Below are 112,098 nucleotides of genomic sequence, written 5' to 3' on the forward strand. Positions count from 1 at the left end.
TCCGCAATTTTCGGGTATATGGTTGGCTCACCAATCAGGCTGATCGCAACCTGGTTCGGTTCGTAGGCTTCTCTGAGCTTTTTTTTGTTCACGCCCTCGGTACCGTGAAAACCACTCAGAAGCCTTTGCTGGGCTTTAATCGATTCTTCGAAAATATATTCGGGCTCATCCCAGTTTTCGAATGGTGGCATCAGGTTGAGAGGTCTCCAGCAGTGGATGCATGAGAAGTTGCATATCAGTGCAGGAGACATCTGCAAACACCTGTGGCTTGCTATCCCGTAAAATTTCTGCTTGTAACAGTAACCCTGATCTTTCAGGGATTTTTTGAGCCACAGGCATGTTTTCACTGCAGAGTGTTTGCCCACAATCTGGTAACCCTTCAGCTCCTCTAAGCTTTTCACCATTCGTCTTCACTAATTTAATGGGGTTAAAATAATTTGCTTACCGAGAGTATGGTGAAATGAATGATTACCCCAAGCATTATTGAAACGCCAGCGTTTTTTGTTCTGGAATACACAAGCGCGATGAAAATCAGGGCGATTGTGTTGGTCAGGTATTTGCTCACGTCTGGCTCTGTGCTGAAGAAAGAGGTTACAAACAGTGCAGAGATTATTGCCACAGAGGAACCTGACAGATATTTTTCTGCAGACTCAATATTGATCCGGTCGGACAGGTAAAATGGCAGAACTCTCGCAAGATACGTCCCCAGAGCCACTGCAATGATTGCGATCAGCCTCTCCATTTCAGCACCTCTCCTGCTTTTGCCGTCAGCAGCGGTGTCAGAATACCTGCCCCAATAACTGCCAGGGACGATAGCCCTGAAAGAAGGAAAATTACTGCAATCATCCCGCCTACAATGGCGGAAACATGGTGTCTTTTGATGCTGGGGAGTAGAAGGACGAAGAATAGTGCGGTTATCGAGAACACGAGTGAGGGATAAAGGGGCGTGGATATCAGAAGGTTGCCGAAGTATATGCCAGCCAGTGTTCCAAAAACCCATGCTGAGTATGCACCGATTTCCAGGCCATGTATGAATTTCTCTGTTGCTCTTGTTGACACAGTGGTGGCGAAAACTTCGTCCGTTAGCCCGAAAGCCGTGAGGTAGGGTTTTTCTGGTTTCACCGTTCTATGCACTATCGTGCTGTAGACGAGGTGCCTCAGGTTGAGAAACACCGGCACTATAACTGATTCCGGGAATGAAGCTGCAGATATCAGGGCAAACTGACTGGCTCCGGCGAAAATCAGTAAGGAACACAGAAAAGTTTCGAGTTCTGTAAGCCCAGCCGTTCTGGCAAGAACACCGAATGTAACCGAGACCGGAAAGTAGCCGAGGATGATGGGTGTGCTGAAAGCAAGCCCTTTTCTGAAATCCATACGGTTGGATGGGCTTTGGGTTATAAATATTAATGGAATGAGAGGTGGGCGCGCCTCCGGTCGACCCTTCTGGCTGGGAGGTTATTTTCGCCCCTCCCCTCCTCTCCGCACCCCCAGGAGCGCCGAACGTCCGGAGTTAGCCTGCTCCCTTCCGGGCCTGAGCCGGTCCCTCCGGCAAACATGGCGGACATCCCCTCCGGGAAGCCCAACCATGACCGCCGGCCCCCTGGGACGGAGACTCTGCAGGGCGGGGCGACTTTACCCCCCAGCCTTCCAGGCCTTCCGTCGGCTTCGGCCCCCGCGTAACGGCGGTTTCGGGTTACAGGGGACGCCGAACCCCCCGGCCTAGCCCACCGTATTAGTGTATGCTGTCAGGGTATAAAACATTAATCAATGGATCAACCTCTTGAGAGTATGAGTTCGGTCAGAACTCTCCCCTCTTCGGTCAGGTGGATTCTGCCCTCACGAAATTCTATGCAGCTACCCTTTGTCAGAATATCCAGGTGATATTTCAGGAGTTTCTCTTCCACTCCAAGTTTATCCGCAAGCTCGTGGACACGTCTGCTTCCGCCATAAAGTTCTGCCAGAATTTTCCTTCTGATCGGGTTGTTTATTGCCATTTTGAATCTTCTTCTCAATTCTTCGGCCTTTTCGGGGTCTTCCGATTTCGTCCACTCTTCAAACTTCACGGGTGTATCTTGTTTTTCACCATTCTAATCTTTTCCCCTAATATCTTAGTATGATACAAAATTTTTTATACTCAATACTGCATAATATTAATCGTGGCGAGATATTATGAATTGAAGGAACTGGAGACGAAGGCACCGAAGCTGTTCGGGATTCCGACAGGGACGAAACTCGATGACATGTTTTACAGGATTGAGCGGGAGGGAGACAGGTACGTCAGAAAACCTCTCGGAGGGATACCCCACCTTGCCGTTATGAATATCACCGGTGTACCCGATACAGGCAAGAGTGTTTTTGCGGAGCAGTTTGCCGTAACTCAGGCAAATAACGGCTACCGGGTTCTCTTTGTTACTGTTGAAAGTCCGGCGAACTTCCTCTACACTGCCCTGAAACAGAAGGCCGAGGCGATGGGTGCGGATTTCTCCAGGGTGGAGGAGAACATTGTGGTTATTGACGCTGCTGAAAGCGATGAGCTCCGGGAAAATGTGAGGGCTCTCATAGATACGATGGCGTATGCCATCAGGGAGAAAAAGACGTCGAATGTTATTATTGACAGCATTACCGGCCTGTATGAACATAAAGAGGTGATGGCCAGGCAGATTGTGCGTCAGGTTTTCAACTTTCTCAAAAAGTTCAGGCAAACAGGAATTCTGGTCTCGCAGAAGAGAAGCGCTCAGGCGAGTGAAAGTGCTGAAGCTGCAGGAGGTCTGGCAGTTGCGCATATTGTCGATGGCACAATAGTTCTTGACAAGAAGCTCATCGAGACGAGATGGGATGTCAATCTCTACGGTTTACCTCTTGGAGAGGTTCTGAGGACCGTGAGGATTGATGGTTGCAGATTGACCGCTCACGACAGCAAGACGTGGGTTTTTGAAATCACCGAGACCGGGCTGGTGAACATCATTTCCCCTCTGAGCGATTACGTGGAATCGAAAATCAGGTGAAGTATTGTCAGGGGGAGGTGGTGGGGTATGGAGATTATTGCAAGGCCCAAGGGTGGAAATGTGGACAGAATGGCGGAAAAGGTCTTCATGAAGAGCATAGAGATTCTTGGGGGGCTGAAAAAGCTCGTTGAATACCGGAATCTTACGTGGCTGCCTTCACTGGCAGAGGCGGCATACGTCATCGTTCTCAGGAATGAGGCTCTCAAAACCTACTCCGAAATTGCAAGGGAACTCGGGATCACTGAGGCGACCGCAAAGAACATAGCGACTGCCGATGAGATGAAGGTTCTGGAATATGTAAGAGGAGGGCTTGAGGAAAGGCCGAAAGAACACGTGGCCGGAGGTATCGCAAAGCTTGCATACAAGGCTTTGAAGGAGTCCGGGGAACTGGACGTGGATGAAGTTTCGCTGAACGATGAGATGACTGAGATTCTGGAGATCGCATGGGCGGTTCAGGTGCTTTCCAAGATTAAGGGTCTCGATTTCCCTGCTGGGAAGGAGCAGCTTGGCGAAAGGCTTGCCGGAATACTGGTGAAGGTGAGGGGTGGAGAGTACAGGATAGAAGAGCTGCTGGAGAGAATTGATTATCCGGTAAATGGCCCTTCAGAGCTGTTACACAAGCTGAAAATGGCTGCATCCTCCTGATTTGCCTTTCACGAAGATGTACGTCAATATTTTTCCAAATTCTGACTTTCGAATTTTTTTCAGATGGAACGTTCTCAGCCATCTGTCCCGGTATCTTCGGGATCTTATCTCATTATGATAATAGAAACATTTTTATAGGTGGACAACAATAAGACATTGTCCGACAAATGGAGACTAATGTTGCATCTTTGTCACCCATTGGGTGGCGGCGGTCTCCGGCGGGAGGACTGTAGTCCTCCCCAATTTCACCTGTAAGGGGCGAAGAGTGATGAGAAAAATATCTATCCGTGTCACGGACCAGCAGTACGAATTTATCGAACAGCTTGTTGCAAGTGGGGATTACGCTAATACAAGTGAAGTCATCAGAGAAGCTCTCAGGCTTTTTATGAAGGTTAAGCGGAAAGAAATGAAGGAAGTTTTTGGTGACGAAATTAGGTGGAGAGGGGAGAATGTATGAAGTCGTTTATTAGAGATGCTCAGGAATATTATAGAAAGGAAATGGAAAGCAAGAGACAGAACTTCTCGATTGAGGAGTTTGGAACACCAAACATAGTTGTCGTGGGCTGTGGTGGAAGTGGAAATAACACCGTGAACAGGTTGAAGAATATAGGCGTGGATGGAGTTACGACGATTGCAATCAATACTGACAGACAGCATCTTGAGATGATAAAGGCGGATAAAAAGATCCTGATAGGGAGAAGCCTTACGAAGGGTCTTGGGGCAGGAGGCTATCCTGAAATCGGAAGGAAAGCAGCGGAACTTGCGAGAGGTGTGCTTGAAGACCTGCTCAGAGATGCACACCTTGTTTTTGTCTGTGCAGGTCTTGGCGGTGGAACCGGAACTGGCTCCGCTCCTGTCGTTGCAGAGATTGCAAAGAAGCAGGGTGCGATAGTTATCGGAATGGTTCAGATGCCGTTCAGCGTTGAAAGGGCGAGAATAGAGAAAGCAAGGGAGGGACTTGAGGAGCTGAAGAAGCACACTGACACGGTTATTGTGCTGGATAACAACAAGCTCCTCGAGTATGTGCCAAACCTGCCCATAGAACAGGCCTTCAGCGTTATGGACCAGATAGTTGCCGAGACGATAAAGGGCATTGTCGATACGATTACCAAGCCGTCTCTTATGAACATCGACTATGCCGATGTCAGGGCAATCATGGGGCATGGCGGTGTGGCAGTGATGCTTGTTGGTGAAGCAAAGTCCCAGAACAAGGCTCAGGAAGTCGTCAGAGACTGCCTGTCTCATCCGCTTCTCGAGGTCGACTACAGGGGTGCGACGGGCGCGTTAATCCACATAACTGGTGGACCCGACCTCTCGATAAAGGAGGCAGAGGAGATAGTCAGGGACCTTACGTTCGAGATTTCAGACAGTGCAATGGTCATCTGGGGCGCGAGGATTGACAGGGAATTCGAGGGCATTGTCAGGGTTACGGCGATAATGACCGGAGTGAACCCTGAAAAAGCTTTCGCGGCCAAGGAGGAGGGATTTCTACCTTTTTCCGGAAACGGTAGGAAAAAGGGCAGTGGATATGTTAAATCCCACAGCACATCAGAACCGCACCCGGTCCCGTCAATGGTTGCAAAGAACTTTGGTGGTATTGACGTTCTCTGACCTTTCAATAAACAATTTTTAAAATTTTTATTTCAGTTTTTGTCCATTTTTCTTTATGATTGTCGAAATGTCTGTTGTGCCGGTGGGTGCTGGCGAATCTGTCAGCAGGTATGTTGCAGAGGTCTTGAAAATCATCCGCAGCAGGAATCTGAAATATGAACTCTCCTCCATGGGGACTTCTGTAGAGCTGGATAACTATCACGAACTTGGAGAACTCCTGCAGGAAATAAATGACAGACTGGTGGAGATGGGTGTGGGAAGGGTTTACATGGTGATAAAAATCGACAGCAGGGTGAAGGGGGGCAGCATAGAGCAGAAAAAAGAATCCGTCATGGACAAGCTATGATATCTCCGAGATCTCTGTGTACATGTCTTCAAGCACTTCAAGGTATTCAGCAACCCCTTTCTCAATTTCGTCCATCTTTTTCTCCAGCAGCCTCGTTCTGCTTTCAGATACGAACTTTCCGTAGTTCTTCATGAGGTACTCGAAAACCTTCCTTCCCGTCTCTGTCGGAATCAGTTTTCCGCCACGTTCGATCACGTATTTTCTCAGAAACAGCTTTTCGATGATTGTAGCATAGGTTGAGGGCCTTCCAATCCCCCTTTCTTTCATGAGGGATATTATGTCAGACTGGGTGTAAAGTGGAGCCTTCGGAACCTTCAGCAGCTTTGCTTTAACTTTATGCTTTCCTTCTGGCAGCTCTTTTCTGACCCACACAGACCTGTAAAGCTCAAATGCTCTCCCTCTGGCGTTTACGACTCTTTCCTCATTAAATTCCTTCAAATCCGCGATTATTCTGTATCTGACCACTTCCACCTCGTAATTCTCACACTGGCTGGCCATGAATCTCCTGAAAATCAGGTCGTAGAGTGAAAGGTGTCTCCAGGTGATGTTTTCTGCCTGAATGACACCTTCCTGAATAAGCCTCTGCACATCGTATCTGTCTAATGGTCGTGTGGGTCTGATACACTCATGCGCTCCCTCAGCCTCCCACCTTCTCCCGGCAAAGTCCTCTCCAAGGTATTCTTCAGCTATTTTCAATCCGACCTCGCTCACCGAGGTGGAATCCGTTCTGTGATAGGTTATAAGGCCACTCTCGAAAAGTTCCTGGGCCAGTCTCATGGTTTCTCCTGCTGGAATCTTCAGTATGTTGCTGGCGTCCCTCAGCATGGTGTCCGTGGTGTATGGGGGCAGAGGTGTCCTGCTCTCGACTTTCCTTTCCAGAACCTCTATTTCCAGCTCAAGGGTATCGCTTTCAACATCTTCAAGGTAAAGACCGAGTGATTCGATGAATGCAACTTTTCTTTTCTCACGACTCTCGTTGAACCTCTCGATTATCCATCCCAGCACAGGAGTCTGGGCTCTGCCTGCTGAGAGGTTTCTGTTTTTGAACACCTCCCAAAGCTTCTGACTCAGAACAAAACCGATCCATCTGTCCTCGATTCTCCTTACGATCTGAGCCTTGACAAGATTCTGGTCAATATCTCTCAGCTCGTTCAGTGCTTTCAGGATCGCCCTCCTCGTAACCTCATGAAATTCGGCCCTTTTTATCTCCCCGCAGCCCTTCAGAAGATTTGCAATATCCCATGCGATTTTTTCACCTTCAGAATCGGGGTCTGTTCCTATTATGACATGTCCAGCCTGTTTTGCAAGCCTCCTCAGAAATTCTATCCTTCTTTTCGAGTCATCGACATTCTTACCTCCGCATTTGGGGCAGTCGTCTCTCTCCTCCGTGAACTGATAACCGCAATCGCGGCACTTTTTTATCGACGAGTATATCGGTCTGAATACGTTTTCTTCGACCTCAACCCCGTGGAATGCTCTGTTTGTTATCAGGTCCGTGATATGTCCCAGGCTTGCGGTGATCAGCAGCACACGTTCTGCGGTTGGCACCTCATATACTATCGATACTCCGCTGCCATAGCTGAAGGCCTTGATGCTGGGCTGGCCGAAAAACCGGGCTATCTGTCTCGCTTTGGTGGGACTCTCCACTATGAACAGGGTTGGTTTAATAAGGTCCTGCATTTCGTGACGTTTCAGAAATTTCCGTCTTGACTCGTTTATTTCCTTAATCAGGGTATCGAAGTCAACATCCTCGAATTTCCTGAATTCCACATCGTAGTATCTGGCTCTCTCGATAAACGCGTTCCTGACAGGCTCATCATCTTCAAGCAAAAAGCTGGCACCTTTTGTGATGCCTCCAGCGAACAGTCTTGATGCTCTCCCCGATCCCTGTATGTATGTTCTTACGTCCGGGAATATTATTTCGTTCTCCCTGATGACAACATCCTTTCCGCATTTGTCTCCCCTTTGCAGAATCTCCCTGAGTACTGACCTGAGCTGATTAATCTGGTCCTCTCTCAGGGAATTTAGATATGGAAGGTATTTTTTCACCCTTTCGTCATCTCTGAAAATCAGGGCGAGAGTTCTGAGCATGGTGTGGCTCAGACTGTCCAGGTCCTCGAATTTCACCCTGAAAACTGGTGCCTTAACGAAAACAACGAATCTTATTTTTTCTGGAAGGTCCAGACCTCTGACGAGCGTTCCGTAATAGTATGCAGTTCCAACGATGTGGTCTATCTCACCTCTCTCAAACCTCTCATAGTCCCTTTTGCTCTTGGCACTTACGATTCCTATTCTGAACTCTTCTCTCAGTGATTCGTAAATTTTTTCCGCCTCTTCTGTGCTGCGGGCGTAGATCACACCACCGCTACCCATCCTCCTGAGGACTTTCCTGAGAGTGTCGATATCTGAGCTTTCGATCACCACATCCTCGATGTTTCTTACCGAATGTGTTGTTGTTCCGACATCAAAATTGAGCAGTTCCCTAAACAGCCTTATCTTCTGCCCTTTCTTTGCCGTGGCGGTTGAAACCATCAGCACTCCTCTTGCTGTGCCTTTCCAGCCATCTTTCGTCCTTGCAAATCCGAGGAGCTGGAGGATTCTGTCCACGTTTTTCGATGCTTTCAGAACGGCATCAACATCGTCAACAAAGATGAAGTCAAACGTGTTTTTTATTTCTCCAAAATTCTTTGAGAGGAATGCAGTGGTTGTTATGAGGACCTGATAGTCTTCACTTCTCAGGATCTCGAAAAAGCTTTCTTTCTCACTTTTTTTCATTTTGCCATGGTAGTGGCATACGGTTATCTCCGAACGCCTGTTGAAACCAACCCCAATTCCGACCTTTTCCGAGATCTGGGATATCTTTTCAACCGTCTGATCCACGAGCAGGGTGGTTGGGAAAATCAGATAGGATTTTTTTCCCTTCCGGGCGAGAAATAGTGCCATTGCTATGCCGAAGGATGTCTTTCCGACTCCTGTCGGAGCAACGGCAGCAAAGCTTTCATTCTGAAACACCCTTCTGGCCCAGAATATCTGTATGCTTCTCGGCTCTCCTATTGCCTTTTTAAAAAACTGGATGAATTCAGAGGTTACTTCATCAGTGTGATGCAGGCAGAGGGCTTTGTTCTCCCTCAGACAGATGTTGCCCTCAATTTCTTTTTCGAAGAGGGAAGAATTGCACACGCTGCAGAGGTTTTCATATCTTGTAAAAATCATGAATTTTGGTTGTGCGGGGTTGTTTTAAAGGTTTCCGTACCGGTATGGTTTTTACAGGTGGCAGCATCTGCGCTCCTTGGACTTATGGGTGTGGTGCGGTTGCATAGACGATGTAACCAACCTGCTTCTGTGAAAAAATCAAAATCGATAAATAATTTCACGTAACGTTAACATCATGATAAATGGGGATGAATATGTCAGGCGAATAAAAGGTTATTCAAGGGACATATATGTCAGGGGTGAGAGGGCTGGTTTCGACCACCCCAACGTGGAGCCGGTTTTAAAGGCGATCTCCGTAACTTATGATCTGGCCAAGGAAAAGGGCTACCACACACACTCGGAACTTGTCAACAGGGAGGTCAATATTCTGAACACCTACTGCAGAACTCCCGATGACCTGATCAAGAGGTACGATTTTCAGAGGGAGCTGAGCATGAGACTTGCAACGTGCAATTACAGGTGTCCGGGGGCTGATGCGATAAATGCGTTTGCATCGGTTCTGGAAGGTGAGGAGAGAAATCGGTTTCTTGTCCTGCTGAGAGAAATTCAGGAGAATGATTACGCATGCACATCTGCCCTCACGGATCCAAAGGGGAACAGGAGCAGAAGACCTTCAGAGCAGAGGGAGATGTATGTCAGGGTTGTTGAGGAACGAGATGACGGAATAATTGTTGAGGGTGCAAAAATACATCAGAGTGGTGCTTTTGCAGCCGATGTGAACTTTTTCCTGCCGGGACAGACCTTCAGGGAAGGCGAGGAAGAGTTTGCCGTAGCATTCGCCCTCAAACCGGAGGACAGGGGTGTGAAGTACATTCTTCAGAACACGGGGATGCAGGCCAAACAGAGGGACGGGGGAGAATTCGAGTATGGAAATCCGTATGGAGACAGGATTACATGCACTGTTGTCCTCGACAGGGTTTTTGTTCCTTGGGAGAGGGTTTTCATCTATAAGGACCTGAAAAAAGTCAGGGAGCTGCTCACTGCATTTGCAAACTCTCACAGGTGTGCTGGGGCAGCGTGCAAGGCGGGATTTGTGGACTCGATGACAGGTGCAGCGAGCCTCATGATTCGGGCAAATGGTCTCGAGAATGTCCAGGCTCTCAGATCAAAACTTGGTGAGATGTCGGCTGCTTCTGAAGGGGCATACGCAGTTGCTGTTGGCGCTGCGGTGAAGGGGGCTGAGAAAAATGGGGTCTGGCTGCCGGATGCGATCATGGCCAATGCCGGGAAGGTTATAGGTGTTGAGGGCTTTACAAAGGTTATGAGGCATCTTGCTGACATTGCAGGAGGGATTCCCGGAACTGCACCATCTGAATTCGATTTGAGGAGCGAAGAAATAGGCAGATATGTGGAGAAATATGTCAGAGGTGCGGAAGATTTCAGTGCGGAGGACAGGCTGAGGCTGATAAAGTTCATTGAATTCTGGCTTACAAGCTCTCATTACATAGGTGCATTGCATGGTGGAGGCAGCGTCTCGGCGTCGGTGATTTTTCTGCAGTACATGAGCGATTTCAGCTCAAAGGAGGATGCCGTGAGAAAAGCGATAAATCTAAAATCCTGACCTCAATTTTCTTTCTGTTGAGGGTGCTGGTTTCTGGTGGGGGTGTAGCGGGAAGCACATCGGCCATAAATATTGGGGAAAAAGCAGATGTAACGATTGTTGAGGCCAAATTAGCACCAGGCTTTCCTGTTAAGTGCGGTGGGCTGATAAGTGAGGACTGTTACAGAGCATACTCAGAATATGTGGATGTCAGAAAAGCCCTGCTGAACCACATTAAAGGAGCGTTCTTTTTCTCTCCCACGGGAAAACATCTTGAGCTTTACGGAAGCTCGGGAGCAGTGGTTATTGAACGGAAAATCTTTGATCAGCTTCTTTTGCGGGAGGCCTCAAACTTCTCCGAGGTGATTGTTAAATCAAAAGTCGATGCGGTCGGAGATGGAAAGGCGAGGATAATCACGCCGGAGGGTGAGAGATTCGTAGAATTCGATGTTGTGATTGGCGCCGATGGGGCTGAAAGCAGGGTTGCGAGAGATCTGGGCTTCAGAAGACCTGAATTCTTTGTGGCCAAGCAGTATCTCATGGAGTTTGAGGTTCTTGATGAAAACATGGTGGAGCTGTATTTTGGGAAAAGCTATTCTGATGGGTTTTTTGCGTATGCGATTCCTCTGGAAGGTGACCTGGCGAGGGTGGGCGTGGTTTCGAGAAGCAACCCTGAGGGGTATCTCAGGGCGCTACTGGAAAAACATCCTGACGTGTCTCGAAGAAGAAAGGGTGGCATTCTTGAGGTTAATGCCGGGGCGATTCCGGCAGGGCTGGCGGAGTTTGTTAGGGCTAATGCGGTTTTGATAGGCGACTCGGCAGGAATGGTGAAGCCGTACACGGGTGGGGGACTGTATTACCTGCTGAGAGCATCTGAAATTCTCGGGGAGGTCTTCCCTGATCTGCAGGCATTCAGGAAATCATATCTGGATGAGCTCGGGAAGGAGTACAGGACTGGGGAGAGCATTCAGAAACTTTACGGGATTCTTGACGATTCCGAGTATGATTTTCTCATTGAAATTGGAAGGGATGTTGATTTCTCGGCAATACACATGGATTCTCCGTCTTCTCTACTCCGGCTGATCCCTTCTGCCCTGAAGGTGATAAGGAGACCCACTCTGATCAAAAAAATAGCGGGTTCGTTCCTTTAGATTTCTGCTGTGCCAAATTCCCGTGGGAGAATGACTGATCTGTCAGACTCCGTTAAAAAAAGAAAATGTTTTAACCGCATTATTATCTATTAATTTCGGTGATATTATGGTGAAGGTTGGAGTTCTGAAAATGGGTGCAATTGGCACGGCTCTCCTTGTGGAGTATCTTCTTGACGAGAGAGCAGATAGGGGAGATATCGAGGTTAGGGTAGTTACAAGCGGTGCAAAAATGCAGCCTGAAGAGGCTGTTGTTGCTGAAAAACTCAGGGAATTTGACCCGGACGTTGTTATAGTAATATCTCCGAATGCGGCACTTCCCGGACCAAAGGCAGCGAGGGAAGCATTCGAAGGAAAACCCGTGATAGTCATCAGCGACGCACCTGCAAAGAAGGCGAAAGAGGAGTTTGAGGAGAAGGGCTTTGGCTATATTCTCATCAACGCTGATTCGATGATCGGTGCGAGAAGGGAGTTCCTTGATCCAACAGAAATGGCTCTGTTCAACTCTGACGTGGTGAAGGTTCTTGCGGCAACCGGAGCTTTCAGGATCGTCCAGGAGGAGCTTGACAGGGTTATTGAGGCGATCAAGAAGGGCGAGACTCCTGAGCTGCCAAAAATGGTGATCACCGCCCAGAAGGCAGTCAAAGCCGGAAACTTCCAGAACCCGTACGCCAAGGCCAAGGCCATGGCAGCGTACTTCATTGCCGAGAAGGTTGCAGACATCGATGTTAAGGGATGCTTCATCGAGAGAGACCCCGAGAAGTACATACCTCTCGTTGCATCCGCCCATGAGATGATGAGGGTTGCGGCTTTGCTTGCCGACCAGGCAAGAGAGATTGAGAAGTGCAACGATACGGTTTACAGAACACCACACTCAAAAGAGGGAGAAATACTTAAAAAGTTTGAACTCATGGGAAAACCTGAATGAGAAGGAGAGCAATTTTATTAGTATCTCTATTTATTTTTACAATTTTAGTTATTTCTGTGGTTGCATACCACATCAAGCTGATGGAGGGGGATGAGGTCTCGTTTGTTGATGCGATTTACTGGACCATAACCACGATGACGACCGTGGGTTATGGCGACATCGTGATGAAAACACCCACAGGGAAAATATTTTCGATCTTTGTTCAGATTTACGGAATCGCCTTCCTTTTCGGCATAGCTTTTCCCTACATAGTCGTGCCATGGGCCGAAAGGAAATTTCTTCTGAAACTCCCTGAAAAAGCTGAACTCGAGAGACATGTTGCGGTTTTCGGGTTTACCAAACTCACACCGTTCCTTGTGGAAGAGCTTGAAAAAATGGGGATTGACTACATTATCGTTGAGGATTCAAGAGAGAAGGCCATACAGGCCATAGAGAACGGCTACAGTGTGGTGCATTCACAGATGGATAATGTGGTCGAAACTGCAAACCTGGAGAAGGCAATGGCAATCGTCATAATGTGGGAGGAGGTGGAAAAAAGCATAGACGTGCTGATAACCGTAAAGGACATGAGCGTTCAGAAACTTGCGGTGGTTTCAGACCCACGTTACGCAAAATATCTCCATTACGCGGGGGTTGATAAGGTCATAACACCCAAGAGTGTTGCCGGAGTTCACATCGCCAACATTCTCACGGAGAAGCAGAGGGGAGTGCTGAATATAAGAAAAATTCTGGCAAACCACGGAATCACCGAAATAATGCTCCCAAAGAAATCCAGACTGGCTGGATCAACCGTCGAAACTCTTCAGAGCAGATACAATGTGAAAATAATAGCGGTTTGCAGAGAGGGGCGCCTCGTATTCAGGCCAGACAGGAACTACAGGATTGGTGAGGGGAGCATAATCCTTGCGTTTGGGGAAGACAGGGACCTTTACAGCCTGCTGAGGGATGCGTCATGAAGGTTCTCCTGATCGGTTTCGGAGACGTTGGAAGGGCTGTTGCCCGGATTCTGCTGTCGAGGAATATCGAGGTTACGGCTGTGGACGTATCTGAAACGAGAATGGATGGTGTGAACTTCATCAAGACAGATGCATTATCCGAGGAACTTTACGAATTTGTTGATCTCGACGAATATTCTGCGGCGATTATTGCTCTGCCAAATGATGTTGATGCTCTGCTCTGCATAATGATGATCAAAAAGAAAAAAGAGGACCTGCTGATTTTTGCGAGATGCAATAACCCCTCCTACAGGGAAAAGATGAGCATTGCCGGGGCAGATTATGTGGTAGATATATCCACGATCACGTCTCAGATGATCCTCTCGACGATTTTCAGGGAAGAGGCAGAGAAGAGGCTCCTCTATGAGAACATCCATGTGAGGACCTACACTGTTTCCGAGAACTCCCCTCTGGTGGGGAGGAGAGTGGAGGATTTTGACGACGTTTTGATACTGGGCATGGAGAAAGACGGAGCCGTCAGGCATGAGGGGGTTATTGAACCCGGATCGAAGATAGCGGTGGTCGGGGAGATTGAGGTTCTGAAGGCGTTTGAAGAAAGGTTTATGACTTAGACACTATTATCTTTCCTCCTTCAAGCCTTCCGATCTTTGCGTAACCCTCTATGACTATTCTGTTGGCCTTCACGAACCCAATAACGCTTCCTTCCCTTATTATGACCGAATCGCCTTTGACGAATTTACCCCTGCACTTTGGAAAAATCAGAACGTTCCCCTCAGCAACAATCTCGTTGAACTCGGTTTTTGGCCCGATAATCGCTTTTTCGCACAGTATTGATCCCCCAACAAAGTTCCTTCCGGCAAGTTTTACCTCACTGGCCTCTATATTGCCCCAGAAACTGGACAGGATTCCTGCAAAAACGGTTCCATCAAATCTGAGGTGCCTGTCAACTATCGAGTCCTTTCCCACTATCAGAGTTTTTCCATCCCTGCTGAGCCTGTATTTCTTCATTTTCTTACCCCCTGTCTCACGTCCACCGCCACTCCTCTCTGGAATTCCAGCATTTCAAAAGCAGAAAGAACGGCTTTCCCTGTGGCAAGCAGGATGTCGCTCTCATCGACCACGATAACCTCGTCGTTGGCCCTTATGGTGCTATCAACATCAACCACATGCTTTGCAAAGACGTTTTTGCCTGCTGCAATGAACTCTGCAACCCTGCTATCAACCACAACCCGCAGCTGCGGATAAGGGAGCAAGTCCTTCAACCTCCTTGCACCCTCTATGCTTATGGAGAGCCAGCCACTTTCGGGTTTGATTGTGGCTATTCTCCTGCCGTCATCCGTAATCTGCCTGATCTTCCCGGTTTTTCTGGATACTATGAACTGGCATGATTCCGGAAAAAGCGCCTTTCCGGCACCTCTCCCGAACTGATAATCTGCCAGGACCCTTACGGTCTTGAGGTATCTATCTTCCATATCTCCTCTCCCTCTTCTGGTATTCTCTCAGAATTCTCAAAAAGTCAATGTATCTTAAGTTTTTCCAGTCAACATCATAAAACATGTGCTCGCTGTATATGCTCTGCCATATCAGAAAATCGTCAAGCTCGAAATTGGCTCTGAGTATAAGGTCGGGTTCAGACTTCACTCTCAATCTTTTTTCGATCTCCCTTTCATCTATTGCGTCTGGCATGACCTTTCCTTTCAGGACATCTTCAGCAAGCTCCTTTGCAATCTGAACAAGCTCCCTCCTTCCACTGAGTGCGTTCAGAAATACCCTGACCCTGCCTTCACCGCTTTTTTCAAGAGTCGTGTTTTCTGTAACGATACACGCCCGGCAGGGGATTCTGTATGCCAGTTTTTTCAGGTCTTCAAAACTTGCGTTCCCGTTTATGGCGAACGTAATTTCCCGGACATCAAAGCTGTCACACCACCTGATAAAACTTCGGACACCGTTAAAACCTTCGTTTATTTCCCTGAATGAGGTGATGACCATAATGTGAGCTGGAACTTTTTTTCCCCTGACCTCTTTTTCGAGTTTTCTGATGTAGAGCCTGTAAATGAGTTCGATCATTTGGATACCTTTTTATTCAAACGCAAATAAAAATGTTCCCGATGGATATAGCACTGGCGCTCCTGGCATACCTGTATCCGAAACTGGATGTGGTGGGAATTACCGGACTGGCAATCGCACTTCTGATTTACCGGGCCTCGAAGATTCGCAAAATTGAACTCAGAGGTAACTTTGAAGAGGACTCTTTTTTCGCCATTCTGCTTTTCATGTTTCTGACCTTATCCGTTCACTTCAACCTCATACCTGCCTACACTGCTGTGCCTGCGATTTTTGTGTCATCACTGAGAGTTAGAATGCCCTACTACCTTTCAATCCCGGTTTACTTTGCAATGTCCACAGTCTTTCTGAGTTACTTCCCCAATCCCTGGAATTTTACCCTTATTTTGCTGATCTCTCTCACAGTTTCACTCGCCACAACCCTGATAATGCATGCTGCGGAGAACACCTCCTATTCGATCCCCCTGATACTCACGAATCTTTCTGTGCTGATAGCTTTTGAGATATACCGGATAGATGTCAGTGAAGTTGAGCTGATTACCGGATTTCTGCTCGCTTTCGTTCTCAGCATGATCGCCTACCGGGCCGGTGTTGCGGATGAGACAGGACTCATGGCAGCCACAATTACTGGGATGCTCATCATCGTCTCTGCAAGCCTGAAATTCTTTGTCATTCTCCTCCTCTTCTATGCTGTTGGGTCTGCAGCAACCAAATACCGGTACAAAGAAAAAGAACGTCTCGGAATAGGTGAACCAGCAGGTGGAGCGAGAGGATATGTGAATGTTTTTGCCAACAGCTTTCCGGCACTGTTTTTCTCCCTGAATTATGGCTACATGGACGAACGTGTGTTTGCCCTCGCATTTACCGCGAGCCTCGCAACTGCTCTTGGAGACACAATGGCCAGTGAAATAGGCAAGATGGCTGAAAGAGTGTACCTCATCACGACGTTTGAAAGAATAACACCGGGAGAAAGCGGCGGGGTCTCGGTTAGGGGTGAAATTGCTGCTCTCACAGGCGCCGCTCTGATCTCCCTTTCTGCCTCACTTCTCGGAATCCTCACTTTTCAGGAGGCCCTGATTTCCATGGTAGCGGGATTTGTCGGGGTTCATGTGGATAGCGTTCTCGGAGCAACCTTAGAGAAAAAAGGTATGTTGAACAATGCAGGTGTTAACCTTTTCGCCACACTCTCCGCAGGATTGCTGTGCCTGCTAACAGTGCTGTAACCGCAGCGGCGCCTTCAAATCCGGGCAGGCTGAATATTTTTTCTATCTGTCTTTCCACTATGGTTGGGACTTCTGGCGTTATTTTCATTTCTGGATGCCTGTAATTGACTTCAACGAGCTCAACGCTCTCCTTGCCGCCTATCGCCACCAGAGTCTTCGCTATTCTTTCCGAGAGCTTGTAGTAGTACAGCTTCCACACACCATCTGATGTCTCTCCAAACTCGTAATATGCATAGGGGAGCATTGGTATTGTGTATTTCTCGGCAATGCCTATTGCGTTTTCCACAGAACTTTTTGAGGTGTTTATTTTCTCGTTAAGGTCCTTATCGCTGTTTATGGCGAGAACCTCAATGGATATTGCGGATTTGACCATGCTGTCTATGGCTGCAAAAACCGTTCCGGCGTAGTAGCCGTTGTTGTACAGCTCTTCAGCGAGTTTTAAACTCTCGTCGGCTGAGCTATCGCCGTACAGGAGCGACTGCACTCCTCCTATTTCCCCGGCATAGACAAACAGGGATTCCGCCATGCTCAGGTAGAAATCAGCCCTCCTCTTGATCTCGTCGGGGTTCATCTGCGTATCCTCCTTGATTTCCGGCAGGAGAGACATCCAGACCTTCGCACTTTCCACTCTCTCCTTTGCAAGTGCGAGATTCACGATGGCGTCGTCCCAGTTGCTGGCAGTGGTCGCTTTTTCGAGGTAATTCTCAGCCTTTGCAAGTCTTTCCTGTGCTGCACCAACTATCTGGAATGATGCGAGACCCATTTCATAGGACTCAGCGACCCTCTTGGTGGATTCTATCTCGTCCCTGATGACCTTCTCCTCCACACTGAACGATGAATCGTCCTTTATCCTGGATCTGTATATCTCCTCCCTCATGAGTATCTTGGCAGTGAAGTAGGTGCTTGTTGATGAGTAGTAATAGCCCTCGCTGTAATACTCTTCACCCTTTTTGAGCCTCTCGTCAATGGATTTTTTAGTTTCAGAGTCTGCAACTTTTTCAAATTCCTTGTACAGGTCCATTGCGTCTTTTTTCATCCTTTCGGCGAGGATTTTCATCAGGTCAGCGTATTTCTCGGTTTCGAGCTTGCCCTCCTCGTGCTTCAGCTCCACCCCTGCGTAGTATTTCAGTGCCTCGGTGATGTTCTCTATCTCAACAACTTTAACACCAAGGCTCTGTCCATATTTTACAAGGTCCACGGTTTTTGTTTCCGTGTTGACAATTATGAACGGCCCTTTCTGGGCTTTTTCTGTTTCAAGGACCTTCTCGTATCTCTGACCCTTGGGGATAAGAAATATTTTGGCTCCGTTTTCTGCAGCAGCCTCCAGCTTGTATTTTATCCCTCCAACCGGACCTATGCTTCCGTCCGGGTATATCATTCCGGTCATGTAGACATCTTTTCTGAGGGTCAGGTTTTCGAGAGCGGCAATTGTGGCGATTGTCATCACGGCTCCTGCTGAGGGCCCGCCCACGATGGTGGACTTTGCTTCAATTGTGTAGAAAAAGTCATGTTTCAGAAAATCGTTTCCTGTCAGATCGCAGGCAGTCAGAGCGGCAAGCTGTGCGCTGCCCTGCATGTCTATCTCGGTAAATGGAGAAACCGACACAAAAACTCTCCCTGTTCCGGGGGTGACTATCACGGAGATGTCTATGGTCGCACCCTTGTTCTCACCACTTACGACTGCAACTGCCTTTATCTGCTTTTCAGTATAGTTTGCAAACTGTGCATTGGCGTACGGGGCTAACAGAATCAGAATGAGGAAAAAAGACAGAATATTTTTGACTTTCATGTTTATTAAGTAACAAGATATCGATTTAATAACTTTTTGACTCCCACGCTGTTTTGCTTTCTGACACAGTACCTTCACCTGCTGATTTCCACTTTGGATTTGTTTTGGGTTAAACGCTGCGTACCCGGCTGCATGCCTGAACAACCTTGGGTGTGGAGACTCCGGAAATTACTAAATATGATGTGCTGAATAACTGTAATATGAAGTCTCAAACAGCCCGGCAAACACGTTGCTGTTTGGGCTCTGAAAAATGAGGTGATGATGTGAACAAATCGTATCTGGTTTTTGTGTTCTCGCTGCTTGCCGGCGTTTTGGTTGTCGCCGTGTTAAGCGGATGTTCTGACCAGAACTCTGGTATAACCCCGTCTGACCGGGTGGGTGGGAATTTTGCAGGTGGCATAAAAGACATATCAAAAGTTGCGCCTGCCAACCTGACTGAAGGCGTTATTTCATACACAAACCTGAAGCAGATTAGAGAGGATGCAGGTATGCAGAAGGAATACGCCATGCTGGTTGAGGGACTCCGTGTTTTCAATTTGACATTCTCTGTAAATCCTGAGGACATCGATTCATACGTCCGGGGCATAGGCTGGGGAGCAATCACTGGAAGTTTCGACATCGAAGGTGTTCGAAACGCTCTGAACAATCTCGAATTCAGCCAGGGCGAGTACAGGGGCGTGGAATTCTGGACACCCCAGTCAAATGACAAGGGTGCAGTTGCAGTTGTGGGGAACATGCTGATTTTTGGAGAAAAGGATGTGATTATGGGGATAATCGATAACATGAAGGGAGCGAAATCATCCCTGTACGATGACAGCGAGTCTGTGAGGGCGGTGGTTGATGATTTGCCCGATGGCTTCATCATGCGTCTTGTCCCCACTGCAGGACTCTATTATGAGGGTGTGGAGGCAATTGGCGCCAGCGTGGTGAAGGACAATGCTGGCACTCTCAAGCTGATTGGAGTTTTCAGGTTCAACAGCTCAACATACGCCGAGAAGGTTGGGCCTGAGATCGAGACGAACTTCCAGAAGTCTCCGTATTACAGTGACGTGAGTGTCGTTCAGTCGGGAGATATGGTGAAGGTTGTTGCGGAAATTGATGCCGGAAACGCTACAGAATTCGTGGTGAGAATGGGGTACTGACCTTTTAATTTTTGTAATTCTGTAAATTCATATTTATTCTGGACATTTCGGCCGGGGTTTGCTGTGTCCTCTGGGCGTGGATGACCGCACCGGATGTACTGTCTTTTCCCGAAATTATTTCCCACTTCAACAAACCCCCATGTGAAACTTGACGAGAAAGCGATAAAATGGATTATCAGAGAGAAAGAGAAGGGTACACCGACAAAGGAGATAGCAGAGATCGAAAACATAACACCAAGAAGAGTAAATCAGATCTACAAGCAATACAAAGATACTGGAGAAATACCAAAGCCAAAGAAACCAGGTAGACCTAAAAAAGAACTATCAGAAGAAGAAATAGAAGCCATAAAAGAAGCCTATGAAGAGTACAGGTGTAATGCAGTAGTTCTCCAAACAATCTTAAAGGAAAGAGGTTACAGAATAAGCAAGAACAAAATACACGAAGTGTTGAGAATGAACGGCTATGCTAAGGAGGAGAAGAACAAGAAAAAGCGTAAAAAGTGGATAAGGTATGAGAGAAAGCACTCTATGGAATTATGGCATGCAGACTGGTTTTTCTATAACGGGAAGTGGATAATTGCTTATCTGGACGATGCTTCCCGTCTGATTACTGGTTACGGAGTATTTGATAAAGCAACATCTGAGAATGCCATAAAAGTGCTAAAAGAAGCCATGGATGATTATGGCAGGCCGGAATCAATCCTGACGGATAGAGGTACTCAGTTCTACGCATCTGCAGGGGAGAAGAAGGCTAAAGGAGTATCTAAATTTGAGAAATTCCTTGCAGAGAATGAAATTAAGCATATTGTGGGTAGGGTGAATCACCCACAAACGAATGGAAAGATAGAGAGGTTCTATGGAACGCTGGAAGCTAAAATCAAGTATTTCGATACAGTAGATGAATTCATGGAGTGGTACAATCACAAAAGACCCCACATGAGTCTCAACTTAGATGAACTGGAGACTCCCTATAAAGCATTTTTGAGAAAGTTGACTCCTGAGAGAATATTGAGTTATTCGTGGAGGTGGTTTGATGGTGGGAAATGATTTTAGGAAACTACAGTATCGGCTCATTTAAAAAAGTTAAAATAATCGATTAGAAAATCATTATTAATCATTGAATTAATGAGCATAAAGCTTTTTAAATTAAACAGGACAACCCATGGAACATGGAGATTCCTGAAAAATGCCAGGATTGCATGATATGCTACAGAAAGAAGAGGGATAGATGAATGGAACTGCTTGAGATAGCGGAATCATACGGGATTCTTATTTTCAGACGGAGGTTCGGGTCGAGATTCAGACCTCACTTATCTGTGAGAGTCAGGGAGCTTAACGTAGATTTTCATGTGGACAGCTCACCCGGCAGGGGGTACAACATCATAACTCATGCGCACACGGATCATTACGGTAACAGGAACATGAAAAATTTCAAGGCAATTGCATCTGTCGAGACATCCAGGATTCTGAATGCAACCGAGAATCAGCCTTTCAGGGGAATAGTTCATAATGTTGGCGAAAAGCTCAGTCTCTCCGGCGTCACCATTGAGACGTATCCCACACATCACATGCACGGCTCATCTGCCTATTATTTCAGAGAAAATAATCTGCTCATAACAGGTGATGTGAAGGACTACTCAAATCTACCCCGGTGTGATGTGCTCATCACCGAGGCCACTTACGGTCATCCGGTCCACGTCTTCAACGATGAACTTGACAGGGTTATTGAGGTGGCCGAACAGGGTTACGAGCTTGGAGTATACCCAATAGGAAAGGCTCAGAGGATTGCAAGTCTTCTCTCAAAAAATGGTATTGGCTTTCAGGCGTCAGAAAAAATTGAGAAAATCTGTAAGGTGCTCGGAATAGAGTTTGAGCCGGGAGATTCCAGGCTGGTCTCGCCGAAAGAGGTGAAAAACGGCTTTGTTCTGTCTGCTCAGAGGTTCTACAGGAGGAGAATCGTAGTTAGCGACCATGTCGATTATGAGGGAATCATTGATATGGTCAATCACTGCGATCCGGAATACGTGATCTTCTATCACGGCAATCCGACAAATCAGCTCATAGAGGAGCTTGAAAGCGATGGGAGAAAGGTTCTGACGCTCAGGGACATCAATGTTTCTCTGAGCTGAATCCCATTGCTTTAACTGTTATGTACAGAAACGGAGTATCCAGCAGAGCAATTATCAGTTTCAGGACATACTGCCCTGCAATGAGTTCCAGCACCGGAGCCACTCCGTAGAATGCTATGGTGATGAAGATTGCAGTATCGATAAACTGTGAAATTGCTGTTGAAACGTTGTTTCTTATCCAGAGATGCCTTCTGCCAGTTTTCTGCCGGATGTAGTGGAACACATACACGTCATTCGTCTGGCTTATCACAAATGCGATCAGAGATGCGAGAACGATCCTCGGTGCGAGATTGAAGACTGCGTTAAACGAGTCGATAAATTCAGGGGGCATGAACGGGGCGGGGCTCCACAGCAATACCACCGAGATTACAATGAGGTAGATTATGTTGGCGATGAAGCCAGTTGCCACAGCCTTACCTGCAACGCCCTTTCCGTAGATTTCACTCAGAAAGTCTGTCAGCAAGAAAGTGACGCTGTACACAATCACACCAGCGGGAGCAATAATCCCTCCAACGGAGATCAGCTTCACCGCCACGATGTTGGCGATCACACTTAAAACGGCATAGACACCTATTATAATTTCGACACCAATTTTCTTCGCCGAAATCATGACGATTGCTGTTGTCGCCAGCATCAGTGCAGCCCACACAACGAACTCGTGCATCAGCATTGGTTGCACGCTCGCAACGTTCTGATTAAATAATTAACTGACTCAGGGTATTATCTCGGTTGTGTTGTTGTATTTCGGGTAATTCAGGTCTTCAAGCTCGATTATGCCCCTCTCTGCAAGTGATAATGCCTTGTTCCTTATGAGTTCCATCTCCCTGATCAGGTGAATCGTAGCATCGCAGAGAAGTCTGAAACCTCTGTCACCCCACAGCCTCTCTCTGTTAGTGAAGAGACATCTGCCACCGCATACACTGTAGTATCTGCAGGAAGGACATGGCTCCACAGGTTCGACAGTTCTTGCAATTCCTGTGTATATGTCTCCGGCATGGTTCCAGCTCAGGTCTGCTGCTATGGGACAGGCGACGATTCTTCCGTCGGTTGTGATGGCGAAGCTCTCAGTCCCGCTTCCGCATGGTGGTTTAGGCGAATCATTGAAGATCAAGGCTTTGAGCACTCCCAGGAACGGTACGATTCCCGGAACCACTCCCTTTTCAAGCTCCCGCATGAAGAACTCCGACAGTCTGGAGATTCCGCTCTTGTAGGCCTCTAACCATCTGCTGAAATCATCCCATATTCCTTCGGCACTCCACACAGCGTCTATCTGCCAGTGAACATGAGTGAAAATGCCGAGATTCAGCAGGTGTATCACGTCTCTGTAAATGTCTGTTTTCTGCGATGCGACCATTCTCGCTATGAGCTCGCCATTGAAATATCCTGAAATTTTTCTGGCGTTTTCCAGCACCTTCGTGTAAACCCCACCTCTGTAGAAGTCTGTAACTTCCCTGACACCGTCCACTGAAACCAGGATCGTGGAAAATCTCTCGATGTACTCCTTTTCGAGTCTGTTCAGAAGAAGACCATTGGTCTGGATTATGAAGTGTCTGGCCTCAACCTCGTCCATCAGTTTTTTCATGAGACCCATTTCAAGCAGTGGTTCTCCACCATAGAAAGCAATTGAAGGGTCGTTCATGGAGTTCAGGAAGTCTATGAGGTCTTCCGGATCATAGGTTATCTTTCTGGGCATCACGTTTTCGTCTATGCTGCCACCACAGTAAATGCAGTTCAGGTTGCACCTGCCCGTTAACATCACTATGAAGAGCATCGATTAAATCACATTGCCCAGGATTTTTAAATTCCCCAGGTTGTAAACCCCGTCTTCTATGGCATACACCTCTATCTCTTCAGGTCTGAAACCGCCAAGTATGGGTGACAGGAAATTGCCCTCCAGAATGTTTGAACCTGTGAAAAACTTTGAGAAACTCGGCAGCACCCAGACCTCTCTTTCATCATTGCTGCAGCGAAGAAAACATGGAAAACTGTATGTCGCTCCGGAATGCCGTATTTTTATGGATGGGTGTTCATGACCCATTATGATTCTGCGGGCAGGCGAATCGTTGTGACCATGAACCACTGTGTATTCTCCAATCTGGGCATCATCTTCAAGAGCAATGCCGTATCCTGAAAGAATTGTCTGAAGGTAGTTGTCATGGTTGCCCCTGACGACTCTCAGGTCAACAACCTCTCTGAGGTTTTCGACAAACCTCCGCACATCAGCCCACTCTCCAGGAATGTTTCTGCCAAATTCGTTCTTGAGGTCTCCAGCTATAATCAGCTCTCTGAGCCTGTGTTCTTCGATGAGGCTGTAGATTTCTTGAAGAATTTCGTCAATCTGAATCGATGGGATCGCTACCCCTTTCTCCTCAAGAACTCCCTCGATTCCGAGATGCAGGTCAGCGATAATACCTGTCTTTCGGAAGATTATCGCCCTCCTTTCGGACAGCACCAGATTGTCGAGCTTGAGCACGGAATAACCGGTGCGGCAGGGTTAAAAAATATGTATGTGGATTAGAAATCTGCCATAACAGTATATCTGTAAAGCTCATCCTCGTGGTACTCCATTGCCCTTGCGATTACCTGCTCTATGTAGTTCATGTACTGAATGCGTGCAAGGTGATATAACTGTCTTGTCCGTACTGCGAAAGTAATAGCATCTTTCAAATAAGTATAAAATTTATATTTTTGGAACCATTTGATGAAATTGGATGCTTTTCTGGTGAGAAAATTAAGAAAAAGTTATATTCGCCGCACGTTTCTCTCAATGCTGAGGTGATGTGAAATGCCAGCAGTAGTTGATGCTGAACTGTGTACCGCATGCGGAACGTGCGTGGATGAGTGCCCTGTAGGCGCTATTGAGCTGAACGATGTTGCGGAGATAAATGCAGACCTCTGCACGGAATGCGGGACATGTGTTGATGCATGTCCGAATGGTGCAATAAGCCTTCAGTAATTTCTAAAACTTTTTTATTTTTTGCCACAAGTTTTTTAATTTAGTCCCTGTTAATTTGTGAAGAGGGGTTAACATGGGGTTGATGGCCAGTTTAAGACTGAAATTCAAAAGCATGTTCAAGTGGTTCTTCAAGAAGGACAAAATGAGGATAGGAATATACGGTCCACCAAATGCCGGTAAAACAACCCTGGCCAACAGGATTCTCAGGGACTGGACAGGCGATGTTATGGGCTCTGAGAGCAATGTTCCTCATGAGACAAGAAGGGCAAAGCTGAGGGAGGGTGTTAAGATAGAGGTTGATGGAAAGAGCCTGACACTTGACATCATAGACACTCCTGGAATCGCCACGAAAATTGATTTCCACGAGTTTCTGAAATACGGCATGAGTGAGGAAGAGGCAAGAAGGAGAGCTAAGGAGGCCACTGAGGGTGTCATAGAGGCCATTAAATGGCTTGATGACCTTGATGGGGTTCTGCTGGTTATGGATTCTGCCGAGGACCCCTACACCCAGGTCAATGTAACGATTGTCGGCAACATCGAGGCCAGAGGTCTGCCGTTACTTATCGTTGCCAACAAGATAGATCTGCCCAATGCTTCTCCCGCAAGGATCAAGGCAGCCTTCCCGCAGCACACCGTCGTTCCCATATCTGCTCTGAAGGGCCTGAATATCGACACACTGTATCGAGTAATGGCAGAAAAATTCGGGTGATGGATATGGAAGGTATTCAGCTCAGTCTCATCTCGAGAGAAAAGCTTGAAAAAATGGCTTCAATGGAAAAGCTGAGAATGATACTTGACAATGTTAAAGAGGGCAAAATCGTGGTTCTTGAATCCGGTCTGACTCCTGAAGAGGAGGCGAAGCTAATCGAAATGACCATGCTCGAAATCGATCACGAAAATTTTGTTGGCATAGAGGTTGAGAGCTACCCGCCAAAGGAATCCTTTTTCTCAAAGCTGCTGGGCAGGAAGCCTGGAAGACTGACACTGATAGGCCCGGCAAACAGGGTGAAGACCCTCTCGAAACAGGAGGACCTGATCACAGCACTGGTTCAGCTTGGTGATGGGTGATGCCCCACCGATGCACCGAATGCGGAAAGGAGTATCCTGATGGCGATACAAGAATCCTGCAGGGATGTGAGTGTGGCAATAACAAGTTTCTCTACATTCCGAAGTCAAAGGGCAGGGAAATTGAGGAGATTAAGGAACAGTTTGAGAGAATAGAGAGTGTGAGGATAATTGCCCCGGGGATGTATGAACTGAACATCGAGAAGCTGATGGAGGGCGGAGAGGTCATAATTGCTCTGCAGGAAGACGGCAAGTACGCAATCCACCTGCCCTCTCTTCTCAAGAAGAAAAAGAAGGACTAAGGTTTTTCTTCAATTTCTATACCTATTGCATTGAGAAACCTTTTTCTTATTGCCTGGGTAACAAGCTTTGCGAGAGTTTCCTTATCGCTGACATCTCCGAATATGCCAAGCGGTATTTTTCCACCCGCAGCATGTGCGTGTCCACCTGCACCGCCAACATCCTTGAATGCATTCTTGAGAACCTCCCCGATATTGATTCTGACATCGGCGTTCCTTGCCGAGAGATAAACGGCATCCTTCATGACTCCGAATACGAGAACCGTGTTTATCCCCTCAAGCCTGAGGAGGAAGTCTGCGGCCTGTGGTAGTGTGTCCCTGTCGTTTATGAATCCAGCAAAGGAAAGGAGGAATGAGGAGTATATCTCCCTGTTCTTTATGGCTGTTGCAAGAACGTCGAGCGTTTCAGTAGACAGGGCTGGACCCTCCATTTTTTCGAGCAGCTCCCTGTCAACAAAGGGATACAGATAAGCTGAAGCGAGAAAATCATTTGTCCTTGCGTTTTTTCTGAAGCCCTCGGTTTCTGACTCAATTCCGAAGAAAAGCGATGTGGCAAGGGTTTTGGTTGGAACGATCTTGAGGTCCTGAAGGTAAAGCGCAAGGATTGTTGCGGTGGCGCCAACGTCATTCCTCATGTCAACAAATTCTGCCTCAACGTTTTCGGCGGGGTGATGGTCGATTACTATTGCTATTTCAAGGTCCCCTGGAATGGAATTATTGATACCCGGTCCGGAGGAATCCACTATTGCGAACTTTGAATATGATGACAGGTCAGCCTCTCCGGCTCTGATCATGGGTATTCCCAGGAGATTTACCATCGCCTTGTTCTGCTGGTGCTGGATTTCTCCGTAGTAAAGTATGTCTGCCTCAATTCCAAAGTGCTTTGCGATCTCCCTCAGCGCCAGAGCCGAGGAGATTGAGTCCGGATCAGGGTTGTCGTGTGTGAATATTCCCAGTTTTCCGTCGGTCTCCTGTATCACCGACCTGAGTTTTTTGAGTTTTCTCAGGGACTCTGCCTTTTTAAGACCACCAACGAGTGTGCTTTTCATGCTCTCTATTGGGGTTATGACGAGGTCAACCCCCGCCTCTTCAAGCTCCTCTTTTGATTTTAAATTGGACGCTCTTGAAACTATCAGAACCTCCCCGTTTTCCTTCCTAACTCTTTCGGCAACAATCCTGTTGGTCTCGTCCTTGGATGTCAGGATTAAAACTCCGGTAACCTTTCTGAAATCTATTTTGTTCAGAACCTCATCACTCTCTATGTCGCCGACAATTGCATCGATCTCCTCATCCTTGAGGACCTCAACTTTTTCAGGATTCACATCAACTGCAAGAATTTTTTTTCCCGAGGATATCAGGTCTTTGACAATGGCTGTGCCAAGTGCACCGCACCCGAGAATTACATAGTCGTAATTACCATTTACTTCTTCAGGCATCGGAGTATGATTAACTCAGAGCTATTTAAAATTTCCCAGAACTGGGCCGGACATTTAAAAAGGGTCGGATTGTCCGGAACAGTCTCGCTTTTTTTGCATTCCTTTCCGGTTTCACAAAACTTATATACAACAATGCACATTATCATCATTAGGTGATTGATGATGGTGAAGATTATTCATGCCCAGACCGTCTTACCAGAGGATGTGCTTGAAGAGTTGAAAAGGAAGACTGGTGAGCTTGCAACGAAAGATGCCCTTGCAAAGGCTGTTGAACATTACCTGATGTGTCCGTACACGCACGAAGAGCCTATCGGGAAGAGGCTTGAGGAAGTCATCAAAAAGAAAAGAAAGTGAGACTCATTCCTTATTTTTAAAATCTCCGCGGGCTGAACTCCTTCAGATTGGGGTTATCTCCCTTGACTATCAGCCTTGCAAGTTCTCTTCCAAGTGCTGGGGCGACTATCATTCCTGTGTGCTTGCCCAGGCCATTCGCCTGAACGAATCCATCCACTTCGGTAAATCCAACCACCGGCAGACCGTCTTTACCCTCGTCGTACACTCCAGCCCACTGTCTCAGCATTGCAAGGCCTTTGAGCATCGGAATGAGCTGTGTTGCCCTTTTAGCATATCTCGCTGCAAACTCGAGGGTGCTATCGGTGCTGATCTCCTGCACCTCTCTGCCGGTTATCCCACCGACTATCTCTCCCCTCGCTGACTGGCTCAGGTAAACTCCGTATGTTATATCATAGATGTACGGGTCCAGATAGGGTTTGATGCTCTCGGTTACGCAAATCTCCTCTTTCAGGATTTTGTTCTCAAGCTTTACACCGGCCTTCTCACTTACCTTATTGCTCCATGCACCTGCAGCATTCACCACGACATCTGCTTTGTGGAACTCTCCTCCTGCTCTGACGCCCCTGACTCCACCCTCAATGACGATTTCATCCACAGCGGTCTGATCCTTTATCTCCACACCGTTTTCTCTGCAACCCCTGGCAAGGCCCCATATCACAGGCCAGGGAAATATAACGCCCGATTCACTGCAGTAGGATGCCAGAACTATTGAGTCCGGGTTGAAGTCAGGTACAAGCTCTTTAACTTCTGAAGGCTCAACTATCTTTGATTTAACTCCGAGCTCATTCTGAATTCTTACGTCCTTCTTAAGCTTTTCAGCATCCGCATCACTTGCTGCGACCTTTACATACCCGTCTTTTCTGAAAAGGAAGTTGAAATCCACTTCAGCTGGCAGCTTATCGTAAAGCTCAAGGCTTTTCAGAGCGAAGGGTATCAGTTCTTTCTTGTCAATCATCGGCGTGATTCCACCGGAATTCCTCCCGCTTGCACCGTAGAGAAGGTACTTCTGCTCGAAAACTGTAACCTCGGCACCAAGCTTGGAAAGGTAGTATGCAGTTGATAGTCCCATCACACCAGCGCCGATAATCGCCACCTTCATTCTGATTCACCACCTTCCGACAGGACGTACAGCGGGACAGGGTTCACGGGTGGCCTCTGAGTGGTTACACCGATCTCTTCAGGACTTTTTCCTGTTTTCTGTGAGAGTATCCTTATGATGTGCATGAGGCAGCCCTTACCCTGACAGGCTCCGGTGGTGGCACCGGTGTATCTCTTCAGGCTTTCGAGGTTATCATATCCTTCTTCAATGGCGTGAATAATTTCCTCCTCAGTCAGATCCTCACATCTGCAAACAATCTTTCTTTCCTTGACCATGTTTTTCACCTCTTTCTGACCGCTCTAACTTCATAAATAAGATCCTTATTCATTTCAATGGTTACAAGCTGTGTTCTGTCATTTCTTTCGGGATTCAGTGCCCAGGTAACCGTGCCTTCTCCAACTTCTTCGCCCTTTCTGTTGTACAGCTTCACTCTGTCACCCTTCTGCAGCCAGGGAAGGAACTCGTACTGAATTGTGACATACCCCTTGCCGTCCTTTATCTGAAGCATGAAAATGGCAAGTCCCGGACAGACTCTTATGCACGCCATGCATCCCGTGCATTTCTCATAATCGAGCTTTGGAGGATCGTTTATGTTGTCCATCTGAATTGCATCGAATCTGCATGATTCGTAGCAGGGTGAACACGGGATCGGCTGAACACATTCAATGTATGCAACAGGCTTACCGGATGTCAGTCTCTCTTCCGGGGGAAATGGTGGGAGATCCTCTCTTTCAAGATATCCTCTTTCGAGATAGTTGCTCATAACGACACCTCCTTTTCAAGGGTGCATTTTTCAAGTCCGTGACAGATTCTTTCACCGAACGGACCTGCTCTGAATGCTTCAATATCCTTCACCGCCTCTTCAAGCTCTTTCTTTACGTCCTCCCCTCCGTAACCAAGGGACATCGCAGCATGCAGGCCCGCAATCCTGCCCTCCATGATGGCAGCAGTGGCTTCCTCTATACCGGCAACATCTCCCGCAACGTAGATTCCCTCAACACTGGTTTCGTTGTATCTTGTTCTCAGGGGTACAAGCCCTCCAAGCTCTGGAACAAACTTCATCTGGGCCTTCACGTGATACAGAAGTTCGTGGGCCGGAGATAGGCCAACTGCGACACATATGAAGTCCACATCGAACTTCTTCTCTGTTCCCGGGACGGGTTGCCACCTGTCGTCGAGCTGTGCTACCACTGCACCCTCAACTTTCTTGTTTCCAACCGCCCTCACTATCGTGTGCCTGGTGTAAATCGGCACCCCAAGCCTTCTCACCTTTGCAGCATGGACAAAGTACCCTCCAACTCTCGGCATCGCCTCGACTATTGCCGCAACATCCACCCCTGCCTGAAGAAGCTGGTATGTGAGAATTAGACCGACGTTTCCGGAACCAATAATGAGGCCCCTTTCACCCGGTTTTATTCCGTAAACGTTCATGAGTGTCTGGACACCGCCAGCGCCATACACTCCGGGCAGATCATTGTTCTCGAAAATAAGCGTTCTTTCGTAAGCTCCCGTAGCTATAACGATTTTCTTTGCCTTTATTCTCAGCAGTTTTCTGTCCTTTTCCACAGCCGCAACTTCGTTACCATACACGCCGAAAACCTTGGTTTCCTTTCTGACCTCCACGTTGTCGTAGCTCAGCAACTCCTCTTCAAGAATCTTGGCAATCTTTATGCCTCTCGTCCCGGCTCTTTCCTTAGCGCTGCCGAAGAACCTGTGGGTCTGTTTAACAAGCTGGCCCCCTAAGAATGGATTCTCATCCATTACGATTACTCTGGCACCGTATTTTCCGGCATGAATGGCGGCACTCATTCCACCGGGACCACCGCCTATGACTGCCACATCTGTTTCGATTACTTCATACTCTGCGTCAACGTCCGGAACAGACTTGGGTGGGTTTCCAAAACCCGCAAGCTTTCTCATCTGCTTGGTTGCAAGCTCTCTGAGCTTGGCGGATCTGTTAAACTTCTTGTAATGGGACCCATGGGGAAATACTGTATCTATAATCTTGTCGAAAATTGCGAGAGCATCATTCTCGGCATCCGGAATGCTGTTCTGGGTTCTTATCTGCATGCCGTCCTTAACGTAAATCTTGCAGGTTCTGACGTTCGGCACGCCGTTAACTTCCATCATGCACTGGGAACATTTTCCGATAGCGCAGAAGAATCCCCTCGGCCTGTGAAATCTGAAGGATCTGCTGAAAACCCTTACACCGGCGGCGTAAAGAGCGGCAGCGACCGATTCACCTTCATATGCTTTTACCGGTTTTCCGTTGAAATAGATTGTAACCTCCTTTCCCCTCTTAAAATCAACAATCGGGTGGGATTCGAGCCTCATTGTTTCACCTCACGTAAAATTATGACTTTTCGAGAACTGTTCTATATTTAACCTTTCCGAAAAAAGGTTTTTAGAGTCTGATCAATTTTCCAGGAAAAATCATTTAGTTGACCGGGTACAGAGCCAGGTCACGCCTCGGTTTCAAAACAATCGGCTGAAAACCTGCGGTCATATTAACTACGGTAATATTGACTGAGATAATAATTCGATAGGTTTATATAATACAGATTTCACCTCTCAGCGTGAAAACAGTCGATGAAATCAATCAGAAAATTGTTGAGGGTTCTGCAAGCGTTGTAACAGCAATTGAAATGAAAGAGATCGTTCAGGAACTTGGGCCAGAAAAAGCTGCAAAGGAAGTAGATGTGGTAACCACGGGAACATTCGGGGCAATGTGTTCTTCCGGAGTTTTCTTCAATTTCGGACATTCAGACCCTCCGATAAAAATGCAGAAAGTCTGGCTGAACGACGTTGAAGCCTACACCGGTGTTGCCGCTGTTGATGCATACCTCGGAGTTACCCAGCTTTCAGAGACTCTCGGGATGGAATATGGCGGTGGCCACGTTATTGAGGATCTGCTTAGGGGTAAGGAAGTTGAGCTGAGAGCAACAGCTTACGGCACCGACTGCTATCCGAGAAAGGAAATTGTAACCGAGATAAGCCTTGAGGATGTTAACCAGGCAATCATGGTCAACCCGAGAAACGCCTATCAGAGATACAGGGCGGCCACAAACTCTTCGGAGAGGATTCTCAGGACTTACATGGGTACGCTGCTTCCTGATTTTGGTAACGTTACCTATGCCGGCGTTGGTGAGCTTTCCCCCATGAACAACGATCCGGAATACAGGACAATAGGTGTTGGCACGAGAATATTCCTCGGCGGTGCTAAGGGATACGTTACCGGCGAGGGGACGCAGCATGCACCTCCTTTCGGAACGCTTATGGTGCAGGGCAACCTGAAAGAGATGAGCGCCGAGTACATGAGGGCCGCCACATTTCCCGGCTATGGAACAACACTTTTTGTCGGCATGGGCATCCCGATACCGATCCTTGATGCGGATATGGCAAAAGCCACAGCAATACGTGATGAGGATATTGAAACCGTAATAATCGACTTTGGAGTTCCAAGAAGAGACAGACCTGTAATCAGAAAGGTAACCTACGCAGAGCTCAGGAGTGGAAAGGTTGAGATAAACGGGGAAGAAGTGAGGGTTTCGCCACTGTCAAGCTACCACATGGCGAGAAAGATTGCAGAAGAGCTGAAACTGATGATTGAAAAGGGAGAATTCCTGCTTTCATTGCCTGTGGAAAGGATACCGACAAAGGAAGTTTTCAAGCCAATGAGACAGAAAGAGATAAAGGTGGTCAAAAACGTGATGAGCACTCCCGCAATAACAGTGACTCCCGACACTTCAATAGCCGATGCCTCGAAAACACTCATTGAAAAGGGTATCAATCACCTTCCTGTCGTTGACTCATCCGGTAAGCTTGCGGGGATTGTTACAAGCTGGGATATCGCTAAAGCCGTTGCAGTGGGAAAATCGGGGCGTGTGGAGGAGATAATGACCAAGAAGGTAATCACGGCATCACCTGACGAGCCAGTGGAGGTTGCTGCCAGAAAAATGGAGTCGAAGAGAATTTCAGCACTGCCGGTGGTTGATGCCAGGGGCAGGGTCATAGGTATTGTCAGCAGCGAGGACCTCAGCAAGCTGCTTGCGAGGTGATTGTGATGATGCTCGAGTTAATCTATGATTCTGCGGCTGTAAAGGAGCCAGTACTTGTTCAGGTGGCTCTCGAAGAAAAGGTGCTGATGAACATCATTGAAGCTGAAGTTGGAGCAAGGGAGGGCAGGATAGTTATCGAGATTGATGATGCACTTGCTGAGAACATCATTTCGAGGTTTGAGGAACGGGGGGTTGAGGTTCGCAGACTTGTCAGAGGTATTGAAAAGAGCGACGCATGCGTCGATTGCGGAGCATGCATAAGTGTCTGCCCGGTCAATGTGTTTTACAAGGATTCGGATGAGAGAGTCATTGCAGAGTCAGAAAAATGCGTGAGATGCAGGATATGCATAGGCGTATGCCCGCTAAAGGCTCTGAGTCTTCCAGAATGAATTACAGGCGATATCGTTTCAGGTTCAAGCAGACCATTACAACGATACTGGCAAGGGACGACGAAACGTACAGAAAAGCAGTAACGGGTATGATGTATGCGAGAGAGAAAATTGAGGAATACATCGCTCTGAATCCCATTTTTTTAACGTCTCTCGAACCTCTCGAATGTCATGGGGACGTCGTGGAGAGGATGTGTGCCGCCTCGAGGATAGCGGGAGTTGGACCAATGGCGGCGGTTGCGGCGACAGTTGCCTGGTATGGTGTTGAACGGGCAAATTCTGACCTTATTGTGATAGACAATGGCGGAGACATAGTTATTAAAAATGACGAGAGCATCACTATTGGCATCTATGCGGGAAACAGGACGTCCGTGGGATTTGAGATTGAGGGTAACGGGAAACTGAAGTCAGTATGCACGTCAAGCGGTAAAATTGGGCCGTCGATAAGCTTTGGGTTTGCTGATGCTGCAACCATCTTTTCCGACAATCCTGCGTTGGCTGATGCCTTTGCAACCGCACTTGGAAACCGGATAAAGGAAGACCACGGGAAAGAGGAGATAACTGAAGTTCTTGAAGAATTCTGGGAACATGCAAAAAAATACGTGGATGGCGCTCTGGTAATAAAGGATAATGTCCTTGCATACGTTGGAGAAATTCCAGAACTGAAAACGGTAAAAATAGAACCCGATCTGATCACCAGGGGGTAATCAGATGTATTTCTGGAGAATTTCGACAAGCTCTTTTCTTCTGAATGGTTTTCCCAGAACCTCGTTGGCACCTGCATCCACAAGCTCTTCCTTTCTCTGTTCCGCGTAGGCCGTGAGTGCCACAATAATAACCTGAGAATCGATTTTTCTGATCTCCTTTATGGCCTCCACCCCGTTAACAACGGGCATCATCAAGTCCATTATGACAAAATCCGGCCTGAATACCTTGAATTTCTCAAGAGCCTCTCGCCCATCCCTTGCAGTTATTATTTTGAACCTACCGGAAAGCATTATTGTGAGAATCCCTCTGATGGCATTTTCGTCATCAACTACAAGCACCGACTTCATCCGTTCACCTTTTCAGTACGATTTTAATATTTCCTGTCCCTGATAAGTATTTTTGTTTTGCTGTTGAAATATCTTGTGCAGTTTGATATGGGTAAAATGTGTATGTTGAGGGAAAAACTTATAATCTGTTGTTAAGAAAACACGGATCAGTAACAACAATTAATTAAGGAGGTGGTTGGTTGCACATACCGGATGGGTTTCTGACACTGAACCTCGCACTGACGATGTGGGCGCTGACCATAGCCGTGCTGGGGTATTCAATCAAGAAGGTGAGGGAAAATGGAGTGAACACAGCTATGCTTGGAGTGATTTCAGCAGGAATTTTTGCGGCCCAGATGCTAAACTGGCCAATTCCCGGTGGAACCTCGGCACACTTTGTGGGAGGTGCGCTGGCCGGAATTCTTCTTGGGCCGTATGCGGGAAGCATAGCAATGGCCTCGGTTCTGATAATTCAGGCTCTGATTTACGGAGACGGCGGTCTGATTGCACTTGGAGCAAATCTCTGGAATATGGCGGTCGTTAATGTTTTTGTGGGCTACTACCTGTACAGACTTCTGTCGAACACCAACAGAAATCTTGCTGCATTCGTGGCCGGATGGCTCGGCATAACTCTGGCCGCAGCTTTTGCCGGAATCGAACTCGGTCTGTCGTCGGATTTTAAGTACAACATCTTCATCACGACATCTGCCATGGGGTTGTGGCACGGCGTTCTGGGCATAATTGAGGGAATAATCACAGCAGGGATAGTCTCATACGTGCATTCAAGCAGATCAGACCTTGGAACTGAGACGAAGGTCAGCAAGAAGGCGTTGACGGTCATTGCGTTGATGATACTCGTATCGCCAGTGTTTGCATATCTCGCCGAGCTTGTGAACTATTCGGAACCCCTCGAAAATGTTGCACATCAGCTCGGAATTGAGGAGAACCAGGAATACAGCGGCATCCTTCCGGACTACACTGTGCCGGGACTGAATGATTACCTCGGAACACTGATTTCGGGGCTGGTCGGAGTGAGTATATTTATATCTCTGGCGATGATGAGAAGACATGCATCTGCTGATTGAGAAAACACTCAAGCATGCAGCAGAATACTTTCAAAATTTTTTCATACATGAATACACAAGGAAGAGCTACCTTCACGAAGTCCATCCTGCTGTAAAGCTTGCCGGGACTGCCGTATTAATCCTCCTCTCGATAACAACCTTTGATCCGAAAAAGCTGATGCTTACAATAGTCGCCATAATGCTGCTTGCATTTAACACCGGACTTAGCCTAAAGGAGCTGGTAAAGAGGAGTTATCTCTTCACAGTGTTCTCGTTTGTAATCGTACTTCCTGTATCGATCAGCGAACAGGATTTCCACTATGCCGTAATTTTTCCGCTGAGGGTGTTCTCCGCAATCCTTGCAATTCAGATGCTGATCATGACAACAAAGCTGAACGAAATCGTTTATGCAATGAAGAGGCTGAAGCTTCCTGACATGCTTTCCGACACGATCTGGCTGACGTACAGATACACCACGGTGATGTTCAGAGATTTGCTGAACATAATGCTTGCAAGGGAGGCGAGGAGACTGACGAAGAGCAACCACTCAGAAGTGCTGAAAAGAGGGGGAGAGATGCTCGGACTGTACTTCCTGAGGAGTTTTGAAAAAGCCGAAAAGATAGAAATGGCCATGAGAGTGAGGGGAAAACATGTGTCATTTACAAAAAGATATGATCCGGGTTACTTCTACCTTGCGTATCTTGCCGGGGTGAGTGCATGGTGGCTGATGCTGTGATTGAAGCGAGGGATGTATCCTACACATATCCGGACGGGACCCTGGGATTCAACAGACTCTCTCTGACTATAAAAAGGGGAGAGAGAGTGGCAGTGCTCGGTCCGAACGGGTGTGGGAAGTCAACGCTGCTGATGGTCCTTTCAGGTTTGCTGAAGCCGGACACGGGAAAGGTCCTCTTTGAGGGCAGAGACATATTTGAGGAGATGGAGACCCTCAGAAGAAAAATCGGATTTGTGTTCCAGGATCCCGATATTTTCCTTTTCAATCCTTCGGTCAGCGACGAGCTGAGCTATGCACTCTATCAGCTTGAACTTGATGAGGACGAGATAAGAAAAAGAATCGATGAGTTTGCGGGTATCTTTGATCTCGAAAAGATTATGGAAAAACCTCCTTTCAGACTGAGTGGTGGAGAGAAAAAGAGGGTGGAGATAGCGAGCGTTCTGATATACCGGCCTGAAATTCTTTTCCTGGATGAACCGACAGCCAACGTCGATGGGAAGACGAGGAGGAAAATGATAGAGATTCTTAAAAATTATGAAGGCACAATGATATTTTCAACCCACGAAATCGATCTCGTAGAAAGACTTGCAGAAAGAGTTGTGATAATGGATCTGGGAAAGAAGATAGTTTACGATGGCACAAGGGATATTCTCGGAGATTCAGTCTTTCTGGAGGAAATAGGGATACTCTGACTTCATGAATTCTCTGAGGAACGATGTTGCAAAACACCCCTTGGGCAGGAAAAACTCGAATATCAGTTTTGATTCACTGATGTCTATTTTCAGGTTCTCAAAGTCGAACGGGATCTCTGCAACCCTGTATGCGCCTCTGGATGAAAATTCCGGGTATTCGCCCCTGAAGTCTTCAAGCCTCACACCCTCGCTTTCGAGCAATTCTGCAAGTTTCTCCCCATGCCACCCCTCAGGCCGGGTTTCATACCCTGGAAGGGGAAGTGATAGGAAGGCGAACCCATTCTGCAGCAGGAAACTCACCCTCCTGATGTTGAACTCAGTAACCCTCGAAAACTCCTCTCTGTTCAGAACGAATCCATTCTCATTTTTCCGGTAATCTGCCCAGTCTCCGGTCTCCACCTCTCTAAGGCTTCCGAACTCTTCGATTCTGCTGGAAAGGAGATGGTTGAAGAGGTAGGACTGGTATGCGTGAACGAACATGAGCTTGAGGTTTTTCGGCAGGGATAGCAGTGCTTTAAGTTCACTGCCTGTTTCAATCAGCTTTTGGAGAAGTGATCGTTCATATACGAGGAATTTCGGCATCTCTCTGATTCCCACAGTTGGATCTCTTTCATTCCAGAGAGTCTCTCTTATTTTTCTCAGATCGTCCTCCTCAAGCTCTGATGGTTTCGCCACATAGGTCCAGAAAGCCTCCTCGTAATCCCTTTTGATGATGTGCCTTCCGACCTCGTGAGTGATGAGTCTCATGGTTCCGAATCTCTGAAGGCCAAAGAAGTTCGGAATTCCCTTGCTCTGCAGCTCTTCTTTTATTTCTTCTATGCTGCTGGTGCTGTCCACATCGTCGATAACTATTCTGAACTCGTTTCCCGTAAGGTCCCCAAGTTTTACGGGCCTGTCAGAATATCCAACGATTTCCACATCTGCATCTTTTATTTTCAGGCCCGATAGCCTTTCTACAATTTTTTCATCGGGTTTTGAGATGGAAAAATACTGCACGGTAAGGGCCTTTTTGTCCTTGGTTCCGGCGAATTCTATCCTCCTCCTGCTTATGTGAAGAATGTTGGACAGCACTCTCGCAAAATTCAGGGTATCCCAGTTTTTCTTCCTGACCTTTATGATCAGGTATCTGCCGTTCTCCCTGGTTTTTATGTTTACAATTTCCCTTACCTCAAAATTCTCTTCCCGCTCCTTTATCTTTCCTCCAGTGCCGGGAAGAGAAGTGATGTAACCCCTGATGCCTGCCAGTTCTTCAATCCTCTCCAAAGAAAGCGTCGAGCGTGACATGTTTCACTCCTTCCTTTTTCTTCCCCTGTTTTTTAACATCTTCGTCAACCTTGTCCGTTTCCTTTGTTTCTGTCTCGTCAATTTCGGTTTTGCTTTCACCTTCATCCTGCAAACTCCTCAGATCGTATTTTTCGTCCTGCCCTCCAAATCCGGAAAGGAAGGTCTCGTCTTCAACCCTGTGGAGTCTGTGTTCGACAACAAACCGATGTATTTCCTCTGCTTTCTTTCCATCTGTCATGAATTCCAGCTCCTCTTTCGAGAAATCGTAAAATGCCGCAATGTATGCACATCTCTCAACATCGAGTGTTTTGAGGAGGGCTTTGAGGAACGGATACACTTCAACGGCCTTCCTGGCGGACATGTGTGAGTACTTCCCTATCTTTTTCAAAATCTTTCTGTACGTCTCTCTTTTGGACTTGGTGTATGCAAGCTTCTTGAAAATTGATGGCGGGCGGTAGCGGGTGAACCCCCTTTTCGCCTCAGGCTTAACGTTCTGCACACCCGTGGTCATGAGGTATGTTGCGTATTTCCAGAGCCTGTAGAACTGTCTCCTTCTGACCCTGCCGAGAAATACGTCAGCATGGGCCAGAACTCTGTACCCCCTGTACAGCTGCTCGTCCTCATATTCGAGGGGCATGTTCTCCTCAACCCATACTATCAGGTCTTCTGGGCTCTGGTCCAGAAGCATCGCATCTCCGTGTGCGGGGAGTTTTGTCTTGAAAATCTTCTGGAGAACCTTGAACACATCGGTTTCCTGGGTTCTTTTTGCGATGACCACGTCTTCAGGTCTCAGCACCTTTTTATCCTCTGCAATTGCCTGAAGGTCGTTTACCGCAGCTCTAAGGTCTCCTCCAGCATTTTCGGCAATAAGTGTCAAAACCTCCCTGTCGCATTTCACACCTTCCTGCTCGCAGATCCTTTCCAGAATTTTAGCAATCTGGTTTTTGTTCAGCCTCCTGAAGTTGATCATGACAACGTTTTTTCTCAGATCCTGTGACAGTGCGTAGGGATCGTTTGCGATGAGTATTATCGGCTGGGGAGGGGTTTTCCTGATAATTCTCAGCAGTGCGGATTCGCCACCAAAATCCTCCTTCCTGTGTATGTTGTCGACCTCATCCAGGATGATGAGCTTTAATTTACCTCTTTTTGAGCTAAGAAACTCGCCCTCGTCGCTGATGGTTTCATTAAACGCACTCTCTCCGACAATTCTCGAGATGATGTTCCAGCTCCTCTGATCACTTGCATTCAGTTCCACGGCTTCCCATCCCATCGTATTTGCAAGGGCCAGCGCCAAGGATGTCTTTCCGACTCCAGGTGGTCCTGCAAGGAGGAGAGGTTTCTGTTTTACTCCTTCTTTCCACCTTTCAGCCCAGGTGAGAACGTTTTTAATCACGGTTTTGTCTGCAACAACGTCTTCGATGGTTTTAGGTCTGTATTTCTCAACCCACAACATTCATTCAAAATAGCTGCGGGGGATATAATAAGGGTTTGGTCTTTCCGTAAAAACTCCGGAAAATTTATATGATATTTGAGCAATTGTTCAAATATGGAAAAGAAAGCTCCCGTATGTGAGGGTGGAAAAACCGGAGAATACCTGGACAGGGTGGTTTCGTCCCTCCCGTCGGATGACATGGTGGTTGAACTTGCTGAATTCCTTGAAGCTTTCGCTGATTCCACGAGAATTAAGATTCTGATTGCTCTTTCAAAACACGAACTGTGCACGTGTGACCTGTCTGCCATAACTGGACTTTCAGTTTCGGCAGTTTCTCACCAGCTGAGGGTTTTGAGGGATAAAAAACTCGTGAAGTATCGCAGAGGGGGGAGGAACGTGTATTACAGCTTGGATGATGAGCATGTTGCGGACATTCTGAGAATAGCCATAGAGCATGTTGCAGAGGGCATGGAGGTGAGTCCTTGAAGAAATACAGGCTCAAGAATCTGGACTGCGCAAGCTGTGCTGCCAAGATCGAAGAGGAGCTGAAAAAAGAGGGATTCGATTACGTGATGGTGAACTTTGCCACGAAAGAAATGACAGTGGATGGTGATGGGGAGAAGGCAAAGGAGATCGTCAAAAGGGTCGAGCCGGACATCGAAATTGTGGATGTTGGCGAGCACCAGCACGATGATGGTGAAAATGCTCTGAACCGGCTCTACTTCATAGTCCCGTCTCTCGTGCTTTTCGGTATCGGAATCGTGCTCAGGTATTACTACAATCTGGACAACAACTTTGTTTTCGGAATATTCGTGGTCAGCTACCTGCTGGTTGGCTGGAAGATCCTCAGAAATGCCGCTGTCAACTCTATCCGGGGTAACGTTTTTGACGAGAACTTTCTCATAGCCATAGCCACCCTCGGAGCATTTGCCATCAGGGAGTACCCCGAGGCTGTTGGCGTGATGCTGTTCTATGTGGTCGGTGAATTCTTCCAGGACCTTGCAGTGAACAGGTCGAGACGTTCCATAAAGTCCCTGCTCGCCCTGAAGGCAGAATATGCTAACCTGGTTAAAGGCGCTGGAGTAATCCAGGTAAAGCCTGAGGACCTCAGGGCGGGGGATGTGATTCTCATAAAACCCGGGGAGAGAGTGCCTGTTGACGGCGTTGTCCTGGAAGGCGAATCAACAGTGGACACGTCAGCACTGACTGGAGAGAGTATTCCGAGGGGTGTAAAGGCCGGGGACGAAATTCTTTCAGGGATGCTGAATCTCAGCGGTGTTCTCAAGGTAAGGGTTACCAAAGAGCTTCGAGAATCCACGATATCGAGGGTTCTGGAGCTTGTTGAAAACGCATCAGCCAGGAAGGCAAAGACTGAAAAGTTCATCACAAGATTTGCCAGGTATTACACCCCGGCGGTTGTGGGACTTGCGGTGCTTATAGCCGTAATCCCGCCGCTCGTCTTCGGGGAACCATTTTCCAAATGGATCTACAGGGCTCTTGTTTTGCTTGTGATCTCGTGCCCCTGTGCTCTCGTCCTGTCCATACCTCTCGGATACTTTGGAGGCATTGGCAGAGCTGCCAAGGACGGAATACTTGTCAAGGGTTCAAACTTCCTGGATGCCCTGAGCAGATCCACGATAGTCGCCTTCGACAAAACCGGAACACTGACCAAGGGTGTGTTCAGGGTTACGAGAATTGAGACCAGAAACGGATTTACGGAGGAGGAGATTATCCGGTTTGCAGCTCTTGCGGAGGCACATTCGAATCATCCAATTGCAAGGGCAATAATTGAAGCGTTCGGTAAAGAGATCAATGAAGCTGAGATAGTGGAATATGAGGAGATTGCAGGGCATGGTGTGAGAGCAAGAATTGACGGCACTGAGGTGATGGTTGGAAATGACAGACTTCTCCACAGGTTCAGCGTTGAACACGACACATGCCGGGTTGACGGGACCGTTGCACACGTGATTGTAAACGGGACCTATGCAGGATATCTGGTCATCTCGGACGAGGTAAAGGAAGATGCGGCACATGCTGTCCGGGAACTCAAACAGCTGGGAGTCAGAAGTGTGGTGATGGTTACCGGGGACAGCAAGGAAGTTGCGGCTGAAGTTGCCAGAGAGATAGGTCTGGACGGGTATTATGCAGAACTTCTGCCGGAGGACAAGGTGAAGGTGATTGAAGAGCTTGAGAAACAGAAGGCACCTGATGACAGGATTGTTTTCGTCGGTGATGGCATAAACGATGCGCCAGTGCTTGCGAGAGCCGATGTGGGTGTTGCGATGGGAGCACTGGGCAGTGATGCTGCCATAGAAACGGCTGACGTCGTCATAATGGACGATAAGCCGTCGAAACTTCCCAGAGGCATCCGAATCGCAAGGAAGACAAGGAAGATAGTATGGCAGAACATTGTTCTCGCTCTCGGCGTGAAGCTGGCATTCATCGGTCTGGGAATTGCCGGGAGTGCAACGATGTGGGAGGCGGTGTTTGCGGACGTTGGCGTAGCCCTCATAGCGGTCCTGAACGCGATGAGAATTCTGAGGTGATGGGATGCCGTGCCTCCGGCGTCCCTTTGTTTTTTCCCAACATCCCGGACGGGGTGAAAAAGAATGAGCTGGCTTTTTGTGATTCTCCTTGTTCTCTGGCTGGTGCTGGATGGGTATGTGTTTTCCGAGATAAAGAAAATTTACGGGAAGGGAGAAACTCTGCCCACCAATCTCTCCATCGCAGTGTGGGCATCATACATACTTCACTTCGTTCTGATACTGTGGGCCTCTTTAGAGGGGCTCTGGACAGTGCCCATTAACGCAGCGGCTGCCCTGGCTGGGGGTTTTGTGGTCACCGCCACAGGGTTCACAGTTTTGCTCCTCGGTGTGAGGGAGTTCCGCTCATTTAAGAGGGTGTCCGGACTGGACACATCAAGGCTCGTCACCACCGGCATATACCGCTACAGCAGGAACCCCCAGAATCTGGGGATGTTCCTGATATTCCTGGGAGTATCGCTTGCGGGCAGATCCCTCCTCGCGCTTCTGCTCACGGCGGCGTTTGCCATCGGGTTCCATAAATACGTGGTGGAGCTTGAGGAGCCATACCTTGAGCGCGTGTTTGGAGAGGAGTACAGGAGGTATAAGGAGAGAACCCCGAGGTATTTTGGACCTCCGAAAGCTGGAAACAACTCATAAATATCTCCTGAAGTGGAGAAAACAATGCTATGCGAGTTCTTAGGTAAATTTTTTCATTCATTTTTCATTATGTTTTTTGCATCTGTTTGCATTAACTGCGTTAATTTTATAAGTTTACAATAGTTGTAACAAACATGCCCTATGAATTTGATTACTCAGAATTCAAAAGAAAGAAGCTTGAGGATAAGGACGAGGCATATGACTACTACTGCAAGTGTGATTATGAGGGAATCTTGGAGCTTTACACAGATGAAGAGCTTAGAGAGCATTCGAACTTCCTGAAAGTTCTTGGAAACCCTCTGAGGCTTCAGATACTGAAGATTTTATCACATGTCGACATGTGTGTCTGTGCAATTTCGGAAATTCTCGGCCAGCAGCAAACGCTCGTCAGCCATCACCTGAGCAAGCTGAAGTCCGCAAGGATAGTTGAGGAAAGGCAGAACGGGAAGTACAGAATATACTCAATCAAGGACAAAAGAGTAAAACAGATACTCGCAGTGCTTGCTGATGGAAGCTAACGAATACTTCTGCCCCAGATGCAGACGGCTCAAAAGCAGATGTGTATGTGCCAGAAAGAGTACAAGACAGCGAAATCTTGAGATATTTGATGAAATCTGCAGGGATGATGAATTAAAACCCCTTTTTAACACTGACTGTGAGGTAGTTCTTTTCAGAAGATTTTCCGGGAATCATCGCCCAGATGTGGAACTGGACAGACTCGATATTTCAGAAAATCTGAAAAAAGCTCTTCAACTCAGGGGAATTGAGAAACTTTTCAGATTTCAGTACGAAGCAATTGGAAGGATACTGGCTGGCGGGGATGTGATAATCACTGCCCCCACCGGAACCGGAAAAACAGAGGCGTTTCTGATCCCGCTCATTGAAAGAATTGCCAGCGATGGTGGCAAGGCCATGGTGATTTACCCGACCAAGGCACTCATCAGGGATCAGCTCGGGAAGGCGAGATACTATGCGGAATCGATGAATCTCAGCGTTGCAGATTTCCACGGAGACTCGGACAGGGTGAGCAGGAGGCTTGTTTTGAGCGGCGATGCAGATGTAATCCTGACCAATCCGGACATGATTGACTACCATATGAGAAACACCCCCTCATTCCGGAGGTTTGTCGAGCGTGTCAGAATTATTGTTTTCGACGAACTGCACAGCTATTCTGGCTATTTCGGGTCCAACATATACTGGCTTGTGAGAAGAATAGAGCGGTTCTGCAAGCCCCAGATAATTGCAAGTTCGGCAACCATAGACAATCCCGGTGAGTTCGGAAAAATCCTTTTCGAGAGAGATTTCGAGGTAGTTTCTGAGAACGTGAGAACCGGTGAGCTGAATTTCATAATGTTTTACGGCAACTTTTACAGAACTGTTGTGGAGATTCTGAGGAGGCTGAAGGACAGGAAGGTGCTTATATTTGGCAACAGCTATAAAAGTGTTGAGACTCTCGCATGGATTCTTGAAAGAGAGGGGCTGAGGGCATACGTTCACAAATCTGGGTTGCCTGCTGACCTGAAAAAGAGAATAGAAATGGACTTCAGAAACGGCAGGATAAAGGTTCTGGTGTCAACCTCGACGCTCGAGCTCGGGATAGATATCGGTGATGTTGATGTTGTGATCAGCGAACCCGTCCCCTTTTCGAACTTCCTGCAGAGAATCGGGAGGGCCGGTAGAGGGAGGAAAGGTACAGGAATACTGATACTCAGGGAAGAGGATACGATATCCAACTACTACAGAAAAAATCCTGAGGAATATTTCAGGGAAAAGGCACTGTGTTATGCTGAACGGGACAACGAGCTGGTTAAGGAACATCACATACTTTCAATGGCTATGGAAATGCCCCTCACGAGGGATGAAATCGATGATCCGATTGTTGACAGAATGGTGGAAAGCGGGTTGCTCATCGATGGGGGCGGTTTTCTTTTCTCAGGCGGTGTGAAACGTGACTTCAGTCTCAGGGGTGCTGGAAAGTCTGTGAAGATATACCATGGAGAGAGATTCATTGGAGAACGAGTTCTTCCCGTTGCCGTTAAGGAGCTTCACCCTGGTGGTGTCTTCATACACAACATGAGGAAATACCGGGTTCTCGAGCTGAATCTGGAAAAACTTGAGGCGCATGTGGAGGAGTTTGGCGATGTGCTAATCACGACTCCCCTGTATTCAGCCACCCCTCGACTCATACGGGTTCTCGAGAGCATTTCTGAGCCAATCGATGCTCATTACTGTGATCTTGAGGTTACGATATTCGTAACCGGCTACATTTTGAAGAATCCATACGACGATAGCAAAAAGACCGTCAGGTACCTTGAGAAACCGGTTAGCTATTCCTTCAGAACAAAAGGTTTCCTCTTTGCTGCACCATTCCCGGAAAAAATGGATTATGAGGACTATTATGCGGGCTCTTTTCACGCACTTGAGCATGTGCTTATAGATGCAAGTGATGCAATAACAGGCGGAGGAAGCAGCAATCTCGGCGGGGTCTCCACACCGGATGGTTTTATTTTTGTCTATGATGCGAGCGAAGGTGGTAATGGTGTGAGCAAGCTGCTGTTTTCGAGACTTGAGAGGGCACTGGAGATCTCCCTCAACGTACTTGAAAACTGTGAATGTGGCAGGGAGGATGGATGTCCGAAATGCACGTACAGCTATCAGTGCGGCAACAATAACCAGCCGCTTAACAGGTTCGGAGCCATAGACGCAATCAGAAAAGTTTTTTCTGGAGTTAAGAGAAAGCCTGACATTTCTGTTTTTGAGGAAGTCAGGGACTTTGTTTACTACCCCTGAATCGAAAAATTAAAAATAGAGAGTTTACTGCTCCTCTTCTTCGGGTCCGAAAGCGGACTCGTACACAAGCTCAATCACGTCCATCACTGCCATCCTGTCGTCCAGTTTCTCCATTTTAACCCCGTCTTCGAGCATTATCATGCAGAACGGGCATGCGACGGCGAGAACATCTGCTCCCGTGTCCCCTGCCTCTCTTGCCCTTATGTTGTTGGGCCTGTCATCTCCCGGATACTCTCTTACGAGGTTTCCACCTCCTCCACCGCAGCAGAATGCTCTGTCTCTGTTCCTTTCCATTTCGACAAGTTCAATTCCCGGAATTGCCTTCAGAATCTCCCTTGGCAGTTCATACATGCCGTTGTATCTTCCGAGGTAGCAAGGGTCGTGGAACGTAACCCGTCTGTTCACTGGATGCTTCAGCTTAAGCCTGCCATCCTTTATGGCATCGTATATTATTTCGAGAATGAACTTCGCCTCCACGTTTTCATATTCGTTCCTGAATGTGTTGTAGCAGTGCGGTGATGTGGCAAAGAGTTTCTCAACACCGTATTTCTCAAATGCTGCCACATTCTCTTCCTTTAGCACCTGGAAAAGACCCTCCTCACCGACTCTCCTCACGTCGTTTCCACAGCAACCCTCTTCCCTTCCGAGTATGGCGTAGCTGACCCCTATCTCGTTGAGTATCCTCACAAGTTTCTTCGCAACAATCTTGTTCCTGTTGTCGAAGGCGTGTCCGCAGCCAACCCACCAGAGCCACTCGAACTCAGAATCCTTGGTCCTCGGAACATCGAGGTCCTTGGCCCATGCGTCTCTCTTGTATTTCGCCTCTCCCCACGGGTTCTTCTGCTTCTGGACGTTTGTCAGGAAATCTCTGATGTCGGGCGGTGCCTCTCCGCTTTCTACAATGCCTCTCCTCATCTCGCCGATAATTTCCATCTGCTCGATGTAAATCGGACACATCTCCATGCAGGCCCTGCATGTTGTGCACGCCCATACCGCCTCCATGTCGAGAACATTATCGAGAAGCAGAACATCTTCTTTCTTGGGCCTGCCGAGCATGTCGAAGTTTTCGTTTAGCGTCTTTCTGAGATTCTGCATCAGGAACATTGGGGAGAGTGTGGTGCCGGAGTTAGAGGCAGGACACATGTCCTGACATCTCCCGCACCTCATGCATGCCAGGCTTGAGAGGATGTCTCTCCACTGCAGGTCCCCTGGCTCTATTGCCCCCAAGTATTCCTCGTCTTCAACAGTTCTTGCGGCAGCGCCCCTTTCACTTCTGGTCAGAATGTTGAGCGGTGCAGCAATAACGTGTGCGAGCTTTGTATACGGTATGAGGGCTATGAAGAGCAGGGCGAGCAGTGAGTGCACACTCCAGAGCGTTCTGTACAGTCCCAGGTCATAGGGAAGGAGCTTTGCTATTGCCTCTCCAATAATTGCAGTGTAGGCAGGTGTACCGCTTGCAATTCTTATGGCCTCAACAGCAAATCCCAGAACTGTTATCGTGAGCAGGAGCAGAAGTACAGCACCATCATCCTTTGCGTAGGGCCAGGCCTTTGAAAATCTGCTCGGTTTTGTGGAATATCTGTTCACAACGGCTATGATCAACCCGAGCAGGAGAGCAAGACCTGCAAGGTCCATCAGCGCTTCGTGAATGAGGTAGAACGTCCCCCTGAAGAATGACGAGTTGATATCTGCTGCTACGGTCAGAATGAGCGTCCCGATTGTGAGCACTATGAAACCCCAAAGTATCAGGATGTGCATCAGACCCATCTGGGATTCTCTGAAGTACAGTCTGACAAACAGGAATCCGTCTCTTATTGTGTACCAGATCCTTTTTCCGAGATTGTCGAGTCTGTCCTCATCGTTTCTGGCGATTTTGAGTATCCTGTACCATCTGTATACTCCTGCCAGGAAGATCAGCGTTGCAATCAGAAACAGTGCATAATGGACGTAATAAGGCAGTGATTTCCCGATTCCCCAGAGCAGTTCTCTTGTTGGAGCCTCCAAAACAATCACCTCCAGCCGATTCACCAAACCAGAAATTTACTGAATGGTGTTTGAACAAATATTAATAATTTTCTCTTTAAATCTGGTTTGGAGGCAGGAAAAGGGAATATTTTTAAAAAAGGCAGAATTTGTAAGGATTTTTAATAAAAAATTATTCCTCAACAAGAACAGCGTTTATAACGCCATCCTGGCCGGGTCTGCTGGTGATTACTGCTTTGCCCACTGATGTCTCTATTACCGCTCCCTTTGTAAGCACGTTCCTTCTGGCGAAGTGTATGTGGGCCTTGTTTTCCAGAACCCTCTTTATCTCTGCCTTGACGACCTTTTTCTCTGCGGGGATGTAAACATTTGCGTATCTGTCCTTGTATATTCTTATCTTGCAGTTACCTCCTCTGACCCTTATCTTCTTGATCTTCCTCTCTCCGATCAGCGCTTCAACATATTCTCTTCCAAGCTCATACTTCCTCTTTTTCCTGAACCTCTTGTACAGCTTTCCCGTGTATTTCCTCTTACTTCTACCCTGAAAGATCACAGTGACACCTCCTGATGCTCTGGATAGGCAGGTCTATTTAAATATTTTATCCTTGCCCCGTCTATCAGCCATATTTCCTCACAAACAGTTCTGGAGAGGTCAGGGGCGTTATCTGATACTGCATCAGAACGCCTATCATGTCTCCTCTGAGGATCTCACCATCGAATGGTGATATTATTATGGCCGAATCGACAACTCTGTCCTCTTCGACGAACCTCTGGGCTTCAAGCTCCACGTCTATGGTTATTCCGTAGGCATGCCCTCTTCCACCCATTGGTTGAATGACTGAACCGGCCGGAATATCTATCTTTTCGAGCAGAATTCTCTCTGGTCTGTTGGCCCGAATGGTCTTGGTTTCTGCACTTATAATGGGTTTCAGGTATCCTATGCTGCTTCTCCTGAACAGGAACGGTGTGTGTTCGAATTCAATTCTTTTAAGGCCATTGTTCTCCCTGACGACCACATTTCCCCTGACCTTCTCGTTCAGGAAGGGGACGATCTTATCGAACATCTCGCCTATGGACACAGTGTACAGGTTCAGGACACCGATGACGTCTCCCTTTCTGATTTCGCCCCCTTCTGCCGGAAGGAAGTACACTCCGGTAATGAGCTTTCTCTCCTCAATCCTTCTGGGTCTGCCAGGAGAGTAAACGTCGATTATCGTTCCCAGGGGATGGCGGTGGCCGTACAGTGGCACCGGGATTGTGTTTCTCGGTATCTCGACCGGTCTTATCTTTATCATCCTGCCGTTGCCGGGTTCAAGCGAGACGTCTTCGTCAGCGACGAGCATTCTCCATTCTCCGATGTGCCATCTTGAATACCAGGGTTCCTCGATGATGATTCTCTTCCTGTAAACGAGATCTCCCTCTTTGTACACAACACTACCCTGAATTTTTTCGAGCTTTGGTCTGGTTTCGGGTGGTTTCAGATACTCAATTTTTTCCATGCTTCCGACATTGATGGGATAAACCTTTATGACTCCTATAATGTCTCCCGGCTCGATTTCTCCGTAGTCTATCCCATAAAAATAGGCATATCTGATTTTTCTGACTTCCTCAATTTTTCTGATTTCATCTGTGAGAACATCAATGGTTGTTCCGTAAGCATGTCTGAAGATCGACAGTGGTGCGATTGTGCTTTTCTGAGGAAGCTCTATTTCTCTAATCCTGATGACCTCGAGCCTGTCCTTTCTCACGATTTTTGATTCATCTGCAATGATCGTTTTCCAGTAAGCATGACCTGCGCTTTTAAAAATGGCGTTTTTGAAAGAGATTTCCTTTCGCCCTATTTCTCTGCTTTCGGGATTTTTCAGAGTGGCAACTGCGGCTCTCATGAGAATTTCTTAACAATTAAACATTAAAAATTTTTCGATAAGGGGTCCGGTAAAAGTTAATAAAGTGTGGCAGCCTGAGATATCCCGGCAATGATGAAAGGGCCCCGCTGAATGGTGATGAGGGTCTTGAGTGCTGAGCCGTAATGAACCATAATTAACTATTTATCCGGATGGAAAAAGTTTTTAATTTGCCCGATCAGAGAATTATCATGGTCAAATCGAACCAGATAAGGCTTATGATTGGAATTTCGCTGATAGGTTTTTCCATCCTCGTGGTTTTTGCGTTCAACCAGGGCATAAGCCCGTATCTGACCGTCAGCGAGGTTGTCAGCAGAGGTACTGCTGAGAACGTGCAGGTAAATGGAACGATTGTCCAGTACTCGCTTGTGGAATACGACAACGGAACAAAAACGTTCAAACTGACAGATGGAAAGAGTGAGATTCTGGTTGTATATAATGGCTCTCTCCAGTACTTCCCGGGTGAAGATGTTATTCAGGCGGTTGTAAAGGGCGATTACAGGAATGGTGTCTTTTACGCTGAGGACGTGCTGATGAAATGTCCGAGCAAGTATGAGGTGGAGGACAGCAAACTGAAGAGGTGATGGGTCTGGATCCCGGCTACCTCTTACTTATTCTTGCCTTTTTTGCCAGTCTTTACTCGACTTATGCATTCCTTCTTGCCGTAAGATCAAGGGGGAAAAAAGCTGCCATAACCGCGAGAAAAGGCGAGCAGGCGACATACCTGTATTCCCTCATCATCGTTGTTGCCTATCTGCTTTTAACGTATTATTTCCTGGTAAGGGATTTCGACGTTCAGTATGTTTATTACTACTCTGACAGTCATCTGAATCTTGCCTATACAATAAGTGCAGTGTGGGCGGGCAGGGAAGGTTCTCTCCTCCTCTGGGCATTTTTCCTGTCTATTCTTAATGTCGTGTTCCTGAGGGTTGAGAAAAAAGATGCTCTCTCTGCACTGGCCCTTTCAATTTCCTCTGCAACCGTATCATTTTTCGTTCTTGTGATGCTGACATTCTCCAACCCATTCCAGAGGTTCGGTGTCAATCCGGGTGAAGGTTACGGATTGAATCCGCTACTGAGAACTCCTGAAATGGCGCTCCATCCACCCACAGTATTTCTCGGCTATGCCGCAGCGACAATACCCTTTGCCCTCGCCATTGGCTCAATCTACCTCAAACAGGATGGATGGCACCTGAGAGCAAGATTGTGGGCTTTGGTATCCTGGATATTCCTTTCAGTTGGAATCTTTCTTGGTGCGTGGTGGGCCTACAAGACCCTCGGATGGGGCGGATTCTGGGCATGGGATCCGGTTGAAAATGCATCTCTGTTACCTTGGTTAACGATTACCGCCCTTCTTCATGGAATAATGAGAAACAGGAGCTTCAAAAGCTGGAATTACTGGCTGGCGTATGTTTCCTTCGCCCTCGTAATATTTGCCACGTTCATCACGAGGAGCGGAATCATCGAGAGTGTGCATGCGTTTGGTGAGAATCCTGAGGGCTGGCTTTACCTGATCCTGATAGCAATTGCGGGGATGCTGTCTGCATACCTGTTCTCCGCGAGAAAGGATGTTTTTCACTCAGAACAGTATTCGACATTTTCAAGAGATTTTGCGATTTTTCTGAACATGCTCATACTAATTCTATCCACCGCCACAGTACTCATCGGGACCGTGGCTCCAACCCTTGTTTCAGGAATTTCTGTCGGGAGAGAGTACTACGACAGGGTTGAAACACCCCTTGCAATTCTGCTGACAGTTCTCCTCGGTGCGTGCATTTCCATAGGCTGGCGTGCTGACAGAGAGAATACGCTCAGGCTGCTCAGGATTTCGGTTCCTGCCGGAGCAATCATGTTTGCCCTGACTCAGATACTTGCAGGCATGTTTTATGTGTCTCTCGCTGCAGGTATAGGCGTATTTTCTCTCACAAATCACCTCATGACCTTCAGGCCCTCAGACCTCAGGAATGCAAGAAAGGCCGGGGGCTACATCGTCCACATCGGAATCATACTCATCGCCATCGGAGTTGCTGGAGCCTGGATGTATGATGAGGTACATCAGAATGTGAGGGTGGGAATCAAGGATAAAACAAAAATCGACACGAGGTTTGGAGACATCACCCTTGAAATCACGGATGCCAGGCAGATCGACCACCACGACAGGTCTGAGGTCGTGATAACGCTGAACGTGTATGAAAACGGTGTTTTAAAGGGAACGGTGACCCCAACAATCACCCAGTACAACCTTCTCAGACAGGACAGGGTGATATATTCAGTGTCGATACTCTCTGACCCGTTCAAGGATATATACATTGCTATTGGAAGTATCTCCATGGACTCTGCGTTTTTTGAGGTTCATGTAGTCCCGCTCGTATCTCTGGTCTGGCTGGGTTCAATCCTTGTTATAGCCGGAGGGGTGGTTTCGGCGGTGATGAATCCGCCGAGGAAAGAATGACAAATTATTTAGGAAATTTTTTATATATTTTTATATCCAATCTCCGGCAAAAATTATATTAACGCCCCGTTCGTGCTTCAGAACATGGTAAGGGACGATCTGCTGATGATTCCGGGACCGGTCAAACTTCACGAAAGGATAATAAAGGCGATGTCCAGCCAGATGATAAGTCACAGAAGCCGGGATTTTGAAGAGGTTTTTGAATACTGCAAGAATGCAATAAAACCTCTTTTCGGAACCTCAGGCGATATTGCGATCATCAGCGGTAGCGGAACTGCTGGAATGGAAGCCGCTGTTGCTTCGTTTTCAAAGGTTAAAAAAATCACCGTTGTGGATAATGGAAAGTTTGGAGAGAGGTTTGCAAAGATTGGTGCAAGATATACAGAAGTGGATCACCTCAGATTTGAGTGGGGAAGCAGTGTTGACCTCGGAAAGGTTGAAGAGAGCCTCGCGAACGGAAGTGAGGCCATAGCCTTTGTCCACAACGAAACATCAACCGGAATACTCAATCCCGCAAGAGAGATAGCCAAAATCGCCAGAAAATACGATGCCCTTGTTATTATGGATGGGATTACGAGTGTTGGTGGAGACGAGGTCCGAATGGACGAGTGGGGCATTGACGTTGCAGTGGTTGGATCACAGAAGTGCATAGGGGCACCACCGGGTCTTGCGGCGGTTGCAATAAACGAGAGGGCGTGGGATTTCTACAGCGAATCCGTGCCCTACTATCTCGACCTCAGAGCCTATGTCAAAAAGGCTGAGAGCAATCAGACACCCTACACCCCAGCTGTGCCTCTGTTTCTCGCCTTTGCCGAGGCTCTCAGAATAATCGAAGAAGAGGGAATCGAAAACAGGATCGAAAGACACAGAAAATTTGCAAGGGCAACCAGGGTCTGGGCTGAAAATGCCGGACTCGAACTTTTCCCTGCTCTGAACGAACACTCCAGCTACTCAAACACCGTAACGGCCATAAAAATGCCCGACGGTATTGCGGACAGGGATCTCAGAGGGACTCTGAGAGAGGAGTACGGAATAACCATCTCTGGTGGACAGGAGCATCTGAAGGGCAGGATATTCAGAATCGGTCACATGGGCAATGTTACCAAAAGGGATTTGGTCGCCACGCTCTCCGCTATAGAAGATATACTATTGAGAAAGAATGCGGTAAAGCCAGCATTACATGCTGCGATGGAGGAGCTTGGATGAAGATAGGAATAGTGGACACAACGTTCTCCAGAATAGATATGGGCAGTATAGCCATTGACGAGCTTAAAAATTACGCTGGTGTGAAGTACATACGCAGAACAGTTCCAGGAATAAAGGACCTTCCGGTAGAGGCGAAAAGGCTGATTGAGGAGGAGAAATGCGACATAGTCATAACCCTTGGCTGGGTTGGTAGAGCTGAAAAAGACGCTCTGAGCTACATTGCCCTTTCTGTAGGAAAGATTATTGCTGAGCTGATGACGAACACACACATAATCGATGTTACAGTCCATGAAGATGAGGCGGAGGACGAGAAAACTCTACTGAGGGTGGCTGAAAACAGAGTCAGGGAACATGTAAGGAATGCTATCGACTTGGTGAGGAATCCAGAAAGGCTCGTGAAGCAGGCAGGGACAGGTCAGAGGCAGGGTTACGAGGATGTTGGACCAATTCTGAAGTGAATCCGGGCTGAACGTTTTTTACATCTCCATTCCAATTATTTTAGTGCAATGAATGATTGCACAATCTGCGGGAAACCGGGATTTTCCCGAACTGTCTCAGCATCCCCAGATGTGCGAAAAGTCATGGTGAGGTTCCTGTCACATCCTGAGGTGTTCCAGGTATACTGTGGCCGTCTCGGGAGTCTTCCCCTTCATTTTGTAGTGATACTCTGCATACGTGAGTGGTTCTCCATCCTTAAGAATTTCAGCCTCAACGACCTCACCGAAAAACAGGGTGTGGGTCCTGACTTCCATTATGTCTCTGACCTCTGCCTCAATGTATGCTATGCTGTGATCTCTCACAACCGGGGCTCCGGTTTTTCCCCAGAAGAAATCAACATCTTCGAATTTGTTTGAATCTCTTCCTGTACGGAACCCGAACTTTCCTATGAATTTCAGAGGTGTATTCCTGTCAAGAACCGATACAGAGAACACTCCGGATTCTTTCACGCACTCGTTTGTGAGGTTTTTATTGTTCAGGCATACTGCAACCATCACAGGTTCGGAAGTTACCTGAAAGACTGTATTGGCTATCTGACCGTTTGGCACACCGTCTTTATGGCTTGAAACGATATAAAGCCCGTAGCTGATTCTGTATAATGCTTCCGGATTCATAAAAATAAATAGTTCTGAAACTATTAAAAATTAATCAATCAGTATGGCAGAGAGTCGATAAACGTCAGCCTCTTGGATATGGGCGGGTGCGTTGAGAGGAATTCCTCAACGGGTGAGACCTTGGTTTTCTTCAGCATCTCAATGTCCCTCATTGACACGTATGGGCTAGCAACCGCATTTGTGAATGCGTAGATGAACAGTGCCTTGAAACTGCTGTCCCTGATTTCATCGAGTGCCCTCGGGATTCTGTGGTAGTATGCATGTATCTTTGCGAGAGATGCCTGCATGGGCAATTTTCCGGCAACCCTGACTCCTTCCGTGTCGGCATAGTACTCTCTCAGCCTGCTGAACGCCAGAACGAGGATCTGAACGACGAAGCTTGCCACAACCGCAGCAATGCCTATAAGTGCTGAACCCCTGTTCCTGTCATCCCTCAATCCTGTATGCACGAGAGCGTATCCGAGGTAAAAGATCACGGAGGGCAGGAGTCCGAAGAGGAGCATCACTGCTGAATCTCTGTGTCTGTGGTGTCCTATTTCATGCCCTATTACTGCCATGAGTTCCTCCCTTTCGAGCATGCCTGCAAGTGCATCAGACACTGCCACGAATTTCCCTGTAAGGAAATTTCCGTAGGCAAATGCGTTGGGAGGTGACTTGACGATCATGGCCTTGTACTTTCTCTTATCACCAAGTCTCATCGCTATCTCATCGACGAGTGCCTGAAGTTCTGGACTGGGTTTTGCCCCGTACATCGTGTTAATTATGTAAGGAGAGATGAGGTACATTGCGAGATTTGCCAGCACTATGAATGCTATCAGCCCGTAAAATCCGATATAAATGCCTGAGTATACGAGAACGTAGTATATGACGGAGCCACTAACTGCGAGAATGAGTACTGCCACCAGCAGCATGGATGTGTAAAGAGAGAACCTTCCCGCAAGCCTTCCTGCGAGTTTCGGGGCTATGAATGCCGCCATGAGGAACATTATCATGTAGCCCACGGTCGCCAGTATCAGGTACACCGGATCAAATATCAGGAACATGTGTATAGATGGTTGTAATGAGTTTAAAATCCTTATCCCTGAGAAATCCGCCTTTTGAGTGGAGTTTCATAGCATTTTTAAGTTAAGAGAACCGGTGCAGTATGTTATGTGGGTTGCCGGTATTGATGTCGGTCTGAGAAAATCAGTATCGGCAGTCATTGATGGAAGGAAAGCAGTGGTTTTTGACGATTACAGGAAACTGCTCGATATTGATGTGTCTGCAGTTGGTATAGATGCGCCGCTCTCGTTTCCAGAAAAAGGTGGTTTCAGAGAGTGCGAAAGGAAGCTTCTGAAGATGGGTATACGCCTTTTTCCCTCAGGCGCAGGGTTTTTAAGGAGGGTTGGCGAAAAAGGAATGGAAATTGCTGAGGAGTTCAGAAGAAAAGGCGTTGAGGTTTACGAGGTTTATCCATACGCAACACGCACGATCCTCGACATCGCACCTGAAGCAAACAAAAGGTCCAAAGACGGACTGGATGTGATAAAAAAGCGTCTGCATAACTTTTTGATATTCGATACGGAAATTGCAGATCACAATCAGGTTGATGCGTTAATCTCTGCTCTGGCTGTGAAACTGTATTTGGATGGCAGGGGAAGAATCGTGGACGGCATCGATGGGGCGATCCTGATTCCAGAAGTTAAAAAATAAAAGCAGAATTTAAATGTCAAAGCTCAGGTTGTTAAGCTCCTGAGTCGCATTCTCAAGCTCCTGGAGTTCTGTAAGCTCTTTCAGCACGTCGTCTATTGATGTCTCAACATTGCTGACGTTCGTGGCAGAGGGTGTCGCAGTTTCCACTGGAGTGGTGGTTTTTTTCACAGTCTCCTCAACGCCCTTCTGATTGCATCCGAAGATGGCTATTACAGCAATTGCCGATAGTATGATCAGCAGCTTTGCATTCATTTTAATCACCTCATGAGCTTTCATTTAAAGCCGTGCTGTTCTGCCTGAGTTCTCTAATGTTCTCAGCATACTCTTTGAACACATCCCTAAGTTCCATCATAGAGTCTCTGAATTCTTCAATTGCCTCGTGATAAAGCTCCTTACCTTCTTTAAGCTCCTCTATGGCCATTTCATAATTGTCTGAATTTATTGCGTTATCGAAGTGCTGGAGTGCAAGAGTTATGCTATCCTTTGCCTCTGAAAGGGCTTCGAGATACTCCAGATAGGCCTCTTCGATCTCTGTGGTATCTGCCCCAATCTCTTCAAGCTTTGTTATTTTATCTTCTATTATCCATGTCCTGTTTTCAGCCTTCTCAATAACCTCAAGGAACTTGAGTGCCACGACCTTTGAGGTGACTGCGTTAATTTTCACCCTCTGGAGCGACCACTCTTCTCTGAACGCAAGGACATTATCTCTGAATTCCTGCGGGGTTGTCGAGTTGTTGAAAACCAGCTCCCATCCGTAAAGGGTCTCTTTTATTGCCTCAATGTCCCCAAGAAGTTCGGCCGTTGCATTATCGCTCAGATTCATTGCTATCACTCTGTTTTCAAGCTCATCGAGATGGGCTATTGCAAATCCAACACCGTTCACCACAAACCCCTTTGCGGTGTTGAATACCTCAGGGTCCTCGAGACCTCTGTGCTTCATTCTTTCGTATCTCTCCTTCTCCTCCATGTATTTCATTCTGTGTTCTTCCTTGACTTCCCTGACATGTTCCATTCTCTCTTTCATTCTCTCTCTGTATTCCTTAATTTCCTCCATTCTTTCTTTCCATCTTTCTCTCATCTCGTGCCTTTTTTCGGTTAGATCATCGTCGTGGTCGTCATCATCGTGACCCGTTCCCATTGCCGGACCCATGCCCATACCCATGCCATAGGTTTCATTCATTGTTGAGTTCATGCTGTCGTTTGCATACGGATGCTCGTCATCGTCTTCCATCATGCCATGTGCCATGACGAATGCGGGCATCAGTGCAACAATAAGCACCGCACCTATTGCGATATACCACCTCATACCAATCACCATACTAATGTTACGTGTCAAAAAATATATCGATTGTTTCAGGTACCACAGATGAAAAGGCACCGGATATTTTATCAGTCTTTACAAACCTTTACGGTACTTTAGATCGCTTAAATGGACGTGTAAAATAGAAATGATGTCAAAATACACTCATTCGTCTTTTTTCGGTCTGAACTTTCCTCCGAACCCCTTGCCTATGAAGTAAATTTCCGAACTCCTCTTTCTCGATGCCGGTGGTGAGTGAAGTTTTTTGAATCTGAAATGTTTTTTAAACTCTGCAAAGAGCTTCGGGGTCTCCTCGCCCTGAAACATCTTGACGACAAAGTTTCCACCCGGTTTGAGGAACTTCTTGGCAATTGTGAATGCCGCCTCGACAAGCTCAACGGATCTGTAATGGTCTATGTCCCAGTGTCCTGTGATCTTGGGTGATGCGTCGCTGATAACAACGTCAAATCTGTCCCTGATTTCCCTGATTTTTTCCCATGTTTCTTCGGACGTCATGTCACCCTGAATGAATGTAACCCCCTCAATATCTTTCATTGGGCTGAGGTCAATGGCAACTACACTGGCCCCAAGTTCAGCGGCAACCTGGCTCCAGCCTCCCGGGGATGCTCCGAGATCAAGAACCCAGTAGCCGGGTTTTATTAACCCAAATTTTGCATTCATCTGTTTGAGCTTGTATGCAGCCCTGCTCCTGTAGCCCTCCTTTTTTGCTCTCCAGTAATAGTGATCCTGCCGGTCTTCAACCCTTCTTGGCTTCATAGGTCATCACGTAAACTCTCCTTTTTCTCGGCCCATCAAACTCAACAAAAAGTATTCTCTGCCAAGTACCGAGCAAAAGCTCACCACGCACAACTGGAATTGTTACGGAGTTTCCGAGAATGCTTGCCTTGATGTGTGCATCTGCGTTGCTGTCTATCCTGTCATGCGAGTATCCTGCCATGTAAGGCACAAGCTCGGAGAGCTTTTTTATAAAATCATCAAGCAGACCCCTTTCCGCCTCATTCACGATGACTGCTGTGGTTGTGTGGGGTGTGTAGATGACAGCAAATCCATTTTCAAGCTGAACAACCTTTTTCACGTCATCCGTAATGTCGATGATTACCTCCCTTTTCTGAGTGGTGATATCGATTATCATGGTACCCTCACCAGTATTTCCTTCAGGTCTTCATCGAGCCTGAAGCTTCCAAACTCAACAGTGTCGGTATCTTTACGGCCAAGGATTTTAATTTTCCTCTCTTCGAAGTCGATGTCCTTCAGAATTCCAGGGGAAAGGTATCTGTTTCCCCTGAAAAGTCCCAGGAACAGGCCCCTGAGGTCGGACGGCTTTACAATGTTTACCTCAGCAACACCATACAGCTCTCTCAGCATCGATATCGCCTCCCTGCCGGCATCGAAGTTTTCAGAGTAAATGTTCAGAAAATCGAAGCCTTTCTCAGCATATACAACATCTCCAAATGAACTCAGGAGATCATCTTCCATTCTGTATCCCCGAAGCATGGAGGTATTCCTCGTTTTGACATCGTCTATGCAAACTTCGACCTCCTCAAGCTCGCTTAGCCAGTGTTCGTACCTCCTCCCTCTGATTGACGCTCTCAGATTTCTGTCCCTCTTCTTAACAACAAAACTTTCGAGTGTAATAGTTTCATAACCCTCCAGATAGTATGGTGGTTGGCCAAAACAGGCAACAACGTCAGGTTCGAACGCCTCTATTTTGGACAGCTTGTACTCCCTTGCCCTCCACCCCTTGACCCACCCTGTGGTATCGACGACCGCCCTGCCTTTCACCCTCTTGACAAGGTGTGTGAACGCTCTCAGACACCTCGACTCAAAACCGGAAGGTGAAATCACACCCGCAAAGGCTATCTCAGAAATCTCAAGCTGCTGGAGGGAATATACGTCAGATTTTTTCACGCCCATCCCCATTGCACCGGGATGTGCAATGTCGTTCTGTCCCACATCGGCATCTATTGCGGTTTCGACACCCATCGTGTTCATCACGTATGCTGCAAAGCTACTCTTTCCTGAGTCCGATTCTCCGAAAAGGAATATTCTGCCGTAATCTTTATCTGAAAACCTTCTCCAGCTTTCCGGTATCGTGCTGCCGCTGACTGCAACGTAGTCTCCGGTAATTTTTACCTCTGCATCTTCCGGAAAGTATAGTGGAAGGATTTTTCCTCTCTCTACATGGGCTTCCCTGAATTTCCCACCGAAGATGTGGGCAGAGGAACTGCTTTCGAATCTTCCCGGTCCAAATAAAAGAATGGTGGTGTTGCCCTCAACTCTCATTTCCAGATGTTTCGACTGGTTTTATGAACACTGCTCTCATTTCCGGTTTTGCTTCGAGAATTCTGGTGAAGTTTGTATCGTGCATGAATGCTATGTTGAGGTCTCCATACCTGGTCACATTGTAGTATTCTGTGACGTTGCTCTGAACGAAAAAGATGTTTTGCTTGAAGTTTATTGCCACGACCTTGTCGTATCCGCCTGAATCGTTCAGGGCAATGCCTTCGAAGTAAAAATCAGCCACCTCGCCCTCGGAACCGTTCATTCTTATGCTCCTGTTGGCAAGGTCTCCAAACAGCACCAGAGCGAATTTGTAATTCAAATCTGGAATTTTCTCGATGTATGCAGTGTAATTGTCCTCAACTTTCGTAACACCTGAAATCCTGTCGATGTACTTGTAAACCGCATCGGATGTACCCACAGCAACTGGATTCACATTTTCAGCCATCGCATATCCCTTAACGAGCTTGACGGTAACGCCCATGTATTCATCCTTGCTCTCATGCCTGAAGAATACCTTGTAGTTTCCGGAATCGAGGAGATAAACGTACGGATTGTTTCCTGGCAGAGTCTGGGGATACTCCACATAGTACATTGAATTGAGAGAGACGAGGCCAATGTAATTGTATCTGAACAGCGGATCATAGGACACAAGACTCTTGTAATAAGCATCCACCAGCTGTACAAGTCCCGGATCTGTCAGATTGAAGTTCAGATATATCACTCTCGATGAATCCGAAACAAGGTCCAGTATCTCCTTAAATCCACTTACCTCATACTTGATTTCTCTTTCGGGTAGGGTTTTTGAGCCTTTGAAAGCATACACCAGTACAGAGCCGAGCATGATAAGTGCGAGCATCAGAGCAAGCAGTTTTGCACCTCTCGTCTCAAGCGGTTTAGCCATGCCCAAACAATCAAGAAATTGTTTTTAAAATTTTGTCTGCTGTTTTCGGGAAGGGGTGTGCAAAATTCTGAATTGAGTAGTGTGTGGACATTCGGTTATGCTGTGGCCTGTGCCGGTTAACAGGTTAACAAAAGATATATTAGTTTGCAAATTAAACAATCAATCATGAATGAGGCCTATAACTACCAGCTTTTGATAAAGCATATTCTGGAGAGTGGGGTGAACTATGCGCCGAAGCAGGAGATAGTTTACAGGGACAAGGTGCGATACAGCTACACGGAATTTTACGAGAGAGTCCACAGACTTGCCAGCGCACTTGAAGAGCTTGGAGTTAAAAAAGGCACCAAGGTGGCGGTTCTTGACTGGGACAGCCATCGCTATCTTGAATGCTACTTCGCGATTCCGATGATGGGTGCGGTTCTGCACACTGTCAACGTGAGGCTGAGTCCTGAAGATATCCTTTACACGATGCAGCACGCAGACGACGAGGTTGTTCTCGTCTTCAGGGACTTCGTCCCCCTGATGGAGAAGCTCAAGGATAAGCTGCCAAACGTGAAAAACTACGTGATAATGACCGATGATGCCATGCCAGAAAACACTCTCACCGACATTGAGTATGAGGAAATGCTGAAGAATGCAAGCAGCGATTACGATTTCCCCGATTTTGACGAGAACACCATGGCCACCCTCAGCTACACAACCGGCACGACAGGGAGACCAAAGGGGGTGTGGTTCACCCACAGGAAGCTTGTCCTGCACACCCTTTCTGGAAGTGTGGCACTTGCCGCTTATAGATCTCCTCTGAGGCTTGTGCTGGAAAAAGAAGTATACATGCCCCTCACACCAATGTTTCACGTTCATGCATGGGGAGTGCCATACATGATGTTCCTCCTCGGGCACAAGCACGTGTATCCAGGCAGGTATGAACCTGAAATGATTGTAAAACTCGTACTCTCAGAGGGTGTCACAATTACGCACTGCGTCCCAACCATACTTCAGATGATCGTTGACAATATCCCCGAAGGATTGAAGTTCAACGGGTGGAAGATTCTGATTGGAGGAGCGAAACTCCCTGAGGGTCTTGCAATTAAAGCGAGGGAGAAGGGCATCATAACAATGTCGGCCTACGGCATGTCTGAAACCTGTCCTGCCTTAACCGGAGCGTTTCTGAAGCCCCACCTGCTTGACCTGTCTGAAGAGGAGAAAACAAAGATTTCCGTGAAAACCGGAATACCCTTCCCGCTTGTGTACGTCAGGGTTGTCGATGAGGACATGGCTGATGTGCCTGCCGACGGAAAAACGATGGGTGAGGTTGTTACAAGGGCGCCGTGGCTTACGGACACCTACCTCAAAGACGAGGAGAAAACGAAAGAACTGTGGAGGGGTGGCTGGCTTCACACCGGAGATATAGCGGTGGTGGATGAGGAAGGATACATAACAATCGTTGACAGGCTCAAGGACGTGGTTAAAAGCGGTGGGGAGTGGATCTCTACTCTGACACTCGAGAACATTCTCAGCCTGCATCCGAAGGTCAGAGAGGCGGCGGTGATTGGTATTCCGGATGAGAAATGGGGTGAGAGGCCGCTCGCAATTGTCGTTCCTGCTGAAGGCGTAAGCGAGGAGGAGATCAGGCAATATCTCATGGAATACGTCGAGAAGGGGACGATAACAAAGTGGGCCGTTCCTGACAGGGTTGTGTTCATGAATGAACTGCCAAAAACGAGTGTTGGCAAGATAGACAAGAAGGTCCTCAGAAAACAGTTTTCAGAAGGGTTGCAGTGAAACGCTCCCCAGCTTTTTATTTTTGATTAATTTTTTATTAAAATTAAATAGGAGGTAGAAAAAATTACTCCTTAACAAGCTCAATTTCGATGGTTGAAACGTTGACGATCCTTCCCTGCTCGCTCTCAAGCTCCTCTGTGTCAATTCTGATGTCGCTGACCTTCACGTTGGGCATAAACCTGTTCTTGACAATCTCTGCAACATCGACAGCCCTGCTGATTGCCTTTCCTCTTGCCTTTATCACAACCTTGCTTGCGCCCTCATTGAGCTGCGTAAGGGTTGCGAGAACGTAGTTCATTACCGGCTTTGAACCCACAAACACTACTGCTTCCTCTGCCATGGCTATCACCTGGCCTGCTAAAAAGGACTCGATATTTAAACCTTATTAAATGCCGGGAGTTCCGATACCCAACTTTCACTTTTGCAATTACAAAATGTAAATTTCATTGATAAAAAAAGAATATTTATATTTTTGCATTTCAAGAGTGATTGTAATTGTGAGGTGGTGAGCTGTGAGTTGGAAAAAGTTAAGGAAAAACGAAAAGGGATTTACAGGGCTCGAAGCAGCAATTGTTCTGATAGCTTTTGTTACAGTGGCTGCAGTGTTCAGCTACGTTATGCTTGGAGCCGGTTTCTATACGACCCAGAAAGGAAAGCAGAGCGTTGACACTGGAGTTAAACAGGCCTCTTCAAGCATGGAGCTTGATGGCCAGTATATCTACCTTGTAGCAAATACAACAGGCTCGAGCGGAGATGTCAAGGAAATCTACTATTATGTTACACTGTCTGCTGGAGCAACCGCTATCGACCTCAACAATACTGTTGTTGCACTCAGATATCAGAACTACTACCTCCAGCTGCCCTATGATGCGACAACCAAATACTGGACATACCAGGGCATAGTGGATGTGGACGGAGGTACGCCAGACAACCTGCTTGAGAAGAACGAGAAGTACAAGATAACGATAAACATTACGGCCTTGCAGAATGCTGGCATGGTTACCAACCTGCCTACGACAAACGACTACGTGACCATCGAAATGAAGCCACCAATAGGTGCGCCGCTCATAGTTAACAAGCAGATTCCGCCAAGCCTGACGAGTCTTACATGGGTGTGAGGTGATAAGAATGAAGGGTAGGTTTGTTAAGGACATAAAGGGTTTTACGGGTCTTGAGGCTGCAATAACTCTGATAGCGTTCATAACAGTTGCGGCAGTGTTCAGCTACGTACTGCTTGGAGCCGGTTTCTTCTCGACCCAGAAGGGTCAGGAGGTCGTCCACACGGGTGTTCAGCAGGTATCATCAAGTATGGAGATAGTTGGATCGGTCATAGGGTACGGCAACACCACAAGTAATGAGCTTAAAGGAACTGTGTTCACAATCCAGCTTACTGCTGGAGGTCAGCCAATCGACCTGAGCAAGACAGTCATAACGATTGTCAACCCCAAGGACGGACAGAGTGTGGAACTCAAGTATAACGCCAGCACAACATCTTCACAGGATGCTGCGACCGCAAGTCAGTACGGTGTATACTGGGTCACAACCGTTAACACCGGCGGGGCTGACAGCTACCTTGAGGAATTTGAGAAGGCCGAGATATACATCGACCTTGAAGCTGCTGGATTTACTCTCAATCCAAACGAAGTGTTCCTGATTGAAATCAAGCCACCAATGGGTGCGACATATCCGCTCGAGCTTAAAGTGCCACCATCCATCGATCCGACAATGGTCCTGCTGCAGTAACTGACTCAAAGCTTTTATTTTTTATTTTTGGGTTTCTTCTAAAGAGGTGATAGAGAATGCAGGAAGGGATAGACGAAAGTGTGGTAGACGACATCCTGAAAACTGCTGAAGCAGACACTCCCGAAGGAAAGCTTGAGAAGCTGGAAAAAGAGGTGGACTTGATAAAAGGTTCGATCAAAAAGCTGCTTATTGACATAAGGGAGACATTGAACAACATAGAAAATCCGTTTCAAAACCTTCAGAGTCTTGCTGAAGGTTTAGGATATGCTGCATCTCAGGCCCCACCCCCTCAGCAGATACAGATAATACCTGGAAAACCTCTTGAAGAACAGATGGAAGAGGAAACACAAGAGGCCCAAGAAACGCCTGCTGAAGAAGAAGCTGAGGTTCCTGCTGAGCCTGTGGGAGGTGTTAATGGAGATATGAGAGGGGTTAAACCTTTCCACGATAATATCACGTCTCAAGATAAAGTAGAATCAGAAGAAAAATCAAATGGAGGTGAATCTATTGGGATGGAGGTAATTCAGCCTGAGTTTGGGGCATTAGACGATATGGGCAAGGATATGCTTTTTGCTGATAAGAAGCTTTTAAAGTATGATATTGAAGTGCTCTTTGAAATAATGGGCTGGGTAAGGGGCATGCTTGAAAAATATAGCATCGAATCTCTCAAGCTCATGCTGGGGATCTTTGAATCCGCAGGATATATAAAAGAGGAGACGGCAGAGTTCGTGTCACAGATTGCTGATCTGATAGTCATGAACGATAACTTCGAAGAGATTGTCTTCGAGCTGTACAGGCTTTACAAGATTCTGTACCCTGAGGACAGAACAATTGATTCCAAAGTGCTTAGCCTGATACTGGATAGAAAAATAGTGATGTAAATATGTCAAACGGGGAGGTAACCTATGAGGGAGGTGATAGAAACATACATCCTTGTAATTGCGACGGTTGTGGCTGTATCTTCCGTTAGCCTGGCAATGCTTCCAACTGTAAACGATTTAGCACATTCTTATGTTTCTTTAAGCAACAATTTAAACGATAAAGTCAAAACCGACTTTGAAATTATATTTTCCTCAGCAAATGATACGCAGGTAACAATATGGGCTAAAAACACAGGAGATGTCTCTCTGTCTCTGGATGTTATAAACATGAGTGATGTATTCATAACATCCAGCACAGATAACTACCACTATTCTTTCAACTCACCTGAAGTGCAGACGAGCATTGTCAATGGAGATGGAGATTCTTACTGGGACAAAGGCGAGACACTGATGGTTTCAATAAATACCACCCTCCCTCAAAACGAATACTCTGTGGTAATGATACTGTATAACGGAGTAAAGGCGAGTGATGTTTTCTCGAGGTGATGTAAATGGGGTTCCATACCATTATTGCCACATTGATAATCACCGTGTTTCTAATATCCCTTGCGTACACCCTTATAGCTGGAAACACCAGCCTGGCAGATACGACTCTTGAGGGCTATAAGGGGGGCGTTAAATCTGAAATTGATAAACTCAGAACGGATATAACGTTGATAAATGTTTCTTATGACCCGGTTTTGGGGGTACTGACGACTTACGTGAAAAATACAGGTGCGGAAAAGTTTTCCAATTTCAATAAATTCGACATGTTCATCTATGGTACAACAACAAGCGGAGCCACGATTACAAAGTATTTGACCGCAAATTACACGATAGTCAACGAACTGATCAACCCGAACATATTCGACCCCGGTGAAATTGCTTCCGCAAATGCGACTGTATTGCTTGATAACGGCACGTATGTATTGCAAGTATGCACTCCAAATGCGATCTGCAATGTTCTGGATTTTGTTGTTGGTTGATTGGGGGTGGTGATGGATGGACATATTCGAAGATGAAGAAAACAAGAATATTTTGACCAGTGGAAACACTGAAATAGATAAAAGGCTGGGTGGTGGAATTCCCTTAGGTTCATTGACATTAATCGAAGGCGAGAACGATACAGGTAAGAGTGTTTTATGCCAGCAATTCGCTTACGGGGGACTCCTCAACGGACTGGAAATTGCATACTATACAACAGAGAACACCATAAAAAGCCTGCTGAGACAGATGGAATCACTCAGTCTCGACATATCTGACTTCTACGCGTTTGGATATGTCAGAATATTTCCTGTCCATATCGAAGGTATTGACTGGAGTACTGAACAGATGAGAAGGATTCTAAACCTGGTCGCCAACCATATGAAGGTCATAAAAGAAAATGTGATTATAGTGGATTCATTAACGATGTTCACAACATATTCGACTGAAGATGACGTGCTCGAATTCCTTACCCGACTGAAAAACCTTGCAGACAACGGTAAAACGATATTGATCACATTACACCAGCATGCTTTTAAAGAAGATACTCTCGTCAGAATCAGATCAGCATGTGACTGTCATCTGTTCCTTCGAAAGGAGCAGGTTGGTGAGAGGTATGTAAGCGTCCTTGAAGTTGCAAAAATAAGAGGGGCCAAGAAGACCACAGGAAATATTGTAAGCTTTGAGGTCCATCCTGGATTCGGCCTTAAGATCATACCTGTGTCTGAGGCGAGAACATAAGAATGATATATCGAGAAAACGTTGTGTATTGGATGCGAATATGACAGACAGTAAACTTGAATTCAGTTACAAGCCCAGGGAGCTTAAACAGGGTGTTGTGGCTAATTTCCCGTTTAAGCCCAAGCAACTCGAAGATACACATAGCCACGAGAATCTTCAGAGCTGTGGAATCTACAGATTGCTGCCTGAAAGGATGAAAAGAGAGGTGGAGAAAAATCTCCACCTGCTTGAATATATTCACATTCTCCCGATAGACAAGATTGGAATACCGAGATTTGCCCCAAAGCTCGACAGGAAAAAGCACGGAGACATGGATAATCCAAATCTTATCTACCCCGCTGACGAGCAGATATATATTCATATTTATCCGGATAAGAATGATGTCAGGAATTACTACATTCCAATAGAGCCGACACTGCTAACTGGTGTTGAAGACCTGCTGAAACAGGTAGAACTGAAGCTTGTTGATTACATAACTGACATCGAATTTGATCCTGAAGACGAGGCTGTAAAAACCAGAATTCTGAAAGATGCTCTTAAAGAGATATGTGAAATCGTCGATAAAAGTGAGCTTGCTGAAAAAGGTATTGCGAACGATGTTCAGGGCAAATTGAGTCTCGCACCATCTCCAAAAATAAAATTTGGCTTCTTGTCCAGACTATTCAGCAAAAATGGGTCATCCAAAATCGACAAGATTTATGTAACTGAACAGCAATACAAGGCGCTGGAATATGCACTAATAAGGGATAAAATAGGTCTCGGTGTTCTTGAACCATATATTCGAGATAAATACATAGAGGATATTTCATGCAGCGGTCTCGGTCCAATATTTATTGAACACAAGATCTTCAAAGGGTTGAAAAGCGTAATTGAATTTAGAGAAGAAGAGACGCTCAACAAATTTATAATAAAGCTTGCTGAAAGGATTGGCAAACCAGTCACTTACAAAGACCCCATAGTCGATGCTACCCTGCCAGATGGAAGCAGAATTAACATAGTGTACGGCAACGATATTAGCAAAAACGGAAGTAATTTTACAATAAGAAAGTTCAATGAAACACCATTTAGCGTCTTACAGCTAATAGAATTTGGTTCTCTCGACTATATGATTGCAGGATATCTTTGGCTTCTGATAAGTGAAGGTATGAGTGGATTTATCTGCGGAGAAACTGCAAGTGGTAAAACCACATTACTCAATGCGATAACAGCATTTATTAGGCCTGATGCTAAAGTTGTCACCATTGAGGACACTCCTGAGCTGCAGGTACCCCACAGAAACTGGACGAGAGAAGTCACCAGAGGCAGTACGAGAGGTGGTACACTTGGCGAAGGGAGTGGCTCAGATGTTACAATGTTCGATTTGCTCAAAGCGGCATTAAGGCAGAGGCCCAATTACATACTCGTCGGAGAGATCAGAGGTGTTGAGGGCAACATTGCATTTCAGGCCATGCAGACGGGTCATCCTGTCATGTCCACGTTTCATGCTGCCACTGTGGAAAAGCTCATCCAGAGACTTACAACCGAGCCCATAAGCGTTCCAAAAACGTTTATCGATAACCTAAACTTCGTAGTTATTCAGAGTGCCGTGAGAAGACCTGATGGAAAACTCGTAAGAAGGGTGTTGAGCGTAAGCGAGATAATTGGGTACAACCCACAAAAAGGTGGAGTATCATTTATCGAAGTTTTTCAGTGGGATCCTGTAACAGACACTCATGTTTTTACCGGATTTGGTAGCTCGTATCTTTTGGAGCAGAAGATAGCCACTCGACTCGGCATTCCACCTAATAAGAAGAAAGTGATTTACCAAGAAGTCGAAAAAAGAGCAAAAATACTGAAAAAATTGCACCAGGAAGGCGTAGTGGACTTCTACGAGTTCTTTAGAACACTGTCGAAGATACAGAAAAGCGGTCTGCTGAACATAAAGGTGTGAGGTGGATACGTATGGAATTCAAGACATCTAAGATATTCAAAACCAAAAAAAGTTTCAGACAGAAGGAAATAAACATACCTCTGTTTGCAAACATAGCCAGGAAACTAAAAGAAATGAGTGAAGAGAAGCTAATGGATAACGATCTACTTTTCACACTCACATACATGGCATCACTATCAACTGCAAACCTGAGCAGAGATAAAATATTTGAACTCGTTGCCGAAAAAAAGGAATACAGTCCCAGCAAGTACTTCAAACAAATTCGCGATTTGACTCAAAACTGGCATTATGACTATGCAACGGCATGTGAGCTTATAGCAGAGAAAGTAAAGCATAAAAGGTTGAAAGAGCTTCTTAACAGATTTTCAAATGCCATAGCGTCTGGAGAACCTGATGAAGAATTTATAGAGCGAGAATGGAGAACTTTCAAGACCGTGAGAAAGGACGAGTATCAGAGGAGTCTTGAAAGCCTGAGAAAGTGGACCGATGCATATGTGTCTATCCTTGTCTCCACCACATTGATTTCGGTGGTTATCCTGCTTTCCATCGTAATCTACAGCGTTAGCGATCCCCTATCAATGATACTCACAGCGATATTCTCAAGCCTTGCATTTTCGCTTTTTGGAGTTTTTATGCTGTATAAGGCGACGCCAAAAGACGCAAAGACACACAATATGCCAATAAAATCAAAGGAACAAACGACAATCTCAAGGCTACAAGTACTGCTTTTACCAATTTTTCTCGCGGCGTTACTTGTTTTTTCGATCTTACCTGCCGTATTTAATCCCGAAATGGAAATACTGGGCATTGATGCAAAAGGAATTGGTCTTATAATTTCAGGTTTCGTTTTGTTACCACTGGGAATAATTGGTTACAGGGATGACAAGAAAATCAGTAAAAGGGATGAAGCGTTCACCAGCGTAATCCGAGGCCTTGGTGCAACAATTTCCGGTGCTGGAGTCGGAATGGCCGAAGCCCTGTCAAGGCTGGACAAAAAGAATCTGGGTGAACTGAAAGACCTCGTCATGCCATTGCATAAGAGATTGAGTCTCGGACTGGATCCAAAGATAAGCTGGGACAAATTTACCGGCGAGAGTGGAAGCTATCTAATAAGCAAACTTACACCAATATTCATTGATGCAACGGATATGGGTGGTGATGCGAATTTAGTCGGAGAGATTGTGGGTTCTTCAAACCTGGAGATGGTCCTCTTAAGACTTAAAAGAGACCTGATCTCTAACGGTTTTATAAACTTGGTAATCCCGCTGCACGTTTCGATGGTTGGTTTGATACTTTTTATCACAAAAATACTTGAGAAATTCACGAGTCTGATTTCAAAAATGTTTGAGTCTCAACTCTCTACTTTTGGAAGTGCCTCGGATATTATGAGCAAGACTGGACTGGCAGGTATGAACTTTGGACTTTTCAGTGCTGTGCCAGTTGGCCTTTTTGAGATGTATGCACTCTTTGTCAGCCTAATTCTGATTCTCTCAAACGCTCTGTCAATGAAAATTGTAAAGGGAAGTGCTAATTACATGATGTACTTCTACATCAGCATTTTGATGATACTTTCGGGCATAATATTCATATTTGTGCCAATAGGCGTAGATTGGGCGTTTTCATTCCCCTCGTTAGCGGAGGCGGGTTAAAATGGCCAGAATGGTAGTACTGGGAGGTGGATGAGTATGTGGGAAATAATTGTTGGAGTCGTATTCGCAGTTGTGGCTATTGCTGTGCCACAGCTACTGTCCAAAAATAATCTGAGCCTTAGGCTACCAAATATAAAAATAAAGAAAAACGTGGACGAAGAGATCAAAAAAATTGACCAGGTGCTGGAGAAAGTTGCTTCAGAAGGCATAAAGAAGGGTGCTGAATCAAATCCTGGCAGTACAGACGACGCAAGCCCAATTGACGAACTCGGCGTGAAAAATGTAGAAGTGCAGGAAAATCTGCTCGAAGAAATGGATACTGCGAGTCAGATAAACACACCTGAAGCAGTTTCTGAGGAAACTGAAGATCTCCCTGGATTGCCAGAGCTTGGACAGCTGGATGACTTGTCTATGGAAGATGTTGAGGAGGAGATTTCCATTGTTCCTCTTGAAGAGACTGACGAAGAAGACTATGATGAAGATGAGGGTGAAACGAAAATAGAATTCGATGAAGAGGATGATCTGATCTCCAGCCTTGCGAAAGAAGTTCAGGTAGAGGAAGAGGAGGAGATAGACCTGCTCAGAGACCTCAAAGGGAAAAAATTTGCTGCTGAGGAGCTTGAATCTGAATTGAATGAAATATTGACGAAATTAAAGTCCCTGCAGGGAGTGTCATGATGGATAGCAACTCTGCAAGAATTAGTGAACTGCTTTTCAAAGCGTTTGAAATAGCAATCAATGTATGGTTTCTTAAAGATAGAAAGGATATTTTCAAATACTTTACAAGTAAAATTTCTGAACTCGACATCTGCACGGCCGTTATAATTCTGGATGGTTCAGAAAAGTATACTATGTTAAAAGAGGATGTGAGCACATGCAGATATTTAAACTTCCAGCCAAAGTTCGTCAACATTGTTCCGTGTAGCAGGTGCAATGGGAACACAATGCATGATTTTTTGTTCACAATGCCCCTTTCCGAAGATACGTCGATATACATATTTATAAAAGAGGACGAAAACTTCGAAGAGGCTGTTCAAGTTTTCAGTGATCTCACGAATTTTTTGATCAAGGTTGTCGAATCAATTGAAGCAAGAGAAAAGCTGGAAGGCGCTTTAAATCAGTTAAATGCCAATCTGGAGTATTTCCAGTATCTTGCAGACAGGTTGAGGAATGCTCTTGCCGTCATTCTTGGCGTTGCTGAACTTGAAGACGAGATAGAATATAAACAGGCCATACGTTTTATCAAGGAGAGCAGTCTAAAAATGAAAAAAGTTCTTGACGAAATGCATGAATATGAATCAAAAACTAAAAAGAATTTTGATGAAATTCTATCTTCTTTTGAGGATTAAAAGTACAAGCGAAGCGGTTAGAAGAGCAGAGTAGAAGTTTATAACCGGATCAAATTTATCATATAGGCTCAACCACCGATAAGTGAGCATTACTGAGGAGAATACAGCTATCGCTGAGAAACTTATGTCTGTCGGGCTTATTTTTTGCGCATCCATTACTTTAGTTAAACATAAAATCAGATATATAATTTACTTTCCACACTGTGCTTACATTTTTGCAATTGCATTTTTGAAATTTCACAATACCACTTTCGGATTTTGGATTCGCTTTCTCAAAGCAATCTTTATTATTATCTTAAGAAGTTAATTTGCCTGAGGTGGTGAGCGTGGATGATTTAGAAAAACTCCTCTCTGTTCTAAATGACGAAGAGACAGTTTCAAGACTCAGGTCAATTATAGAATCTGGAACATTTGCCAAAAGGGAGAACGACTGCAACAAAGAGAAAACAGAAATTAAAAAACTAAAAAATGAACTTTCTGAGAAAAACAAAGAAATAGAGTCTCTAAAGAAGCAGCTCACGAGTAAAAAAGATGGCTCAGCCGTATTGATAAGGGCGATTTTCAAAAATCTTCCAGGAATAGTGATTTTTGTAGACAGGGATGGTAGAATCGCTTATGCTAACGATAATGCTGCCAGACTTGCAGGGTATGAGACTGGAGAACAGTTAATCGGAAAAAAACCGTCTGATTTTGCAGTGATCCATCCAGATTACGAGGACGTGGGCAGGGAGATGATCAATAGAATAAAAAGCGGAGAATCAGTCGAAATTGGAGCAAAAATCATAGCCAAGAATGGGTTTGAGTTTTTTGCAGAAATAAAAGCATACCCCGTGTACATCGACGGTAACTACGTTGGCTACGTTGAGTCATTTTACGATATTACTGAACTCAAACAAAAAGAAAATGAGCTTAATGAAAGGAGAGAGTTCGTTAAAAGAGTCTTTTTCAATCTACCTCAGCCCATCTATGCAGTATTCGTAGATTCGGATGGTAAAATCAGATATGTGAATAACGAGCTTGTCAGACTGGCAGGATACAATGACGCGAATGATATAACCGGGAAAAATATAAGTGAAGTAATCATATCAAAAACGGAGGGTAACCTTGTCGAGCGTGTATTGAGAACGGGTAGACCTGTCGTCGGATTCGAGGACGAAATAATGGTGGGTAATACAAATTTTCCGGCAGTGATCTCATGTGTGCCTGTTTTTGGTCAGGAGAATAAACTCGATGGTGTGCTTTATACGTTTATCGATGTCACCGAGACAAAGGAGAAGGAAGAAGAAATTAAAGAGATTCTCGACAGTATCCCTGTCGCTGCGTTCATGGTCGATAAAGACCACAAGCTGAGATACTGGAACAAGGCAGCGGAGAAGCTCACAGGTGTTAAGGCTGAAGAAATCGTTGGTACAGATAAACAGTGGATGCCATTTTACAAGGAGAAGCGCCCCATTCTCGCAGATCTGATTATAGACAATCCCAAGGATGCTGAGAAACACTACGACATTGTTAACAGGTCCGACATAGCAGATGAGGCCTACGTTGTTGAGACGTGGATTGATGTTAAAAACGGAGAGAGACGTTACGTAAAGGCCACTGCAGCACCTATCTATGATATAAACGGTAATCTTACCGCAGTTGTAGAAACTGTTGAAGATTTGACTGAAATTAAACAAACATTGTCCTTCATAGAGCAGTTTGTGAAAAACATACCCTATCCAGCGTATCTTCTGTTTGTGGATGAAGATGGTATCATAAGATACTGTAATGACGAGGTGGCAAAGCTTGCAGGATTCGAAAAAGCCGATGAACTTATTGGAAAACACCCCAGCGAGGTCTTCCACACTGTCGGTGGAAAGACTGTGGCAGACAGAGTAATTGAGACGAAAGAACCTGTAATAAACCTTAGAGCAACCACAAGAGCTGTCAACGGAGAAGAGATACCCGTACTGGTTTCATGCGTTCCAATGTACATTGACGGTAAATTCGTCGGAGCGATAGATGTTTTCATGGATGTTTCAGAGGTTAAACAGAAAGAGGAGGAAGTAAAAACAATACTCAATGCAGTTGCCACCCCGGTCATAAAGGTGGATCGGGACTTTACAATTACTGCTGCCAACAATGCCACTGAGAAAGTTCTTGGGATAAAGTTGGATGACATTATAGGTAAGAAATGTTACGAGCTTTTCAGAACAGATGACTGTAATACCGAAAAGTGTGCGGTCCATAGAGCGATGGTCACCGGGGAGTCAGTAACCGAAGAGACAATTGCAAGATATAATGGAAACGAAACTCCCATAATGTACACCGGATCACCCATAAGAAACGAAAAGGGAGAGATAATTGGAGCTGTAGAATATGTTGTTGACCTGAGTGAAATTAAACAGAAAGAAAAGGAAATCGAGGATATGCTCAAATACGTTAGGTCAAACCTTGAAAAACTTAGCTATGGAATCAAGGAACTTCAATCAGGAAATCTCGATGTGAGACTTGAAAAAGAGAAGGATGATGAGTTTGGTGATGTTGTTGACACATTCAATACTCTTGCCGAAAAGATGGAAAATATAGTTGTGAAACTTGTATACGGTATGAAAAACGTCAACGAGAAGCTTAACGAGACTGACGAAGCGCTCACCCAGATGAATTCAGGAATGGAACAGATCAGCTCTGCCTCTCAGCAGATTGCAACCGGAAGTGAAAATCTATCAAGACTCGCAAACGAATCGATGGTGCATCTAAAGGAATCAGAAAAAATGTTCAAGGATCTCACAGAAAAAGCTGTAGAATTCACACATACTTCCAAGGTCGCATCGGAAAATGCACAGAAAGCAGCGGAGGTTGGTGAAAAGGCACTGAGTGCAATCGAGCAGATTGTTGCTGAAGTGGATGTTGCAGCCAGTGTTGTGCAGGCTCTTGAGGAAGCAGTCATTAAAATAGGAAAGGTTACAGAGAAAATCAAGACGATTGCAGATCAGACCAACCTTCTCGCATTAAATGCAGCTATCGAGGCAGCAAGAGCTGGAGAACACGGCAGGGGATTTGCAGTTGTTGCAGATGAAGTCAGAAAACTAGCTGAAGAGAGCCGGAAGAGCACTGAAGAGATAAATGAGATTGTCTCAAAAGTCCAGGAGGAAACCAAGAAAGTTATCAATGCAACAAACGCTGTGAAAGAAGCGAGTATGGAAGGCAGTGCCAACATTACTGAAGCATTAAATAAAGCGAGAGATATAGGCAATTCTGTGATTGAAATCAGTAAAATGCTTGAAACAGTGGCAGATGCTGCTCAGAAGGGGCTGGAAAAGATAGAGCAGGTAGCTAAGAACTTTGAGGAAGTCGCATCAACGGCTGAAGAAAACGCTGCAAGCAGCGAAGAGACTTCAGCAGCGATTGAGGAGCAGACTGCAGCAATCCAGCAGATCAACCTTGCTATGGCAAAGATAAAAGACATTGCTAATGAAACGTTGAATACGATGATTGAAACATTTAAGTCAAGCAAGGTTGCTCAATCCAATAACCTGTTAGATGAGAAATAGTATCCACTGCACCTAAATTTTTTTATGGGTGATTAGGATGCAGGAAGTTATAAGAAGCAACGATAATGTTCAAGTAATAGTGTTCACACTCGGAGAAGAGAGATACGGAGTAGATATCTCGCAAGTCAGGGAGATAATCAAACCTTCAGAGATTACGAGGATTCCAAACGCCCCCGATTTTGTAGAAGGAGTGATAAACTTGCGAGGGCAGATTACAACAATAATCAATCTCAGAAAGCGTTTTAACATGGAACCAAAACCAATAGACAACAATACAAGAATTATAGTCGTGGAATACGATAATGCAGTAATTGGCATGATGGTCGACAATGTAACTGAAGTCAAGTACCTTCCAGTCTCGGAAATTGAGGAGCTTCCCCAAGTCATTACTTCCCGGAGTGAAGCAAGATTTCTAAAAGGCGTTGGAAAGCTACCGGATGGTCTCTTAATACTGATTGACCTGAATAAAGTTCTGAGCGATGAAGAATATGAAAAATTGAAGTGACTATGCCGGAAAAAGTTCTACTCAAAACGCCTGTGGAACTGTATGAAAACGGATGGATTCAAAAGGAGGCCATACTATATAATGACGCTATAATGGTTGGTGGATTGAATATCCTATTCAAGGAGATAAAAGATGTTGAATTAACCAGTTACAACGGCAAGACTGCTATAAGGCTACAGACGAATAATGGCGAGTTTTTTTTAAATTTCGGAAGTAAACAAGGCCAGATTTTTAGATTTCTCACATTCAACTTAAAGGCGGATCGTTTTGCAGTATATTTTATTTCGCCCGCTATTCGTGGTGGAGTAATCGTGAGCGATGCAAGGTGGGAAAAAGGATACCTTGCCATCACTGAAAATGCAATATGGTTCCTATCGCCCAACAAACAGATAAGAATTCCGTGGGATAATCTGGGGTCGGTGGGCAAAGAACTTAAGACAGTAAATAAAAAGCAACGTGCAGTGTTAAAGGTAACCCATGTAGAGAAAAATGAAGTAATTACGAGTTATGTCTTGTGTCCTGAAACTACGCTGGAGCTACTTGACCAATATATAAACCAGTTACTGGACAGGCAAAAACCAAGAGAGAAGCTCTCGGAGATAGAAGAACAGATACTCACAATGGTTTATTCGGGTGTGGATTCAGCAGGTATAGAGTCAATATTGGGGATACCTACGGAAGAACTGAACAGATATTATGACCGCCTAATAGAATTAGGATTAGCCAAAGTTGTTAAAATACGGAAAGAAATAGAATTGACCCCCAAAGGGGTAAATCTCGTAAATGATGCTATGAAAAAAGTGGTGGGGTGATCTAAATGCCGAAAGTTTTGATAGTGGACGACGCAGCATTTATGAGAAAACTGCTGAGAAATATACTGTTTACAGGGGGATTTGACATAGCTGGTGAGGCCGAGAATGGAAAACAGGCTGTGGAGATGTATAAACAGCTGAGACCTGACGTAGTAACAATGGATATTGTTATGCCAGAAATGAACGGGATCGAGGCACTCAAGGAGATAAAAAGGATGGACCCAAGCGCTAAAATTGTCATGTGTACTGCAGTTGGACAGGAACAGATGGTCAAAACAGCAATTAAACTCGGTGCTAAGGGTTATATCGTAAAGCCTTTCCAGGCTCCGAAAGTTATTGAGGAACTCAAAAGAGTGGCAGGAATATGAAAGTTTTAGTAGTCGATGATTCGGCACTGATACGGAGATCTGTTTCCGAACTATTGTCCAGAGAAAACATCGATGCAGTCACAGCCAAAAATGGTCTTGAGGCTGTTGAAAAAACGCTCCAGTTAAAACCGGATATCATAGTTTTGGACATCAACATGCCTGTTATGGATGGTTTAACTGCTCTAAAACTCATAATGGAAAAGAAACCTACCCCCGTAATAATGTTTAGCTCATACACCAAAGAAGGCGCCAAAGAAACAATAGAAGCCCTTAAACTGGGTGCAACGGATTTTGTACCCAAACCGGATGGAGTGGCGATAGACATATCGGAGGTGAAAGACGAACTTCTGGCCAAGATACGCGCAATTATGAAGACTCCACCCAATTTGATAAGACTTCAAAAGCTTAAGAAAATTAGAGAAGGTCCAGTTAAGGGGACCTGGAAGGAGAAAAACAGGGACGTGGCGGTTCTTATCGGGTCATCAACGGGTGGACCCAGTGCCCTTGAAATGGTTATCCCTAGGTTGCCAGACGATTTACCAGCTCCAGTATTCGTTGTCCAGCACATGCCACCGCAATTTACAAGACAGCTTGCAGACAGGCTGAACAATATATCTGACATAAATGTCAAAGAGGCTGAAAATAACGAACGGGTGAAAGATGGAGTGGTGTACATTGCCCCTGGTGGGTATCACATGGGAGTAAAAAAGATAATGAACGTTACCAGAATAAAAATAATCGACGGCATGTTAGTAAATGCCGTAAAACCCTCAGTAGATGTGACTGCTGAATATCTGGCAGAGGTTTATGGTGGAGACACTGTTGGTGTAATACTGACAGGAATGGGTGAAGATGGGGCAAGAGGGCTGAAAAAAATCAGAGAGCTCGGTGGGTACACTATCGCCAGCAGTGAGGATACGTGTGTTGTTTTTGGGATGCCAAAAGCGGCAATTGAGATTGGTGCAATAAATGTCGTGAAACCGGTTTACGAGATTGCCGAGGAGATTGTTAGACGTCTTGAGGTGATGATTTGTGGATGAAATGGAACAGTTCAAGGAGGAATTCATACAGGAGACGAGAGAATACATAGATGCCATGAATCAGCAATTCATTGATCTTGAAAAAGGAGACCTTCAGGCGGTAAATGAGATTTTCAGGCTTGCCCATACAATTAAAGGCATGGCAGGTTTTATGGGTTATAAAAGAGTTGAAGAGCTATGTCATAAGCTTGAAAACGTAATGGGAGCAGTAAGAGATGGTAAAATTCAGATAACCAGCGATATTGTGGATGTTCTTCTATCCGCTATTGATTTGCTCGAAGTCCTTGTCGATAAAATAGAAGAGGAGGGTAATGACCACCAGGATATATCACAGGTGATTACTGAACTCCAGAGAATACTTAAAGAGGACGTGAAAATTGAAACCGGAGGACGCCAGAAAACTGAAAGAATACACGAAGACGAAGCCAATATCCGCATAAACATAACCTTAGCAGAAGACTGTGTCATGAAGTCTGTAAGGGCTCTTCTGATTATTGAATCTCTTAAGGAGATAGGAGAAATTGTCGGAACAGTTCCTGACGAAGATATGATGGACAGTGAGAGATTTGATGGCCGATTTACAGTACTGATGAAGGCGGATAGATTACACGATATAAATGAGGTCCTCTCGAAAATCGGAGAAATTGAAAAATTCGAGGTTGAAGAGATTGTATCTCAAAACTCCAAACTCGAGTCGAAAGAGCAAGTAGATGCCCCAAATAGAAAAGAAAAGAGCGATTCATCAGTTCAAACAAAAGCAGACATTGCCCCACATCCGAAAAAAGAAAAGAAAATTGAATTTATACGGGTAAGTATTTCCCAGCTGGACACTATCATGAACTTGGTTGGTGAACTGGTAATAAACAAGGGAAGATTGCTGCAGATATCCTCTGATTACGATATCCCTGAGCTCAAGGAGGCAGTTTCTATTATGGACAAAATAATTTCGAACCTGCAGGACGAAGTTATGGAAATGAGGATGGAAAAAGTGGAGAGAGTTTTCAGTAAATTCCCAAGAATGGTGAGAGACCTTGCTAAAAAACTTGGTAAAAAAGTGGAACTTATCATGGAGGGGCTTGATACGGAACTCGACAGAACAGTCCTTGATCAGATTAATGATCCTCTAATACACATAGTCAGAAATTGCGTAGATCACGGCATTGAGTATCCCGATGAAAGAAAAGCATCTGGAAAGAGTGAAGTTGGAAAAATACGGCTTTCAGCTTGGAGAGATAAGAACTACATAATCATTGAAATTGAAGACGATGGTAAGGGACTGGATACAGAAAAGATTAAGAAAAAGGCTATTGAGAAGGGTCTGATTTCACCTGATGAAGCAGAAAGGATGAATGAAGATGACATAAAAATGCTGATATTCATGCCTGGCTTTTCTACAAAGGAGAAAGCAAGTGAGATCTCCGGAAGAGGGGTTGGCATGGACGTTGTGAAAACCACTGTAGAAAAACTTGGAGGATCAGTAAAACTATTCTCTGAAAAAGGCAAAGGCACAAAAATCCGAATACAGCTTCCGCCTACAGTTGCCATTATAAAATCGCTCCTCATACGGGTTGGAAACGAGACATACGCGATTCCAATATCAAACGTGGTTGAAGCAATATATGTAACGAGCGATTCCGTCAAAAATATTCATGGCTCGGAGTTTCTACTGGTAAGGGGAAAACTCGTTCCAGTATTTAGACTGAGGGATCTTTTCAAGATAAATGGTTCAAAATCTGAAAAAGAAGTTGGCATCATTGTAGAAAAAGAAAATGAGAAATATGTTTTGATTGCAGATGCTATAACAGATCAGCAGGAAATAGTAATTAAGCCGCTCTATGGTCATTTAGCCAAGATTAAAGGTTTCAATGGAGTCACGATACTGGGCGATGGAAAAGTAGTCCCAATTCTTGATGTTTCAACACTGATTGGGGGGTGAAAATGTGTCCAAGTTCGAAAACCTAACAAATGAAGAACTTGACATTTTAAGAGAGATGGGTAATATCGGAGTTGGGAACGCATCTACAGCCTTAGCCACGATGCTTGGCAGACCGATAAACATAACGGTGCCAGAGGTATATTTGCTGAAATTTTCAAATTTGGATAAAGTCATAAAACCAGATGAGATAGTGGTTGGAACTGTTGTGGGGCTTAGCACCATAGATAATGATAATTCTGGATTTCTATACATGATATTTCCCCAGGATTCTCCAAACAAGCTCGCCGAACTGTTGATAGGTGACTCAAGTGATGAAAGCATGGTCGAATCAACAATAATGGAAATCTCGAATATTCTTGCATCCCATTTCTGTGATGGGATTGCAAACATGCTCGATACTGTATTGATCCCCACTCCACCCAGCTATGCCAAAGATTACTCTGTTGCGGTCATTGACGCACTCCTCGCACAGATTGCCGATAGAACTGACAACCTTATAATTTTCGAAACCGACCTGGTAGATCAAGATAATGCAGTAGACATTCTCTTAATGCTGATACCAACTGAAAAATTCTTTGAATATATAATGCAGCTATTAGAGATGGTAAAATGATCCACGAACACTTAATAGGCATAGGTGAGTTCAGAGTCGTAAAAGGACTGGCAGTACTTAAAACCATAGGGTTAGGCTCCTGTATCGGTCTTGCACTTTATGACCCATACAACAAGGTTGGCGGTCTTGCACATGTCATGCTTCCGAATTCCAAGAATGGTACCGTCAAAAGTGCAAAGTATGCAGATCATGCCGTGGAAATGATGCTCAGCGCAATGAAGAGGCTCGGTAGTAAGGAGAGCAATATTGTCGCAAAACTTGCCGGGGGAGCACAGATATTCAAACACATGAACATGAATTTGCTTAAAATTGGCGAAAGAAATGTTGATGCAATAAAAAACATCTTGGAGAGTCAGGGAATAAAAATCGTTTCAGAAGACGTTGGAGGAGAAGTTGGAAGATCAGTTTACTTCTATACAGATAGTGGGAAAATGCTCGTTAGATACAGCAACGGTGTAGAACTATGGATATAGCATTCAAGATGCTTATAAGCTACGTATCAAAACAATCGGGCATAGACTTAAACCAGTACAGAGAAAGTTACTTAAAAAGGCGTATTGAGCTGAGAATGAAAGCTACGGGAAACAAAACATTTGAAGAATATCTCAGTTTTCTCAGAAAAAACGGTAAAAAAGAGATCGAAGAGCTGATAAATACAATTGCCATAAATGTAACAGAATTTATGCGAGATGTAACCCCATTCAAGTTTTTCATGGAGAGGATATTGCCAGATATTGCTAACAGAAAACACAAGGTTAAAAGCAACATGCTACGTTTTTGGAGTGCGGGATGCTCGAATGGTGAGGAGCCATACAGCATTGCAATATGCATCTACGAATCTCTCGGCAGCGACTGGTTGTTTACGATATATGCAACAGATATTGATTTGGACTCGTTAGAAAAGGCAAAAGAAGGATATTATGACGCATCACAATTGAAAAATCTGAATAAAACCCTCCTTTACAAATATTTTGAAAAAGAAGACGATGGATATCGAGTGAAAAGTTTTCTGAAGAGACATATCCGGTTCAAAAGACATGACCTGACCACTGACACTCCTGTATCTAAATATCTTGACGGAATTTTTTGCAGAAATGTGATCATATATTTCAACGATTCGCAAAAATCCAAGATATTCAATGATTTCTACAATGCTCTCGTAAACAGAGGTTACTTGATCATAGGTAAAAGTGAGACTTTACCTTCGGAGTTCAATGACAAATTTAAATGTATCAACCTAAAGGACAAAGTATATCAGAAGACATAATACCCTTGAAGGACAATACTTCTGGAATATAAAAAATATCAGTAAATTCCTTTGTTGTTGAAAAAAGGACCATATTTCTTATCTGAGTTTAATATGTGGTTTGTCAACCAACTTTTTAAAAAGCTGAGGACTTCCATTGTTAACGTCAGCTGTCCATCTTCATACTTTTTCTTAAACTCACCAACTTTGGATACAAACTGTTCATGTTCTGCCTTGTGCTTAATGTATCCCGGATAGTTATATTGTTCCATAAGTTTTTCTTCCGTTGAAAAATGAGTTATTGTGTATTCAACCATATCATTCAGCAATTCGCCCATAATTTCTTTCCCCTTTCCTTCAAGCATTGCATCATGCAGTCTATTTATCATGGAAACAAGCTTCTTATGCTGCTCATCAATCTCCTTAATGTTAACACTAAAACTTTCATTCCATGAAATCAACGCCATGCTCATTACCCCCTTTACTATACTATTCTGGTTCAAGTTCGTGGTCTTAAATTTTACTTTCAGACCTGAAAGTAAATTTAAGTAACTAAGGTATTACGTAACTTGCACGCAATTCAAGTTCTGAACAGCAAACTTATGGCGACCACAACTAAAAGAACCATAAGAACTATCATGATAAACACTTTTGCCATACTTTTCAAAATATGGTTCGTTTCTTTTAAAGATGCAGGCATATTGGCATCCTCTTCTGAAAGAATCTGATGATACATAATAAAAACAATACCGATTACAATGAGGGAGATAATGCCCAATGTAGCCATACTTTTCATATTCTATCAGAATTAATCACAACACCATACTTAAACTTTGCTCGTGAATGAAGGCAGATACAATATACAAAAAATCATTACCAAACGAATTTGCGATGTTGCGGTTAGGCAGCCTACCAAAATTTGTTAAAAAGATCGGTTCAATTTTCAATTAAAGCTGCTAACCTCTTTAAGTCCTCCAAGATTTCAATAGCACCAATTCCTACATCGGTAAGGAAATAATAATCGCCTTCCTTATCGACCATGTTCAGAGATTTCAATTCTTTCAGATGCCTACCAAGAACACCAGGATTCAAACGTGTTTCGAACATTATTTGTGAGAATTTCTTCTCCCCCCGTTTTAGACAGAATAGTATTTCTGGAACCCCTCTTTTTGAAATCGTTTTCAGAATTCCTTTGAAAATTTCAAGTTCTTTACTCTCAAACTGGCTTATCACCATCAGTTCCTGAGGCGAGATCATCGCACCGACACCCCACATCCTCATCATTATTGTTAGCTTGATATAGCATAGGAAATCCTGGTATATTTACTTTTCGAAACAAATCGAGAGATGTCTTTTCCCGAAATTATTTCCCACTTCAACAAACCCCCATGTGAAACTTGACGAGAAAGCGATAAAATGGATTATCAGAGAGAAAGGGAAGGGTACACCGACAAAGGAGATAGCAGAGATCGAAAACATAACACCAAGAAGAGTAAATCAGATCTACAAGCAATACAAAGATACTGGAGAAATACCAAAGCCAAAGAAACCAGGTAGACCTAAAAAAGAACTATCAGAAGAAGAAATAGAAGCCATAAAAGAAGCCTATGAAGAGTACAGGTGTAATGCAGTAGTTCTCCAAACAATCTTAAAGGAAAGAGGTTACAGAATAAGCAAGAACAAAATACACGAAGTGTTGAGAATGAACGGCTATGCTAAGGAGGAGAAGAACAAGAAAAAGCGTAAAAAGTGGATAAGGTATGAGAGAAAGCACTCTATGGAATTATGGCATGCAGACTGGTTTTTCTATAACGGGAAGTGGATAATTGCTTATCTGGACGATGCTTCCCGTCTGATTACTGGTTACGGAGTATTTGATAAAGCAACATCTGAGAATGCCATAAAAGTGCTAAAAGAAGCCATGGATGATTATGGCAGGCCGGAATCAATCCTGACGGATAGAGGTACTCAGTTCTACGCATCTGCAGGGGAGAAGAAGGCTAAAGGAGTATCTAAATTTGAGAAATTCCTTGCAGAGAATGAAATTAAGCATATTGTGGGTAGGGTGAATCACCCACAAACGAATGGAAAGATAGAGAGGTTCTATGGAACGCTGGAAGCTAAAATCAAGTATTTCGATACAGTAGATGAATTCATGGAGTGGTACAATCACAAAAGACCCCACATGAGTCTCAACTTAGATGAACTGGAGACTCCCTATAAAGCATTTTTGAGAAAGTTGACTCCTGAGAGAATATTGAGTTATTCGTGGAGGTGGTTTGATGGTGGGAAATGATTTTAGGAAACTACAAAACAAATCGAGAGATAATATATGCTCAAATGTAGATTACTTGAACAGAAAGATACGAAAACAAGATTCAAAGCACCAGATTAATTATCTCATAGTAGATATAAAATAATTAAAGACTAAAATATAGCCAACAAAAAACAGTTTGGTTAAAGCAACTGTATATATAAACACTTTAGGGGGTGCCAATAAAACTTATCGGTGGCGGCGGCATCGTTGATAAAACGACTATTCCGGCACCCCCAATTTAAATTTATGGTCGGGAGTAATAGATAAACTTTTTGGTGATTTTTCGAAAGATGGTGGGTTTGCGGAAATCCTGGACGCCTGACAGACAGTATTTATAAGTTTTAGTCATGATATGTTCTGCACGGAGCCGAATCATCATGAGATAAAGTAATATATCCTGTATTCATCCCACGTTCATGAAACTCAGAGTTGCCCATACGCCAGATGCAGATGATGCGTTCATGTTCTATGCGATGATGGAGGGTAAGATTCCACTCGATTTCGAGGTCGAACACATTATCGAGGACATAGAGAGTCTGAACAGACGGGCGTTTCAGGAGAACATAGAGGTTACTGCTCTTTCTGTCCACGCTTACGCATACCTGAGCGACAGATACAGAATTCTATCAGCCGGTGCGAGTGTTGGAGATGGGTATGGTCCGATTGTAGTTGCAAGGGACAGCATTGAGCTTGAAGGGAGAAGGATAGCAATTCCGGGCAAATACACCTCGGCGAGCCTTTATCTGAAGCTGGCTGTAAGCGATTACGAGCCGGTCGAAATGAGATTCGACAGGATAATCGATGCTGTAAAGTCCGGGGAGGTTGATGCAGGCCTGCTGATACACGAGGGACAGATCACCTATGAGAGACATGGCCTCGAGAAGGTGCTTGACCTGTGGGAGTGGTGGAAGGAGAAGACGTCTCTTCCAATGCCACTTGGCGTAAACGTCATCTCGAGGAGGGTTCCTGAAGGGCTGCAGAAAAAATTCCTCAGGGCGATGCAGGAGAGCATAGAGTATGCCCTCAAAAATCCTGACGAGGCCACGGACTACGCCATGAAGTACTCAAGGGGGATGGACTTCGAGACCACAAAGAAGTTTGCGATGATGTATGTGAACGAGTACACATACAAGATGCCAGAAAGCGTTGTCAGGGCCATTGAGACCCTTTTCGACATGGCTGAAGAGAGAGGGATTCTGAAAAAACCACCCCTCGATATCCTCTTTTAACCTTTATTTCAGATCCCTGCCGCTGAATACCGGGCCATCTGCACAGACCCTCAATCCGTTTTCGATGACACACGAACCGCATACACCAATTCCGCATTTCATGTATCTCTCAAGGGAGATTTCGGCTTTGTGAAGACTATCACCATCATCCAGAATTTTAACCACGGCGTCAATCATCCCCTCCGGGCCACACACGTAAATTCTCTCATACCTTTCAAAATCCTCCCCTGCCAGTGCGTCGGTTACAGTGCCCTTTTCTCCGAGAGACCCGTCCTCAGTGAGGATAACGGAATCATCGAACCTGTCCGGGAATATCATGTCTTCAGCGGTTTTTCCACCGTATATCACTCTGATTTTTGCATCGCATGTTCTGAGATAATCATACAGGTACAGCATCGGGGCAATCCCTATCCCTCCGGCTACGATCAGGGCCCTCTTCGAGGGCGTAAACGGTCTGCCAAACGGACCCCTTACACCCACAAGCTCACCACCGCTGAACTTCACAAGTTTCCGTGTCGTCTCACCGACGGCCTTGACAGTAACACTGCTGCTGGAGGAAAGGCTAAGGGGTATCTCCTCCATATCAAAAACGTTCAGCATTATGAACTGCCCCGGATACGAGTTTAGCGGTGAAGAGAAGTAAAGCGTTGCCACCCTGTCGGAGTGATGAACAACCTTTCGGATTCTGAGCGTGAACATAGCCAGAGGTTATGTTTCAAATTTATAAAGGCATCGTAAGTATTATCTTCCAGCAACCTGAAATGTGATTCAATGCTCAAACCAACGATTGCATCTGCGTTCAGATCAAAGGGCAAGAAAAAAATGGACAGGAAGGAACTGACATACACGCTCTCATTTGATCTCAAGTATTTCTCGCATGAAACAAGCAAAAAGGTCGTTGATCTTGCAGAGAAAAAGGGATTGCTCAGTGAAGAGGACGGTCTGCTGACACCATCTTTCAGCTTCGAGGACATCGACGTACCTCCGGGGTTCAAACCAGATGTGAACAGAATCTTCAGGAGTGAGGATGTGTTTGAGAGGCTGCTGGACGAGATATCACTCAAGCTCGGCAAGGAACGGGCTGATGTGATCAGGGAAATAAACACGAGGCAGATGGAGCTTGGAAATATTCTCGACGGTGAAGTCGTTGCAATACTCTACGCTCTGGAAAATGGAATTGATGTGAGAAACTATATAGGTGAAGTGGAGGAAGAGATATTCAAGAAATGAAAATCTCTGAAAGCGGAGCGATAAAACTGGGGAAAACGCTTGTCATTGCGGACATACATCTGGGAATTCTTGGTTTTCCTGACTACAGCATCAGGGACAGAATACTTGAAGTTGTTCACTCCAGCAAAGCCGAGAGACTTGTGATAAACGGCGATTTCAAGCACAGTCTCGGGAAATACGAGCTCAAACACGTGGAAAAAATAATAGGCGAAATCGAAGAACACGTTTCGGAATTATTGCTTCTCAGAGGAAACCACGATGGCCTGCTTCATGAGATTCACGAGGTCCACGATTTTGTGGAGGTTGGGAACGCCACAATCGCACATGGACACAAGGAGTTTGAAGAGATGCGGGATGCAGGAATATTAATTCTCGCACATTCACACCCTGCTGTGCTCATCAAGGACTACATCTCCGGACACAAGGAAAGAGCCTGGCTCTTCGGTGAATTAGGGGGCAGGAGGATTATTGTAATGCCGGCCTTCAATGAACTGTGCAGCTCGACTGCAGTGAATGTTGAGAAACCCGCCGGTTTTATTTTTGGTTACGTGAGAGAATTTGAGGCTTTCACAATCAACGGGTTTTACTTCGGGAGAGTGATAGTTTAGCCAGTCTTTCAAGCAACGACCTTTTTTCAAAGTCAGAGAGTTCCGCCTGTCTTACTGCCTCCTCCATGAACTCAATAACGTCGTCATAATCTCTTCTGTTAACCGGAAATGGCACTCCATCCTTACCACCGAGGGCGAAGCTGAACTTTGCCGGGTCTTTTTTGCTGTATTCTGCGTCGTAAACAAGCTCAGCTATGAGTGCAAGTGCCCTGATCGCACCCTTTCCAACGCCCCTTACCAGCAACAGGTCCTCAAACCTGTCGGGCTGGAGGCTGTATGCCTTTTCGAGAGCCTTCCAGTCCACTCTCTTTGGGACAAGCGATTCCCGGTATTTGACCATTGAGAGCACCTTCGAAAAATCAAACCGGTATGTTCCGTCATTGACGATGTCAAGGATTGTTTTTCTCGCTTCCCCACTATTTTCGGCGGTCAGATCCATCACGCTGTTTTCGAACCTCTGGGTAATTATTCCGGAATGCGGTTCAACAATGCTGATATCTTTAAGGTGGTATCTCCGCGCCATTCTCAGGCTCTCGTTCATTCCCTGCTGGATGACAACGAAATGCTTTCTGGTGAAGACAATGGTATGGTGGTACAGGTCGTAGCCATCCTGAAGAGCGGCACTGTCAAGCTTTGCTGAAAGCCTGCTTGCCCTTATAAGCTCGACCCTTTTTCTCTCACCAATTCCAAGCTCGCTGGCGAACTTTTCTATCTCTTCGACGGTTTTCAGGGCATTGCCACCCTTTCCACCTGCGATCCTCAAATCGAATTCATCTGTGTTGAGAACGCTCTTCAGAACACCGGTCAGGACAGTGGTTGAACCGGAGGAATTCCAGTCAAAGCCAAGCACGTTTGAAAAACTCTGGAAGAATATTGGATCGGAAAGCCTGTTGATGACCTCCTTTTCACCATATTCCTGAATTATTAACGTTAAAATTGGCCTTGCAAGCTTTTTCATTCTGTTCAGCAGCCAGTACGGGGCCTTCCCGTAGTGAAGTGGAAGATATATGCTGTTCACGAATTATGTTTTAAAAAAAGAGATAAAAAAGTTATTCATTGAAATACCTTTCAAGTATGCCCTTCAGAGCCATTGCGTGCCTGTGTTCGTCTCTTGACGCTTCATCCCAGATGTCGTGCACCTCGTCAAGCCCATTTTCCTTGGCCTCAAGAGCGACCTTTCTCTTGTGAACGTTCGCCTTCATCTCTCCATTCAGCATGTACTCCAGACTCTCCTTCAGAGTTTCCTTTATTTTTCCATTGAGTTCAGCAAATCTGCTTGCGTGATAAGCCTCATCCATTGCTATTCTCTGGAGTATGGCTGCGATTTCAGGATATCCCTCTCTCTCGGCCTGTCTGGCCATGGCGAGATAAAGTCCAACCTCCATGCACTCTCCCATGAATTCCCTCTCAACGAACTCCTCAAAATCGGTTCCCTTTGCAATTCCAATTTTGTTCTTATTTTCACCAAACTCTACCATGTTTTGTACTATATCGGTTCGATATTTAAACGTTTCGATTGAGTTAAACAACTAACTGAATTGCCATGCTATACAATTGAGTAACAGAAAGTGTATAGATTGTTCCTGAAATTTAAAAAATGGAATTCACCCACACGAGAATAACGCTAAAAACTCCCAGGAGCTTCATGGACGAAACCAGCACAATTGCAACGAGGAGTCTGTGGACCCATACGGCAGCACCCTTTTTTGAAGCAAATTTCACCCCGAGATACGCCCCCAACATGCTCCCCAGTGCGAGAATTGCTCCTACCGTCCACACCACCTGACCATTAAGCATGAAGACTGCAAGAGCGGGCAATGTGAGGAGCAGAGTTACAAAAACCTTGATGGCATTTGCCCTGAGAATGTCCATACCGGAAATGAGAACAAGTGAGGATATGAGGAATATCCCGACTCCCGCCTGAATAAAACCCCCGTAAACACCGGTCAGGAAATACACCACCGGTTCGAGAAATGCAACTCTGTGTCTCTTTTTTCCACCCTCGACCCATCTCTTGGGGTTCAGGAGCATTATGACAAGCATCAGAACCATTATTGCCCCAATCACTCTCCTCATCAGCTCTTCGTTTAGATCCACTGCAATCTGAGCTCCGAGAACTGCCCCAACCATGGCAGGAACTGCGAAGCGAACAGAGGACTTTGGGTCAAGAAAACCGTGGGATTGAAAACCCCTCATACCGACAAGGCTCTGGAGAAGTATTGCAACCCTGTTTGTTCCATTGGCAACATTTGCGGGAAGTCCTAAGAAAATCAGCAGTGGAAGAGTTATGAGCGAACCGCTACCTGCAAGTGTGTTTATGAACCCAGACAGGATTCCCGCCAGAATTGTGAGGATGTAAAAATACCATTCCAGAGTACCACCCATGTTCAAATCATTCAGCACAGGTTTTTAGTTTTTTGAGCATCGCAACTGATAAATTCACCCAATTTCTATAAAGAACATGCATGAAACAATCGATTCCAGACACATGAACGCTCTTGACTTAAACTGTGAATTTTTCGGGCTTTCGAGACTTCAGCTGATGGAAAATGCGGGAAAAGGTGTTGCCGAGGAAATCCTCAGCAGATTCGATCAGGGCAGGGTCGTTATTTTTGCCGGGACGGGAAACAACGGAGGAGATGCTTTTGTCGCTGCAAGGTTTCTTAAAGGATTTGACGTTGAAATCGTTCTGGCAGGAGAGGTGAAAAGCGAACTTGCCAGAAGAAATCTGTCCATTCTCGAAAAGGCGGGCCTGCCCGTTCACAGGTGGGGTAGCTATGAGTTCGGGGGTGGTGACATAATCGTAGACGCCCTCCTTGGAACAGGTATCAGGGGTAAGCTGAGAGAGCCATACAGGACGATTATTGAGAGAATAAACGAATCTGATGGATTCAAAGTTTCTGTGGATGTTCCAAGCGGACTTGATGCAGATACCGGAGAATACGAGACGGCAGTTAGGGCAGACCTCACCGTAACATTCCACAGAGCCAAACCCGGGCTTTTCAGGGCGGGTGAACTTGCGGGAGAGATCGTGGTTAAAGACATTGGAATTCCAGAACTTTTTGAGAAGCTTTCGGGCCCTGGAGATTTCAAACTGGCTTACAGGCGATTTGAGGATGCTCACAAGGGCATGCACGGCAGAGTTCTCGTTGTCGGCGGTTCCCCGTACATAGGTGCTCCGGTTCTCTCTGCCCTTGCAGCCCTGAAGGCCGGGGCAGACATCGTAACACTCGCCGTTCCTGAAAGCATATATCCTCTGGCTGGCTCATTCTCTCCGGAGCTTATCGTGAAGTCAATTCCCGGAGATGAACTGACTGCAGAAAACGTTTCGGAGATTCTCAGGCTGGCTGAAAAGCATGATGTTGTTGTTTTCGGCATGGGGACGGTCGATAAAGGAGATGTTGCAGAGGAGATATCAAAGAGGGTTGAAAAAATGGTGATTGACGCCGGAGGGCTGACGTCCAGCATTAACTGCAGTGCGATTCTGACGCCCCATGCTGGAGAGTTCAGAAGGGTGTTCGGGAAGGAGGCCAGCGAGATTAACGTCATAGGAGCTGCAGAAAAAAGTGGCACATGCATAATCCTCAAGGGTAAGAGGGACATAATATCTGACGGAGAGAGAATAAAATACAACGATACCGGAAATGCCGGTATGACTGTGGGAGGTACAGGCGATGTGCTTGCAGGGATTGCCGGAGCGCTTTTTGCGGTAAACGACGATGCCTTCACCGCTGCATGTGCCTCAGCTTTTATTGCAGGCTATGCCGGTGATCTGTGCTTTGAGGAAAAGGGCTACAATTTCACGGCCCTCGACGTTATTGAAAAACTGCCCCATGCCGTAAAAAAGATAATGGAACTAAAATAGTGGCTCAAGGTCTTCTTCATCGAACAGAGAAATTGTCTTTTCTATTCTTACCTTTTCTGCCTCCTCAACCTCTTCCCTGGCCTCTGCTGCAAGTTTCTGGAGCTGTTTGACTCTCGGTATTTCGGTTACGTTTGCAAGAACCACCAGTGCGGCAACATGCTTCGTCCTCCTCGTCGGGTAATCACCCGCTCTGACCTCCACTCCGGCAATCTGTTCTTCAAGCCAGAGTTTGGCCTTCTCAAGTCCCTTTCTGTCCAGGTACTCTGGCGGACCGGCCACAAGCACCAATGCCCTTTCTGCGCTCGAGATGTTGCACGGTATTGTCAATCTTCCAAGGGCAGCCTTTCTGACAAGCGTGGCGATTTTTGTCGATTTGTCCTCTTCGGCCGTAACCAGTTCTGTCTCCTTCTTCTTGAAAAGTCCGAATAATCCTGTTTTTTTCTTCTCCTGCACTGGCAGTGTTGCATAGCCTATCGAGGATATTCCTCCACCCCTGAGTGTGTTGATAACCTCGGAGCTGTCGACAACCATTTCACCAACGAGATTTTCCTCCACAGGCTCTCCTGCCCTGGCAAGAATGGCAAGCCTTCTGACGATTTCTTCATTTATCTTTGCGTAGCTTTCCTTGAGACTCAGACCCTCAAACTTCCAGGCACCATTATCAACAAGAATCAGGTTATCAACATATTTCAGAAGGGTGATCATGCTCCTTGCAGCGTTGAGTGAGTAAAGCTTTCCTTCCTCAGGCGCAGGAAGCACGCCAACACAGTATACTGGCTCGGAATACATTTCGGACAGATATTTGGCGAGAACCGGGCTGCCACCACTGCCAGTTCCGCCACCAAGTCCGGCTATGATGAGGAAAGCGTCAACTTCATGCGTCCCCATCTCATCAATCGCATTGAGAATGGTCTCAATTTCCTCCTGAGCCACTTTTGCACCGAGTTTGTTGTCTGTCCCGACACCGTGACCCTTTACGGTCGTCTGTCCGATAAGAATTCTGTTTTTCGGGGGAATGTGCTTCAACCCCATCAGGTCTGTTCGTGCAGTATTTACTGCAAGAGCTTTAAGTGTGTTCGTACCCCTGAGCTTCTCGTTTTCCATGAACAGATCAAGTATTTTTCCACCGGCCTGACCAAATCCTATTGCGAAGAACCTCATGTTTAATGCACCTTCTTATCTTTTTTCTTTTCTTTAAAGACTCCCCACTGAAATATAATCTTTTTCTACTGCCCCGCCACCCTGCAGCCGTTAAGTACATTTTGTAAAATACATGTCAAAAATTGCATTCTCTTCAATATTTATTTTCCGGTATCTATTATAATTTCATCAAAAATTATATATACTAATAATGACAAATTGTATACTGTACAAGAGGGGATGAATATGTCAGGAGAGTTGTTTGTGTATGTTCTGTTCGCTGGAGGCTTAATTTCTGCAGGAATACTCGTTGTTGTGTCAGTGGGTGGAATAATAAAGGCAGTTTCCACCATGCTCGGTGGAAAGAAAGAATCGGCTAAAGCTTACACGACCTCAGGGGTCTGAATGAAATTCCCGTGATCTCATATCTCTTTCACAACTTTTTTTGGGAACTCTCAGTGAGTTGAGGAGGGTCTCCTCAAACGTCTGTTTTTCTGTCCTGAACAGCAATCCGGTTGCCACCCCATCACTGACCAGTTTTAATGCCTCATCAAAACTTTCTGCCGGTTCAGCGACGTAAACGTTTTCTCTGTAGTAATCCCAGGTGTTGTTGAACGTGATGCAAGGCTGGAGAATCTCAACAAAAGCGAATCCCCTGTGTTTTATCGCATCATACATCAGATCCGATAGCTGGCTGACATTTCCGGCAAACCCCCTGGCAATGAAGGTTGCTCCCGACACAAGGGCTATAAGTGCCGGGTTTATTGGCCATTCTGGATTTCCGGCTGGAGTTGTTCTCGTTTTCTTCCCTCTGGGCGTTGTCGCTGTGAACTGACCCGTTGTCAGTCCGAAAACCTGATTGTTGTGGAGGAACAGAGCAACATCGGTGTTCCTTTTGGCAGCATGTATGAAATGCTCCATCCCCTCGTTCAGGGCATCACCGTCTCCGGAAAATCCGGAAACCAGGAGTTCAGGATTCGCAAGCTTTATGCCAGTCATAAGCGGTAGCACTCTTCCGTGAATTGTGTGAAATGTGGGTATATCGAGATAATCCGGCATTCTGCCATGACAGCCTATCCCGGCAACAGAGACAATCCTGCCCCTTTTTACACCCTCACTCTCAAGCCTTTCAATAACCCTTCTGAAAGCCTTGAGGATTCCAAAATTGCCGCATCCCGGGCACCATTCTATCTTGCTCTTCATACCCATCACCCCAGAAGTTCCCTGAGTTCATCGGGTGTGAACGGCCTCCCATCCCACTTGTTCACCCTTTTAACCTCAACACCGTGCATCTCAAGAAGTTTCGCAAGCTGTCCTGTGTAGTTCTGTTCCACCACGACAGCGTGAGCAAGACCGGGTTTAATGAACGGTCTGAGGTATCTCGGTACCGCCACTCTGTACCCCAGTTCCTCAGCAACCTCGTAAACTGGACCAAATGTAGATCCCCATGTTACAATCGTGTCTTTACCCTTTAAAAAGAACTTCCAGGCCCTGTCACGTATGTCTTCCCTGAGAAGGTTTTCTTTTAGCATTCTTTTCTCATGCATCTGCGTTCTAACCGACGCATCGTCGGTGGTAATACCAAACTCGTCGTGTTCGTTGGAGTTTGCCTTCACAATGGCAGGCGGTACTGCGTATTTCGAGATACCGCTTTCGGTTACTTCATACCGCATGTATTCGCCTTCACTGCTCTTCACAATTTCAATCTCTTCGATCAGATTGGTCCTCTCGATTTCAGCAGTTTTGTAGCTCTCAACAAGGTTTTTATCGGTGAGCAGAATGGCCGGAATCTGGTACTTCCATGCAATGTTCATAAGCTCTGCAGACAGGTAAAAAGCCTCCTCCACACTGTAGGGACATGCCACAGCCATCGGAAACTCTCCGTGTGCCGGGTGCATCGCAAAATAAAGGTCTTCCTGACCGTGATATGTCGCCATGCCGGTGGATGGAGAGGTTCTCTGTGCCTCGATCACAAGCAGTGGAATCTCTGCCATCCCGGCGAGGCTTATTGACTCGGCCATGAGTGCAAAACCCCCACCACTCGTTCCGGTTGCACTTCTTTTTCCAGCATAAGCACTTCCTATCGCCATACCCACCGCAGCAATCTCGCTTTCAGGCTGATACGCCACGATTTCCCTCTTTTTTATGAGATAGTGCAAAATTGGAGATGCCGGTGTCATCGGGTAGGCATAGAAATGGGTCAAACCTGCAGAAATCAACCCCTCTGCTATTGCCACAGCACCGGACACGAGCTTCTTTCTCCTGCCTATTTTTTCGAGCCTCATTTTTGGGTCATATCTGCTTCTGTAATACTCATACGCAGCCTTTGCTATGGTGATGTCGTCCTTGGCCCTTGCTCCAAACCTGTCTGAGAATATTCTCTCCAGAATATCGAATTCGATGTCGAGGTATGCTGCGAGGGCACCGAGCGATGCCGCATTCCTGAAAATATTGGGCTCCTGTTCTTCTTTGATGATTTCGGTCATGGGAATGCCAATGCCCCCGCATTTGAACTTGGTATCGTAGATCAGGTCTCCCCTGAGATAGGGCCTGTACAGTTCATACGCATAATCTTCGAGGCAGATCATCAGATCAAAGTATTTTCTGTGGGAGTTTATCTCTCTGTCCGACATCCTCACAATGCTGGCGTTATGCCCACCCCGAATTATGGACTGGTATTCCTGATACACAAAAACGCTGTAACCAAAATGGGCGAAGAGCTCTGCCGCAAGCTCTCCTGCTTCTTTAACACCATCACCTGCAGCACCAACTATGCAAACGTTCAAATCCATCGATTTAAAAAGAATTTAAACCCCAATAAAAACTTATTGGTTTTATCTGCCCGATTACCTGTCCTGTTCGGTGAGCACTGTTTCCACAATTCTTTTACCCGCTACAACCTCATCAACGCTGTGAATCACACCCCCGAGACTCTCAATCGTTTTCTTAATTTCATCAAAATCCATGTCATCGCCCACTATTGTGATCTTGACGTTCTCTGTATTCTGGTCTATCTCATAGAGGCTGAGGTTGACTCCGTCAACGAACTCAAGCTCACTGAGTATCTTTGCAAGGAGCAGATTGCTGGGTTCATGGGGTTTTAAAACATCCAGGACAAGCCTTCTTATTCCTGCCACGGAAAAATTATTATCCCGACATTATTTAACCCTTGTGTATGATTGACCTTCATATCCATTCAACCTTCAGCGATGGTGAGCTGATACCTTCGGAAATATCCAGAAGGCTTTCAGCAATGAATTACGAGGCTTTTGCAATCACCGACCATGTTGATTTCTCGAACATGGATCATGTCCTATCTTCACTTCTGAAGCTTAGGGATTTTATGGAGGATTATGAGATCACGATGATTCCCGGAGTTGAGCTGACACACATCCCGCCCAGACTCATTGGCAGGGCGGCCAGAATGGCCCGCAAGCTTGGTGCGGAGATCGTCATTGTGCATGGTGAAACGATTGCAGAACCGGTAAAGGAAGGCACAAATCTCAGTGCAGTTAATGAGGAAATCGATATTCTTGCCCATCCAGGGCTGGTAGATGAGAGAACATGCGAGATTGCCTCGGACAACGGAATTTATTTTGAGATTACTTCGAGGAGAGGACACAGCCTCACAAATGGTCATGTGGCAAAAATGGCGCAGATGTACGGGGTCAAACTCGTACTGAACACCGATTCCCACTCCCCGTTCGATTTCATAACAGGAGAGCAGGCGGTGAAGATTCTCAGAGGTGCGGGAATAGAAGATGCTGAAGGAGTTTTCAGAAACTCCTCAGATATTGTGCGCCTCAAGAAGTGAGATTATTTCTCTGTTTTTTGTAACATAGTTTCTTATCATGTTGACAGTCATGTAATCGACAAGCTGAAGGAGCTTTTCCTTCGCATCACAGCTCGGGAAGGTTTTGAGTGCGTCCTTGCTCATCCCGGTGAATTTCCGGATCAGTTCCAGCACCTCGTCCACTGCATTTCTGAAGCCAACCCTCGCCTCAAGTATAACCGGAAGTGTCATGGATTCAAACTCACTCTTCTTCTCCTCAAATATTTCCAGAAATTCGAGCAGGTCATCAACAAGCTGATAGGCAATTCCAAGATTCAGCCCATACTGAAATAGCCTATCAGCCCCTTCAGAATCGCCTGAAACGAATTTATATGCATTTCTTGCTGAAAAAGCGAAAAGAGATGCAGTTTTTGACTCAATACACCTGAAATAATCATCTCTGCTGAAATCATCAGTGAGGCTGTAAACGTCGAGAATCTCTCCCTCGCTCATCACCATACCGGTTCTTGCGAAATTCCTGACAATTTCATGACCGTACCGTGATGTAAGCTCAACAGATTTTGAAATGAGCCAGTCTCCAACAAGCATTGCCAGGGATGGATCGTACTTAACATTCAGAGTTTCAACGTTTCTCCTTACCACGCCCCTATCTATGATGTCATCATGGGCAAGACTTGCGGTGTGGATCAGTTCAACAGCCATTGCCATGTCAATGACATCCTCATACTTTCCCCCTGCAAGCTTTGCACTGAGCAAAACCACAAGAGGCCTCGTCCTTTTGCCTCCTGCTCTGATAAGATGCTCTATGGCTCTTTTTACCTTGGGCAGGGTTTCGAGATTGTTTACCAACCTGTTCAGCGCGTCATTTATTACTCTGTATTCCTCCCAGCTTTCAATCATCTAACCTTCCCTCGTACTTGGATTTTATATAACTTTTCTCAGGATTTATCCCCAAGCTCATCAGCAAGGTAGGCATAAATCAACGGCAGAGCTATTGTTGCATCCACGTATGCTGTTACAGATTTTGCATTTTCCTTCAGCTTGCACCAGCTCTTCGCCTCATCAAGTGTGGCCCCGCTAAGCCCGCCCCACTGGGGCGAATCCGTGGTGATCTGGACAGCATAATCGTAGCCGTGTGCAAGCAGCATTGCCTGGAGTGTGAAGTTCTTGGGCACGCCCCCTCCAACGATGACCACTCCGTATCTCTCATGCTGAAAACAGAGATCAACCATTTTCTCAACGTCTTTGATTGGATCGTACACCAGCTTTCTGCCATAGATGTAGATGTGCAGACCGAGAATCGAATCATGGAGTGTTGGGGCGAACACGGGAATTTTTTTCTCGTAAGCCACTCTCAAAAACGAATCCTTCGGGAGGTGGCTTCCGATCTCCCATAAAAGCTCATAGCTTGTGTATCTCCCCTCCATCCCGGACAGTATCTGCGAGATAAATTCTTCGACGCCTTCGAATGCTTCATTCGATATGAAGACATCATAAATTCTGTTTATGTTCTCCCTGCTCAGCTCAACATCGTCAACCTCGTCACTCCCTCTTTCATGCCTGAAACCGAGAGCTTCGGCTATTTCATGGGTAACGTTGGCACCGGTGGTTACAAGGACGTTTGCAAAATCGTTTTCGAGGATCCCTCGAATTATCCCCCTCATGCCTGCGGGAATCATCGCTCCCGCAAGAGTGAAAAAAATGAAGCTGTTGCTTTCGATCATCTCTCTGTAGATTTCTGCTGCCTCACCCAGCCTTCTGGCGTTGTACGCTGTGTCCTTCATCTGTCTGATCAGATCCGAGGCTCTAATGCCTCCTGAAATGCTGATTTCCCTTATCATCCCTTTGCAACTCCCAATGGTCTCAGTCTTGCTACTATTTTCGAGATGCCTGCCCGATCAACGACATTCACAACATCGTCGCTGCTCTTGTATGCCTGAGGCGCCTCTTCAGCAAGCAATGCTCCGTGGGTTGCCCTGACATAAATTCCTTCCCTCATGAGGTCTGCCCTTATTCTGTCGCCTCTCAGTTTTCTCTTTGCTGCCGCTCTGCTCATAACTCTGCCACTGCCGTGACAGGTCGAGCCGAAAGTCTCCTCCATGGCCTTTTCCGTCCCTACAAGAACATAGCTCGGAGTTCCCATGCTTCCGGGGATTATCACGGGCTGACCGACGTCTCTGTATATTGCCGGGACTTCCTTACTGCCCGGCCCGAATGCTCTGGTGGCGCCTTTCCTGTGTACGACAACCCTGAATTTCTCCCCCTCAACCACATGGGTTTCAAACTTGGCGATGTTGTGGGCAACATCGTAAACAAGGTCCATTCCGAGGTCTTCCTCACTCATGCCAAATACCTTCTGAAATGTTTCCCTAACCCAGTGAGTTATGATCTGCCTGTTTGTCCAGGCGAAGTTGGCCGAAGAAGCCATACCGCCAAAGTAATCCTCTCCCTCTCTGCTGTTTATTGGCGCACAGGCGAGCTGCCTGTCCGGCAGTTTTATCCGGTATTTCTTAACGGCCCTGTCAAGCACGGTCAGGAAATCTGTACACACCTGGTGTCCGAGACCTCTGCTGCCGGTGTGGATCATCACGGTGACCATCCCTTCCTCCAGTCCAAATGCTTTAGCAGTTTCATGGTCATATATCTTGTCCACATACTGGATTTCGAGGAAGTGATTTCCACTGCCAAGTGTGCCGAGCTGTCCTCTCCCCCTGTTTCTCGCCCTTTTGCTCACAACCTCGGGCTTGGCTCCATCAAGTGCTCCATTCTCCTCACACCTGTCAGCGTCCTCCTTTCTCCCGTACCCGTTCTCTATTGCCCATTTAACTCCGTCAACAAATATCTCATCAAGCTCTCTGTCGGTGACCCTCAGCCTTCCCTCACTTCCAACTCCTGAGGGGACGGCAACGAAGAGTTCGTCAACAAGGGTCTTTATTTTAGGTTTAACCTCATCAACCTTAAGACTGGTTGTTAAAAGCCTGACACCGCAGTTTATGTCGAAACCCACTCCACCGGGGCTTACAACACCGTCTTCAGCATCAAACGCCGCAACACCACCGATCGGAAAACCATACCCCACATGAACATCAGGCATGACCAAGGATGCAACCTGTATTCCGGGCATTGTTGCAACATTGGCCGCCTGAACCATCGCGTCTCTTTCAAGCATTTCCATGAGCTTTCTGTTGATGTAGAAATAAGCCGGCACCCTCATGCCAGTTTTGTATGATTTTGGCAGTTCCCACTTGTAATCCGTAATCTTTTTCAGAATGTTCTCCATGAAGAAAATGGGTCGGTGGGGGTATTAATTTATTATGCTCACCTCTCCAGCCCGACCATCCCCTCCCACAGGTAAAATCTGAATGGAGTGGGTGCGTGTGACCTTGTGAGAGAACACGAAAGCTGGTGACCATCAGCCAAAAATTTTCATAAAAACCAGAAAAGGTTAAGGCTCAGCTTTCTCTTTTGGAATCGCCTTTCTTATCTCCTCGAGGAGTTCTTCATCGCTTTTACCTTCGGGATCGATTTTCAGTGCCCTTGCCATTTCCTCAAGCTTTTCTCTTTTCTCCTTATCTTTGTTTTCGTATTTCCCTTCCCTGAGGTTTCTTTCAAACTCGACAAGTTCAAGCTCTGCCTCTCTCTGAGCCTTCTTGAACTCGCCTGAGGCTTTACCTATGCTTCTCGCCAGCTCAGGGAGCTTATTTGCCCCGAACAGCAGCACAGCAATCAGAAGAATCAGCAACAGTTCATTGGGTCCGACTCCACCAATCATTGTTTCACCTCACTTTCAGAACTACTCGAATCACGATTATTTATACCTTTAGGTTGCTCGAATTCAACAATATTTTTCCTGACAGACTCGGTTATGGACTTTTCCCTGACCTCATTCACCTTCTGAAGAATTGATTCATCCGGGGGGCTGAACCCGTAAAGTATTTCGAGTTCGAGCCTTCTGCGGGCTTTTTTGTATTCTGCATAGAGCCTGCCCATTTTCCTTGCCGCATCGACCATGTTGTCGGGGCCCAGCAGAAGCAGTGCGAGGATTATCACGAGCCCCATCTCTCCCCAGCCAAACATTCAGTAGAAACTAAAAATGAAAGGCTATTAAATCTTTTTATTGATGCTCACTTTCCAGGTGTTCGAGAATCCTGTATTTCTCTTCAATCTCCAGTGCAATTCTCTTAAGGTTGTCGTCATCAAAGGCTTTGAATCTCCCCTGAATTCCAAAATACTCCTTCAGATCTCTTCTGTTAATGGCCGCCCTTCTGCTCAGCTCTGATATTCTGAGCCTTCCGTCATACTCCCACAGAATCCATGCGAGTGTCTCGACAGCCAACCTTGCAACGTCCACCGTCATGCTGGCGTCAAATCTCCAGCCGGGAGGGCATGGTGCGTGAACATGTATAAACCGGAATCCCTCCATCCTGCCCGCTTTCCTGAATTTCCTTCTGAGGTCTTTCATGTAACCCACACTCGCAGTTGCGACGTAGCTCACCTTGTGGGAAAGCATTATCAGACCAAGGTCTCTGCCGGACGTTTTCTTGCCCGCAGGTGTGGTGGTTGTGACTGCACCGTAGGGTGTGGCAAGACTCGACTGTGTTCCTGTGTTCATGTATGCCTCATTGTCCACAACAATAACGAGAAGGTCATCATTCCTGGAGGCTGATGCACTCAAAGTGGAGAAACCAATATCTGCCGCACCATCACCCATCCACGCTACAACGGTGGCATCCACACCCTGCTTTCTGTAGGACTCCCGAAGACCTGCAGCAACAGCCGTTGTTGAGGCAAAAGGAACATGCACCACCGGACATTTCAGGGAGTGCACAGGATGCATGCCTGCAATAACCGTTGAGCAACCTGCCGGAATGACGAGTACTGGATTGTCGATTTCATCAAGTGCCTTAAACGCTATGGATATTGGACAGCCCTGACAGCTCGCATTACCCGGAAGTATCATGGAAACCACACCACCCCGTCCATCTTACCATCGGCGAAATCCCTGAAAAGTCTTTCAAAATCTTCAGAAGTTACCTCAATCCCGCCAAGACCTGCTATCAGGTTGGCCCTAACGTCTCTGACACTCGAAATTTCAATGCCGAGAATTCCCCTGTTTCCTGATGTCGCTCTGTCGACAACCAGCACATCCCCGTCCAGACGCCTGATTGCCTCATACGGAAACGGTCTTATGTATCTGAGCTTGACCAGACCTATTTTCACACCCTCTTTTCTCAGACTGTCTATTGCATCCTTTGCATCTCCCGCAAACGCACCCGTCAAAACGACAACGTAATCGGAGTTGTCTGTCCTGTATTCCTCAATGACTCTATACTCCTCGGGAAACTCCCGGCCAACTTTTTCGATTATTCTGACAGATTTTTCGAGATCTTCCATCAATTCCTTCCTCGCATGATGTCTCGTCCATGTTGTCACGGGATTGAGACCAACAGCATTACCGGGCGTAATGCGATAAGCCTGCTTTCTTTCAGGAATTTCGTAATCTTCTCTGACAAAAACCGGTTCTGAAGTGTGACTTATCTGAAAGGCATCATACCCCACCGCAAAGGGAATGTTCACCTCTTCGCTGATAACAAAACCCTGAAGAGCCAGATCGTGTGCCTCCTGTGCGTTTTCAGCCATTGAGATTATCCATCCGGCATCCCTGAGAAGCATTATATCGGAGTGGTCAGCGTGGATGTTCCAGGGTGCCCCAATGGACCTCGTGGCGACCGCCATAACAAGAGGCAGTCTTGAGCCTGCAACCCACCAGCACATCTCGTACATGTAGGCAAGCCCGTGACTTGATGTTGCGGTGAAGGCTCTTGAACCTCCGGCTACAGCTCCAAAGACCACAGCCATTGCAGAATGCTCCGATTCAACATTAATCATCTCCGCATCAATCACCCCTTCGCTGATCATCTCGGCAAGCTTTTCCACTATTGGAGTCTGGGGCGTTATGGGATACGCTGCTATGATTTCCGGCTTTGCTATCCTTACAGCCTCCGCAACTGCATAGTTTCCGGTAAGCAGTTTCAGCCTTCCCTTACCATCTCCACTGCTCCGGTTACGCACACCCTCTGACATACGCCACATCCCTTGCAGAATTCATAATCAATCTCAATTCTCCCGTCAACTGCATGAACCACATCTTCGGGACAGTATTCCACGCAGCTCATACAGAGAACGCATCGCTCATGAATGATTTCAGGTCTGAACGTTCTCCATTCTCCGGTTTTCCCGGCACTCCCTTTTGAAGGTCTTGCAGTAAAATAATCGACATTCATTTTATCATCCCGTAAGCCATCTCCGCAGCCTTTATATTTTTGTCAACCTTGGATGCAATCTCCTCTTCAATTCCCTTAGAAATGCTTTCAAAGCTGAACCCCAGAATTTTTCCCACAGCACCGCTCATCGCCGAATTGACGACGGGCCATCCCGCCACAACCAGACCAAAATTCAGGGCTATGGAGCTTGCGTTTATGGCAATCATCCCGGGATCATCGAGTTCTTCATCTGTGTTCACGACAACAAGCTCCGAGACATTCGCTTCAAAGTCCAGTCTGTCGTCAAAAACCACGAGTATATCTGGCTGGGTTATCCTTGATCTTTTCCGTATGGGTGTTTCTGACACACGCAGATGCGCCATAACCTTCGCTCCTCTTCTCTCAGCACCGAACTGGGGCATTGCCTGGGTGTAGTATCCCTCGTAAAGTCCCGCCCTCGCAAGTATTCTTGCGAAGGTTATGCCACCCTGTCCACCCCTGCACATTACGGAAACTTCCCTCATCCAGACCCCAGTCTGGCATGATTATTATAAATTTTACTTAATTTCACATCGGGACACAAAAATTGTTTTAAACTTATGGAAATAAATTCGGAATAGAACAATGAAATTGATTATAGTTATCGACAGGGACGATGACATCGGAAGGAAAACAGAGTTCAAAACGCCCATAGTCGGAAGAAAGGCAAGCATCGATGCAGCAATCCAGCTCGGGATTACTGACCCGGAAGACAGTGACCTGAACACGATATTTGGAGCAATAAAGATCTACGACAGGATGAAAACAGAGGGCGAGGACGTTGAGATAGCGATCATATCAGGAGACGAGAATGTGGGCGTTATTTCCGATTCAAGAATAGCGGAGCAGGTGGATTACCTCAAAAAGAAGTTCAACGCCACAAACGTCATCCTCGTAACTGATGGCAGTGAGGATGAATTTGTAATTCCAATAATATCTTCAAGATTCAGGGTTGATGCCGTGAACAGAATCGTCGTCAAGCAGAGCAAGAGTCTCGAAAGCACATATTACCTGATCAAAAAAATGTTTGAGGACCCAAAAATCGCAAAAGCCACGCTGTCACCGCTCGGCATAATACTGCTGATATTTTCGATATTCTCCCTTCTCGGATTGAGGGATATTGGATACGGGACGATCGTGTTCTTCATAGGGTCATACCTGCTGCTGAAGGCGTACGGTATGGATTACGCAATAGAAGACTACTTCTCAACAATAAAGAACTCTCTGCTCGAGGGGAGGTTCTCATTTATCATATACATAGTCTCGCTCATACTCGTCATCGTTGGAATTATTCAGGGACTCAACAGCGTCTGGAAACTTCTGAACAGCCCTGTTGCAGCAGGAGCAGTGTACCTCATAACCACGTTTATATACGGCAGCCTCTGGTGGACGATTGCAGGAGGTGTGAGCATAATCGTCGGAAGGATTTTCGATGCATTCATTGAGAAGAAACCCATGAGAAGATACATATCCATGATGTTTCTCCTGTTTTCGGCCGGTCTGATTTTCTGGGGAGGTTCGGTCTACATAATCTCGTCAACGGAGGCTTATGCCCATCTGAGGGAGAACGCTCTTTACTACTTCATGATGGCACTTTTCGGAGCATTTGTATCCGGAATCATAGGGGTTCTGCCCTTCAGGCATTATGGCTCGAAGGACTCAAATTAATCCAAGCTCCCTCTTCAGCTCGCATGCCTGACATATTTTTTTTGGGGTTGGTTCACCGCAAAGCTCGCAGTTGTTCAGATCAATCTGCGGATACATCTCCCACAGACAGGGAAGGAGGGTTTCAAAGCTCCTCATAACAGAGAACTTCCTGCCAGGATACCTGTTTTCAAATTCGTACAGGAAATCCCTTACGACAGCCCTGACAGGCTCTCTGCTGTACGGACACTCTTCGAGCGAAACTGGAAGGTTGTGCAGCAGAGCGTAAACCACAATTTCCTGCTCGTAAATCTCTCGCAGGGGCTTTATTCTCATCACCAGTCCCTTCTGCACTCTTGAGGGGACAAGTCTTGCCATTCTCTCGATGTCTGACTGCAGAAAGTTGAGCAGGATGGTCTGGGTTTCATCGTCGAGATTGTGACCTGTGGCAAGTTTTGTGGCTCCAATTTCCCTGGCTTTTTTGTTCAGAAGGTACTTCCTGAAAACCCCACAGTATGAGCATGCGTTTCTACCACCTCTTTTGACTATTTCATCCAGCTCAAGTCCAACCTCATCCCTGAACGACACGACATGATGTTCCATGTCAAGCTCCCTGCAGAGCCTCTCCGAGATCTCAACCGTGGGGGGGCGGTAGTCCTCAATACCCTCATCAACCGTTATTGCATGCAGCTCAATGTCTCTTCTCCCTCCGTATAGTGTTTTTATAACGTGGGACAGCACCACGCTATCCTTTCCACCGCTCAGTGCAATCGCAATTATCTCGTTTCTCTCAATCATTCGGTACTTCCTGATGCTTCTCTTTACACGTTTCAGAAAATTCTCAACAAAGTGCTTTCTGCACAGGTGTTTCCCTGAATGTCTCTGAAAGTACACGGCCCTCCTGTTACAGTAGGAACAGTTCACGAAAGTTGTTTATACTGGGTCTGGTTTAAATAATATGTGCAGGACCTGATTGAGCTGTACAGGGGACTTGACAGAAAGGACGAATGCATCCTCAACGCCATTTTTGACAACATGTGGGATTTTGAGTATGTCCCCGTTCATGCCATCGCCAGAGAATGTGGGATGGGTGAGGAAAAGATAGAGCTCGCTCTGAAAAAACTCGGCGGGATGAGAATAACTGAAAACAAATATACTGAGTACCTCGGAGCGAGCTTTACGTTCAAGGGCCTTTCGGTCTTCTCGCTTAAACGGCTGGTGAATAAAAACGCAATATCGATGCTCGGCAACATCATGGGAGAGGGGAAGGAGAGTGTTGTTTACAATGCCATGTCCGAAAGGTACGGCGAGGTTGTCGTGAAGTTCCACAGAGTTGGATATCCAAGCTTCAAAAAGGTCAAGGAGAAGAGAGATTACGGAAGCCTCCATTACACGGTTCTTACGGTCAGGTCTGCGAAAAGAGAATATGCTGCTCTGAAAAAGCTTTATGGATACGCCAGCGTCCCTCAGCCGGTTGCATGGGAAGGGAATGCCGTTGTAACAAGACTCATAGATGCCAAGGAACTTTTCAGGGTGAAAATATCGAATCCAGAGGATGTCCTTGACATGATTCTGGAAGAGATCAGAAAAATGTACTCCCGTGGCATAGTCCATGGCGATCTGAGTCAGTTCAACATTCTCGTTAACAGCGATGGCGTCTGGATAATCGATTTTCCACAATCAGTTGACACCAAAGACCCGATGGCTCAGGAATATCTCGAACGGGACGTGAAAAATGTTCTCGATTACTTTGAAAGAACATACAGATTGAAAAAAGATTTAAAAGAAGTCATGGAATATATTAAAGACGAAGCATGAAAATTATCGGAGTTGACATAATAAGAGGTTCTGCAACAGCAAAATCGAGATATGCAGCGTATTTCATAAGCGATGGCTCGGAATGGAGCAAGGATGTCTCAAAACACCGGCTTTTGAAATACATAAAGGAAATAAGGCCGGACATCGTGGCTGTGGACAACATCTTCGAACTGTTTGAGAGTAAGAGAGAGCTTGTATCGTTCCTCAAATCAATCCCTCCAACCACCAAAATCGTTCAAACTGCGGGAAAGCAGTCTCTTCCAGCTTTGGCAAAGAGATACGGGATAAGAATTGATCCGAAAAATCCGTTTGACGAGGCGAAAGCATCTGCACTTCTTGCGAAATACGGTGTCGGAGAGATTGTCTCGGTTTTCACGGACAAGACCGTGATAAAGGTTTCAAGAAACAGAAGCTTGGGGAAGGGAGGGTGGAGGCAGAACAAATACAGGAGAAAAGTTCACGACAGTGTAAGGGCCGTTTTCAGAGAGATTAAAAAGATTCTGGATGAAAAAGGGCTGGAGTACGTTGAAGAAATTAGGAGAGGATATGGCGGTATAAGCAGGGGAATTTTCATCGTCAACAGTCCCCGGGAAAGTGTTCCAATCAACTCGTTCAGGCTGAGAGATGTCCAGGTTAACGTCAGTGCCGTTGAAAAGGAAAAAATAGAGTTCATTCCGATGAAAAAGCACACTAAGTATACAATAGTTGGAATCGATCCCGGCACCACAGTTGGTGTTGCGGTTCTCGACCTGAATGGTCACGTCATTTCCGTAAAAAGCAAAAAAGGCTGGAGCTATTCAGAGGTTACGGAGTTTATACTGTCTCACGGGAAACCTGTCATAATCGCCACAGACAAAAAAAATGCCCCAGAATACGTTCAGAAAATGAGAGCTTCTTTTAACTGCACCCTGTACACACCGAAAGAAGACCTGCCTGTGGAAAAAAAGAAGGTTCTCACGTCTCTCTACCAGCCATTCAACGACCATGAAAGAGATGCTCTTGCCTCCGCAATCGATGCATTCAATGCATACAAAAACAAGTTCAGAAACATAGAGAAACGCATTCCGGAGGGATTTGATTTTGAAGAAATAAAGGCCGGGATCATCAAAGGAATGAGTCTGAAATCACTTATTGAAAAGAGTGAACTCCAGGAACAGTCGAAAGAGAGAGCTGAACCCCGGTTTAATCTGGAAGAGATAAAGAAAAGGGACAGACTTATTGCTGAACTCAGGGAGGAGAACAGAAGACTCAGCACTCAAATCAGGGAATTGAAAAAGGAAATAGAGAGGTTGCAGGACAGAATCCACAAAATCGCCAGTGAAGAGTACAGAAAGGTGAGAGAGCTGAATCACATAAAATCGCTCGAGGGTGAAATAAAAACTCTGAAAAAGGTTATTGCCGACAAGGACAGGACGATCAGAGAGCTCGAAAATAAAATAGAGGAGCTCAGAAGCATAAAGTATCTCGAGTTCAGAGGATGGAAGGCGATAAAAACCCTGAGGAAGTTCACAAGAGAAGAGATAGAGAAGCTGATATCCACCATAGGCCTTGACGAGGGTGAGGTGGTGTACATTTCTGATGCCGGCGGTGGAGGAAAGAGTGCCGCCGAACTGCTGGTAAACAGAAAAATAAAAGCAGTGCTATTCTCTGGCGAGATGTCCCATTACGCAAAGGAAGTTTTTGACAGGAGTAAGATCCCGATAATAGACCTTGAGAGGCTTGAAACAAAGCAGTTTGAGGATTTCATTCTTGTGAGAGCCGACAGGCTTGATGAAGAAGTCCAGAACGCCATAGAGGAAATTGAAAAAAGGACACTGAACAGACTTGAAGAAATGATACTCGATTACAGAAACAGGAGAAAAATGTTTTAATATTGCCGAATGTAAATCCACGCCAATGGACATCACCACTATAGCCATCCTGTCCTACGCACCCGCCCTGTTCCTCCTGTGGTACGTTTACAGCAAGGACAGGATAGAGCCGGAACCAAAAAGATATGTGGTGGCAGTTTTTCTGGTATCCTCGACAATCTCAACGACACTCGCTCTTCTGCTGGAACAGATTACTCCAGCGCTTCTTACATTCTATTTCGCACCATTTATTGAGGAATTCACGAAGTTTCTCGCATTGCTCATCCCGTACAGGGGAAAGCAGATGGATGGGGTTATGGATGGCGTTGTATATGGTGTGGCGGCAGGACTTGGATTTGCATCCTTCGAAAATCTCATGTACGGGCTGTCTTTTGGACAGGATGTTGCTCTTACAAGGGCATTTCTCACTCCGGTTGCACACTCAACATTCACCGCAATAACCGGTGTGGGCCTTGGACTCAAGGCTGAGGGGAAAACCTCAAGTGTTCTCCCCTATCTGATCACCGGGAGCTTTTTCCACCTGTGGTGGAATTTCTCAGCCCTCAACGGATTGTGGGTTATCCCGATGCTGATAACGAATGCCTTTGTCCTATACAGTCTTATAAAGCTTGGAATGAAAGAAGATGTCGAAAAAATCGAATATTACCTCCTGCGAAAGATTTAATATGTTTCCCGGCTCTTTTTTAATATGGCTATTGGTTTTGTCCTGATAAAGGTAATGCCGAGAAAGGAGAGGAAAGTCTATGACAGACTCTTGAAACTCCAGGAAGTCGAGGAGATATACCCTCTTTTCGGAGAATACGACCTGATTGCGAAGATCAATGTTAAGGACTTTGAAGAACTCAGCGAGGTTGTCGTGAACAACATCAGGTCGATAGAGGGTGTTATAGAGACAAAAACACTGACCGGAGCGAAGTTCTGATATGATCAGAGGATTGCAGATTATTGCAGAAAACCGGGTCGGTGTGCTCAGAGATGTTACTGCCAAGGTAGCCGAGCATGGGGGAAACATCACCTATGCCCAGAGTTTCATCATAGAATATGGTGAGTACAGAAACAAGGCCCTGATCTACCTTGAAATTGAGGGGGGAGATTTTGACAGGATAATCGATGAAATCCGGGAATTTCCCACTACGGTGGAGGTTACCGAGGAAAAACCTTTTGAAAAGGTATTCGGGAAGAGAATTCTGATTTTTGGCGGAGGAGCACTGGTTTCTCAGGTGGCACTCGGTGCGGTTACCGAAGCGGACAGACACAACCTGAGGGGTGAGCGGATCAGCGTGGATACGATGCCTCTCGTTGGCGAGGATGAGCTTGTGGATGCGGTCAGGGCTGTTTCAAGGCTGCACAGGGCTGAGGTGCTTGTACTTGCTGGAGGACTCATGGGGGGGAGGATTGCAGATGAGGTTAAAAAGCTGAGAAAAACTGGAATCCCCGTGATCAGTCTCAACATGTTCGGTTCTGTGCCAAAAGTGAGCGACATTGTTGTTACCGACCCGGTTATGGCGGGAACGCTTGCGGTCATGCACGCATCTGAAAAAGCCCAGTTCGACATAACAAAGGTGAAGGGCAGGAAAATCTGATACATGATTTCATCAATAATTTTAAATCTGCATTTCTTCAAATACATGCTTAATGAAAAAAGGCATCTTTATCTGCCACTGCGGCACAAACATTTCTGAACGTGTGAATGTAGAACGGCTAAAGTCCATTCTTGAATCTGATGGGTATCTCGTGAGAGATCACCTCTTTCTGTGTTCTCAGGACGCAAAACAGCTGATATTAAATTTCCAGGATGAGGTTGACGGATTTGTTATTGCGGCCTGCTCTCCGGAAAACCATGAGACCTACTTTTCCAGCTTTATCAGAAAGCCATTTGTGATCGTTAACCTGAGAGAGCAGTGTTCGTGGCCACACAGAGACGGAGAACACGCCACAAAAAAAGCGAGAGACCTCATCAGAGCGGGCATAAACAAGCTATCATACATAAAAAAACCAAAAACAGTGAAAACCAAAATGGAGGAGAGCGTAGCGGTTATTGGTGGAGGAATTGCGGGAATTACAGCATCCATCGAGCTCGCCAAACTGGGATACAGGGTGCACATAATCGAAAAGTCTCCTTCCATAGGAGGTAAGCTCCTGAAATTTGATAAGATATATCCTCTCAACGACTGTGCGTCGTGTGTCATTTCATCCCTGATTTCCGAGGTGTCGGCAGCAAAAAACATTCAGATACACGTCTATACGGAGGTCGAGGAGGTAAGCGGATACCCCGGCAATTTCAGGATCAGACTGAGAAAGAAACAAACCTACGTGGACTGGGAAAAATGCACGGGCTGTGGAAAATGTATTGACGCATGTCCGGACAGGGCAAAGGTCCCAAGCGAATTTGATGACGGTCTGACCTTCAGAAAGGCCATGTACATCTATTCCCCGTTTGCCTACCCAAAAAAAGCCGTTCACGATCCAGAAGCGTGTGTTAACTGCGGCAAGAAAAAGATTGGCACCAGAAGGCTGCTCAGGAGTGGAAAGGAGTATCTCACACCCTGTGAAAAGGCATGTCCCACTGGAGCAATAGACAGGAGCAAAAACTGGGATCCTGAAGGGGAGGTTTTCGAAATCAGAGCAGGTTCCATACTGCTTGCAATGGGTTATGAGGTCATGAGCAAGGATTCATTTCCCGAATTTCCTTCCCACCTTCCAAACGTCGTCACGGGCATACAGATGGAGCGGATCCTGTCCCCGACAGGTCCCACAGGGGGAGAACTCCTCGTTCCTGAAACCCTCAGAAAGCCCGAAGCGATATCATTCATTTCATGTGTTGGAAGCAGGGATGAGAGATATCACACCTACTGCTCAAAGGTATGCTGCATGTACATGCTCAAGCAGGCAAGGCTGATAAAGGAGAGAAATCCCGAAATCGACGTGTTCATACACTACATCGACATAAGAGCTCCGGGAAGGGACCTTGAGGAGTACTACACCCTCGCACGCAAGCTTGGAATAAAGATTCTCAGGGGCAGGGTTGGGAATGTGGAACCCCTGAACAACGGGAAGCTGAGAATACTCGGATTTGACTCAGATACAGGAGACCCGGTGGAATACACCGCAGATATGGTCGTTCTTGCTACGGCTGTTGAGCTTCGCGAATCCGAGAGGGATGTGGCAAGGAAAATGAGACTGGATATAGACTCCTCTGGATTTGTAAAGGAAAAACACCCCAAGCTGCAGACATTCGAGACATCAATAGATGGCATTTATCTGGCGGGGTGTGTTCAGGGCCCAAAGGATGTTACCGAGACGGTTCTCCAGGCCAAATCTGCAGCCCTCTCCGTCTCCAGTTTCCTTGGTAAAGGGGAGCGAGAGATAGACGTCGAGACAATCATAGATGCCGAAAGGTGTACCGGTTGCGGCATGTGCATTATTTCCTGTCCGTTCAAGGCAATAACAGCAGAGAACGACATTCCCGAGATCAATCCAATTTCCTGCAGAAACTGCGGGATCTGCTACTCAGTATGTCCGGTAAAGGCAGTGGATATGGCGACTCACGGCAAGGCAATTGAAAAGGAACTTGAGGGGTTGAAGGCATGAGAACTCTGAACCTCGATATGAAAAACCCGGGTCTCAAGGAGGAAATAGAAAAAGACGGTGGATATATTACGGGCTGCATACAGTGCGGTGCCTGCATGAGCATCTGTCCGGTCGCAATTTCGGGATTTGAGTTTCCGAATAAGAGGCTGTTCAAGCTGATAATACTCGAGCTGGAAAAGGAAGTTCTCGAACACAGGTCTCCCTGGATATGCATTTCCTGTCAGAGATGCGTCCATGTTTGCCCGAGGAATGTCAATCCCCATTCCATCTATTTCGCGCTCAGAAGATACCAGTCAAAGCAGTTCAAACACCCGAGGATTTTTGAGGATATTGTAAGGAGCATCTACCAGTACGGATATGTAATAGAGCCGGAAAACAGCAAAAGGAGAGAGCTGAACCTGCCAGAAATAAAACTCGACGAAGAGGAACTGGACGAAATAAGAATGCTGATGGAAGATAGCAGATTGAGGATTCTTGGAATAATATGACGGGTTACGCTTTCTTTCCCGGATGCAAAGTGGCATTCGAAATGCCGGAGCTTGAAAGAAAGATCAGAGATACGCTGGAGTATCTCAACGTCGATGTGGTCGATGTTGGCGGCCTTTCCTGCTGCCCGGGATATGACTCGATAATGTCATTTGACTCCACAGCATCTCTCGCGATAACTGCCAGAAACTTCTCCATTGTGGAGGAGCAGAACCTCGACATCCTCACGCCATGCAGCGAGTGTTTTTCCGTCTTCAAATACGCCATTTCCAGACTTGAAGATGAGAAGACGTTTCTGGACGTGAACTCAAAGCTGGCGAAAATCGGGAGAATCTACCGGGGAAAAATCAGGGTGCTTCACATTACGGACGTTTATTACGATGAGATAGTCAAGAAAAACCCGAAGACCGCAAAGCTCGGGCTTAAGGCAGGAATACACACGGGATGCCATTTGCTATACACCGAAAAAAGTAGCGAATACCTTGAAAAAATAAAAAGGATTCTGAACAAGATCGGCGTTTCCACAGAAAAGTACAGCAGAGAGGATTATTACTGTGGTAAAGGCTCTATAAGCCTTTTAAGTCCTGAATCATCTGCAGAATTCACGGAAAGACTGATTGAAAGCCTTGATGCCGAGACTGACGTAGATG

Annotated in this window: 124 protein-coding genes and 1 other RNA gene (2 of these 125 cut by a window edge); 71 read left to right on the top strand and 54 right to left on the bottom strand. The window is 46.1% G+C overall.

Going from position 1 to position 112,098, the window contains the following annotated elements:
* The 5 genes from twy1 to GACE_RS02900 form a co-directional block, all read right to left on the bottom strand.
* Positions 1–404 carry the beginning of a 4-demethylwyosine synthase TYW1 gene (gene twy1 / locus GACE_RS02885; RefSeq protein WP_048091022.1) on the bottom strand. Its footprint begins 466 nt before the window's first position, so only the first 404 of its 870 coding nucleotides appear in the window; its start codon is at positions 402–404; the stop codon falls past the left edge of the window.
* A 23-nt stretch (positions 405–427) separates the two neighbouring features.
* Positions 428–742: an AzlD domain-containing protein gene (locus GACE_RS02890; RefSeq protein WP_048091024.1), complete on the bottom strand. Its 315-nt coding sequence runs from the start codon at positions 740–742 to the stop codon at positions 428–430.
* Complete coding sequence (locus GACE_RS02895) at positions 730–1,374, bottom strand: AzlC family ABC transporter permease (RefSeq protein ID WP_048091026.1); 645 nt, start codon at positions 1,372–1,374, stop codon at positions 730–732. Before GACE_RS02895 ends, GACE_RS02890 begins: the two co-directional genes overlap by 13 nt.
* Before the next feature lie 42 nt (positions 1,375–1,416).
* Positions 1,417–1,730, bottom strand: an RNA gene (ffs, locus tag GACE_RS11380) — signal recognition particle sRNA.
* A gap of 42 nt (positions 1,731–1,772) precedes the next feature.
* Positions 1,773–2,063 (bottom strand): winged helix-turn-helix domain-containing protein, encoded by a 291-nt coding sequence (locus tag GACE_RS02900; protein ID WP_048091028.1) that lies wholly within the window; start codon positions 2,061–2,063, stop codon positions 1,773–1,775.
* A gap of 93 nt (positions 2,064–2,156) precedes the next feature.
* Between GACE_RS02900 and GACE_RS02905 the strand changes: the two genes are divergently transcribed.
* The 5 genes from GACE_RS02905 (at position 2,157) to GACE_RS02925 (ending at position 5,607) form a co-directional block, all read left to right on the top strand.
* Complete coding sequence (locus tag GACE_RS02905; RefSeq protein ID WP_084063653.1) at positions 2,157–3,005, top strand: KaiC domain-containing protein; 849 nt, start codon at positions 2,157–2,159, stop codon at positions 3,003–3,005.
* Between the two features lie 27 nt (positions 3,006–3,032).
* On the top strand, positions 3,033–3,650 hold the full coding sequence (locus GACE_RS02910; RefSeq protein ID WP_048091032.1) for a KaiC associated regulatory domain-containing protein: 618 nt from the start codon (positions 3,033–3,035) through the stop codon (positions 3,648–3,650).
* A 268-nt stretch (positions 3,651–3,918) separates the two neighbouring features.
* Entirely contained in the window at positions 3,919–4,107 is a 189-nt protein-coding gene (locus tag GACE_RS02915; protein WP_048091034.1) for a type II toxin-antitoxin system ParD family antitoxin, read from the top strand.
* Positions 4,104–5,261 (top strand): cell division protein FtsZ, encoded by a 1,158-nt coding sequence (ftsZ, locus tag GACE_RS02920; protein ID WP_048091036.1) that lies wholly within the window; start codon positions 4,104–4,106, stop codon positions 5,259–5,261. The genes GACE_RS02915 and ftsZ overlap by 4 nt, the downstream gene beginning before the upstream one ends.
* Positions 5,262–5,316: 55 nt before the next feature.
* Complete coding sequence (locus GACE_RS02925; RefSeq protein ID WP_048091038.1) at positions 5,317–5,607, top strand: MTH1187 family thiamine-binding protein; 291 nt, start codon at positions 5,317–5,319, stop codon at positions 5,605–5,607.
* Here the strand turns inward: GACE_RS02925 and rgy are convergent.
* Positions 5,602–8,820 carry a reverse gyrase gene (gene rgy, locus GACE_RS02930; RefSeq protein WP_048091040.1) on the bottom strand — a complete coding sequence of 1,073 codons (3,219 nt, stop codon included), beginning with the start codon at positions 8,818–8,820 and terminating at the stop codon, positions 5,602–5,604. The genes GACE_RS02925 and rgy overlap by 6 nt on opposite strands.
* A 175-nt stretch (positions 8,821–8,995) precedes the next feature.
* On the opposite strand from rgy, the gene GACE_RS02935 reads away from it, so the two are divergent.
* The 5 genes from GACE_RS02935 (at position 8,996) to GACE_RS02955 (ending at position 14,003) form a co-directional block, all read left to right on the top strand.
* Positions 8,996–10,381, top strand: coding sequence for a 4-hydroxyphenylacetate 3-hydroxylase N-terminal domain-containing protein (locus GACE_RS02935; protein WP_318249277.1), 1,386 nt, complete (start codon positions 8,996–8,998; stop codon positions 10,379–10,381).
* Positions 10,382–10,404: 23 nt separating this feature from the next.
* Positions 10,405–11,511, top strand: a complete 1,107-nt coding sequence (locus GACE_RS02940) for a tryptophan 7-halogenase (RefSeq protein ID WP_318249311.1) — start codon at positions 10,405–10,407, stop codon at positions 11,509–11,511.
* A gap of 103 nt (positions 11,512–11,614) precedes the next feature.
* Complete coding sequence (locus GACE_RS02945) at positions 11,615–12,436, top strand: F420-dependent methylenetetrahydromethanopterin dehydrogenase (protein WP_048091046.1); 822 nt, start codon at positions 11,615–11,617, stop codon at positions 12,434–12,436.
* Positions 12,433–13,392, top strand: coding sequence for an ion channel (locus tag GACE_RS02950; RefSeq protein ID WP_084063655.1), 960 nt, complete (start codon positions 12,433–12,435; stop codon positions 13,390–13,392). The genes GACE_RS02945 and GACE_RS02950 overlap by 4 nt, the downstream gene beginning before the upstream one ends.
* Positions 13,389–14,003 (top strand): potassium channel family protein, encoded by a 615-nt coding sequence (locus GACE_RS02955; RefSeq protein ID WP_048091050.1) that lies wholly within the window; start codon positions 13,389–13,391, stop codon positions 14,001–14,003. The genes GACE_RS02950 and GACE_RS02955 overlap by 4 nt, the downstream gene beginning before the upstream one ends.
* Here GACE_RS02955 and GACE_RS02960 read toward each other — a convergent pair.
* From GACE_RS02960 to GACE_RS02970, 3 genes are read right to left on the bottom strand one after another with little or no spacing between them, the layout of a single operon-like run.
* Positions 13,993–14,400, bottom strand: coding sequence for a hypothetical protein (locus GACE_RS02960; protein WP_048091052.1), 408 nt, complete (start codon positions 14,398–14,400; stop codon positions 13,993–13,995). The two genes, GACE_RS02955 and GACE_RS02960, sit on opposite strands and share 11 nt — an antisense overlap.
* On the bottom strand, positions 14,397–14,864 hold the full coding sequence (locus GACE_RS02965) for a PUA domain-containing protein (RefSeq protein ID WP_048091054.1): 468 nt from the start codon (positions 14,862–14,864) through the stop codon (positions 14,397–14,399). The genes GACE_RS02960 and GACE_RS02965 overlap by 4 nt, the downstream gene beginning before the upstream one ends.
* On the bottom strand, positions 14,854–15,459 hold the full coding sequence (locus GACE_RS02970; RefSeq protein WP_048091056.1) for an undecaprenyl diphosphate synthase family protein: 606 nt from the start codon (positions 15,457–15,459) through the stop codon (positions 14,854–14,856). Before GACE_RS02970 ends, GACE_RS02965 begins: the two co-directional genes overlap by 11 nt.
* Positions 15,460–15,500: 41 nt before the next feature.
* Between GACE_RS02970 and GACE_RS02975 the strand changes: the two genes are divergently transcribed.
* Positions 15,501–16,679, top strand: a complete 1,179-nt coding sequence (locus tag GACE_RS02975) for a TIGR00297 family protein (RefSeq protein ID WP_158413790.1) — start codon at positions 15,501–15,503, stop codon at positions 16,677–16,679.
* Here GACE_RS02975 and GACE_RS02980 read toward each other — a convergent pair.
* Positions 16,624–18,468: a S16 family serine protease gene (locus GACE_RS02980; RefSeq protein ID WP_048091061.1), complete on the bottom strand. Its 1,845-nt coding sequence runs from the start codon at positions 18,466–18,468 to the stop codon at positions 16,624–16,626. The genes GACE_RS02975 and GACE_RS02980 overlap by 56 nt on opposite strands.
* 263 nt (positions 18,469–18,731) lie before the next feature.
* On the opposite strand from GACE_RS02980, the gene GACE_RS02985 reads away from it, so the two are divergent.
* From GACE_RS02985 to GACE_RS02995, 3 genes are all read left to right on the top strand, one after another.
* A complete protein-coding gene (locus GACE_RS02985; RefSeq protein WP_048091063.1) occupies positions 18,732–19,610 on the top strand; it encodes a hypothetical protein in 879 nt (292 codons plus the stop codon).
* A 141-nt stretch (positions 19,611–19,751) separates the two neighbouring features.
* Entirely contained in the window at positions 19,752–20,657 is a 906-nt protein-coding gene (locus GACE_RS02990) for an IS481 family transposase (RefSeq protein WP_048090395.1), read from the top strand.
* Positions 20,658–20,842: 185 nt separating this feature from the next.
* Positions 20,843–21,739 carry an MBL fold metallo-hydrolase gene (locus GACE_RS02995; RefSeq protein ID WP_048091067.1) on the top strand — a complete coding sequence of 299 codons (897 nt, stop codon included), beginning with the start codon at positions 20,843–20,845 and terminating at the stop codon, positions 21,737–21,739.
* Here GACE_RS02995 and GACE_RS03000 read toward each other — a convergent pair.
* Genes GACE_RS03000 through GACE_RS11610 form a run of 4 tightly spaced genes read right to left on the bottom strand, consistent with a single transcriptional unit; the run spans position 21,720 to position 24,406 of the window.
* Positions 21,720–22,409, bottom strand: coding sequence for a queuosine precursor transporter (locus GACE_RS03000; protein ID WP_318249279.1), 690 nt, complete (start codon positions 22,407–22,409; stop codon positions 21,720–21,722). The genes GACE_RS02995 and GACE_RS03000 overlap by 20 nt on opposite strands.
* Positions 22,410–22,451: 42 nt before the next feature.
* Positions 22,452–23,510 carry a TIGR04084 family radical SAM/SPASM domain-containing protein gene (locus tag GACE_RS03005; RefSeq protein ID WP_048091069.1) on the bottom strand — a complete coding sequence of 353 codons (1,059 nt, stop codon included), beginning with the start codon at positions 23,508–23,510 and terminating at the stop codon, positions 22,452–22,454.
* 3 nt (positions 23,511–23,513) lie between these two features.
* Positions 23,514–24,212 (bottom strand): metallophosphoesterase, encoded by a 699-nt coding sequence (locus GACE_RS03010; protein ID WP_048091071.1) that lies wholly within the window; start codon positions 24,210–24,212, stop codon positions 23,514–23,516.
* Positions 24,213–24,253: 41 nt separating this feature from the next.
* A complete protein-coding gene (locus tag GACE_RS11610; protein WP_158413791.1) occupies positions 24,254–24,406 on the bottom strand; it encodes a hypothetical protein in 153 nt (50 codons plus the stop codon).
* Positions 24,407–24,524: 118 nt separating this feature from the next.
* Here GACE_RS11610 and GACE_RS03015 point away from each other — a divergent pair, with 118 nt between their 5' ends.
* From GACE_RS03015 to GACE_RS03030, 4 genes are all read left to right on the top strand, one after another.
* Positions 24,525–24,695, top strand: coding sequence for a 4Fe-4S binding protein (locus GACE_RS03015; protein WP_048091073.1), 171 nt, complete (start codon positions 24,525–24,527; stop codon positions 24,693–24,695).
* A 73-nt stretch (positions 24,696–24,768) separates the two neighbouring features.
* Positions 24,769–25,404 carry an Era-like GTP-binding protein gene (locus GACE_RS03020; protein WP_048091075.1) on the top strand — a complete coding sequence of 212 codons (636 nt, stop codon included), beginning with the start codon at positions 24,769–24,771 and terminating at the stop codon, positions 25,402–25,404.
* Between the two features lie 5 nt (positions 25,405–25,409).
* On the top strand, positions 25,410–25,763 hold the full coding sequence (locus GACE_RS03025) for a DUF2073 domain-containing protein (RefSeq protein WP_084063749.1): 354 nt from the start codon (positions 25,410–25,412) through the stop codon (positions 25,761–25,763).
* On the top strand, positions 25,763–26,062 hold the full coding sequence (locus GACE_RS03030; RefSeq protein ID WP_048091078.1) for an OapC/ArvC family zinc-ribbon domain-containing protein: 300 nt from the start codon (positions 25,763–25,765) through the stop codon (positions 26,060–26,062). The genes GACE_RS03025 and GACE_RS03030 overlap by 1 nt, the downstream gene beginning before the upstream one ends.
* Here the strand turns inward: GACE_RS03030 and GACE_RS03035 are convergent.
* Positions 26,059–27,495, bottom strand: a complete 1,437-nt coding sequence (locus GACE_RS03035) for a DHH family phosphoesterase (RefSeq protein ID WP_048091079.1) — start codon at positions 27,493–27,495, stop codon at positions 26,059–26,061. The two genes, GACE_RS03030 and GACE_RS03035, sit on opposite strands and share 4 nt — an antisense overlap.
* Before the next feature lie 162 nt (positions 27,496–27,657).
* Here GACE_RS03035 and GACE_RS03040 point away from each other — a divergent pair, with 162 nt between their 5' ends.
* Positions 27,658–27,849 carry a DUF5371 family protein gene (locus tag GACE_RS03040; RefSeq protein ID WP_048093572.1) on the top strand — a complete coding sequence of 64 codons (192 nt, stop codon included), beginning with the start codon at positions 27,658–27,660 and terminating at the stop codon, positions 27,847–27,849.
* A 16-nt stretch (positions 27,850–27,865) separates the two neighbouring features.
* Here GACE_RS03040 and GACE_RS03045 read toward each other — a convergent pair whose 3' ends face one another.
* The 4 genes from GACE_RS03045 to GACE_RS03060 are packed head-to-tail and all read right to left on the bottom strand — an operon-like array spanning position 27,866 to position 31,282.
* Complete coding sequence (locus tag GACE_RS03045) at positions 27,866–28,948, bottom strand: NAD(P)/FAD-dependent oxidoreductase (protein ID WP_048091080.1); 1,083 nt, start codon at positions 28,946–28,948, stop codon at positions 27,866–27,868.
* Positions 28,945–29,223, bottom strand: coding sequence for a (2Fe-2S)-binding protein (locus GACE_RS03050; protein WP_048093574.1), 279 nt, complete (start codon positions 29,221–29,223; stop codon positions 28,945–28,947). The genes GACE_RS03045 and GACE_RS03050 overlap by 4 nt, the downstream gene beginning before the upstream one ends.
* Positions 29,224–29,228: 5 nt before the next feature.
* Positions 29,229–29,711, bottom strand: a complete 483-nt coding sequence (locus tag GACE_RS03055) for a 4Fe-4S binding protein (RefSeq protein WP_048091082.1) — start codon at positions 29,709–29,711, stop codon at positions 29,229–29,231.
* Positions 29,708–31,282 carry an FAD-dependent oxidoreductase gene (locus GACE_RS03060; RefSeq protein WP_048091084.1) on the bottom strand — a complete coding sequence of 525 codons (1,575 nt, stop codon included), beginning with the start codon at positions 31,280–31,282 and terminating at the stop codon, positions 29,708–29,710. Before GACE_RS03060 ends, GACE_RS03055 begins: the two co-directional genes overlap by 4 nt.
* Before the next feature lie 242 nt (positions 31,283–31,524).
* On the opposite strand from GACE_RS03060, the gene GACE_RS03065 reads away from it, so the two are divergent.
* Genes GACE_RS03065 through GACE_RS03075 form a run of 3 tightly spaced genes read left to right on the top strand, consistent with a single transcriptional unit; the run spans position 31,525 to position 34,102 of the window.
* A complete protein-coding gene (locus tag GACE_RS03065) occupies positions 31,525–33,006 on the top strand; it encodes a homocysteine biosynthesis protein (protein WP_048091086.1) in 1,482 nt (493 codons plus the stop codon).
* A 5-nt stretch (positions 33,007–33,011) separates the two neighbouring features.
* Positions 33,012–33,395: a DUF362 domain-containing protein gene (locus tag GACE_RS03070; protein ID WP_048093576.1), complete on the top strand. Its 384-nt coding sequence runs from the start codon at positions 33,012–33,014 to the stop codon at positions 33,393–33,395.
* The gene (locus GACE_RS03075) at positions 33,350–34,102 is read left to right on the top strand and encodes a UPF0280 family protein (RefSeq protein ID WP_318249280.1); all 753 of its coding nucleotides are present in this window, start codon (positions 33,350–33,352) and stop codon (positions 34,100–34,102) included. Before GACE_RS03070 ends, GACE_RS03075 begins: the two co-directional genes overlap by 46 nt.
* Here GACE_RS03075 and GACE_RS03080 read toward each other — a convergent pair whose 3' ends face one another.
* A complete protein-coding gene (locus tag GACE_RS03080) occupies positions 34,103–34,450 on the bottom strand; it encodes a response regulator (RefSeq protein ID WP_048091090.1) in 348 nt (115 codons plus the stop codon).
* A 179-nt stretch (positions 34,451–34,629) separates the two neighbouring features.
* Between GACE_RS03080 and GACE_RS03085 the strand changes: the two genes are divergently transcribed.
* Genes GACE_RS03085 through GACE_RS03095 form a run of 3 tightly spaced genes read left to right on the top strand, consistent with a single transcriptional unit; the run spans position 34,630 to position 36,921 of the window.
* Positions 34,630–35,514 (top strand): energy-coupling factor ABC transporter permease, encoded by an 885-nt coding sequence (locus GACE_RS03085; protein WP_048091091.1) that lies wholly within the window; start codon positions 34,630–34,632, stop codon positions 35,512–35,514.
* A complete protein-coding gene (cbiQ, locus tag GACE_RS03090; protein ID WP_048091093.1) occupies positions 35,498–36,229 on the top strand; it encodes a cobalt ECF transporter T component CbiQ in 732 nt (243 codons plus the stop codon). Before GACE_RS03085 ends, cbiQ begins: the two co-directional genes overlap by 17 nt.
* Positions 36,211–36,921 carry an energy-coupling factor ABC transporter ATP-binding protein gene (locus GACE_RS03095; RefSeq protein ID WP_048091095.1) on the top strand — a complete coding sequence of 237 codons (711 nt, stop codon included), beginning with the start codon at positions 36,211–36,213 and terminating at the stop codon, positions 36,919–36,921. Before cbiQ ends, GACE_RS03095 begins: the two co-directional genes overlap by 19 nt.
* Here GACE_RS03095 and truD read toward each other — a convergent pair.
* Both truD and GACE_RS03105 read right to left on the bottom strand, forming a co-directional pair.
* Positions 36,889–38,205 carry a tRNA pseudouridine(13) synthase TruD gene (gene truD, locus GACE_RS03100; protein ID WP_048091098.1) on the bottom strand — a complete coding sequence of 439 codons (1,317 nt, stop codon included), beginning with the start codon at positions 38,203–38,205 and terminating at the stop codon, positions 36,889–36,891. The genes GACE_RS03095 and truD overlap by 33 nt on opposite strands.
* On the bottom strand, positions 38,171–39,658 hold the full coding sequence (locus GACE_RS03105) for a replication factor C large subunit (RefSeq protein WP_048091100.1): 1,488 nt from the start codon (positions 39,656–39,658) through the stop codon (positions 38,171–38,173). Before GACE_RS03105 ends, truD begins: the two co-directional genes overlap by 35 nt.
* Before the next feature lie 93 nt (positions 39,659–39,751).
* On the opposite strand from GACE_RS03105, the gene GACE_RS03110 reads away from it, so the two are divergent.
* The 5 genes from GACE_RS03110 (at position 39,752) to GACE_RS03130 (ending at position 45,609) form a co-directional block, all read left to right on the top strand.
* Positions 39,752–40,123, top strand: coding sequence for an ArsR/SmtB family transcription factor (locus GACE_RS03110; protein ID WP_048091102.1), 372 nt, complete (start codon positions 39,752–39,754; stop codon positions 40,121–40,123).
* The gene (locus GACE_RS03115) at positions 40,120–42,183 is read left to right on the top strand and encodes a heavy metal translocating P-type ATPase (protein ID WP_048091104.1); all 2,064 of its coding nucleotides are present in this window, start codon (positions 40,120–40,122) and stop codon (positions 42,181–42,183) included. The genes GACE_RS03110 and GACE_RS03115 overlap by 4 nt, the downstream gene beginning before the upstream one ends.
* A gap of 63 nt (positions 42,184–42,246) precedes the next feature.
* The gene (locus tag GACE_RS11155; RefSeq protein WP_052400198.1) at positions 42,247–42,819 is read left to right on the top strand and encodes a methyltransferase family protein; all 573 of its coding nucleotides are present in this window, start codon (positions 42,247–42,249) and stop codon (positions 42,817–42,819) included.
* A gap of 134 nt (positions 42,820–42,953) precedes the next feature.
* Complete coding sequence (locus GACE_RS03125) at positions 42,954–43,337, top strand: ArsR/SmtB family transcription factor (RefSeq protein WP_048091106.1); 384 nt, start codon at positions 42,954–42,956, stop codon at positions 43,335–43,337.
* Positions 43,327–45,609: a DEAD/DEAH box helicase gene (locus GACE_RS03130; protein WP_048091107.1), complete on the top strand. Its 2,283-nt coding sequence runs from the start codon at positions 43,327–43,329 to the stop codon at positions 45,607–45,609. The genes GACE_RS03125 and GACE_RS03130 overlap by 11 nt, the downstream gene beginning before the upstream one ends.
* Before the next feature lie 24 nt (positions 45,610–45,633).
* Here the strand turns inward: GACE_RS03130 and GACE_RS03135 are convergent, their stop codons facing one another.
* From GACE_RS03135 to GACE_RS03145, 3 genes are all read right to left on the bottom strand, one after another.
* Positions 45,634–47,613 carry a (Fe-S)-binding protein gene (locus tag GACE_RS03135; RefSeq protein WP_048093579.1) on the bottom strand — a complete coding sequence of 660 codons (1,980 nt, stop codon included), beginning with the start codon at positions 47,611–47,613 and terminating at the stop codon, positions 45,634–45,636.
* 151 nt (positions 47,614–47,764) lie between these two features.
* The gene (locus GACE_RS03140; protein ID WP_048091109.1) at positions 47,765–48,145 is read right to left on the bottom strand and encodes a 30S ribosomal protein S8e; all 381 of its coding nucleotides are present in this window, start codon (positions 48,143–48,145) and stop codon (positions 47,765–47,767) included.
* A 64-nt stretch (positions 48,146–48,209) separates the two neighbouring features.
* Positions 48,210–49,478 (bottom strand): DUF22 domain-containing protein, encoded by a 1,269-nt coding sequence (locus GACE_RS03145; protein WP_048091112.1) that lies wholly within the window; start codon positions 49,476–49,478, stop codon positions 48,210–48,212.
* A gap of 209 nt (positions 49,479–49,687) precedes the next feature.
* On the opposite strand from GACE_RS03145, the gene GACE_RS03150 reads away from it, so the two are divergent.
* The 4 genes from GACE_RS03150 to ribC all read left to right on the top strand — a co-directional run bounded on the left by GACE_RS03150 (position 49,688) and on the right by ribC (position 53,612).
* Positions 49,688–50,080: a cytochrome c maturation protein CcmE domain-containing protein gene (locus tag GACE_RS03150; RefSeq protein WP_048093580.1), complete on the top strand. Its 393-nt coding sequence runs from the start codon at positions 49,688–49,690 to the stop codon at positions 50,078–50,080.
* The gene (locus tag GACE_RS03155; protein WP_048091115.1) at positions 50,080–51,948 is read left to right on the top strand and encodes a heme lyase CcmF/NrfE family subunit; all 1,869 of its coding nucleotides are present in this window, start codon (positions 50,080–50,082) and stop codon (positions 51,946–51,948) included. The genes GACE_RS03150 and GACE_RS03155 overlap by 1 nt, the downstream gene beginning before the upstream one ends.
* Positions 51,949–52,032: 84 nt before the next feature.
* Positions 52,033–53,154 (top strand): pyridoxal-phosphate-dependent aminotransferase family protein, encoded by a 1,122-nt coding sequence (locus tag GACE_RS03160; RefSeq protein WP_048091117.1) that lies wholly within the window; start codon positions 52,033–52,035, stop codon positions 53,152–53,154.
* Complete coding sequence (gene ribC / locus GACE_RS03165; RefSeq protein WP_048091119.1) at positions 53,151–53,612, top strand: riboflavin synthase; 462 nt, start codon at positions 53,151–53,153, stop codon at positions 53,610–53,612. Before GACE_RS03160 ends, ribC begins: the two co-directional genes overlap by 4 nt.
* A 138-nt stretch (positions 53,613–53,750) precedes the next feature.
* Here ribC and GACE_RS03170 read toward each other — a convergent pair whose 3' ends face one another.
* On the bottom strand, positions 53,751–54,266 hold the full coding sequence (locus tag GACE_RS03170) for a flavin reductase family protein (RefSeq protein ID WP_048091120.1): 516 nt from the start codon (positions 54,264–54,266) through the stop codon (positions 53,751–53,753).
* A 38-nt stretch (positions 54,267–54,304) separates the two neighbouring features.
* Positions 54,305–55,309 carry a zinc metalloprotease HtpX gene (locus GACE_RS03175; RefSeq protein ID WP_048091122.1) on the bottom strand — a complete coding sequence of 335 codons (1,005 nt, stop codon included), beginning with the start codon at positions 55,307–55,309 and terminating at the stop codon, positions 54,305–54,307.
* Positions 55,310–55,415: 106 nt separating this feature from the next.
* Between GACE_RS03175 and GACE_RS03180 the strand changes: the two genes are divergently transcribed.
* Positions 55,416–55,958: a DUF429 domain-containing protein gene (locus GACE_RS03180; RefSeq protein ID WP_048091124.1), complete on the top strand. Its 543-nt coding sequence runs from the start codon at positions 55,416–55,418 to the stop codon at positions 55,956–55,958.
* 9 nt (positions 55,959–55,967) lie between these two features.
* Here the strand turns inward: GACE_RS03180 and GACE_RS03185 are convergent, their stop codons facing one another.
* The 6 genes from GACE_RS03185 to GACE_RS03210 all read right to left on the bottom strand — a co-directional run bounded on the left by GACE_RS03185 (position 55,968) and on the right by GACE_RS03210 (position 60,463).
* Positions 55,968–56,210 carry a hypothetical protein gene (locus GACE_RS03185; protein ID WP_148305905.1) on the bottom strand — a complete coding sequence of 81 codons (243 nt, stop codon included), beginning with the start codon at positions 56,208–56,210 and terminating at the stop codon, positions 55,968–55,970.
* A 10-nt stretch (positions 56,211–56,220) separates the two neighbouring features.
* Positions 56,221–57,264 (bottom strand): hypothetical protein, encoded by a 1,044-nt coding sequence (locus tag GACE_RS03190; RefSeq protein ID WP_148305906.1) that lies wholly within the window; start codon positions 57,262–57,264, stop codon positions 56,221–56,223.
* Positions 57,265–57,423: 159 nt separating this feature from the next.
* Complete coding sequence (locus GACE_RS03195) at positions 57,424–58,035, bottom strand: RlmE family RNA methyltransferase (protein ID WP_048091130.1); 612 nt, start codon at positions 58,033–58,035, stop codon at positions 57,424–57,426.
* The gene (locus GACE_RS03200; protein WP_048091132.1) at positions 58,016–58,411 is read right to left on the bottom strand and encodes a secondary thiamine-phosphate synthase enzyme YjbQ; all 396 of its coding nucleotides are present in this window, start codon (positions 58,409–58,411) and stop codon (positions 58,016–58,018) included. The genes GACE_RS03195 and GACE_RS03200 overlap by 20 nt, the downstream gene beginning before the upstream one ends.
* Positions 58,408–59,562: a Clp1/GlmU family protein gene (locus GACE_RS03205; protein ID WP_048091134.1), complete on the bottom strand. Its 1,155-nt coding sequence runs from the start codon at positions 59,560–59,562 to the stop codon at positions 58,408–58,410. Before GACE_RS03205 ends, GACE_RS03200 begins: the two co-directional genes overlap by 4 nt.
* Positions 59,552–60,463, bottom strand: a complete 912-nt coding sequence (locus GACE_RS03210; RefSeq protein WP_048091136.1) for a hypothetical protein — start codon at positions 60,461–60,463, stop codon at positions 59,552–59,554. The genes GACE_RS03205 and GACE_RS03210 overlap by 11 nt, the downstream gene beginning before the upstream one ends.
* A 165-nt stretch (positions 60,464–60,628) precedes the next feature.
* Here GACE_RS03210 and GACE_RS03215 point away from each other — a divergent pair, with 165 nt between their 5' ends.
* Positions 60,629–62,245 (top strand): fatty acid--CoA ligase, encoded by a 1,617-nt coding sequence (locus GACE_RS03215; protein WP_048091138.1) that lies wholly within the window; start codon positions 60,629–60,631, stop codon positions 62,243–62,245.
* Between the two features lie 64 nt (positions 62,246–62,309).
* Here GACE_RS03215 and albA read toward each other — a convergent pair whose 3' ends face one another.
* The gene (gene albA / locus GACE_RS03220; protein ID WP_048093581.1) at positions 62,310–62,585 is read right to left on the bottom strand and encodes a DNA-binding protein Alba; all 276 of its coding nucleotides are present in this window, start codon (positions 62,583–62,585) and stop codon (positions 62,310–62,312) included.
* 172 nt (positions 62,586–62,757) lie between these two features.
* Between albA and GACE_RS03225 the strand changes: the two genes are divergently transcribed.
* From GACE_RS03225 to GACE_RS03320, 19 genes are all read left to right on the top strand, one after another.
* A complete protein-coding gene (locus GACE_RS03225) occupies positions 62,758–63,363 on the top strand; it encodes an archaellin/type IV pilin N-terminal domain-containing protein (RefSeq protein WP_048091140.1) in 606 nt (201 codons plus the stop codon).
* 10 nt (positions 63,364–63,373) lie between these two features.
* Positions 63,374–63,988, top strand: a complete 615-nt coding sequence (locus tag GACE_RS03230) for a flagellin (RefSeq protein WP_048093582.1) — start codon at positions 63,374–63,376, stop codon at positions 63,986–63,988.
* 56 nt (positions 63,989–64,044) lie between these two features.
* Positions 64,045–64,869 carry a hypothetical protein gene (locus tag GACE_RS03235; protein WP_048091142.1) on the top strand — a complete coding sequence of 275 codons (825 nt, stop codon included), beginning with the start codon at positions 64,045–64,047 and terminating at the stop codon, positions 64,867–64,869.
* Positions 64,870–64,893: 24 nt separating this feature from the next.
* A complete protein-coding gene (locus GACE_RS03240) occupies positions 64,894–65,355 on the top strand; it encodes a hypothetical protein (protein WP_048091144.1) in 462 nt (153 codons plus the stop codon).
* A 5-nt stretch (positions 65,356–65,360) separates the two neighbouring features.
* Positions 65,361–65,834, top strand: coding sequence for a hypothetical protein (locus GACE_RS03245; RefSeq protein WP_048091146.1), 474 nt, complete (start codon positions 65,361–65,363; stop codon positions 65,832–65,834).
* 16 nt (positions 65,835–65,850) lie between these two features.
* Positions 65,851–66,573 carry an ATPase domain-containing protein gene (locus GACE_RS03250; protein WP_048091148.1) on the top strand — a complete coding sequence of 241 codons (723 nt, stop codon included), beginning with the start codon at positions 65,851–65,853 and terminating at the stop codon, positions 66,571–66,573.
* 40 nt (positions 66,574–66,613) lie between these two features.
* Complete coding sequence (locus GACE_RS03255) at positions 66,614–68,503, top strand: ATPase, T2SS/T4P/T4SS family (RefSeq protein WP_084063656.1); 1,890 nt, start codon at positions 66,614–66,616, stop codon at positions 68,501–68,503.
* An 11-nt stretch (positions 68,504–68,514) separates the two neighbouring features.
* The gene (gene flaJ, locus GACE_RS03260; RefSeq protein ID WP_052400199.1) at positions 68,515–70,152 is read left to right on the top strand and encodes an archaellar assembly protein FlaJ; all 1,638 of its coding nucleotides are present in this window, start codon (positions 68,515–68,517) and stop codon (positions 70,150–70,152) included.
* Between the two features lie 36 nt (positions 70,153–70,188).
* On the top strand, positions 70,189–70,830 hold the full coding sequence (locus GACE_RS03265) for a hypothetical protein (RefSeq protein ID WP_048091150.1): 642 nt from the start codon (positions 70,189–70,191) through the stop codon (positions 70,828–70,830).
* On the top strand, positions 70,827–71,501 hold the full coding sequence (locus GACE_RS03270) for a histidine kinase dimerization/phospho-acceptor domain-containing protein (RefSeq protein ID WP_148305907.1): 675 nt from the start codon (positions 70,827–70,829) through the stop codon (positions 71,499–71,501). Before GACE_RS03265 ends, GACE_RS03270 begins: the two co-directional genes overlap by 4 nt.
* 326 nt (positions 71,502–71,827) lie before the next feature.
* Positions 71,828–75,034 carry a methyl-accepting chemotaxis protein gene (locus tag GACE_RS11385; protein ID WP_158413792.1) on the top strand — a complete coding sequence of 1,069 codons (3,207 nt, stop codon included), beginning with the start codon at positions 71,828–71,830 and terminating at the stop codon, positions 75,032–75,034.
* Positions 75,035–75,071: 37 nt separating this feature from the next.
* Complete coding sequence (locus GACE_RS03285; RefSeq protein WP_048091156.1) at positions 75,072–75,539, top strand: chemotaxis protein CheW; 468 nt, start codon at positions 75,072–75,074, stop codon at positions 75,537–75,539.
* A 2-nt stretch (positions 75,540–75,541) separates the two neighbouring features.
* Entirely contained in the window at positions 75,542–76,351 is an 810-nt protein-coding gene (locus GACE_RS03290) for a CheF family chemotaxis protein (RefSeq protein WP_048091158.1), read from the top strand.
* Positions 76,352–76,356: 5 nt separating this feature from the next.
* Positions 76,357–76,719: a response regulator gene (locus GACE_RS03295; protein WP_048091160.1), complete on the top strand. Its 363-nt coding sequence runs from the start codon at positions 76,357–76,359 to the stop codon at positions 76,717–76,719.
* Positions 76,716–77,759, top strand: coding sequence for a chemotaxis-specific protein-glutamate methyltransferase CheB (locus GACE_RS03300; protein WP_048091162.1), 1,044 nt, complete (start codon positions 76,716–76,718; stop codon positions 77,757–77,759). The genes GACE_RS03295 and GACE_RS03300 overlap by 4 nt, the downstream gene beginning before the upstream one ends.
* A 1-nt stretch (position 77,760) precedes the next feature.
* Positions 77,761–79,695 (top strand): chemotaxis protein CheW, encoded by a 1,935-nt coding sequence (locus GACE_RS03305; RefSeq protein WP_048093588.1) that lies wholly within the window; start codon positions 77,761–77,763, stop codon positions 79,693–79,695.
* 4 nt (positions 79,696–79,699) lie between these two features.
* Entirely contained in the window at positions 79,700–80,308 is a 609-nt protein-coding gene (locus GACE_RS03310) for a chemotaxis protein CheC (RefSeq protein ID WP_148305908.1), read from the top strand.
* The gene (locus tag GACE_RS03315; RefSeq protein ID WP_048091164.1) at positions 80,305–80,781 is read left to right on the top strand and encodes a chemotaxis protein CheD; all 477 of its coding nucleotides are present in this window, start codon (positions 80,305–80,307) and stop codon (positions 80,779–80,781) included. The genes GACE_RS03310 and GACE_RS03315 overlap by 4 nt, the downstream gene beginning before the upstream one ends.
* Positions 80,772–81,575 carry a CheR family methyltransferase gene (locus GACE_RS03320; protein WP_048091166.1) on the top strand — a complete coding sequence of 268 codons (804 nt, stop codon included), beginning with the start codon at positions 80,772–80,774 and terminating at the stop codon, positions 81,573–81,575. Before GACE_RS03315 ends, GACE_RS03320 begins: the two co-directional genes overlap by 10 nt.
* Positions 81,576–81,613: 38 nt before the next feature.
* Here GACE_RS03320 and GACE_RS03325 read toward each other — a convergent pair whose 3' ends face one another.
* Together GACE_RS03325 and GACE_RS03335 are read right to left on the bottom strand one after the other, a co-directional pair.
* The gene (locus tag GACE_RS03325; RefSeq protein ID WP_048093592.1) at positions 81,614–82,021 is read right to left on the bottom strand and encodes a bacteriohemerythrin; all 408 of its coding nucleotides are present in this window, start codon (positions 82,019–82,021) and stop codon (positions 81,614–81,616) included.
* A gap of 469 nt (positions 82,022–82,490) precedes the next feature.
* Complete coding sequence (locus tag GACE_RS03335; protein ID WP_318249281.1) at positions 82,491–82,811, bottom strand: ArsR family transcriptional regulator; 321 nt, start codon at positions 82,809–82,811, stop codon at positions 82,491–82,493.
* Positions 82,812–82,944: 133 nt separating this feature from the next.
* On the opposite strand from GACE_RS03335, the gene GACE_RS03340 reads away from it, so the two are divergent.
* Entirely contained in the window at positions 82,945–83,850 is a 906-nt protein-coding gene (locus GACE_RS03340; RefSeq protein WP_048090325.1) for an IS481 family transposase, read from the top strand.
* A gap of 437 nt (positions 83,851–84,287) precedes the next feature.
* Positions 84,288–85,100, top strand: coding sequence for a menaquinone biosynthesis family protein (locus GACE_RS03345; protein ID WP_048091170.1), 813 nt, complete (start codon positions 84,288–84,290; stop codon positions 85,098–85,100).
* 3 nt (positions 85,101–85,103) lie between these two features.
* Here the strand turns inward: GACE_RS03345 and GACE_RS03350 are convergent, their stop codons facing one another.
* The gene (locus tag GACE_RS03350) at positions 85,104–85,799 is read right to left on the bottom strand and encodes a dihydroorotate dehydrogenase electron transfer subunit (RefSeq protein ID WP_052400200.1); all 696 of its coding nucleotides are present in this window, start codon (positions 85,797–85,799) and stop codon (positions 85,104–85,106) included.
* Between the two features lie 72 nt (positions 85,800–85,871).
* On the opposite strand from GACE_RS03350, the gene GACE_RS03355 reads away from it, so the two are divergent.
* Both GACE_RS03355 and GACE_RS03360 read left to right on the top strand, forming a co-directional pair.
* Positions 85,872–86,330, top strand: coding sequence for a DUF2240 family protein (locus tag GACE_RS03355; RefSeq protein ID WP_048091171.1), 459 nt, complete (start codon positions 85,872–85,874; stop codon positions 86,328–86,330).
* On the top strand, positions 86,327–86,938 hold the full coding sequence (locus GACE_RS03360) for a metallophosphoesterase family protein (protein WP_048091173.1): 612 nt from the start codon (positions 86,327–86,329) through the stop codon (positions 86,936–86,938). The genes GACE_RS03355 and GACE_RS03360 overlap by 4 nt, the downstream gene beginning before the upstream one ends.
* Here GACE_RS03360 and GACE_RS03365 read toward each other — a convergent pair.
* The 3 genes from GACE_RS03365 to GACE_RS03375 all read right to left on the bottom strand — a co-directional run bounded on the left by GACE_RS03365 (position 86,904) and on the right by GACE_RS03375 (position 89,323).
* Complete coding sequence (locus GACE_RS03365) at positions 86,904–87,956, bottom strand: DUF763 domain-containing protein (protein WP_048091175.1); 1,053 nt, start codon at positions 87,954–87,956, stop codon at positions 86,904–86,906. The two genes, GACE_RS03360 and GACE_RS03365, sit on opposite strands and share 35 nt — an antisense overlap.
* Positions 87,957–87,987: 31 nt before the next feature.
* Positions 87,988–88,416, bottom strand: coding sequence for a ferritin-like domain-containing protein (locus tag GACE_RS03370; RefSeq protein ID WP_048091177.1), 429 nt, complete (start codon positions 88,414–88,416; stop codon positions 87,988–87,990).
* Positions 88,417–88,528: 112 nt separating this feature from the next.
* Positions 88,529–89,323, bottom strand: coding sequence for a sulfite exporter TauE/SafE family protein (locus tag GACE_RS03375; protein WP_048093596.1), 795 nt, complete (start codon positions 89,321–89,323; stop codon positions 88,529–88,531).
* 76 nt (positions 89,324–89,399) lie between these two features.
* Between GACE_RS03375 and GACE_RS03380 the strand changes: the two genes are divergently transcribed.
* On the top strand, positions 89,400–90,803 hold the full coding sequence (locus GACE_RS03380) for a bifunctional ADP-dependent NAD(P)H-hydrate dehydratase/NAD(P)H-hydrate epimerase (protein WP_048091178.1): 1,404 nt from the start codon (positions 89,400–89,402) through the stop codon (positions 90,801–90,803).
* On the opposite strand, the gene GACE_RS03385 is transcribed toward GACE_RS03380, so the two are convergent.
* A complete protein-coding gene (locus GACE_RS03385) occupies positions 90,795–91,964 on the bottom strand; it encodes a tubulin/FtsZ family protein (RefSeq protein ID WP_048091179.1) in 1,170 nt (389 codons plus the stop codon). The genes GACE_RS03380 and GACE_RS03385 overlap by 9 nt on opposite strands.
* A gap of 225 nt (positions 91,965–92,189) precedes the next feature.
* Here GACE_RS03385 and GACE_RS11615 point away from each other — a divergent pair, with 225 nt between their 5' ends.
* Complete coding sequence (locus GACE_RS11615) at positions 92,190–92,348, top strand: hypothetical protein (protein ID WP_158413793.1); 159 nt, start codon at positions 92,190–92,192, stop codon at positions 92,346–92,348.
* On the opposite strand, the gene GACE_RS03390 is transcribed toward GACE_RS11615, so the two are convergent.
* Genes GACE_RS03390 through GACE_RS03400 form a run of 3 tightly spaced genes read right to left on the bottom strand, consistent with a single transcriptional unit; the run spans position 92,337 to position 95,080 of the window.
* Positions 92,337–93,146, bottom strand: coding sequence for a thiamine pyrophosphate-dependent enzyme (locus GACE_RS03390; protein WP_084063751.1), 810 nt, complete (start codon positions 93,144–93,146; stop codon positions 92,337–92,339). The genes GACE_RS11615 and GACE_RS03390 overlap by 12 nt on opposite strands.
* 5 nt (positions 93,147–93,151) lie before the next feature.
* Positions 93,152–94,735 carry a 2-oxoacid:acceptor oxidoreductase subunit alpha gene (locus GACE_RS03395; RefSeq protein WP_048091181.1) on the bottom strand — a complete coding sequence of 528 codons (1,584 nt, stop codon included), beginning with the start codon at positions 94,733–94,735 and terminating at the stop codon, positions 93,152–93,154.
* Positions 94,736–94,789: 54 nt separating this feature from the next.
* Positions 94,790–95,080: a DUF211 domain-containing protein gene (locus tag GACE_RS03400; RefSeq protein WP_048091183.1), complete on the bottom strand. Its 291-nt coding sequence runs from the start codon at positions 95,078–95,080 to the stop codon at positions 94,790–94,792.
* Between the two features lie 38 nt (positions 95,081–95,118).
* Here GACE_RS03400 and GACE_RS03405 point away from each other — a divergent pair, with 38 nt between their 5' ends.
* The gene (locus GACE_RS03405) at positions 95,119–95,757 is read left to right on the top strand and encodes a histidinol phosphate phosphatase domain-containing protein (protein ID WP_048091185.1); all 639 of its coding nucleotides are present in this window, start codon (positions 95,119–95,121) and stop codon (positions 95,755–95,757) included.
* Here GACE_RS03405 and GACE_RS03410 read toward each other — a convergent pair.
* From GACE_RS03410 to GACE_RS03450, 9 genes are all read right to left on the bottom strand, one after another.
* Positions 95,731–96,636, bottom strand: a complete 906-nt coding sequence (locus tag GACE_RS03410; RefSeq protein WP_048091187.1) for a polyprenyl synthetase family protein — start codon at positions 96,634–96,636, stop codon at positions 95,731–95,733. The genes GACE_RS03405 and GACE_RS03410 overlap by 27 nt on opposite strands.
* 38 nt (positions 96,637–96,674) lie before the next feature.
* Positions 96,675–97,577, bottom strand: a complete 903-nt coding sequence (locus GACE_RS03415) for a deoxyhypusine synthase (RefSeq protein WP_048091189.1) — start codon at positions 97,575–97,577, stop codon at positions 96,675–96,677.
* Complete coding sequence (locus GACE_RS03420; RefSeq protein ID WP_048091191.1) at positions 97,574–99,016, bottom strand: RtcB family protein; 1,443 nt, start codon at positions 99,014–99,016, stop codon at positions 97,574–97,576. Before GACE_RS03420 ends, GACE_RS03415 begins: the two co-directional genes overlap by 4 nt.
* Positions 99,017–99,181: 165 nt before the next feature.
* A complete protein-coding gene (gene tatA / locus GACE_RS03425; protein ID WP_048091193.1) occupies positions 99,182–99,508 on the bottom strand; it encodes a twin-arginine translocase TatA/TatE family subunit in 327 nt (108 codons plus the stop codon).
* Complete coding sequence (locus GACE_RS03430; RefSeq protein WP_052400202.1) at positions 99,505–99,813, bottom strand: twin-arginine translocase TatA/TatE family subunit; 309 nt, start codon at positions 99,811–99,813, stop codon at positions 99,505–99,507. The genes tatA and GACE_RS03430 overlap by 4 nt, the downstream gene beginning before the upstream one ends.
* Before the next feature lie 37 nt (positions 99,814–99,850).
* Positions 99,851–100,696, bottom strand: a complete 846-nt coding sequence (locus GACE_RS03435) for a thiamine pyrophosphate-dependent enzyme (protein WP_048093600.1) — start codon at positions 100,694–100,696, stop codon at positions 99,851–99,853.
* On the bottom strand, positions 100,693–101,820 hold the full coding sequence (locus GACE_RS03440; RefSeq protein WP_048091195.1) for a pyruvate ferredoxin oxidoreductase: 1,128 nt from the start codon (positions 101,818–101,820) through the stop codon (positions 100,693–100,695). The genes GACE_RS03435 and GACE_RS03440 overlap by 4 nt, the downstream gene beginning before the upstream one ends.
* Positions 101,769–102,020, bottom strand: a complete 252-nt coding sequence (locus GACE_RS03445; protein WP_048091197.1) for a 4Fe-4S binding protein — start codon at positions 102,018–102,020, stop codon at positions 101,769–101,771. Before GACE_RS03445 ends, GACE_RS03440 begins: the two co-directional genes overlap by 52 nt.
* On the bottom strand, positions 102,017–102,523 hold the full coding sequence (locus GACE_RS03450; protein WP_048091199.1) for a 2-oxoacid:acceptor oxidoreductase family protein: 507 nt from the start codon (positions 102,521–102,523) through the stop codon (positions 102,017–102,019). Before GACE_RS03450 ends, GACE_RS03445 begins: the two co-directional genes overlap by 4 nt.
* 100 nt (positions 102,524–102,623) lie before the next feature.
* Here GACE_RS03450 and GACE_RS03455 point away from each other — a divergent pair, with 100 nt between their 5' ends.
* Positions 102,624–103,706 (top strand): DUF373 family protein, encoded by a 1,083-nt coding sequence (locus GACE_RS03455; RefSeq protein WP_048091201.1) that lies wholly within the window; start codon positions 102,624–102,626, stop codon positions 103,704–103,706.
* Here GACE_RS03455 and GACE_RS03460 read toward each other — a convergent pair.
* Complete coding sequence (locus tag GACE_RS03460) at positions 103,698–104,606, bottom strand: TIGR00269 family protein (RefSeq protein WP_048091203.1); 909 nt, start codon at positions 104,604–104,606, stop codon at positions 103,698–103,700. The genes GACE_RS03455 and GACE_RS03460 overlap by 9 nt on opposite strands.
* 36 nt (positions 104,607–104,642) lie before the next feature.
* Here GACE_RS03460 and GACE_RS03465 point away from each other — a divergent pair, with 36 nt between their 5' ends.
* The 8 genes in view from GACE_RS03465 to GACE_RS03500 are tightly spaced (at most 52 nt apart) and all read left to right on the top strand, a layout consistent with a single transcriptional unit that may run on beyond the window.
* Positions 104,643–105,500 carry a serine/threonine-protein kinase RIO2 gene (locus GACE_RS03465; protein ID WP_048091205.1) on the top strand — a complete coding sequence of 286 codons (858 nt, stop codon included), beginning with the start codon at positions 104,643–104,645 and terminating at the stop codon, positions 105,498–105,500.
* Positions 105,497–107,371: a DUF460 domain-containing protein gene (locus tag GACE_RS03470; protein WP_048091207.1), complete on the top strand. Its 1,875-nt coding sequence runs from the start codon at positions 105,497–105,499 to the stop codon at positions 107,369–107,371. The genes GACE_RS03465 and GACE_RS03470 overlap by 4 nt, the downstream gene beginning before the upstream one ends.
* Positions 107,372–107,396: 25 nt before the next feature.
* Positions 107,397–108,035 (top strand): PrsW family intramembrane metalloprotease, encoded by a 639-nt coding sequence (locus tag GACE_RS03475; RefSeq protein WP_048091209.1) that lies wholly within the window; start codon positions 107,397–107,399, stop codon positions 108,033–108,035.
* A gap of 24 nt (positions 108,036–108,059) precedes the next feature.
* Positions 108,060–108,293 carry an Lrp/AsnC ligand binding domain-containing protein gene (locus GACE_RS03480; protein WP_048091211.1) on the top strand — a complete coding sequence of 78 codons (234 nt, stop codon included), beginning with the start codon at positions 108,060–108,062 and terminating at the stop codon, positions 108,291–108,293.
* Between the two features lies 1 nt (position 108,294).
* Complete coding sequence (locus tag GACE_RS03485; protein WP_048091213.1) at positions 108,295–108,954, top strand: DUF5612 domain-containing protein; 660 nt, start codon at positions 108,295–108,297, stop codon at positions 108,952–108,954.
* Between the two features lie 52 nt (positions 108,955–109,006).
* Positions 109,007–110,962, top strand: coding sequence for a CoB--CoM heterodisulfide reductase iron-sulfur subunit A family protein (locus GACE_RS03490; RefSeq protein ID WP_048091214.1), 1,956 nt, complete (start codon positions 109,007–109,009; stop codon positions 110,960–110,962).
* Positions 110,959–111,450 (top strand): 4Fe-4S dicluster domain-containing protein, encoded by a 492-nt coding sequence (locus GACE_RS03495; protein ID WP_048091216.1) that lies wholly within the window; start codon positions 110,959–110,961, stop codon positions 111,448–111,450. The genes GACE_RS03490 and GACE_RS03495 overlap by 4 nt, the downstream gene beginning before the upstream one ends.
* On the top strand, positions 111,447–112,098 hold the 5' portion of the coding sequence (locus GACE_RS03500; protein WP_048091218.1) for a heterodisulfide reductase-related iron-sulfur binding cluster. The gene runs 149 nt beyond the window's last position; only the first 652 of its 801 coding nucleotides appear in the window; the start codon lies at positions 111,447–111,449; its stop codon lies beyond the right edge, outside the window. The genes GACE_RS03495 and GACE_RS03500 overlap by 4 nt, the downstream gene beginning before the upstream one ends.

It is taken from the genome of Geoglobus acetivorans (genome assembly GCF_000789255.1).
GTDB classification, from domain to species: domain Archaea; phylum Halobacteriota; class Archaeoglobi; order Archaeoglobales; family Archaeoglobaceae; genus Geoglobus; species Geoglobus acetivorans_B.

Coding starts and splice junctions, on each gene's coding strand:
- GACE_RS03020 (WP_048091075.1), top strand. CDS start 24,769: ATGGGGTTGATGGCCAGTTTAAGACTGAAATTCAAAAGCATGTTCAAG.
- GACE_RS03030 (WP_048091078.1), top strand. CDS start 25,763: ATGCCCCACCGATGCACCGAATGCGGAAAGGAGTATCCTGATGGCGAT.
- GACE_RS03040 (WP_048093572.1), top strand. CDS start 27,658: ATGGTGAAGATTATTCATGCCCAGACCGTCTTACCAGAGGATGTGCTT.
- GACE_RS03420 (WP_048091191.1), bottom strand. CDS start 99,016: ATGGAGAACATTCTGAAAAAGATTACGGATTACAAGTGGGAACTGCCA.
- GACE_RS03435 (WP_048093600.1), bottom strand. CDS start 100,696: ATGATACTTCCGGGTAATGCGAGCTGTCAGGGCTGTCCAATATCCATA.
- GACE_RS03265 (WP_048091150.1), top strand. CDS start 70,189: ATGTGGGAAATAATTGTTGGAGTCGTATTCGCAGTTGTGGCTATTGCT.
- GACE_RS03105 (WP_048091100.1), bottom strand. CDS start 39,658: ATGTTGTGGGTTGAGAAATACAGACCTAAAACCATCGAAGACGTTGTT.
- GACE_RS03320 (WP_048091166.1), top strand. CDS start 80,772: ATGGATATAGCATTCAAGATGCTTATAAGCTACGTATCAAAACAATCG.
- GACE_RS03445 (WP_048091197.1), bottom strand. CDS start 102,020: ATGAATGTCGATTATTTTACTGCAAGACCTTCAAAAGGGAGTGCCGGG.
- GACE_RS03345 (WP_048091170.1), top strand. CDS start 84,288: ATGAAACTCAGAGTTGCCCATACGCCAGATGCAGATGATGCGTTCATG.
- GACE_RS03375 (WP_048093596.1), bottom strand. CDS start 89,323: ATGGGTGGTACTCTGGAATGGTATTTTTACATCCTCACAATTCTGGCG.
- GACE_RS03475 (WP_048091209.1), top strand. CDS start 107,397: ATGGACATCACCACTATAGCCATCCTGTCCTACGCACCCGCCCTGTTC.
- GACE_RS03200 (WP_048091132.1), bottom strand. CDS start 58,411: ATGATAATCGATATCACCACTCAGAAAAGGGAGGTAATCATCGACATT.
- GACE_RS03305 (WP_048093588.1), top strand. CDS start 77,761: ATGGAACAGTTCAAGGAGGAATTCATACAGGAGACGAGAGAATACATA.
- GACE_RS03390 (WP_084063751.1), bottom strand. CDS start 93,146: ATGAAGAGCAAGATAGAATGGTGCCCGGGATGCGGCAATTTTGGAATC.
- GACE_RS03055 (WP_048091082.1), bottom strand. CDS start 29,711: ATGAGCAACTATCTCGAAAGAGGATATCTTGAAAGAGAGGATCTCCCA.
- GACE_RS03070 (WP_048093576.1), top strand. CDS start 33,012: ATGATGCTCGAGTTAATCTATGATTCTGCGGCTGTAAAGGAGCCAGTA.
- GACE_RS03125 (WP_048091106.1), top strand. CDS start 42,954: ATGCCCTATGAATTTGATTACTCAGAATTCAAAAGAAAGAAGCTTGAG.
- GACE_RS02895 (WP_048091026.1), bottom strand. CDS start 1,374: ATGGATTTCAGAAAAGGGCTTGCTTTCAGCACACCCATCATCCTCGGC.
- GACE_RS03325 (WP_048093592.1), bottom strand. CDS start 82,021: ATGGCGTTGATTTCATGGAATGAAAGTTTTAGTGTTAACATTAAGGAG.
- GACE_RS03455 (WP_048091201.1), top strand. CDS start 102,624: ATGAAATTGATTATAGTTATCGACAGGGACGATGACATCGGAAGGAAA.
- GACE_RS02910 (WP_048091032.1), top strand. CDS start 3,033: ATGGAGATTATTGCAAGGCCCAAGGGTGGAAATGTGGACAGAATGGCG.
- GACE_RS03380 (WP_048091178.1), top strand. CDS start 89,400: ATGCATGAAACAATCGATTCCAGACACATGAACGCTCTTGACTTAAAC.
- tatA (WP_048091193.1), bottom strand. CDS start 99,508: ATGATTGGTGGAGTCGGACCCAATGAACTGTTGCTGATTCTTCTGATT.
- GACE_RS02965 (WP_048091054.1), bottom strand. CDS start 14,864: ATGGAAGATAGATACCTCAAGACCGTAAGGGTCCTGGCAGATTATCAG.
- GACE_RS03235 (WP_048091142.1), top strand. CDS start 64,045: ATGCAGGAAGGGATAGACGAAAGTGTGGTAGACGACATCCTGAAAACT.
- GACE_RS03410 (WP_048091187.1), bottom strand. CDS start 96,636: ATGATTGAAAGCTGGGAGGAATACAGAGTAATAAATGACGCGCTGAAC.
- GACE_RS02950 (WP_084063655.1), top strand. CDS start 12,433: ATGAGAAGGAGAGCAATTTTATTAGTATCTCTATTTATTTTTACAATT.
- GACE_RS03395 (WP_048091181.1), bottom strand. CDS start 94,735: ATGGATTTGAACGTTTGCATAGTTGGTGCTGCAGGTGATGGTGTTAAA.
- GACE_RS02995 (WP_048091067.1), top strand. CDS start 20,843: ATGGAACTGCTTGAGATAGCGGAATCATACGGGATTCTTATTTTCAGA.
- GACE_RS03195 (WP_048091130.1), bottom strand. CDS start 58,035: ATGAAGCCAAGAAGGGTTGAAGACCGGCAGGATCACTATTACTGGAGA.
- GACE_RS03130 (WP_048091107.1), top strand. CDS start 43,327: ATGGAAGCTAACGAATACTTCTGCCCCAGATGCAGACGGCTCAAAAGC.
- GACE_RS03210 (WP_048091136.1), bottom strand. CDS start 60,463: ATGGCTAAACCGCTTGAGACGAGAGGTGCAAAACTGCTTGCTCTGATG.
- GACE_RS02980 (WP_048091061.1), bottom strand. CDS start 18,468: ATGAAAGTCAAAAATATTCTGTCTTTTTTCCTCATTCTGATTCTGTTA.
- GACE_RS03405 (WP_048091185.1), top strand. CDS start 95,119: ATGATTGACCTTCATATCCATTCAACCTTCAGCGATGGTGAGCTGATA.
- GACE_RS03315 (WP_048091164.1), top strand. CDS start 80,305: ATGATCCACGAACACTTAATAGGCATAGGTGAGTTCAGAGTCGTAAAA.
- ribC (WP_048091119.1), top strand. CDS start 53,151: ATGAAGATAGGAATAGTGGACACAACGTTCTCCAGAATAGATATGGGC.
- GACE_RS03150 (WP_048093580.1), top strand. CDS start 49,688: ATGGTCAAATCGAACCAGATAAGGCTTATGATTGGAATTTCGCTGATA.
- GACE_RS03015 (WP_048091073.1), top strand. CDS start 24,525: ATGCCAGCAGTAGTTGATGCTGAACTGTGTACCGCATGCGGAACGTGC.
- GACE_RS03230 (WP_048093582.1), top strand. CDS start 63,374: ATGAAGGGTAGGTTTGTTAAGGACATAAAGGGTTTTACGGGTCTTGAG.
- GACE_RS03440 (WP_048091195.1), bottom strand. CDS start 101,820: ATGTCAGAGGGTGTGCGTAACCGGAGCAGTGGAGATGGTAAGGGAAGG.
- GACE_RS03485 (WP_048091213.1), top strand. CDS start 108,295: ATGATCAGAGGATTGCAGATTATTGCAGAAAACCGGGTCGGTGTGCTC.
- truD (WP_048091098.1), bottom strand. CDS start 38,205: ATGTCACGCTCGACGCTTTCTTTGGAGAGGATTGAAGAACTGGCAGGC.
- GACE_RS03000 (WP_318249279.1), bottom strand. CDS start 22,409: ATGCTGATGCACGAGTTCGTTGTGTGGGCTGCACTGATGCTGGCGACA.
- GACE_RS03240 (WP_048091144.1), top strand. CDS start 64,894: ATGAGGGAGGTGATAGAAACATACATCCTTGTAATTGCGACGGTTGTG.
- GACE_RS03110 (WP_048091102.1), top strand. CDS start 39,752: ATGGAAAAGAAAGCTCCCGTATGTGAGGGTGGAAAAACCGGAGAATAC.
- GACE_RS02955 (WP_048091050.1), top strand. CDS start 13,389: ATGAAGGTTCTCCTGATCGGTTTCGGAGACGTTGGAAGGGCTGTTGCC.
- GACE_RS03160 (WP_048091117.1), top strand. CDS start 52,033: ATGGTAAGGGACGATCTGCTGATGATTCCGGGACCGGTCAAACTTCAC.
- flaJ (WP_052400199.1), top strand. CDS start 68,515: ATGGAATTCAAGACATCTAAGATATTCAAAACCAAAAAAAGTTTCAGA.
- GACE_RS02960 (WP_048091052.1), bottom strand. CDS start 14,400: ATGAAGAAATACAGGCTCAGCAGGGATGGAAAAACTCTGATAGTGGGA.
- GACE_RS03170 (WP_048091120.1), bottom strand. CDS start 54,266: ATGAATCCGGAAGCATTATACAGAATCAGCTACGGGCTTTATATCGTT.
- GACE_RS03335 (WP_318249281.1), bottom strand. CDS start 82,811: ATGATCTCGCCTCAGGAACTGATGGTGATAAGCCAGTTTGAGAGTAAA.
- GACE_RS03080 (WP_048091090.1), bottom strand. CDS start 34,450: ATGAAGTCGGTGCTTGTAGTTGATGACGAAAATGCCATCAGAGGGATT.
- GACE_RS03175 (WP_048091122.1), bottom strand. CDS start 55,309: ATGTTCCTGATATTTGATCCGGTGTACCTGATACTGGCGACCGTGGGC.
- GACE_RS03060 (WP_048091084.1), bottom strand. CDS start 31,282: ATGAGGCTCGAATCCCACCCGATTGTTGATTTTAAGAGGGGAAAGGAG.
- GACE_RS03245 (WP_048091146.1), top strand. CDS start 65,361: ATGGGGTTCCATACCATTATTGCCACATTGATAATCACCGTGTTTCTA.
- GACE_RS02925 (WP_048091038.1), top strand. CDS start 5,317: ATGATTGTCGAAATGTCTGTTGTGCCGGTGGGTGCTGGCGAATCTGTC.
- GACE_RS11615 (WP_158413793.1), top strand. CDS start 92,190: ATGTCAGGAGAGTTGTTTGTGTATGTTCTGTTCGCTGGAGGCTTAATT.
- GACE_RS03495 (WP_048091216.1), top strand. CDS start 110,959: ATGAGAACTCTGAACCTCGATATGAAAAACCCGGGTCTCAAGGAGGAA.
- GACE_RS03255 (WP_084063656.1), top strand. CDS start 66,614: ATGACAGACAGTAAACTTGAATTCAGTTACAAGCCCAGGGAGCTTAAA.
- GACE_RS03360 (WP_048091173.1), top strand. CDS start 86,327: ATGAAAATCTCTGAAAGCGGAGCGATAAAACTGGGGAAAACGCTTGTC.
- GACE_RS02975 (WP_158413790.1), top strand. CDS start 15,501: ATGGATATAGCACTGGCGCTCCTGGCATACCTGTATCCGAAACTGGAT.
- GACE_RS03025 (WP_084063749.1), top strand. CDS start 25,410: ATGGAAGGTATTCAGCTCAGTCTCATCTCGAGAGAAAAGCTTGAAAAA.
- GACE_RS03190 (WP_148305906.1), bottom strand. CDS start 57,264: ATGAGGTGGTATATCGCAATAGGTGCGGTGCTTATTGTTGCACTGATG.
- GACE_RS03045 (WP_048091080.1), bottom strand. CDS start 28,948: ATGAAGGTGGCGATTATCGGCGCTGGTGTGATGGGACTATCAACTGCA.
- GACE_RS03285 (WP_048091156.1), top strand. CDS start 75,072: ATGCAGGAAGTTATAAGAAGCAACGATAATGTTCAAGTAATAGTGTTC.
- GACE_RS03155 (WP_048091115.1), top strand. CDS start 50,080: ATGGGTCTGGATCCCGGCTACCTCTTACTTATTCTTGCCTTTTTTGCC.
- GACE_RS03370 (WP_048091177.1), bottom strand. CDS start 88,416: ATGGTAGAGTTTGGTGAAAATAAGAACAAAATTGGAATTGCAAAGGGA.
- GACE_RS03355 (WP_048091171.1), top strand. CDS start 85,872: ATGCTCAAACCAACGATTGCATCTGCGTTCAGATCAAAGGGCAAGAAA.
- GACE_RS03270 (WP_148305907.1), top strand. CDS start 70,827: ATGATGGATAGCAACTCTGCAAGAATTAGTGAACTGCTTTTCAAAGCG.
- GACE_RS03185 (WP_148305905.1), bottom strand. CDS start 56,210: ATGAATGCAAAGCTGCTGATCATACTATCGGCAATTGCTGTAATAGCC.
- GACE_RS03300 (WP_048091162.1), top strand. CDS start 76,716: ATGAAAGTTTTAGTAGTCGATGATTCGGCACTGATACGGAGATCTGTT.
- cbiQ (WP_048091093.1), top strand. CDS start 35,498: ATGCATCTGCTGATTGAGAAAACACTCAAGCATGCAGCAGAATACTTT.
- GACE_RS03385 (WP_048091179.1), bottom strand. CDS start 91,964: ATGAGGTTCTTCGCAATAGGATTTGGTCAGGCCGGTGGAAAAATACTT.
- GACE_RS03470 (WP_048091207.1), top strand. CDS start 105,497: ATGAAAATTATCGGAGTTGACATAATAAGAGGTTCTGCAACAGCAAAA.
- GACE_RS03035 (WP_048091079.1), bottom strand. CDS start 27,495: ATGCCTGAAGAAGTAAATGGTAATTACGACTATGTAATTCTCGGGTGC.
- GACE_RS02935 (WP_318249277.1), top strand. CDS start 8,996: ATGATAAATGGGGATGAATATGTCAGGCGAATAAAAGGTTATTCAAGG.
- GACE_RS03095 (WP_048091095.1), top strand. CDS start 36,211: ATGGTGGCTGATGCTGTGATTGAAGCGAGGGATGTATCCTACACATAT.
- GACE_RS03290 (WP_048091158.1), top strand. CDS start 75,542: ATGCCGGAAAAAGTTCTACTCAAAACGCCTGTGGAACTGTATGAAAAC.
- GACE_RS03350 (WP_052400200.1), bottom strand. CDS start 85,799: ATGTTCACGCTCAGAATCCGAAAGGTTGTTCATCACTCCGACAGGGTG.
- GACE_RS11155 (WP_052400198.1), top strand. CDS start 42,247: ATGAGCTGGCTTTTTGTGATTCTCCTTGTTCTCTGGCTGGTGCTGGAT.
- GACE_RS02970 (WP_048091056.1), bottom strand. CDS start 15,459: ATGATCGAACTCATTTACAGGCTCTACATCAGAAAACTCGAAAAAGAG.
- GACE_RS03450 (WP_048091199.1), bottom strand. CDS start 102,523: ATGAGGGAAGTTTCCGTAATGTGCAGGGGTGGACAGGGTGGCATAACC.
- GACE_RS03480 (WP_048091211.1), top strand. CDS start 108,060: ATGGCTATTGGTTTTGTCCTGATAAAGGTAATGCCGAGAAAGGAGAGG.
- GACE_RS03180 (WP_048091124.1), top strand. CDS start 55,416: ATGTGGGTTGCCGGTATTGATGTCGGTCTGAGAAAATCAGTATCGGCA.
- GACE_RS03430 (WP_052400202.1), bottom strand. CDS start 99,813: ATGTTTGGCTGGGGAGAGATGGGGCTCGTGATAATCCTCGCACTGCTT.
- albA (WP_048093581.1), bottom strand. CDS start 62,585: ATGGCAGAGGAAGCAGTAGTGTTTGTGGGTTCAAAGCCGGTAATGAAC.
- GACE_RS03490 (WP_048091214.1), top strand. CDS start 109,007: ATGAAAAAAGGCATCTTTATCTGCCACTGCGGCACAAACATTTCTGAA.
- GACE_RS03295 (WP_048091160.1), top strand. CDS start 76,357: ATGCCGAAAGTTTTGATAGTGGACGACGCAGCATTTATGAGAAAACTG.
- GACE_RS03415 (WP_048091189.1), bottom strand. CDS start 97,577: ATGATAAGGGAAATCAGCATTTCAGGAGGCATTAGAGCCTCGGATCTG.
- GACE_RS03050 (WP_048093574.1), bottom strand. CDS start 29,223: ATGGTCAAGGAAAGAAAGATTGTTTGCAGATGTGAGGATCTGACTGAG.
- GACE_RS03250 (WP_048091148.1), top strand. CDS start 65,851: ATGGACATATTCGAAGATGAAGAAAACAAGAATATTTTGACCAGTGGA.
- GACE_RS03005 (WP_048091069.1), bottom strand. CDS start 23,510: ATGCTCTTCATAGTGATGTTAACGGGCAGGTGCAACCTGAACTGCATT.
- GACE_RS03215 (WP_048091138.1), top strand. CDS start 60,629: ATGAATGAGGCCTATAACTACCAGCTTTTGATAAAGCATATTCTGGAG.
- GACE_RS03075 (WP_318249280.1), top strand. CDS start 33,350: ATGCATAGGCGTATGCCCGCTAAAGGCTCTGAGTCTTCCAGAATGAAT.
- ftsZ (WP_048091036.1), top strand. CDS start 4,104: ATGAAGTCGTTTATTAGAGATGCTCAGGAATATTATAGAAAGGAAATG.
- GACE_RS03205 (WP_048091134.1), bottom strand. CDS start 59,562: ATGAGAGTTGAGGGCAACACCACCATTCTTTTATTTGGACCGGGAAGA.
- rgy (WP_048091040.1), bottom strand. CDS start 8,820: ATGATTTTTACAAGATATGAAAACCTCTGCAGCGTGTGCAATTCTTCC.
- GACE_RS02890 (WP_048091024.1), bottom strand. CDS start 742: ATGGAGAGGCTGATCGCAATCATTGCAGTGGCTCTGGGGACGTATCTT.
- GACE_RS02915 (WP_048091034.1), top strand. CDS start 3,919: ATGAGAAAAATATCTATCCGTGTCACGGACCAGCAGTACGAATTTATC.
- GACE_RS03145 (WP_048091112.1), bottom strand. CDS start 49,478: ATGAGAGCCGCAGTTGCCACTCTGAAAAATCCCGAAAGCAGAGAAATA.